The following is a 110875-nucleotide window of genomic DNA, read 5'->3' as shown; positions in this document are numbered from 1 at the left end:
TCCCCGTGGCAGGTCCACGGCGCGAAGCCGCTCGACCCGCACCCTCGGACAGCCTGGAAGGTTCAGCACGTCCCGCGAAACCAGGGGCCGGCACAACCTCGCGAATCCGGCGGGCCCGGCGAAAACCCCCTCCGGGGATTTGTCGGGGCCCCTGAGTAGGATCGCGACGTGGCTGATATCAGGGAGCTGTATCTGACGGCTGCGGCCTCGGCGGTCGCGTTGCTGCGAGACCCGGTGGTCGCGGCGGCCTGGGGCAAGCCGAGCGCCCTCACCGAGTTCAGCGTGGCCGGCCTGGCAGGCCATCTCGCCCAGCAGATCTTCAGGGTCGAGGCGGCGCTCGGCGCTGACGTGGCCCATCCGGTCATCCCCCTCAAGGAGCACTACGCCCGCTCCGCGTGGGTCACGGCCGGCCTCGGGCACGAGTCCAACGTCAGCATCAGGCGCGGCGGCGAGGACGCGGCAGCCGAGGGGCCCGACGCGCTGGTCGCGCGTGCCCAGGCGAGCCTCGACCAGCTCTCGGCGGCCCTGCGTGACGAGTCAGGAGACCGGACACTCGGGCTGCCGTGGGCGCAGTGGTCCCTGACGCTCGACGACTTCCTGCTCACCAGACTCATGGAGATCGTCGTCCACTCCGACGACCTGGCGGCGAGCGTCGGCGTCCCGACCCCCGAGCTGCCCGAGGACGTCATCGATCCGGTGGTCGACCTGCTGGCGCGGCTGGCCGTACACCGGCACGGCCCGACGGCCGTGATCCGCGCGCTGAGCAGGGCCGAGCGGGCACCGGCCACGATAAGCGCCTTCTGACCACGAGCCGCCGCCGGTCAGGGCCCGCCGCTCATCAACCGCCGGCCCAGGATCACGAGGCATCGCCGGCCGAAGCGGAAGCCAGGAAGACCCCGGACTCTCGCTGGTCAGGAGCCGTTGTTGATCAGGCTCATCGCCTCGGCCACGTCACGGGCGCTGGGGGCCGTGTCCGGGTCGACCAGCCACTGCATCAGCAGTCCCGACAGCATCGCCTGGTAGAAGGAGCCGAGCACGCGCGCCCGTTCAGGCTCGACCGCCGGGTCGATCCGGCTGAAGACCTCGGCGAGCCCGAGCCGCGCGGCGTGCAGTCCGGCCGAGAGGTGTTGTCGCATGTCGGGCAGGTGGTCGATCTGTCCGACGATCTCGAACTGGGTGACCCACAGCGGCCTGAGCTCCTCGAAGGAGTCGATGACGCGCCGCCATGCCGTCTCGAAGCGTTGCATCGGGGTGGCGTCGGGGTCGGTCTCGCCGGTCAGGGCGGCCTCCAGCGAGTCGCCCCACTCCTTCATCGACTCGAACAGCGCCTCGTTGAGCAGCGCCTCCTTCGACCCGAAGTGGTAGCCGATCGCGGCCAGGCTCACCCCGGCCGCGTTGGCGATGTCGCGTGCGGTGGTGCGGGTGTAGCCCTTCTCGATCAGACAGCGCTTCGCCCCGGCCAGCAGGTCCTCGCGATTCTTTCCCATTCGGCGAATTTAGCACAATCGTCTTAGACGTTCATCCAAACCATGGATGATGGCCTCGAGTCCCAGCTCGAACGCCGCCATGGCCCGGCCGGGATGGGCGTCCTTCAGTGCCACGGACAGCAGGGGCACCGGCTGCTCCGACGGATCGATCATGACATTCGGAGCGGCCAGGTCAAGCGCCGAGCCGATCGCGAACGACTCGATCGCGGTGAACACCGCCACCACCTGGTCGCTCGGCCAGCCCGCGCGCTCGAGGACGGTGACCGCCTTCTCGTACATCTCCAGCGTCCGCGCCGACCTGATCGTGGTCGTGGACAGCAGCTTGGCGGTGTTGGGGTGGCGGGCGAAGGCGGCCAGATAGGACTTCGCCCAGACGGACAGCGCCTCCTGCCAGGGCTGGCCGTCCAGGGCGGAGACGTCCATCTCGGCCACGACGAGGTCGCGGATGCCCTCGACGATCTCCTCCCTGCCGGCCACGTGGTTGTAGAGCGAAGCCGCCTGCACGCCCAGCCGCCGGGCGAGCCGCGTGACGGTCAGCGCCTCGGAGCCCTCCTCGTCCACGAGCGCCAGCGCCTCGGCGACGATGCCGTCCCTGCTGAGGATCGGCCGCCTCGGTCTTCCCATTTCGCATCCCTTCGAGTACCGTCCCACCAACAAACTAACGCCTTTAGTTTCGGAGGTGGCCATGCCTCTGTCCCGTGACGCCATCGGCACCGCTGACCTGGTCTTCTTCGTCGTCGCGGCGGCCGCGCCGCTCACCGTCATGGCCGGCGTCGCCCCGCTCGCCATCGGCATCGGCGGCGTCGCCGCCCCGCTCGGTTACCTGCTGTCCGGTGTCGTCGTCGGCCTGTTCGCGGCCGGGTTCACGGCCATGAGCGGGCACGTGCGCAACGCGGGCGCCTTCTACGCCTACATCGGCAGAGGCCTCGGCAAGGCGACGGGCCTCGGCTCGGCGTACGTCGCCGTCATCTCCTACAACCTCATCGGCATCGGCCTGATGGCCGCCTTCGGCGTCTTCGCCGCCTCGACCATGGCCGACGTCTTCGGCATGAACGTGCCGTGGCAGATCTGGACCCTGCTGTGCGTCGCCGCGGTCGGCGTGCTCGGCTACCTGAAGATCACGTTGAGCGCCAAGGTGCTGGGCGTCGCCCTCGCGCTGGAGGTGCTGATCCTGCTGGTGTTCGAGGCGGCGGTGCTGGTCGACGGCGGAGGGCTCTCGCTGCGCCCCTTCAACCCCGGCGAGCTGCTGAACGGCGGTGCGGGCGGCATGTTCGTGCTGTCCATCGGCGCCTTCATCGGTTTCGAGGCGACCGCGATCTACGCCGAGGAGGCCCGCGACCCGCAGCGGACCGTGCCCCGCGCGACCTACGCCGCCGTCGCCTTCCTCGCGCTCTTCTACACCTTCACCGTCTGGATGATCATCAACGCGTTCGGCGCGGACAAGGCCGTCGCCGTGGCCAACGGCGAGGGCGGCGCCGACATGGTCTTCACCGCCACGGCCTCCTTCGCGGGGAAGTGGGCGGCGGACGCGATGCACCTGCTGATCGTGACGAGCTGCTTCGCCGCCGCACTGGCCTTCCACAACGCCTCCACCCGCTACTTCTTCGCGCTCGGCCGGGAGGGCGTGCTGCCCAAGCCGCTGGCCAGGATCTCGGAGCACAACGGCTCGCCGTACGTGGCGGTGATCACGCAGGTCGTCCTCTCGGCGGTCGTCATCCTGGCGGGCATTCTCGCGGGCTCCGACCCCTACACCGTGATCTTCCTCTGGACGAACGGGACCGGCATCATCGGGGTGATGGTGCTGCAGGCGCTGGCGGCGCTCTCCGTCGTCGCGTTCTTCTGGAAGGACCGGCGTGGCTACGGCGCGGGCCGGGTGCTGGCCGCGCCGCTGTCGGCGTTCCTCCTGCTCGTGGTGATCATCGTGCTCGTGGTGACCAACTTCGAGCTCATCACCGGCGCGACCGGCACCGTGAACGCCCTGCTCATCCTGCCCGTCCCGCTCGTCTTCGCGCTGGGGGCGCTGCTCGCGCTGCGCATCCGCCGCCGCGATCCCGCCCGCTACGTCGTGCTCACCACGGAGGAAGCCACTCGTGCCTGACCTGCTCTTCACCAACGGCACCATCTGGACCGGTTCCGGCTACGTCGAGGAGCTGGCCGTGTCCGGCGGACGGATCGCGGACCCGGCCCCGGACGGCGCGGCGGCGGATGTGACGGTGATCGACCTGGAGGGCGGCTTCCTCATGCCGTCCTTCGGCGACGGGCACGCCCATCCGCTGTTCGGCGGGCTGGAGGCGCAGGGGCCGCAGATCAAGGACAAGACCACCGTGGAGGAGATCGTCGCCGAGGTCGCCCGCTACGCGGCCGAGAACCCCGCGCTGGAGTGGATCGTCGGCGGCAGCTACGACCCCGCCATCGTGAAGGGCGGCGAGTTCGACGCCCGCTGGCTGGACGCGGCGGTACCCGACCGGCCCGTGGTGCTGCGCGCCTACGACTACCACACGGTGTGGTGCAACACCGCGGCGCTGGAGCGCGCGGGCATCGGCCCCTCGACGCCCGACCCGCGGCTCGGCTGGATCGTGCGCCGCCACGACGGCAGCCCGCTCGGGACGCTCAGGGAGTGGCACGCCTGCGACCTGGTGCTCGACCTCGTGCCCGCCAAGTCGCTCGACGAGCTGGTCGAGGGCCTGGCCGAGGCGAGCGGGGCGATGGCCGCCGCGGGGATCACCTGGGTGCAGGACGCGTGGGTCGAGCCGTACATGGTGGAGGCCTACCTGGAGGCCGCGCGGCGCGGACGGCTCGGCTTCCGCGCCAACCTGGGCTTCCGCGCCGACCCCGACACCTGGACCGCCCAGCGCGCGTGCTTCTCCGCGCTGCGCGCCGAGGTCGACGCTCGATCCGTGGCCGCGGGCGAGCAGCCCTCCCCCGTACGGCACGCCGGGTCGAGCCCCTCGCGGTCACCGCTGACCGCCCGTCCGGACACGCCACTCCAGCAGGACTCCGGTCCCCGCCGTCACGCCGCCCCGGCGAAACTCGTGACCGCGAACACCGTCAAGTTCTTCGCCGACGGCGTCATCGAGGGCGGCACCGCGGCGATGCTGGAGCCGTACGTCGACGCGCCGCACTCCTGCGGCATGCCCGTCTGGGAGCCGGCCGCGCTGGCCGAGGCGGTGGCCGCCTTCGACGCCGACGGCTTCCAGGTGCACATCCACGCGATCGGCGACAGCGGCGTCAGGGCCGCGCTCGACGCGATCGAGTGGGCCGTACGGGACAACCCCGCGTGGGACCGCCGCCCCGTCATCGCCCACACGCAGCTCGTCGCCCCCGACGACCTGCCGCGCTTCGCCGAGCTGGGCGTCATCGCCAACTTCGAGCCGCTGTGGGCCCAGCTCGACCCGCTGCAGACCGAGCTGACGGTGCCCAGGCTCGGCCCCGACCGGGCGGACCTGCAGTACCCGATGGAGACGTTGCGCGCCCTGGGCACGGCGCTGTCGTTCGGCAGCGACTGGCCGGTCAGCTCGCAGGAGCCTCTGCTCGGCGTCCAGATCGCGACGACACGGCAGACCGTGGACGGCACGCCGGCCTGGACGCCCGGCGAGCGGCTCTCCCTGGAGGACGCGCTGCGCGCCTACACCGCGGGGGTGGCCTACCAGGCGTTCGCCGAGGCCGACCGCGGCGCGCTGGAGCCGGGGAAGGCGGCCGACCTGGTGTGGCTGTCGGCCGACCCGCACCGGGTGGACCCGCTGGAGCTGCGCCGCATCGAGGTCCGCGGCACCTGGCTGGAGGGCACGCCCACCTTCTGACCGCCCGCCGCGAGCCGGCACGGGTTCCGGAAGCGCCAGTTCCCAAGAGGTACGACCGCCCGGGCAGCGCAGGTTCCGGGAGGGCCGGGGTCCCGAGGGATACGGCCGCCCGGCCGGCGCGGGTTCCAGGAGGGCCGGGGTCCTAGAGCAGCATGTCGACGTAGACGAGGTTGACGATGACGTGGATGAGGATGATCACCCAGATGTTGCGGTAGCGCGCCCACAGGTAGCCCTGCATCAGGCCGAACATCCCCTGCGCCGCCACGATGGAGGCGACCCCGACGCCGACGGCCGCCGGGTCGATGTGGCTGACGTGCATCGCGGCGAACAGCAGCGCGGTGGCGAGCACGGCGGGCGGCGTGCCGTACAGGGCCTCGAGTCTGGTCTGCAGCCACGCCCGGTAGAAGATCTCCTCCAGCACGCTCGCCGTCAGCAGGGTGATGAGCGAGCCTACGGCGAGCGTGACGGGGTCCGGCAGCTGCTGCGTCAGCGGCGGCGACAGCGGGCTGACCTCCGCCAGCAGGAACCACGCGGCGAACGCGGGCAGCGGCGCCAGCCAGGTCACGGGCGCCGGGATCGACCTCGCGACCGGCCCGCGGCCCCTGATCAGCCGGAAGCCGACCAGCGGCACCACCAGCAGAAGGAGGATCTTGGCGACGGGGTACAGCAGGCCGCGGCCGGCGAGCGCGACCGCGACGGGGAAGGCGAGCGCCGCCCCCAGCAGCAGCCAGGTCTCCTTCACCAGCCGGGGCCGCGGCAGTCCGGCCAGCGGCCGCGGTACGGCCGTGCGCGGCGCGACGAGCGCGGCGAGGACGATCGCGGCCGGGGGTGGCAGCAGCGCCGCCCACAGCGAGACGCCCGTGGCGCCGGGGTCGGCCGACTGGCGGATCACGGTGGTGCCGGTGAGGATCAGCGACGCGTAGGCCACGACGAACACCGCCAGGCCCGCCCCCGTCAGGAGGCCGGTTCTCGACATGGGTTCATGATTGACCCGTTGCCGGCCCTTTTCCTCCTGCGGGGGAATCAGTCCGATGTCATCCTTTGTATTGACAGTCGGGCGCCCATCGAGCGATCCCGGGCTCTCGTCGGGGTCACCCGAGGGCGACCTCGTCCGACACCGGCCTGTTGGCGAAGTGGCAGGCGGCCTGCGCCTCCGGTACGGCCGGCAGCACCCGCAGCGCTTCCGACCTGCACCTGCCGTCCACCCCCGCCGAGGCCGCCGCGCCCGACGCCAGCACCTGGCAGCGAGCGTGGAAGCGGCACCCGCCGGGGATGCGCGTGGGGTCCGGTGGCTCGCCCGTCAGCACCACCCGTTCGGGCGACTCGGGCAGCACCGACAGCAGCGCCTGCGTGTAGGGGTGCTTCGGCTCCTTCAGCACCTCCTCGACGGGGCCGGACTCGACGATCCTGCCGAGGTACATCACCGCGACGCGGTCGGCGATGTTCCACGCCAGCCCGAGGTCGTGGGTGACGACCAGCGCGGAGAGGCCGAGGTCGGCGCGCAGCTTGAGGAGCAGCGCGAGGATCTCGCCGCGGACGCTGGCGTCGAGCGAGGCGACCGGCTCGTCGGCGACCAGCAGGCGGGGGTTCAGCGCGAGCGCCCCGGCGATGACCACGCGCTGGCGCTGGCCGCCCGACAGCTCGTGCGGGTAGCGGAGGAAGAACCGCTCGGGGGGCCGCAGGCCCGCTCTGGCCAGCGCCTCGGCGACGACCTGCGACTCGTCGGGCAGCCCGTGGATGCGCGGGCCCTCGGCGACCGCCTCGTAGACGGTGTGGCGGGGGTTCAGCGAGCCGGTGGGGTCCTGGAGGACGAGCTGGGCCTCGCGGCGGTAGGCCTTGAGCGCCTTGGTGGTGTAGGTGAGGGGCCGCCCGCCGTACAGGACGGTGCCTTCGGTGGGGCGCTCGAGGCCGAGCAGGGTGCGGGCGAGCGTGGTCTTGCCGCAGCCCGACTCGCCGACCAGGGCGACGATCTCGCCCTCGCCGACGGCCAGGTTGACGCCGTCGACGGCGCGGGCGCGCCGGCCCCGCGAGGTGAACTCCACGCGCAGGTCCCGCGCTTCGAGGAGCGTCGTGGTCATGAGATCTCCTTGCCGCCGCTGGAGGCGACTTTCTCCTCGGTACCGTCCTCGCCGGAGGCTGACGCTTCCTCGCCGGAGGGGGACGGGTCCTCCCCGGGAGCCGCCGCGACCTCCGCTGAAGCGGACGCCGCCGCCCCGGAGGGGGACGCGCTCGCGGTCAGGTCGGGGCGGACGCGGACGCAGGCGGCGGTGTGCGGGGCCGCCTCGGTGCCGTCCGCCGGCCACAGCTCGACGTCCAGCGTCGAGCAGATGTCCAGCGCGACCGGGCAGCGCGGATGGAACGCGCACCCCGAGGGCAGGTCCATCGGGTCGGGCGGATCGCCGCCGAGCCCCTTGGGCGCCATGCGGGAGGCGGGGTCGCCGACGGTCGGGAACGCCGCGGCCAGCGCCTTGCTGTAGGGGTGCCGGGCCGCGTGGAACACCTCGTGCGCGGGGCCGTTCTCGACCAGCCGTCCCGCGTACATGACGGCCAGCCGGTCGCACATGTCGGCCAGGACCGACAGGTCGTGGGAGATCATCACCAGGGAGATGCCGTGCGTGGCGATGAGGTCCTTGATCAGTGTGAGGACCTGGGCCTGGACCATCACGTCCAGCGCCGTCGTCGGCTCGTCGGCGATGATCAGGCGCGGCGAGCACGCCAGCGCCATCGCGATCATCACCCGCTGCCGCTGTCCTCCCGACAGCTCGTGCGGGTAGCTGCGGGCCCGCCACGCGGGCAGCCCCACCTGCTCCAGCAGCTCGGCCACCCGCGTACGTGCCTGGGACGGCTGGGCCACGCCGTGCACCAGCAGCGGCTCGGCGATCTGCTCGCCGATGCGCCGCACGGGGTTGAGCCCGTGCTGCGCGCCCTGGAACACGATGGAGGCCTCGGCCCAGCGCACCGCGCGCAGCCGTCCCCACTTCATGGACAGCACGTCCTCGCCGTCGAGCAGGATCCTGCCGTCGACGCGGGCGTCGCGCGGCAGCAGCCGCAGCAGCGCCATGGCCAGCGTCGACTTGCCGGATCCCGACTCGCCCGCGATCCCCAGCGCCTCGCCGGGCGCCAGCGACAGGGTCACGCCGCGGACGGCGGGCACCTGCCCAGAGGCGATGGAGTACGTCACCGAGACGTCCTCGAGTGACAACACGTTCATCGGCTGACCCCCCGGAGGCGTGGGTTGAGCACGGCCTCCATCGCCCGCCCGCACAGCGTGAACGCCAGCACGACCGCGACGATGCAGAGGCCGGGAGCGAGGATGTACCACCAGGCGCCCGCCGTGGCCGCGCCCCAGTCGTAGGATCCGCGCAGCAGCTGGCCCCACGACGCCTTGCCGGAGTCGGCGCCGAGGAAGGCGAGCGTCGACTCGGCGACGATCGCGCTGGCCACCTGCAGGGTGGTGTTGGCCAGGACGAGCGGGGCGACGTTCGGCAGCACGTGGCGGCTCATCACGTGCCAGTGTCCTGCGCCGAGCGCGCGCGACCTCTCGATGTACGGCCTGGCCTCGACGGCCAGCGTCTGGGCCCTGATCAGCCGGGCCGTGGAGGCCCACGAGGTGACGCCGATCGCCAGGATGATCGTGGAGGTGCTGCCGCCCAGGATGGCCGAGAGCACCAGCGCGAGCACCAGCGAGGGCAGCACGAGGAACCAGTCGGTGATCCGCATCAGCGCCGCGGAGGCCCAGCCCCTGAAGTGGCCCGCCGCGATGCCGACGATCGTGCCGATCACCATGCTGAGCAGCGCGGACATGAATCCGATGAGCAGCGAGACGCGCGAGCCCCACAGGACCATCAGCAGGATCGAGCGTCCCGACTCGTCGGTGCCCAGCGGGAAGTCGAGGCTCGGCGGGGCCATCTTGGCGCCGGTCGCCTTCGTGACGTCCATGCCGGTGGGGTCGGTGACCAGGGGTGTGATCAGCGCGAGCACGACGAAGACCGCCAGGACGACGGCCCCGACCACGCCCGCCCGCTGCCGGCGGTACTGCTGCCAGAACCGGGTCAGCGACGCGCGCCTGCGCGCCCACGTCACGGCGCTCATGCCGACCTCACCCTCGGGTCAAGAACGTGGTAGGCCACGTCGGCCAGCGTGTTCATGATGATCACGGCGACGCAGACGACCATGAACGTGCCCTGCATGACAGCGAAGTCGGGCCCCTTGATCGCCTCGTAGAACAGCAGGCCGAGGCCGGGCCAGGAGTAGACGGTCTCGACGGAGACGGCGCCGCCGACCACGAACCCGATGTGGATGAAGACGAGCGTCACCGTCGGCAGCAGCGCGTTCGGTACGGCGTGCCGCCGCCGTACCAGGTCGTCGCGCAGCCCCTTGGCGCGCGCGGTGGTCACGTAGTCCTGGCCGATCTCGTCGAGCAGCGACGAGCGCATGACCAGCAGGTACTGCGCGTAGACGACGGCGACCAGGGTGAGGCACGGCAGCACCATGTGGTGGGCGACGTCGAGCACGTAGCCGAAGCCGTCGGGAGCGTCGACGCTCTCCATGCCGCGCGTGGGGAACAGGCCGGGGATCGGGCCGATGCCCGCGCCGAGGACCATGAGCAGCAGCAGGCCGAGCCAGAAGGTCGGCACCGACCACAGCACGAGCGAGGCGCCCGTGGAGAAGCGGTCGAGGCGGCCACCGTGGTTCCACGCGGCGCGGGTGCCCTGCCACAGGCCGAGGCCCACCGCGATGAGCAGGCCGACGCCGGTCAGCAGCAGCGTGGGGCCGAACCGCTCGCCGATGAGGTCCGTCACCGGCCGCTTGTACTCGTAGGAGGTGCCGAGGTCGAACTGCAGGGTGCGCAGCACGAAGTCGGCGAACTGCTGCATGAGCGGCTTGTCCAGGCCCATCTGCCGGCGCAGCAGCTCGATCTGGTCGGGGCTGAGCGGTACGTCTCGCGTGTAGGCGATGACCGGGTCGCCGGGGATCAGGCGGAACAGGAAGAACGTCGCGACGATCACCATCGCGATGCTGAGCAGCGCCCCGCCGAGCTTGGTCAGGGCGTATCTGAGCGTGCCCCGGGAGGTGGGGCGGTCCTCGCCGGGACCCGCCGCCGCCTGGACGGCGGCGGGTTCGGTTTCGAGCGGGGTGGCCATTACTCGCGGTCGTCCGACGTGGTCTTGCGCCGCCTGGACAGCAGGAAGCCGCCGGCGCCGAGGACCACCACGGCCGCCGCCGCGATGCCGATGATCAGGCCGGTGTTGGAGCCGCCGCCGGCGCCGCCCGAGCCGCCGGCGGGCGCGGCCTTGGCGTCGAGGGTGACCATCGGGTAGCCGCTGACACCGCCGTACAGGATGCCCTCACCCTGCTTGCCGGCCGGGACCGGGGTGATGCTGGTGATCCTGTCCTTGCGGTACAGCTCGAGGTTGTTCGGGTAGTAGAGCGCGATGACCGGCGCGTCGGTGTAGAGGCGACGCTGCATCTGCTTGATCATGTCGGCCCGCTTGGCGGTGTCGAGCTCCTTGAGCTGCGACTGGTACAGCCCCTCGTACTCCTTGTCGCAGTAGAAGGACTCGGTGCCGCCGCCCTCGCCCGAGGGGGTGGGCCGCCTGCTGCACAGGTGCGTGGCCAGGACCTCTTCGGGGTCGGGGTTGACCGACCAGCCGCTGATCGCGATGTCGAACAGGGCGGTGCTGCCGGTCTCCTCGGTGAACTTGTTGGAGTCGAGCTTGCGGGTGGTCAGCGTGATGCCGATCTCCTTGAACCACCCGGTGAGGAACTGGGCGAGCTTGTCCTCGGTCGGGGTGTCGGTGTGGATGCTGAAGCGCATCTCCAGCTTCCGCTTGCCGTCGGGCATCGTGCGGACGCCGTCGGCGCCCTTCTTGTACCCGGCCTCGTCGAGGATCTGGTTGGCCTTGGCCAGGTCGAAGGTGACCTTCTCCTCGCCCTCGGCCTGCCAGAAGAAGTTGGTGTACATCGGGGGCACGATCGAGCCGTCGGCCGGCACCGCCAGGCCGTTCTGGACCTGGTCGACGAGGGTCTTCTTGTCGATCGCGTAGTGGATGGCCTGGCGGACCTTCGGGTCCTTCAGCGCCGGGTGGCCGTCACCGACCGGCTTGTCGTCGGAGGTGGTGGCGCCGTGGTTGATCTGCAGGTACGCGGCGCGGCGGCCGGGGGTGTTCCACTGCATGATGTTCGGGTCACCGGCGCCCGCCTCGAACTGCGGCGCGGCCAGGCGGCCGATCAGGTCGATGTCGCCCTTCTTGAGGCCCGCGATGGCGGCCTCGGGGTTCTCGTAGAAGATGACCTGCAGCTCGTCGATCTTGGGCTTGCCCTGCCAGTAGTTCGGGTTCGCCTTGAGCTTGACGTAGCTGTCCTTCTTGTGCTCGATCGGGATGTACGCGCCGTTGGTGACCGCGGGGTAGACCTCGTTCTCGAACGTGGCCATGTCGCCGACCTTCTCCCAGACGTGCTTGGGCACGATCGGGATCGGGTTCGACAGCATCGACGCCTGCGGCGCCTTGGTCTTGATGACCAGGGTCCGGTCGTCGGTCGCGGTGACGGAGGCGAAGTTCTCCACGGCCGGGCCGTTGCCGGTCTTGGCCGCGTCATCCGTCATGATCTTGTTGAAGGTCCACGCCGCGTCGTGGGCGGTGACCGGCTGGCCGTCCGACCACTTGGTGTCGCGGATCTTGAAGGTCCAGGTGAGCCCGTCGTCGGAGGACTCCCACGACTCCGCCAGGTCGGGGCTGGGCTGCAGGGTCTTGGGGTCGGGCGTGGTGAGGAACAGGTACGTCCACCGCTGGAGCTGGCCTGCGATCAGCCGTACCGCGAGGAAGGGGTTCATCGAGTCGACCGACTGGATGGAACCGATCCTGACCGTCTTCTTGCCCGTCGTAGCCGGATCTGCCTGGGCGGCGGTGACCGGCGCCGCCAGTGCTAGAGCCACCCCGAGCGCCGCCAGGCGCGCGAGCCATTTACCCATTGGTGCCTCACTCTCAGGCAGGGGGGAGACCTGTTGTAGAGAAAGGCACACCATCCCAACATCACGTGTCAACGAGAGTCGGAAAATTGTTTCACTCTCGTTTCCATTCGCGGTGTTATTTTTCACCCGGTCTCGGTGACCTGACCCCCGTCCACCCGCAGCCGCCGGTCCACCCGTACGGCGTCGAGCATCCTGCGGTCGTGGGTGACCAGCAGCAGCGTGCCGGGGTAGCCGGCGAGCGCCGACTCCAGCTGCTCGATCGCCGGCAGGTCGAGATGGTTGGTCGGCTCGTCGAGCACCAGCAGGTTGACCCCTCTGGCCTGCAGCAGGGCCAGCGCGGCACGGGTCCGCTCACCCGGTGACAGCGTGTCGGCGGGCCGGAGCACGTGGTCGGCCTTCAGCCCGAACTTGGCCAGCAGCGTGCGCACCTCGCCGGGCGGCATCTCGTCGGAGAACGACTCGACCAGCGGCGCCGACCCCTCGAAGAGCCTGCGGGCCTGGTCGACCTCGCCGACCACGACGCCGGGGCCGAGCGCCGCGTGGCCGGCGTCGAGCGCCAGCCTGCCGAGCATGGCACCGAGCAGGGTCGTCTTGCCCGAGCCGTTCGCGCCGGTGATCGCCACCCGTTCGGCCCAGCCGATCTCCAGATCGATCGGGCCGAGCGTGAAGGCGCCCCGCCTGACCACGGCACCGCGCATCGTGGCCACCACCGCGCCCGCGCGCGGAGCCGCCGCGATCTCCATCCGGAGCTCCCACTCCTTGCGCGGCTCCTCGACGACCTCCAGCCGCTCGATCATCTTGTCGGTCTGCCGGGCCTTGGCGGCCTGCTTCTCCGTGGTCTCGACGCGGGCGTTGCGACCGATCTTGTCGTTGTCCCGCTGCTTCCTGCGGGCGTTCTTGACGCCCTTCTCCATCCAGGCACGCTGGGTGCGGGCGCGCAGCTCCAGCTCGGAGCGCGTCTCGGCGTACTCCTCGTAGCGCTCGCGGGCGTGCCTGCGGGCGACCTCGCGCTCGTCCAGGTAGGCCTGGTAGCCGCCGCCGTACAGGTGGACCTGCTGCTGGGCCAGGTCGAGCTCCAGCACCGAGGTGACCGTCCTGGCCAGGAACTCGCGGTCGTGGCTGACCACCACGGTGCCCGCCCGCAGCCCCTTCACGAACGCCTCGAGCCGGTCGAGCCCGTCGAGGTCGAGGTCGTTGGTCGGCTCGTCGAGCAGGAACAGGTCGTAGCGGCTGAGCAGCAGCGAAGCCAGCCCCGCGCGGGCGGCCTGGCCGCCGGACAGCGACGTCATCGGCTGTTCGAGGTCGATCGCGAGCCCGAGGTCGGCCGCCACCTCGTCCGCGCGCTCCTCCAGGTCCGCGCCGCCGAGCGACAGCCAGCGCTCCAGCGCGACGCTGTAGGCGTCGTCGGCGCCGGGGCGCGACTCCACCAGGGCCTGCGTGGCGGCGTCGAGATCGGCCTGCGCCTTCGTGACCCCGGTACGGCGGGCGAGGAAGCGCCGCACCGTCTCGTCCTGGCGCCGCTCCGGCTCCTGGGGAAGGTGACCGACCACCGCCGTGGGCGGACTGAGCCGGATCGAACCGCTCTCCGGCTGGTCGATCGCGGCGAGGAGACGGAGCAGCGTCGACTTGCCCGCGCCGTTGGCTCCCACGAGCCCGATGACGTCGCCGGGGGCGACCACGAGATCCAGCCCGGAGAACAGGACCCGATCGCCGTGGCCGGCGGCGAGACCTTTCGCGACAAGTGTTGCGCTCATAAGACCCGTTAGCGTAATCGCATGCCGCGCACCCGCATAACGCTTCTCGCCGTCGTCACGATCGTTCTCGGCCTCGTGACCAGGCCTTTCTCGAAGTACGCGGGTGACGCGTTCTACACGGTGCTGCTGTACTGGATCGTGGTGTTCGCCGTCCCGCGGGTGCGGCCCGTGGTGGCGGCGGGGGTGGCGCTGGCGGCGAGCTGGGCGATCGAGTTCGCGCAGCTGCTGAACCTGCCGCGGGTGCTGGCGCCGGTGCTGGGCAGCACGTTCAACCCGCCCGACCTGTTCTGGTACGCCGTGGGCGCGGCGGCCGCCTGCGCCTTCCACCACCTGGTCCGCCACCGTCCGGCCACCCGGGAGTGACCCTCTCGGCTCCTGCTGTCGAATGCCACGGCCGAGAAGGAACTCGCGGCGGAACCCCTTGACCACAGGCCGCGCGCCGGGCTTCACATCGTGATCCACCCGGCGTGCAGGTCGTCGAGTCGCAGCCGACCCCTAGTGGCAGCCGCCCGAGCCGCAGCACGACCCGCCCGCCTGAGCCAGCATGATCGTGTCCTGGCGGCCGGCCAGCTCGTAGCCCGCCTCCGTGACGGCGGCCTCCACCAGCGCGTCGTCCAGCGGCGCCGCGCTGGTCACGGTGACGGCCCTGTTCGCCAGGTCCACCTGCACCTCGCTCACCCCGGCCACCTTGCCCACCTCGGCGGTCACCGAGCTGACGCAGTGTCCGCAGGTCATTCCCTCGACCTGATACGTGGTAACGGTCATCGATCTCTCCTCACTGCTGGGAAGCCCGTGCGCATCACTATATACCCCCCAGGGGTTTATGCGCATAGATCCCCTTCCTCAGGGCACGGCGACGAGCATGAGAAACATCGCCTTCCTCGTCGCCCCCGAAGGCGTCGAGCAGATCGAACTGACCGAACCGTGGAAGGCCGTCACCCAGGCCGGCGGCACGCCGCAGCTCATCTCCACGCGATCCGGCCAGATCCAGGCCTTCAACCACCTCGACAAAGCTGACGAATTCCCGGTGGACGCCACCGTGTCGGAGGTCTCGGCCGCCGACTTCGACGGACTCGTCCTGCCCGGCGGCGTCGCGAACCCGGACTTCCTGCGCATGCAACCGGATGCCGTCCGCTTCGTGCGCGACTTCTTCGACGCGGGCAAGCCCGTCGCCGCCATCTGCCACGCGCCGTGGACGCTCATCGAGGCCGACGTGGTCCGCGGGCGCACGCTCACCTCGTGGCCCAGCCTCAGGACCGACCTGCGCAACGCGGGCGCGACCTGGGAGGACAAGGAGGTCGTCGTCTGCACGGCCGGCCCCAGCACGCTGGTCACCAGCCGCAAACCGGACGACCTGAAAGCCTTCGACCAGGCCACCGTCGACGCCTTCAGCTGACCGCGACCACCGAGCGGGCGCGCCGAGCGAGCGCGCCGTAAAACCGCACGGCCGGGCGCGCCGGGCCACACGGCGGGGTGCGCCGGGTCGGCCGGTCAGCCGGTGAGGGCGTGGCCGGCCGCCACGCGCGGGCCTCTGAGCAGGGCCAGCGCGGCGATCGCGCCTGCCGTACCGAAGATCGCGATGGCGCCGCCCGCGCCCGTGAACTCGGCCACGATCCCCGCCACCACCATCGCCAGCCCCTGCGCCGCCGTCAGCGCGGCCGCGATGACACCGACCGCGCCGCCGCGCCGCTCGTCGGGCACCAGCGCCACGAACTCGGCGTTGGCCACCACCTGGTAGGCGGTCAGCGCCCCGCAGGCCACCAGCAGCACCAGCATCACCGCCAGCGGCGGCAGCGCGGCGGCGCCGAGCAGCGGCACGAAGCTCGCCAGCGCGAGCGGCCCGAGCAGGCGCGCCCGCCGTTCCGGCCGCACCCTCGTGGTCAGCACGAACGTCCCCGCCACGTACCCGGCGGGGATGGCGGCCATGAGCAGGCTCGCCAGGTCCTCGTCCAGCCCGATCTGCCTGCCGTACGGCACGGCGAGCGCGAGCGGCGTCATCGAGAAGGCGGCCAGCAGCGCCAGCATGGCCAGCCACCGGAGCCGGGGATGCCCGGTGATCGTCTCGACGCGGTCGCGCAGCCGCGCCTTCTCGGCCCGCGCCGGCTCCGAGGGCGGGTACGCCGCCAGGCCGGCGAGAAGCGTCGCCGAGAGCGCGAACGTGCCGGCGTCGATCACGAACGCGGCCCCCGGCCCCGTCGCGGCGACGACGAGACCGCCGACCAGGAAGCCGGCGACGTAGGTGACCTGGTTGGTCACGTGGTAGGCGGCCACGCCGACGGTGTAGCGGTCACCGTCGAGCATCTGGGGCAGGATGGCGGCCCTCGCGGCGCGCGCGGGCGACTCCAGCGCCTGCACGGCGAAGAGCAACACGTAAAGCCCGACCAGCGGCATTCCGGGGATGGCGACCAGGATGACGAGAATCGCTCGGGCGAGATCCGCGGAAACCATCACATTTCTGCGCGGATATCGGTCGGCGAGAACCGCGAGCAGCGAGCCGCCCATAATCGCCGGAAGATAGGTGAGCGCGTAGGACAGCGCGGTCATCCATGCCGACGACGTCCGCTGGTAGACCAGGACGACCACCGCCACCCGGGCCAGTTGGTCACCCAGTTCGGAGATGACGGTCGCGCCCCAGAGACGGCGGAATTCCGCGACGGAGAAGACCTCCCGGAAGCCCACTGACCGCTTTCCCATGGATCATCGCCACCCGTATCCAGAGATCGCAAACGGTTGCAACCTAACAAGATCGAGTGAAGAGATCAAGGACTTGAAATACCCCGGGCAATTGTCGATCATTACGAACGCAGCCTGGATCGCTTTTATCACCATAACGAGCGAAAAATCACGATTCATGCTGTGGGCATCCCGAGGGGAAGGGGGTGGCACCGTGCAGCGCGGAGTCTCCTGGACCTGACCGGCGGCCAACCACCTCGTACGGCTGGCCTCGCCAGCCGTACACCCCCGCCCCGCATGTCATCTCGGGACCCGGCGAAGACCGAGCCAACGCCCCCGCCCCGCACGCCAACTTGGGACCCGGCGAAGACCGGGCCGCCAGCGCGCCCGCCCCGCACGCCATCTCGGGACCCGGCGAAGAGCCGGACCGCCCCAGCGTGCCCGCCCCGCGTGTCAGCCGGACCTCGGGACCCGGCGAACGGTGAGCCATCCCAGCGCGCCCGCCCCCGCCGGCAGTGCTGGAGGGAGATCAGGCCGTCAAGGCCGTGGCCAGCTCGCGCACCGAGCTCTTGAGCCGTTCGACGCCCAGCAGGCGCACCAGCTCACCGTCGAACGCGGCCAGCAGCGTGTGGGCGAGGAACGCGGCGTCCCTGTCCGGCCGGGCCTCGGCGATCAGCGCCGTGACATGCGTGTGCCAGCGCAGGTAGGTCGGATCGGCGTACTTGTCCTCCGCGCAGGCCCGCTCGTGCGCCGCGAACAGCGCGATGTTGCGCCCCGCCAGGTCGGCCAGCTCGTCGAGGAACCCGAGCAGCCGCTCCCTGGCCGGGACGGCCCGGTCCTCCGCGGCGATCCGCGCGGCCAGCCGTTCGGCCCGCTCGGCCAGCAGTTCCTGGAACAGCCCCGTCCGGCTGCCGAACCTGCGGAACACCGTGCCCTTGCCCACGCCCGCCGCCTCGGCGACGCGGTCGAGCGAGACGCTCTCGCCCGCGGCGAGCAGTTCCTCGGCGGCCCGCAGGATCGCCTCGCGGTTCCTGGTCGCGTCCGATCGCACGCCCCACGCCCCTCTTGTAAACGGACTGACGGTCCCCATACTATCAACCGGACCGACAGTCCGTTTCGTCTCGAAGGAGCGTCATGCGTGCGCTGAAGGAGCTGAAGCCGGTCCAGGCGCCCGAGCCCGTACCCGGGCCGGGAGAGGTGCTGGTCGAGGTCCGCCACGTCTCGGCCAACCACGGCGAGCTCAAGTACCCGCACCTCGGCGGCCACGACGCCGCCGGCATCGTGCTGGACGGCCCGCGCAAGGGCGACAGGGTCGTGGCGTTCGGCGCCGGCGCGTGGGCGGAGCGGGCCGTCTTCCCCGAGTCGTCCGTGGCCACCGTCCCCGACGGCGTCGACCTCGCCGACGCCGCCGCCCTGCCGATGGCGGGCCTCACCGCGTTGCGCGCGCTCCGCGCGGCCGGGCCGCTGCTCGGCCGGCGCGTGCTGGTCACCGGCGCCTCGGGCGGCGTGGGCAGGATCGCCGTCCAGCTCGCCCACCGCGCGGGCGCGCACGTGATCGCCGTCGCCCGCCGCGGCGAAGGGCTGCGCGAGCTGGGCGCCGACCAGGTGATCTCCTCACTCGAGGCACTCGAGGCACTCGAGGCGCTCGACGCGGTCGACCCGGTCGACGTCGTGCTCGAACTGCTCGGCGGCCCGCATCTGGTCAGGTCATGGGAGCTGCTCGCGCCCGGCGGCAACCTGCAGAGCATCGGCTGGGCCTCGGGCGAGCCGGCCGCGTTCACCTCGCTGTTCGCGCTCGGCGCCGCCCGATCGATCCACTCGTTCGGCGACGTCTCTCACCCCGGCCCCGACCTGGCGATCCTCGTCGACCTCGTGGCCCGCGGCCTGCTGTCGCCCGAGATCGGCTGGCGCGGCTCGTGGGAGCGCGTCGGCGAGGCCGCCAACGCGCTCTTCGGCGGCCGGATCAGCGGGAAGATCGTGCTGGACGTGACCTGATCCGCTCGTGCCCCGGGTCGTACGGCGGGCGCTGCTCGACCGTGGCCGCCACCCAGGTGCCGTCCACACCGACGGTCACGTTCTCCGGACGCCCGCTCAGGTACACGTAGGCGATCGAGGCGTCCACCCGATGCCCGTACCCGCCGCTGGTCACCCTGCCGGCGGGCGCGCCGTCGACCCGCACGGGCTCACCGCCCAGGCACACCCGCCGCGGGTCGGCCAGCAGCAGGCACCGCAGCGTCCGCTCCGGCGCGGGATCCAGCGCGTCCTTGCCGAGGAAGTCCTTGCCCGCCTGGACGGCGAAGCCCAGCCCCGCCTCGTACGGCGTCGTCTCGGGAGTGATGTCCAGGCCCCAGATCCGGTAGCCCTTCTCCAGGCGCATCGAGTCGATGGCCCGGTAGCCCCCGGGACGCATGCCGTACGGCATGCCCGCCGCCACGAGCGCGTCCCACAGGGTCAGGCCGTACTCGGCCGGGCAGTACAGCTCCCAGCCGTACTCGCCCACGAACGTCACCCGCTGCGCCAGCACCGGCACGTGCGCCACGCTGATCCGCCGGGCCTGCAGGTACGGGAAGCCGAGGTCGTCGTCGCACAGTTGCTCCAGGACGGCGCCCGCCTGCGGGCCCCACAGGCAGTAGCAGGCGTAGGCGGAGGTCACGTCCGTGACGTCGAGGCCGTGGCGGCGCAGCCAGGCGGCGTCGTGCGTGCCGTACGCGGTGCCGGTGACCAGGCGGAACCTGTCCTCGCCGAGCCGGGTGACGGTCAGGTCGGCCTCGATGCCGCCCCGCCGGTTGAGCAGCTGGGTGTAGACGACCGCGCCGACGTTCCTGTCGATCTCGTTGGCGCACAGCCACTGGAGCCGGTCGAGCACGCCCGGCCCCGACACCTCCAGCTTCGCGAACGACGTCTGGTCGAACAGGCCCGCCGCGTCCCTCGTGGCCAGGCACTCCTCCCGTACGGCAGGCGACCACACCCGGCCCGCCCAGCCCAGCGGTCGCGGCCCGTCGCCGGTGGCGTTGGAGCCGTACCAGTTGACCCGCTCCCATCCGGCCTTCTCCCCGAACTCGGCGTCGAGCCCGGCCTGCCGCGCCCAGGCCGGCGAGCGGCGCAGCGGCCTGGCGGCGACGCGCTCCTCGCCCGGATAGACGATGTCGTAGTACTTCGCGTAGGAATCGAGTGCCTTGGCGCGCGCCCACCGCCCCGACCCCGCGTAGCTTCCGAACCGCCGGACGTCCATCCCGAACAGGTCGTACTCGGGCACCCCTTCGACGATCCACTCCGCCATCACCTTGCCCACGCCGCCGGCGGCCGCCAGCCCGTGGACGCAGAAGCCAGCGGCGACCCAGAACCCGCGCACCGCCGTCTCCCCCAGCAGGAACTCGCCGTCGGGGGTGAACGCCTCTGGCCCGTGCACGATCCGCGCCACCTGCGACGGGTCGAAGTCGTCGGTGGTGCGTTCGGCGACGACCGGCAGCCGGTGCCTGGCCGCCGCCCACGACTCCCTGAACTTCGGCAGGTTCGGCTCGAACAGCATCCTCGACTCGGCCAGCGGGTCGGCCGCGTCCCAGATCTCGGGAGTGCGGATGTAGCCGCCGACCAGGATCCCGCCCTCGTGCTCCCGGAAGTAGACGATGTTGTCGGGGTCGCGCACCGTCGGCGTGGCCGCGGGGATGCCGGCGGGGTGCGTCACGACGTACTGGTGCTTGATGGGCACGATCGGGACGTCCACCCCCGCCAGTGCCCCCACCTTTCCCGCCGCCGCGCCCGCGCAGTTCACGACCGTCCCGGTGGTGACCGTCCAGGTCTCCTCGCCTCCCGCGGCGGACGCCAGGCGGACCGCGCGGACCGCGCCCGCGGCCACGTCGATCCCGGTGACGCGCACGCCCGTGACGATCCGGACGCCGAGCTTCGCCGCCCCCTCCGCCAGGGCACGCGCCAGCGCGGCAGGGTCCAGCCACCCGTCGCCCGGCAGCCACAGCGAGGCGAGGACGTCCTCGTCGTTCAGCATGGGCATCAGGTCATGGGTCTGCCTGCCGGACAGCAGCGACATCTCCAGGCCGTAGGTCTCGGCGGCGCCGGCCTGCCGTACCAGCTCCTCCACCCGCTCGTGCGTGGTCGCCAGCCGCAGCCCGCCGACGCCGTGCCAGCCGGGATCGAGCCCGGTGAGCTCGGCCAGCTCGGGGTAGAGCCCGGCCGAATACATGATCATGCGTGTCTGCGTGACCGTGGAGCGCAGCTGCCCGACGAACCCGGCCGAGTGCCAGGTGGTGCCCTCGGTCAGCTCGTGCCGCTCGACGAGCACGACATCACGCCAGCCGAGGCGGGCCAGGTGGTAGGCCACGCTGCAACCGGCCACACCCCCGCCGATCACGATCGCCTGTGCCGAATCGGGTATGTCCATGATCGAAACCGCCCTGTACGTATGAGAAACGCGCTAGGTGGACCGCCACCAGAACCCGGATCTGGCGCGGAGGGGTGGCGGAGGTCTGATGGGCGCATTTCTCATGAGTCACCTTGCCCACAGCAGCGGAATGGTCTAAATGTAGGCCAAAGGGAGTCGCGTATGCCAGACGTGATCGAGTTGGTCTCCGACTGGGCCGGGCGGCCGGTCAGGCAGACCCCCATCAAGGGCGGCCTCAGTCACCTGATCGCCAAGGTCGAGACGGGGGACGGCGAGCGATGGCTGCTGCGCGTGCTGGATCCCGCGGTGTGCGCGGCCGGCCTGGGCATTCCGATCGAGCAGGAGATCGAGAACACGATCAGGGCCGCCGAGACCGGCGTCGGGCCCGCGGTGCTGCGCCATTTTCCCGAGGCGCACGCACTGTTGATCGAATACCTGGACGGCATCACCCTTAACGCCGGACAAATCAACAAAAATCTCGAAAAGGTGGCGCTGGCCTGCCGGCGCCTCCACGCCGGACCCCGCTTCGTCAACGATTTCTCGATCTTCGCCAAGCTGCGCGAGTTCCGCGCCCGCTGCCAGGCTCATGACCTGGCGGTTCCGCCCGGTTACGACGACATCCTTCCCGCGGTGGCGGACATCGAGCGGGCGATCCCCGCGTTCCCCACCGTTCCGTGCCACAACGACCTGCTGGCCGAGAACTTCATCGCCCAGGACGACGAGATCCGCATCGTCGACTACCAACTCTCGGGCAACAACGACCCCGCCTTCGAGCTCGGCGACATAGCGGCCGAGGCGGACCTCGACCCCGACCAGACCGCACGCCTGGCCAGGGCCTACTTCAACAGCGGCGACCACGACTCCCGCGTCCAGCTCTTCAAGATCATGTCGAACGTGACGTGGACCCTGTGGTTCTCCGTCCACCACGGCCTGCTCGTACGGCAGGCCGACTTCGACTACGAGGCCGAAGCGGCGGGCAAGTTCGCGCGAGCCGTACGAGACCTGGACGGCGTCGGCCGCCTGATCGACGACGTCCGGAGGCACTAGCACAACCCGAGGAGATCCCATGACATTAGACGAGGATTCCAGGCGGCTCGCCGAGCTCGGCTACAAGCAGGAACTGTCGAGGACCTGGAGCGGTTTCTCCAACTTCGCCATCTCTTTCTCGATCATCTCGATCCTGGCCGGCTGCTTCACCACCTTCGGCCAGGCATGGAACAACGGCGGTCCGATCGCCATCTCCTGGGGCTGGCCGCTGATCTCGATGTTCATCCTGATCATCGGCTTCTGCATGTCGGAGCTGGTGTCGGCGTATCCGACGGCGGGCGGCATCTACTGGTGGGCGGCGAGGATGGGCAAGCCGATCCACGGCTGGTTCACCGGCTGGCTCAACCTCATCGGGCTCGTCGCCGTCACCGCGTCCGTCGACTACGGCTGCGCGACGTTCCTCAACATCACGCTCAACCGCCTGACCGGCGGCGCCTGGGAGGCCACGCTCTCCCAGGCGTTCCTGCTGTTCGTGATCGTGCTGGTGCTGCACGCCCTGATCAACATCTTCAGCCACCGGCTCATCTCGCTGCTGCAGAACATCTCGGTCTGGTGGCACGTGGCAGGCGCGGCGATCGTGGTCGCCATCCTGGTCTTCGCGCCGAGCGAGCACCAGACGCTCGGCTTCGTGTTCACCGAGACGATCAACAACTCGGGCTTCTCCGACTCCACGTTCTGGTGGTTCGTGCTGCCGCTGGGCTTCCTGCTCACGCAGTACACGATCACCGGGTTCGACGCGTGCGCGCACGTCTCGGAGGAGACCCAGGGGGCGTCGATGTCGGCGGCCAAGGGACTGTGGCAGTCGATCTTCTACTCGGCGGTCGGCGGCTGGGTCCTGCTGTTATCGTTCCTGTTCGCCGCCACGAACGTCGACGAGATCAACAAGCAGTTCGGCTTCGTCGGCGCCATCTTCGACACGGCGCTGCCGGCGAACCTGGCCACGGCGGTCTTCGCCATCTCCACCATCGGCCAGTTCTTCTGCGGGATGAGCTGCGTGACCTCGATGTCGCGCATGACCTACGCCTTCTCCCGCGACGGGGCCGTCCCCGGCTGGCGGCTGTGGTCGAAGGTGGACGGCAACCGCACGCCGGTGAACGCGATCATCGCCGGCTGCGTCGCCGCCGGGCTGATCACGCTGCCCGCCCTCTACGCGCCCGCCGGCCTCGGCACGCCGATCGCCTTCTACGCCGTCGTCTCGATGGCGGTGATCGGCCTCTACCTGGCCTTCCTGATCCCGATCTACCTGCGGCTGCGCATGGGCGACGGCTTCGTGCCCGGCCCGTGGACGCTGGGCCCGAAGTACAAGGTGCTCGGCTGGATCGCCGTCGCCGAGATCGTGATCATCTCGATCTACTTCATCATGCCGCTCTCGCCCGCGGGCGTGCCCTGGAGCCCGGACTTCACCTGGACGGCGGTGAACTACTCGCCCATCGCCGTGGGCGGGGTCCTGATCGGCATCGCGCTGTGGTGGCGGCTGTCGGCCAGGAAGTGGTTCACCGGCCCTCGCCGCACCATCGAGGAAACCGTCGACGGCGCCATCGACGAGACCGTCGGCTGAGCCACCGGGGGTACGGCGGCGCCCGCCGTACCCCCGATGCTTGCAAATTGCTAGCATGACTCCATGGCCACCCTCTACATTCGAGATGTGCCCGAAACCGTTGCGGAAGCGCTCAAGGAGCGGGCGGCAGAAGCAGGAATGTCCCTGTCCGCGTATGTCGCCAGGGAGCTTGCCGATCTCGCCGCCCGGCCGACCAATGCCGAGATCGTCAGCCGTCTGAAGTCGCGGGATCGCAGCGGCGGTCCCTCAACCGCCGACATCCTCGAGGCCGTCTCGGAGAGCAGGCGATGATTGTCATTGCCTCGTCGGCGATGGTGGAGGCCCTCACCGGTCGCGATGCCGACTGCGAACTCCTCGACGCCCTCCGGGGCAGCATCCACGCGCCTCATCTGCTGGACGTCGAGGTTCTCTCCACGCTCCGTGGGCTCGCACTGGCCGGAAAACTGTCCCGGGAGGCGGCCGAGCAGGCCCGCATCGACTACTTCGCCCTCCACATCTCCCGCTACGAACTCCAAGGACTCGCGGAACGGGTGTGGGAGTTGCGACACAACTACACGGCTTATGACGCCTGCTACCTCACCCTCGCCGAGGCCCTCGAAGCGCCACTGATCACATGCGACGGCAAGCTGGTAGGCAACGCCCACGACGCCGAGGTGCGGGTCTTTCCCCGTTGAGGTCGAGCGCGAAGGCGCTCAGGAGGCGTCGAAGGCGCCGGCCACGGCGGTGCGGACCTGGGCCATGTCGGCGGAGCCCCGCTCGCGCAGGAGGGAGGTCATGTCGGCCTCGGGCATGCCGCACGGGACCGCCCACGTCCACGGCTCGAGGTCGCCGTCGACGTTGAGGGCGAAGCCGTGGCTGGTGACGCCGCGCGACTGGCGCATGCCGATGGAGACGATCTTGCGGCGGGTCTCGGTGGTCCAGACGCCGGTGAGCAGTTCGGAGCCGGGCGGGGTGTCGCGGCGTTCGGCCGACAGCCCCAGCTCGGCCAGGGCGGCGACCAGGCGCAGCTCGACCTCGCGCACGTAGTCGACGATCCCCTCGTCGTCGCCGAGCTTGACGATGAGGTAGCCGACCAGCTGGCCGGGCCCGTGGTAGGTGAGCTGGCCGCCCCTGCCCGTCTCCACCACGGGGATGCCCCGGGCGGGGTCGGGCAGGTGGTGCAGCGGGGTGCGCCTGCCGACGGTGAAGACCGAGGGGTGGCTGAGCAGCCACAGCGTGTCGGGACGCGCGTCGCGCTGGCGTTCGTCGACCAGCTCCGCCATGCGTTCCATGGCCTTGTCGTAGTCGACGAGTTCGTCCTGGATGAGCGTCAGCGACCGTTCCCTCATGCTTCGAGCATAGGCGGGGTCAGTGGCGCTCAGGTCCGTTGGGCATGAGGATCCAGAGGATGACGTAGAGGACCCACAGCGGTCCGGGGATCAGGGAGAGCAGCAGCCACAGGATCCTGACGAGGGTGGGCGGCAGGCCCAGACGGTCGGCGATCCCGCCGCAGACGCCGGCGATGATGCGGTGTTCTCTCGAGCGGTGCATCGAGTCCTCCGTGTGGTGTCGTTTCACCCGTTCAACGGAGCTGCCCACGATCGACGTTCCTAGCCGCGACCCTGATTGAACCCTGACAGGGTCAGCCACCGCTCGGCCATGGCCAGATGTCGCAAGGTCAGGCCGTGGCGCGGGTCGACCGGCACGAGCAGGAAGTCGTCGACACCCTGATGCCTGCGGAGATACTCCTCATCGGCGTGCCACAGGTGGTCGTCGAACCAGACGAACGGCCTGCCCCGGACGTAGTCGGCGACACAGGGGGTCTTGAACGACTCGCCCCGCTCGCTCGGCCGCCGGTGCTCCATCGAGACGACCGGCAGCTGGGGCAGGCCGATCCTCGGGGCGATCCACTCGTTGGCGCTGTGCTCCCAGGTGGTCGCCCACACCAGCTCGGCGCGCGTCCTGATGGCCAGCTCCATGAGCCTGGCGCCATGGCGGGCGTTGAGGTGGACGGTGTAGGAGTCTGCACCGATTGTGCAGGTATATCGCCTGAAGTCCGCATTGGGGCGGCCGAACGGGTTGAGCACGCCGTCGACGTCCACGAGCAGCAGGGGCCTCACCCGATTCACCCTAGGGCGCCCTTCATCGATCCGCACGTTCTGCGGGCACGACCCCGGCTCCCGGTGCGTGGGCCGGCCATGCGGCCCCCTCACGGGCCCGGACACCTCGACCAGCCCGGCCCACCGCCGAGCCGCTGACCGGCACGATCGTCTCCGACGCCCTGTTCCCGGCCATAGACTCCAGCGGCAAGAGCCGCTCGGCCTCCTCCCCCACCAGCCGGCCGTTCCGCGCGAGCGGTTGTGGGCCCGCGCAAGGCGCCACCGTGCTCTGCCGGCCCATGACACGAGTTCGGCGATCACATGCCACACTCAGGAGTCGTTCGGCCTGCACGACTGTCTACGGAAGGTGTGTCTCGTGATCGGCTGGTTCGAAGCGGTGGTCCTCGGGCTGCTCCAGGGACTCACGGAATTCCTGCCGATCTCCTCGAGCGCGCACATCAGGGTCGTCTCGGCGTTCTTCGGATGGGAGGACCCGGGGGCGGCCTTCACCGCGGTCATCCAGCTCGGCACCGAGGCCGCCGTGCTCATCTACTTCCGCAAGGAACTCTGGGAGATCATCTCCACCTGGACGCGCTCGTTGTGGCGACCCGAGCTTCGCCGGCTGTTCCCCGCGCGGATGGGCTGGTACGTCATCCTCGGCACGATCCCCATCGCCGTCCTGGGCGTGACGCTGAAGGACCAGATCGAGACCGTCTTCCGCGACCTGCGCCTGATCGGCACGACCCTGATCGTCTTCGGGATCATCCTCTGGTTCGCCGACCGCACCGCGCGCGCCAAGCTGACGCTGGAGAAGCACCTGTCGACCACCCACGCCCTGGTCTACGGCTTCGCGGAGGCGCTCGCGCTGATCCCCGGCGTGTCCAGGTCGGGCGGCACGATCACGGCGGGCCTGCTGCTCGACTACCGCAGGGAGGAGGCGGCCAAGTACTCCTTCCTGCTGGCCATCCCCGCGGTGCTGGCGTCGGGTCTGCTGGAGCTCTTCGAGATCGGTGGCGGGCAGGCGCCCGACTGGGGGCCGACGATCCTGGCCACGCTCATCTCGTTCGTGGTGGGCTACGCGGCGGTGGCCTGGTTCCTGAAGTACATCAGCACCCACCGCTTCACCGGTTTCGTCATCTACCGGATCCTGCTGGGCATCTTCGTCATCGCCGCCGTGTCACTCGACTGGATCCCCGCCTGACCCCTCGGGGCCGGCCCGGCCGGTCCCCCGCCCAGATCCACCCATCTCAGTCGACCGGGTCCTGGCCCGCCCGCCGTTCCTCCAGGCCGCCCAGCGGGATCCGGCTGGCCAGGCAGAAGACCACCGCGAACAGCGCCCACGCCGCGACGTACGCCACGGGCTCGGCCACCATCTGGCGGCCCTCGAAGTAGAGGACCAGGCCCGCGAGGGCGCCGGGGACGGCGCCCCACCAGCGTCGCCACCACACCTCGTGGACGACGACCTCGAAGGCCACCAGCGCGATCGGGCCGACCAGCAGCAGCTTGAGGTTGAGCCGCTCGGCCACGAAGTACTGGAGGGCGGCCACCGCCACCGCCGACAGGGTCGTCAGCAGCACGATCGTGCCGAACGGGGCGGGCTCGTCACGTGGATCGGTCACGATCCCAGTCTGGCGAGCCGCCCCGGCCCGCGCATCGGCCTTTGGTCTATGCCGCCACGGCCTGCCTGGCCGGGCGGTAGGTCGCCAGCGTGAACAGCAGCGTCAGCGCGCCCAGCGCGGTGGCCAGCACGACCACGCCGGTCCTGCCGTACCAGTCGAGGGCGACACCGCCCGCGATGCCCGCCACGAACAACCCGAGGTACTGGCTGGAGGCCAGCAGGCCGAGCCCGACGGGCACGTTGTCCGGGACGGCGGCCACCGTCCTGAACTGCTGCGAGGGGCCGATCAGCCAGCCCAGCGCCCCCCACGCGAACGCCCACACCAGGGCCACTCCGAGGCTGAGGTTCGCCACGGGGATGAGGCCGAGCAGCACGGTCGCCCCCGCGATGCCGAGGAAGACCATCCTGCGCGGGCCGTAGGCGTCGGTCAGCCGGCCGCCGACCGCGTTCCCGACCACCCCGCCGATGCCCCACGCCCACAGCACGGCCGCCAGCGGCAGGTCGAGCAGCGAGCCGATGTAGGTGTAGGCGGTGAAGGCCGCCGCGAAGATCAGCAACTGTGTCAGCAGGACGGCCAGCACGCCCCTGTCGGCAAGCGGGGTGAAGCGGTCGCGGATCCTGGTCGAGGCGGGCATGCGCACGTCCGGCACGACCAGCGCGACGGCGGCGAAGCCGATCACGGCGAGCACCACCACCAGCCACACCGCCGCGCGCCAGCCCGCCGCGCCGCCCATCCACGTCCCGAGCGGCACGCCGACCGCCGACGCCACCGTCAGGCCGCCCATCACCACCGACAGCGCGCGGCCCCGCCGTTCGGGCTCGGTCAACGCGGTCGCCACGGCGGAGGCCACGGGCGTCACCATGGCCGCTCCCGCGGCCGCGATCACCCGCGTGCCCAGCATGAGGCCGAACGTGGGCGCCAGTGCCGTCAACGCGTTGCCCGCCGCCAGCACGCCCAAGCCGATGAGCAGCACCCGCTTCTTGGACAACCGGGCGGTCAGCGCGGCCAGTATCGGCGACAGGATCGCGTACGCCAGCGCGAACACGGTCATGAGCTGGCCCGCCGCGGAGGGGGAGATGGCGAGGTCATGGCTGATGGGGAGCACGAGCCCGGCGGTGACGAACATGCCGGTGCCCACGGAGAAGTTCCCCAGGGCCAGGGCGTACAGCTTGTGGGTCATGGGGACCAAGCTCGCGTATAGTTGGATTGTTGTCAAACCTTCCAACGAAGCGGCAGGGTGACGGTATGCGCCTGCTACCTCAACCGGCGATCGAGGACATCCAGCTCACCGAGGTGCTGCACGCACTCGCCGACCCCGCGCGGCTCGAGGTCGTCGTCAAGCTGGCGACCGAGGTCGAGCTGACGTGCCGGGGCGTCGGCGAGGCGATCGGGCTGCACAAGTCGACGCTGTCCCACCACTACCGGGTCCTGCGCGACGCGGGAGTCGTCTCGACCCGGCAGGAGGGCCGGCAGAAGTTCATGACGCTGCGCAAGGGCGATCTCGACGACCGCTTCCCCGGCCTGCTCGACTCGGTCATCGGCGCGGCGGGCTGATGGCTCCGGCCGGTCATCCGCTGCCGATCCACGGCGCGCTGCCCGCGCTGCTGCGGGCGCTCGACGACTGCGGGCGCGCCGTCCTGACCGCGCCGCCGGGCACCGGCAAGACCACGGTCGTGCCGCTCGCGCTGGCGGAGGCCGGCATGAACGTGCTGGTCGCCGAGCCGCGCAGGCTCGCCGTACGGGCGGCGGCGCGCCGGATGGACGTCGCCTACACCATCCGCGGCGAGCACCGCGAGGGCCGCAGGCCCGGCGTCGAGGTCGTGACCACCGGCGTGCTGCTGCAGCGCCTCCAGCGCGACCAGGAACTTCCGGGCGTCGACGCCGTCATGATCGACGAGTGTCACGAACGCCACCTCGACGCCGACACCGCGCTGGCGTTCCTGCTCGACGTCCGCGAGGCACTCCGGCCCGACCTGCGCCTGGTCGCCGCGTCCGCGACCGCCGACACCGGGCCGTGGTCACGGCTGCTCGGCGACGCGCCGGTGGTCTCCGCCTCCGGCGTCCCCCATCCCCTGGAGATCGTGTGGGCGCCGCCGCCACGGCCCGTCGCGCCCCCGCACGGGCTGCGCGTCGACCCGGCGCTGCTGGCGCACGTGGCCGACGTCGTACGGCGCGCGCTGGCCGAGCGGGAGGGGGACGTGCTGTGCTTCCTGCCGGGAGTCGGCGAGATCTCCCGGGTGGCCGCGATGCTCGGCACCGCCGTGGACGTCCTCCAGGTGCACGGCCAGGCCCCGGCCCACGTCCAGGACGCGGTGCTCAGGCCGTCGGCCACCCGGCGGGTCGTGCTGGCCACCGCGGTCGCGGAGTCCAGCCTGACGGTGCCCGGCGTCCGTGTGGTGGTGGACTCGGGGCTGGCCAGGGAGCCGCGCACCGACCACGCCCGCGGGCTCGGCTCGCTGACCACCGTCCACGTCTCCCGCGCCGCGGCCGACCAGCGGGCCGGCCGGGCGGGCAGGGAAGGCCCGGGAACCGCCTACCGGTGCTGGACCTCGGCCACCCACGCGAGGCTGGCCCCGCAGGCCCAGCCGGAGATCCTGCTGGCAGACCTGACGGAGTTCGCGTTGCAGGCGGCGTGCTGGGGCGCCCCCGACGCGGCCGGCCTCGCGCTGCTCGACCGACCGCCCGCGGCGGCGATGTCGGTCGCCGTCCGCACCCTCCGCGCCCTCGGCGCGGTCGAACCGCTCGACGGGGCCGGCCTTCCGGGCGACGGCATCGCCGCGCCCCCGGCCGGCGACGCGCCGGGTGACGACGGTCCTGCCCTCCTCCACGCCGCCGGAGGGGATCCCGCGAGCGGGCGGATCCGGGTGACGGACAGGGGACGGCGGATGGCCATGGCGGGCCTGCACCCGCGCCTGGCCAGGGCCCTGCTCGACGCGGGCCCGCGCGCCGCGGGGGTGGTGGCGCTGCTGTCCGAGCAGCTCCCCAAGGACGCCGGCGACGACCTCGTGGACGTCTGGCGGAAGGCCGCCCGCGACCGCGACCCGCGCTGGCTGCGCGAGGTCAGGCGGCTCACCGGCGCCCGTATCGAGGGCCCCGACGACGAGGTCGCGGGCCTGGCGGTCGCGCTGGCCTTCCCCGAGCGGGTGGCCCGCAGGAGCGGCGGCGGCTTCCTCATGGCCTCGGGCACCAGGGCGCAGCTGCCCGAGGGCTCCCGGCTCGGCACCGCCGAATGGCTGGCCATCGCCGTGGCCGACCGCCCCACCGGTGCCGCGTCCGCCAGGATCAGGCAGGCGGTCGTCATCGACGAGGTCCTCGCCCGGCGGGTCGTGCCGGTGACCGTCCAGGAGGAGGTCGCCTGGCGTCGCGGCGACGTCAGCGCCCGCGTCGTCGAACGGCTGGGCGCCATCGAGCTGTCGTCGGGCCCGTTGAAGGACGCCGACGTCCGGCCCGCCCTCCTGCACGGCCTGCGCACGGACAACGTGCTCACCTGGACCAGGGAGGCCGTCGCCGTCCGGGACCGGATGGCCTTCTGCCGTCGCGCCGTCGGCGACCCGTGGCCGCCGATGGACGACCTGATCGGCCTCGCCGACCAGTGGCTCGAACCCGAGCTGTCCCGCGCCCGCCGCCGCGCCGACCTCGAACGCCTCGACGTGGCCGGCGCGCTGCGCCGGCTCGTCCCGTGGAACCGCCGCCTCGACGACGACGCGCCCTCGCACATCGAGGTGCCCAGCGGCTCGCGGATCCGCGTCGACTACTCGGGCGAGCAGCCGGTGCTGGCGGTCAAACTGCAGGAGCTGTTCGGCTGGCAGGAGGCGCCCCGCGTATCAGGGGTGCCGCTGCTGATCCACCTGCTGTCCCCCGCAGGGCGGCCCGCCGCCGTCACCTCCGACCTGGCCTCCTTCTGGCGGGACGGCTATCGCGCCGTCCGCGCCGAGCTGCGCGGACGCTACCCCAGGCACCCGTGGCCCGAGGACCCGCTCACCGCCCAGCCCACCCGCCGCGCCAAACCCCGCTAGCGTCCTGCCGCCGCCCGCGCGGGCGGGGCAGCCGGTTTTGCCGGTTCTTGCCCACGCCGCTGGCAGGCTGGCCTCATGACCGACGACGTGGCCATCGTCAAGGCGATGCTGGCGCGCTTCACCGCCAACGCCGCCGCCATGGCCTGGCCCGACCAGCCCCTCCTGCCCGGTGAGGAGACCACGGTCAGCATCATGGGCGAGTTCGGCGACAAGGACTTCGTCTTCCAGGTCGTCGTCCACCGCGGCGACGAGATCATCCGCCACATCGCCTACACCGGATGGGACGCCGCGGCTTTCCTGCTCCGCTGGTCGGACACGCCGATCGAATAGCGGTGAGCCCCGCCCGCGCGTGCGTGTGCCCCGAAGGGAAGTGAGCGCATGGCCGAGTCCGAGAGAGGGCGACGGATGGCCGCCGCGAAGGTGTGGCGGGACCTGCTGTCCGACATGCAGGGAAGCCCGCAGCGCGTGACGGTCCACCTGCTCGGCGGCCAGTCACTCAAGGGCGTCGTCTTCGAGTTCGACCGCGTCAACGAGGTCCTCGTCCTGGACGAGTACGCGCACGGCGCCGCTGTGACCCGGCACGAATCTCCCGTGCACACGATCGTGTTGTGGGCCATCCAGGCCGTCACGGTCCACAAGCATGACTGACACCCCGGGACTGGCCAGATCTGGAAGTAGGTACTAATCTCCCTTCTTACTATGAAGGACGTACATACTTACCAGTCCGACTCCGCCGGTTATCTCTACGACCCCCGCGTCAGAGCGGCGATGACCCAGTTCACCGACCACGAGGACGGCCTGCCGCCGCTGGAGGCGGCCGCGGCCGTCCGCACCGCCTATCACGCGGTCGAGCGCATGCGTGCCCACGGCTCCGAGGGGAGAGGGGTCAGCGCGGGCGCCCTCGACCTGCTCGTCCGGTTGAGCGCCGCCGAGCGGGGGATCAGCATCGGCGACCTCGCCCGAGCCGCGGGTGTCAGTTCCCGCAACGTCACCGGCCTGGTCGACACGCTCGAACGCGACGGGCTGGTCCGCCGGGTCCCCGACCCGGGAGACCGGCGCGCCGTCCTGGCCGAGATCACGCCTGCCGGGCGCGCCTGGGTCGAGGCGTTCCGCAGGCCGGCGCAGCTCGCCATGCGGGCGATGTTCGACGGGTTCACGCCCGAGGAGCTGGTCGTCTTCCGTGACATGTGCCTGCGGCTGGCCGCCAACCAGCATCGCCTGGCCGACCACCTGGCCCAGAGCGGATCCCGGCCATGACCATGACCGCACAGGAGCGGACTCGCCGCGCCGTCCGCGGCTACCACGAAGCCCGCTTCCGCGGCGACGTGCCCGCGGCCGCGGCGCACCTGGGTGAGCCGTTCCGCTTCCACAGCCCGTTCATCAGCTCAGACGACCGGACCGGCCACCTGGCGACGCTGCCGGGGTTCGTGTCGATCGTGATCGGCGTCGAGCTCATCAGCGAGCTGTACGGCGAAGCCGAGGCGACGCTCGTGTACGACGTGCACACCGCGACACCGGCCGGCACCCAGCGCACGGCCGAGCACTTCCGCCTGGCCGACGGCAAGATCGTCTCGATCATGCTGGTGTTCGACGCCGCACCCTGGCAGTCGATGAAGGCCCAGATCGAGCCATGAGACGAGACGCGCGCCTGCCTGGCGCGCGTCTCCCGTGGCCGCCTACCGCCGGTCCGCCCGGCAGCCCGCCCGCCGAACCGCGTGGCCGAGGGGCGGGAGCCGTCGCCGGTCAGACCCCCGCCGGGTGCCAGACCGTCTTGGTCTCCAGGAACGCGGTCATCCGGCCGATCCCCGGGTCCGCGTTCCAGTCCACCGCCGCGGGCCGTACCACCCGCTTGAGGTTCTCCGCCGCGTCCTGCTCGCACCGCAGCGCCAGGTCGGCGTCCGCCACCCCGGTGAGGTCCAGCCCGTTGACGTCCATGTGCGCCGCCAGCCAGGGCGCGATCTCCGCCTGGTGCCCGGTGAGGATGTTGACCACCCCGCCGGGCAGGTCCGAGGTCGCCAGGACCTCGGCCAGCGTGATCGCGGCCAGCGGCGAGCTCTCCGACGCCACGACCACGCACGTGTTGCCGGTGACGATGACCGGCGCCACGACGGAGACGAGCCCGAGCAGCGGGTCGGCGGGCGCGATCACCGCGACCACGCCGGTCGGTTCGGGCGACGACAGGTTGAAGTACGGCCCCGCGACGGGGTTGGCCGACCCGCGCACCGACGCGATCTTGTCGGACCAGCCCGCGTACCAGACGAGGCGGTCGATGGCGGCGTCCACCTGCTCGAGGGCGGCCTTCTTGCCCAGGCCGACGATCTCGTCGGCGAACTGGCCGCGGCGGCCCTCCAGCATCTCGGCGACGCGGTAGAGGATCTGCCCCCTGTTGTACGGCGTGGCCGCCGACCACCCAGGGAACGCCTTGCGCGCGGCCGACACGGCGTCGCGCGCGTCCTTGCGTGAGGCGCGGGAAGCGTTGGCCAGGAAGTCTCCCTTGGGGGACGCCACGACGTACGACCTTCCGCTCTCGGAACGCGGGAACGCCCCGCCGATGAACAGCTTGTAGGTCTTGCGGACGGTCAACCTGGTCATCGCTTCTCCTCCGCCGGCCGTACGGGAACGAAGATCTGGCCGCAGCGGCTGACCCCGCAGCGGTGGGCGAACCAGCCGGTCCGCACGGGGCGGCCCGCGCGAGCGTAGGCGTGACCGCGGGTGGCGTAGGCGCGCCGGGCCCGCCTGCGGCGCAGGCGATGATCACACGTCAAGGTAGGCCTCCAGCCCCGCGATGCCGCCCTCACGGCCGTAGCCCGATTCCTTGTAGCCGCCGAAGGGCGAGGTCGGGTCGAACTTGTTGAAGGTGTTGGCCCAGACGACTCCGGCGCGGAGCCGGTCGGCCATCCACAGGATGCGCGAGCCCTTCTCCGTCCACACGCCCGCGGACAGGCCGTAGGGGGTGTTGTTCGCCTTCTCGACCGCTTCGGCGGGGGTGCGGAAGGTCAGCACGGAAAGGACCGGGCCGAAGATCTCCTCCCGGGCGATGCGGTGCGACTGCGCCACGCCGGTGAAGATCGTGGGAGGGAACCAGAAGCCCTTGTCGGGCAGCGGGCACGCCGGCGACCAGCGCTCGGCGCCCTCGGACTCCCCGGCCTGCGACAGTTCCCTGATCCTGGCGAGCTGCGCGGCGGAGTTGATCGCGCCGATGTCGGTGTTCTTGTCCAGCGGGTCGCCGAGACGGAGGGTGGACAGCCGCCGCTTGAGCGAGTCGAGCAGCTCGTCCTGCACCGACTCCTGCACCAGCAGGCGGGAGCCCGCGCAGCAGACGTGTCCCTGGTTGAAGAAGATGCCGTTGACGATGCCCTCGACCGCCTGGTCGATGGCGGCGTCGTCGAAGACGATGTTGGCGGCCTTGCCGCCGAGCTCGAGCGTGAGCTTCTTCGACGTGCCGGCCACCGTACGGGCGATGATCCTGCCGACCTCGGTGGAGCCGGTGAAGGCGACCTTGTTGACGTCGGGGTGCGCGACGACGGCGGCGCCGGTCTCGCCCGCGCCCGTGACGATGTTGACGACGCCCGGCGGCAGCTCGGCCTGCCGGCAGATCTCGGCGAACAGCAGCGCGGTCAGCGGCGTGGTCTCGGCGGGCTTGAGCACGACCGTGTTGCCGCAGGCCAGCGCGGGGGCGATCTTCCAGGCCAGCATCAGCAGCGGGAAGTTCCACGGGATGACCTGGCCGGCCACGCCCAGCGGCCGGTCGCCGAAGCCGGCGTAGGCGAGCTTGTCGGCCCACCCGGCGTAGTAGAAGAAGTGCGCGGCGACGAGCGGCACGTCGACGTCCCGCGACTCGCGGATGGGCTTGCCGTTGTCCAGCGACTCCAGGACGGCCAGCTCGCGGGCCCGCTCCTGGATGATCCTGGCGATCCTGAACAGGTACTTGGCCCGCTCGGCGCCGGGCAGCGACGACCAGACGCCGAAGGCCTTGCGGGCGGCCTGCACGGCGCGGTCCACGTCGTCGGAGGTGGCGGTGGCGACCTCGGCCAGCGTCTCCTCGGTGGCCGGGTTGACCGTCTTGAACGTGGGCCCTGAGCCGTCCACGAACTCGCCGTTGATGAACAGCCCGTACGACGGCTGGATGTCGACGACGTCGCGCGACTCGGGTGCGGGGGCGTACTCGAACACCATCGTGATCAGTCCAGGGTGAAGTAGTCGGGACCGGCGTACCGGCCGGTGGCGAGCTTCTGCCGCTGCATCAGCAGGTCGTTCAGCAGCGAGGAGGCGCCGAGCCTGAACCAGTCGGGGGCGAGCCAGTCGTCGCCGGCGGTCTCGTTGACCAGCACGAGGTTCTTGATCGCGTCCTTGGTCGTGCGGATCCCGCCCGCGGGCTTCACGCCGACCTGGCGGCCCGTCCGGTCGCGGAAGTCGCGCACCGCCTCCAGCATGACCAGCGTCACCGGGAGCGTGGCCGCGGGGGCGACCTTGCCGGTGGAGGTCTTGATGAAGTCGGCCCCCGCGATCATGGCCAGCCACGAGGCGCGCCGTACGTTGTCGTAGGTCGCCAGCTCGCCCGTCTCCAGGATCACCTTCAGGTGGGCCTCGCCGCAGGCCGCCTTCACCGCGACGATCTCCTCGAACACCTTCAGGTAGCCGCCGGACAGGAACGCGCCCCTGTCGATCACCATGTCGATCTCGTCCGCGCCGGCGGCGACGGCCAGCGCGGTGTCGCTCACCTTGACCTCGAGCGAGGATCGGCCGCTGGGGAACGCGGTGGCCACCGAGGCCACCTTCACGCCCGACCCCCGCAGCGCCTCGACCGCCACCGGCACCAGGTCGGGGTAGACGCAGACGGCGGCCACCTGCGGCGCGCCCGCGCCCGGGTACATCGCCTTGGTGCACATCGCCCGGACCTTGCCGGCGGTGTCGGCGCCCTCCAGGGTGGTCAGATCGACCATCGAGATGGCCAGGTCGATGGCCTGGGCCTTGGCGGTCGTCTTGATGGAGCGGGTGGAGAGCATGGCAGCCCGCTGGTCCGCGCCCACCCGGTCGACACCGGGCAGGCCGTGCAGGAAGGCGCGCAGCGTGGCGTCCGAGGAGGCCACGTCCGCGAGCGAGGTAGTCACAGTTGACACCATCACAGCATCGCCGACCCGGACGGGTAGTTCCAAACCGGACCTGCCGGAATGTTCATTGATAGGTCAGCACCAATTGCCGTACCCCCGTGGGGGCACTCTCCTCCACCGTCGCCCACATCCGCGTGGTGCCCGGCACGTTGGCCAGACCCCTGATCTCGGCGCGTGCCGTGCCCGGCGGGCTCACGACGATCTCCGTCCAGGCGCCGTCCACGAAGTGGACGAGCGCGTCGGGCCTGCCCGGCCGGGCCGCGGCCAGCCACAGCCCGCTGCCTCCGTCCGTGGCCACGCGGGTGTAGGCGGTGGCGGGCGCCCGGTGGCGGAGGAACCGCCACGCCCTGCCGTTCCAGCGCAGCAGCACCGCCTCGCGCGGCAGGCCGCCCACCGTGATCGCCCCCACCGCGTACCCCAGCCCCGGGTACGGCATGACGATGTCGTTGAGCTCGAGGTAGCCGCCCTCGGGCAGGTTGACGCGCGGGAGCGGCGTGCGCGCCCACTCCGTGCCGGTCCACCGCATGATCGAGGCGACACGCTCGCCGTCGTAGCCGAGCTTGTCCTCGCCGGGGCTGCTCAGCGCCCACACCCGCCGCGCAGGCACCGCCGCGAAGTCGCTGATCGGCAGCGGTGCGGGCACCGTCCGCCAGGCCGTACCCGTCCAGTGCCAGAGCTCGTCGGTCATGCCGTACGGACCGAACCGCAGCCCGGCCGCCCAGCAGTCGTCGGCTCCGGTGGCGGCGGCCGCCGTCACGTGCGCGGACTCCACCGCGATCGGCAGGCTGGTCCACCCGCCCGCCGCGTGGCGGCGGACCTCGATGTGGTCGGGGTGCTCCTCGAACCTCCAGCTCACCCCCGGTCCGGCCGGCGTCACCAGGTACGGCACGGGCTGGTCGATCTCGTCCTGCCAGGCCGTGCCGTCCCAGCGCAGGACCGGCAGGCCCGCGCGTACCACCCAGGCGTCGTCGGGCCCGCCGGCGCCGACCTCGCCGAGACCGCCCCACATGTTCGCCTCAGCCGTGACCGAGACACGCCACTCATGGTCCTGAGCTGCGACGGGAAAGCCCGCGACGAGCAACGCGCCGACCACCGCGGTGATCATCCATAGCCTCACGGCGCACCATCGTGGCCTGTCTAAGGCGATGCCCAGGCGTGTCCTAGGTAGTCCTAAGCCGATGGTTCGGCAGAGATAAGGCATCCGACCGATGTGACGGGGTGGGCCTTAGCCCGAACCTAAACATGTCGGCAAAGACAGGAGAAAGTAGCCATGAACCCCGAGATCGAATACCAGCTCATGCAGACCCACGCCCAGGAGCTCCGCCAGGCCGCCGCGGCACACCGCCGAGTACGCGAGGCCCAGCGGTCCGGTGAGTCCGAGCGTCGCCACCGCTCGGTCTTCGGCAAGCTCCGCAAGTCATGACCATGTCACGAGAGCCCGGCCGCATCCTCCCTCGCGGCCGGGCCTCTCAACCCCCCTAACCGGTAAGGGTCATATGTCATGCTTGAGGACGTGTTGGGGCGTTCCGTAAGTCCCGTCTTCGTAGGACGGGAAGCAGAGCTGTCAGTCCTGACCGAGTCCTTCGACGAGGCCCGCAAGGGCGCGGCCACCGCCGTGCTCCTGGGCGGGGAAGCGGGAGTCGGCAAGACCAGACTGGTGCAGAGCTTCGCCGAGCGCGCCGCGAACGACGGCGCGCAGGTTCTGTTCGGTGGCTGCGTCGAGCTGTCCACCGACGGGCTGGCCTACGCCCCTTTCACCGCCGCCCTCCGCCAGCTCGTCAGGGAGATGGGCACGGCCAGGATCGGCGCGCTGCTGCCCGACGGCGCGGAGCGCGACCTGGCCAGGCTGCTTCCCGAGTTCGGCGAGCCGTCCGCCGACGGCGATACCGACACCGGCCGGGCCAGGCTCTTCGAGCAGTTCCTCACCCTGCTCGAACGGCTCGCCGAGTCGCGGCCCGTCGTGCTGGTCATCGAGGACATCCACTGGGCCGACCGGTCCAGCCGCGACCTGATCGCCTTCCTCAGCCGCAACCTGCGCGAGTCGCAGCTGCTCATGGTCCTGACCTACCGCTCGGACGACCTGCACCGCCAGCACCCCCTCCGGCCGGTCCTGGCCGAGCTCGGGCGGGTCGCGGGCGTGATCCGGCTCGACCTGCCGCGCCTGTCGCGCGACGAGGTCGCCGAGCAGATGGCCGGGATCCTCGGCGCTCCCCCTCTGTACTCCCGCATCGAGACGGTCTACCAGCGCAGCCAGGGCATCCCGCTGTTCGTCGAGGCCCTGATGGACTGCGACGACGGCGCCGGGGAGGTGCCCGACTCCCTCACCGACCTCATCCTCGGCTCGGTCGAACGGCTGCCCGAGGAGACCCAGCGCGTCCTGCGCATCGCCGCCGCGGGCGGCATCCGCGTCGGCCACGCCCTGCTCTCGGCCGTCAGCGGGCTGTCGGACATCGACCTGGAGGCGGCGTTGCGTCCCGCCATCGCGGGCAACGTGCTCCAGATCGCCGACAACCGGGCCTACGTCTTCCGGCACGCGCTCATCCGCGAGGCCGTACACGACGAGTTGCTGCCCGGCGAGCACCAGCGCCTGCACGGGCGCTACGCCGAGGAGATCTCCCGCGACCGCGGCCTCGTGCCGCCCGGCAGGGCGGCCGTCGAGATCGCCCACCACTGGTACGGCGCGCGCAACGACCAGTGGGCGCTCATCTCGGCCTGGGAGGCGGCGCAGAAGTCGTTCGGCGCCTTCGCCTACACCGAGGCCATCCCCCTGCTCGAACGCGTCCTCATGCTGTGGGACAAGGTGCCGGGCGCCTGCGGCGACATCGGCGTGGACCACACCGCCGTGCTCGAACGCGCCTCCGAGGCCAGCCACGCCTGCGGCGACATCGACAAGGGCGTCAAGTTCGTCAAGGCCGCGCTCGACCAGCTCGACGAGCACGCCGAACCCGAGCGGGTGGCCGCGCTGCTGGTCCGCTGGGGCAACTTCCAGCTGGCCAAGGCCAAGCCCGGCGCGCAGGAGAAGTTCAGGCACGCGCTCAGCCTGGTGCCCGAGCCCGGTCCGGCCCGCGCCGACGTGCTGGTGAAGCTCAGCCGCCACCTCATGCTCAAGGGCGAGCTCGCCGAGGGCACCGCGCTCGCCGAGGAGGGCCTGGAGCTGGCCAGGACGCTCGGACTCCAGGTCATCGAAGCCGATCTGATCATGAACCTGGCCCTCGGCTACTCCCTCGACGGCGACATCGAGCGCACCTTCGAGAGCAACCGGCGGGCCATGCGCATCGGCGAGCAGGTGGGCTCCGGCCAGGTCATCCTGCGCGCGCTGGCCAACAACGTCGACGCGCTGAACGACCTCGGCCGCTCCGCCGAGGCCATCGAGCTGGCCCACGAGGGCGAGCTGCTGGCCAAGAAGTACGGCAGGATCAGGACCTCCGGCACCTTCATCCTCAACAACCTGGCCGAGTGCCTGGAGGCGCTGGGCCGGTGGGACGAGGCGGTCCAGGTCATCGAGTACGCGCTCACCCTCGGCCCCACCATCAGGGTCCGCCACCACGTCCTGCGCGCCCGCGCCGACATCGCGATGGCCCGCGGCGAGCTGGACCTGGTGGAGAGCATCCTGTCCGAACTCGGGGTGCTCACCGAGCGCCCCGAGACCTTCGTGCAGGACATCACCAACAGCACCCGCCTGCACATCGGCTGGCACCTGCTCAGGGGCGAACCCGACCACGCGCTCGCGGTCGCCGAACGGATGCTCAGCAGGCCCAGCCAGGCGAGCAAGGCAGGGCTGGTCTGGCGGCTGCTGGCCCTCATCGGCGCCGTCTGCGACGCCGCGGCACCCGCCGTGCCCGAGCGGGCCGCCGCCGTCCGCGCCATGGCCGCCGAGGTGGCCGCGTCGCTCGTGGTCATCGGCCCTGTCTCCGAGGCCTACCGCCTCACCTTCACCGGCGACTTCGACGCCGCCGCCGTCGCGTGGGAACGGCTCGACCGGCCCCACGCGCACGCCAAGTCACTCCTGCGGGCCGCCACGGCACTCGCCAAGACCGGCGACAAGGACGGCGCCGCCGCGCGGCTGCGCACCGCCTATCCCCTGGCCGGCGGCCTGTCCGCGGCGCCGCTGGTGATCGAGATCGAGAACCTGGCCCGCCGCCTCGGCGTCGGGCTCGTGGAGGAGAGCGGGCCCGCGCCCGACCTGCTGACGCCGCGCGAGCTGGAGGTGCTGCGGCTGGTCGCCCTCGGGCGGACCAACAGGGACATCGCGACGGAGCTGTTCATCTCGGCGAAGACGGTCAGCGTGCACGTGTCGAACATCCTCGGCAAGCTGGGCGTCTCGACCCGCGGCGAGGCGACGGCCGCGGCCCACCGCCTGGCCCTGTTAACCGTCTGAACCCGGGGCCGACGGCTCGACCCCGGGATCGACGGCTCGGGCCGTCAGAGGAGCGGCTCCACCAGTAGCAGCACGCCGAACAGGGCGAAGGCGGCGGCCGCGCCGTACCGGATGGCCTTCTCGGGCAGGTGCCGGCCGAGCAGCCGACCGACCACGATCGCCAGCGCGTCGGCGGCGACCATGCCGACGGTCGACCCGATCCACGTGCCGAGCCACCCGTGCTGCGTCGCCAGCGTGATCGTGGCCAGCATCGTCTTGTCGCCCAGCTCGCTCAGGAAGAACGCCACGGTCACCGCGATCAGCACGTGGCGCGTGGCGCGCTTGGCCTTCTGCGACTCCTCCTCAGTCAGCTCGTCGCCGCGGAGTGTCCAGAGCGCGAACCCGAGGAACGCGACGCCCGCGGCGATGGAAATGGCGGTGGTCGGCAGCGCGTCGCCGATCAGCCCGCCGACGGCGACGCTCACCAGGTGGACCACCGTCGTCGCGATCGTGATGCCCGCCAGCACGGGCCAGGGCTTGAATCGGGTGGCGAACGTCATCGCCATCAACTGGCTCTTGTCGCCCAGCTCGGCGACGAAGATCACCGCAAGGCTGATCCAGAAAGCTTCCACAGGTCCTCTTCCAAACGGCCGGACCGGAAGCGACTCAACGAGGGCAGCACGACTTCGGCCCGGCAGGGTTGCCAGGCCGAAGGTCTCGTCCGCCTGTTACAGGCCCGCGCGACCGGGCAGATGCCAGCATGTCGACCGCGCGAATTGAGGACTACTCCCCTTCGGAATACGAAACGAGCTTACCCGATGGACGAGCTTTACCGTCGCTGGCTGCTGGAGATGTGGAACGGCGACTTCGATCTCGCCGACGAGCTGGTCTCGCCCGACTTCGTGGGGCACTGGCCGGGCATGGACGTGCACGGCCCCGAGGGGCTGAAAGGCGCGCTGGCGCAGGGGTTCGAGCCGTTCGCGAACGTGGCGGTCACGCTGGACGTGGGGCCGATCGTCGACGGTGACACCGTGGCCGCCCGCTGGACGTTCACCGGCGACCACACGGGCGTCATCCCGGGCGTGGGCGTGACCAGGATCACCTTCAGCGGGCACGACATCCTCCGCGCGGAGAACGGCAGGTTCGTCGAGTACTGGGTGATCTCCGACACCCGCTGGATACACGGCTAGGACGGCGGGCCTCCCGGCGCTCAGAGCGCGCAGCCGACCATCACGGGTTCGTTGACGAGCGTGACGCCGAACTTCTCCCGCACCCCTTCCCGCACCTCCCGCGCCAGGGCGAGCAGGTCGGCGGTGGTGCCCTCGCCGTTGGGGTTGGTCAGGGCGAGGGTGTGCTTGGTGGAGATGCGGACGGGGCCGCGCGCGTAGCCCTTGGGGAACCCGGCCTGCTCGATCAGCCAGGCCGCGGACACCTTGACGGTGCCGCCGGGCATCTCCCACCGAGGGGTGCCGGCGCCGAGCGCGGCGGCCTGCTCGGCGGAGATGATCGGGTTGGTGAAGAACGAGCCCGCGCTGCGGGTGTCGGGGTCGGCGGGGTCGAGCACCATGCCCTTGCCCCTGCGCAGGCCGAGGACGGCCGAGCGCACCTCGGCGAGCGGCGCCCGCTCGCCGACCCTGGTGACGAGTTCCCGATAGGTCAACGCGCCCGACATTTCCGAAATGTCCAGCAAGAACGTCACAGCGAGCACCACGTACCGGCCGAGGTCCTGCTTGAACGCGCTCGTTCGGTAGGCGAAGCCGCACCGCCGCGCCTCGACGTCGCGCACCTCGCGCGTGCGCCGGTCGTAGACCCGCACGCAGCGCACCGTCTGCGACACTTCCTGCCCGTACGCGCCCACGTTCTGGATGGGGGTCGACCCGGCCTGACCAGGAATGCCCGACATGCACTCCAGGCCCGCCCAGCCCTCCGCCACCGCGCGGGCCACCAGCGGATCCCAGTCCTCCCCGGCCTGCACCTCGACCGCCACCTGGTCGCCGTCGCGCGAGACGCTCACCCCGCGCGTGGCCACCTTGATCACCAGGCCGTCGAAGCCGTCGTCGGACACCACCAGGTTGCTGCCGCCGCCCAGCAGCAGCGTCGGTTCCTCCCGCCGGTCCGCGTCGGCCACCAGGGACACCAGCTCCTCCGCCGAGGTCGCCGCCGCGTAGGCCCGCGCGGGCCCACCCAGCCGGAGTGTCGTGTACGGCGCAAGCAGCCTCTGGTCTCGCATAAGCCCCAAGCCTACGAGGAACGCAGCATGCGCAGCACCCTGTCGTAGGTCCGGCGCGATTCCCTGTCCCGGTAGTCGTGGGAAACGTCGTGGTAGGTGTGGTGGCGGCCCTGCCGTACCGGCAGGCGCTTGCCGGGGACGACCAGCGGGCCCTCCAGCGCGAGCGACAGCTCCAGGTCGGCGTTGCGGTAGTAGCGCGCCTGCTCGGGGAACGCGCCGAGCGCGGCGCCCCGCCGTACCGCCATGAGATACCCCAGCAGCCCCCGCACCCGGCCGGGACCCGCCTCGTGCCACTCCATGCCGCCCTCCGCGGGTTCGACCCCCTTCCAGCCCGCCGCCACGGCCCCGTCGTTGATCGCCGCGACCAGCGGCGTCAGCGCGTCGCCCTCCAGCACGGTCGAGGTCTCCATCAGGACGTGCACGTCGGAGGTGTCCAGCCGCATCAGCGTCATACGGCACGCGCCCCACTCGGCCGTGCCCCCTCGCCAGTGCGGCGTCTCGGCGACGTGCCACACGGTGAGGCGCTCGTGATGGCCCTCCGCGAGCTCGTGGAGCGCCGTGCCCGCGCCCTCCAGGTCGCCGAGGTCCAGCGCGAGGATCTTGGCGGTGGTGTGCTCGAGCAGCGCGCGCACGCACTCGCGAACGTCCTCCCCCCAGCCGTCCACCACCAGTCCGACGCCGACCTTCACCTCATGGGTCTCGATCCGCTGCCGCTCCAGGTCGATGCCCGCCTCGTCGAGCCGGTTGACGGCCAGCGTGGAGTCCCAGATCTGCTGCGCGTGGACCATGGCGTCCGCCACCGGATGCGGCTCCCAGGTATGCGCGCCCTCGCTCTCCTCCTCGCCGGCGCCCCACTCGAGGGAATGATCGATCGGCGGCAGCCGGCCCTCCACGCGGTCGTCCGTCACCGCGCTGATGGGGATCGACCGCACCGACGGCCACACCTCGAACAGCGGCTTCTCCCTCAGCTCGAACCCCGCCGCCGTGTCGCGCACCAGCCAGCCGGCCTGCTCGATCTCACGCCTGAGCGCGTCGGCGGCCCCGTACTGCCGTTCCGCCCTGGCCTTGGCCCGCCGCTCGGCGAGCTCGACGACGTGTCGCGGCGCATCACTCATGCTCCACGCTTACCCACTGGATCCGGCGAAACGCCGTTTTCCGCCGGTGTCTCGATGTCAATCTCGGCAGGCACCGCCGTACCTGCGCGGGGCGGCGCTTCTCCACTCTCACCGGGCGTTCACCGATCACCGGGAGGTTCCGTGTCCGCGTACGGCCCGGCGCTCACCGGCGCCCGCGACCCTCGAACTCCTCGCCGGGTTCGGCCCGGAGCGCCATGGCTCTCCGGCGTTGGTCCGCGCGCAGGTCGTCCCGTACCAGGAGGAGGTCGCGCAGCACGGCCACAGGAGGGGTTCCCCGGTGTTCGTCCGCCCAGGTCAGGGCCAGGGCCGCGGCACGTCTCGCGTGACCCGTGCCCAGGTGCTCCTGGCGGAGCAGCGCGCCCAGCACCCGGTGGGCCGCGTAGTTCGTGACGTGCTCGTCGAGCCATGCCAGGCCATGCCCGACCAGTGCGCTGACACCCTCCTGAGCGAGGTCGGAGCGCGCCAGGTAGGCGGGGAGCAGCGAGCCGGCCGAAGGTTCCAGGCCGTGGACGGCGAGCCAGTCGTCCGCATACTGCCGTACGCGGACAGCCTGGTCGTGGGCGAGGTCGTCGCGGCTCAGCAGCGCCCGGACGACCTCGGGCACGGCGGCCTCCCCCGCGTGCCCGCCCAGCCAGGCCAGCACCGCGCCGCAGATCTCGCGGAGCTGGTCAGCGGGCAGCGCGGAGCACCCCAGGCAGGAGATCAGCACGGTGCTCACCGAGGGCCGGCTCTGGTGGGCCCGCACCCAGCCCAGGGCGTGCCTGATGACCTGGTCGCGCTGCGCCGAGGTCAGCCCCTCGTGCCGCAGCAGGCTGTCGAGCAGGTAGGACGACCGGGGACGGAGCCCGTGCCGCTCCAGCCAGTCGAGCGCCTGGCCGATGGTGATCGCCTCGTCCTGCGGGGAGCGCTCCGGACGGCGGAGCAGCGGGGTCAGGACGAACGTCGCGGCGTACTCGCCGGCGTGGGCCTCCAGCCAGACGACCGCGTGCCGGATCGCCGCCGCAGATGTCCCGGCGGCGGACGGGCCGAGGAGATGCTGGAGCAGAACGGCGCTCCTCGCATCGGCCGGGTGCGCGTCCAGCCAGTCGAGCGCGAACCGCGTCACCGCGTCGTGCTCGTCCGCGAGAGGCCCGAGGAACCTGAAGACCGCTGTGCAGACCGTCACGGCTTCCGGCCTGCGGCTGTGCTCGCCGAGCCAGCGCAGGGAGAGGCTGATGAGCTCCGGCCTGTGGTCCTTGAGTTCGCGCGCGCCCAGCAGGCTCGCGATCGCGTCGCCGGCCTCGGCGAGATGCGCGGCCGGCTCGATGCTGTCGAGCGCGAAGTCCGGCAGGGAGGCGGGTCCAGGTAGTTCCCAGTCGAAGGCGGGTTGCAGGCCGGGAAGGAGCCGGGTGTCCAGCGCCGCGCCCGCCACCCTGGCGAGCTGTCCCGGCGGAAGGTCGGCCCGCACGAGCAACCGCTGCAGCACGTAACGCGGGTCAGGACGCTCCACGCTCGGATTGCGCAACTGCCCTTTCCTGTTGAGGTCCTCGAGCCGGTCCACCATCAGCGACGACCACTCCAGAATCCGGTCGGTCAGGAGCCGTACCTGGTCCTGGCTGAGGTGGTCGAGCTCCGCCAGTGGCCGGAGCACGAAGGACGCCCGCTTCTTCGTCCCGTGTTCCCTCAGCCATGCGAAGGCGTACCGCGCCGACTCCTGCCGTTCCTGCGGGGTGAGCCCTGGATGGTCGACGCAATGCCGCAACACCTGCAACGCGCCGAAGACCGCATGGTGCCGGGCGAGCCAGCGCAGGGCGAGGCCCAGCAGCCGGCGCTCGTGCTCCGCGAAACGTTCCTGGTGGTCGAGGAGGACGGGGAGCACGTGGTGGCTCGTGAACTCCTCCGAGTACTCCTCCAGCCAGGTCAGCGCGAAGCCCAGAGCGCGCTGCACCGCCACGTCGTCGATGTGCGGGGCGCGCAGCAGGCGGGACATCAGCGCACCGATGACGCCCCCGGCCTCACTCCTGGCGTGGTTGGCCTCCAGCCAGGCGAACGCCTGCTCCTCGAGAGTCCACCCCGGCTCGTCCGGCTCGCTGTCCTGCTCGGGTCTCGGCCCGCCGACGCGGCCGAGCAGGACGATGTCCTTGCCGCGCCAGTGCAGGGCACGCAGGAGCACGTCGGCCATGAGCCGGGGCGGCAGCTCCGGCCGGCCCAGGAGCGCGCCCAGCAGCGTCGGGTTGAGCCCCGATCTCCTTCTGAACCAGGAGGACATCCACTCGAGCGCCAGCGCCGCCGCGTCGGCCAACCGCGCCCCGGTGAGTTCGGCGCGCCGGAGCAGGCCCGTGATCACCAGGGCCGGGCCGTCGTGGACCGCCTTGGCCTGGCCGGCGTCGTTCCAGCGATGCAGCCAGGAGAAGGCGAAGTCGATGACCCGCCGCGCCTCGGGAGTGCGCAGGCCGTTCCACCTCAGGACGCTGCGGAGGACGAAGTCGGACCGCTGATGCTCCGCGTGCAGTTCGAGCCAGTCGAGGACGGCCGGGACGACCTGCGCCATCTGTTCCTCGGTGAGATTCGGAACGCCCGCCAGGAAGCATGCTTCGTCCAGGCTGAGCCGGATGGGCGGCCGGATGGAGGGCGGGGTGGGAGGCCGGATGGGGGCAGGCGAGATGGGACGCGGGATGGACGGCCCGATGGGAGGCCGGATGGGGGCAGGCGGCGGTGCGGAGCCGTCGTCCGGAGGTCTCCGGTCGCGGTGCCGGGCGGCGAGAACGGCGTCGATGAGGGCGGAGCTGTGCTCGGCCCTGCCCGGCTCGCGCGGCAGGCGCTTCTTCAGGAGCTTGAGGACTCCCGCGTAGAAGGTCTCGCCGGGCGGGTGCTCGGCCTCGCGAAGCCACTGCGCCGCCCGGTCGATCGCCCTTCCCGCCTGCGCGTCCGTGAGCTGACCGCGGCGCATCAGCTCCCCGAGGACCGCACCGTAACGGCGGTCGTTCTTGTGGGTGTCGAGCCAGTCGAGGGCGTGGGCGGAGATGCGCTGCCCCTGCTCGGGCCCACAGTGCCAGAAGCCGAGCATCGAGCTCACCAACTGGGCGGACATCCGCTCGACTCCGTGGGAGTCCATCCAGTCCGCGGCGTAGCGCGCGATCCGGTCCGGCTGCGTCGAGCTGAACTCCATCCGGTCGACGACCCGGGGGTTGTCCTCGGAAGGCTTTCGACGGCCCCGTCCGGCCAGCGCGTGGATGACCTCCTTGGCATCGAAGACCTTCTGGTTCTCCGGACGGGAGCAGGCCTCCAGCCAGATCAGCGCGTGAGCGATGGCGCGCCGGGCCTGTGCCCGGCTGATGTCCTTCTCCTTGAGCCTGACCACCTCCTTGACCAGGTGAAGGCTCTCCAGGCGGGTGTTATGGGCGTCGAGCCAGTCCAGCACGGCGTCGGTCGCCGACAGGCCGTCCCTGAGCTCGAACAGGACATCCGCCAGCTGGTAGGCGGCGTTGGACTGGCCGTGCGCCGCGAACCAGTTCAGGGTGTGTGACACGGCCTGATGGAAGTGCCGGGCCTCGATGCCCGGGGCCGCCAGCAGCGCCCTGAGGACGAAGTGCGCATCGGCACGCGTGTCATGGTGTCGGAGCCAGGCCAGGGCCCGCTCGGCGGACCGGACACGAAGCCGGCCATCTGGTGCCCGGCGCTCCAGGAGCGGGCGAAGCACGAAGCTGCCCAGGGGCTTCTCGCCGTGCTTGTCCAGCCACCGCAGGGCGGCGGCGACCACCTGCCCTGCTTCCTCGTCCGTCAGCGTGGTGCTTCTCAACAGCGGGTCGAGCACGCGGGAGGCGGTCGACCAGGTGCTGTTCTCCGACAGCCACTCCAGGGCCTGAGCCAGGCACGACTGCGCGCCGGCGGCCCCTGGTTCGAGGCGGCGCACCAGCACGCCGAGCAGTTTCGGCGCGCCCGTGTGGCCGGGGAACCGCCGCAACCAGTCGAGCGCCGACTCGACCAACGGCAGGGGAACGAGCCCCTCGGGGCACCGGTCCAGGAGGTTCGTGAGGACGAGAGGTTCGCGTTGCCCTGCCTCCGCCGCCTGGAGACAGGGGCCGGCGACGGTGGACCAGTTTCGCGTCAGCGCGGCGTGCCAGGGCGGCCCTGCGACCATGGCCAGCAGCCCCCGCTCACCCTCCTGAGTGTTGTCGTCGTCCCGGAGGAGCATGCCTGCCTCGCGCGCGTGCAGATCCAGCCACCCGCCGCAGAGCCGCTCCAGGAGAGGCGGCAGCGCGCTCTCCGGATAGCCGTCGGACATCAGCCGGAGCCGGTGCGCGAAGCGGGCGAACGTGGCCGTGCCCGTGAGCGCGGCGTCCAGCAGCGCGGCCGACTGTGCCCCGTGCAGGGTCTCGCCGGACGGCGTGACGAGGCAGTAACGCAGCAGTTCCTCGGTGACCAGGTCGTGCAGGCCGTGCAGGCGTCCCTCCCGCTCCTCCAGCCAGCCACGGCCGACCAGCGTGTCCACCACGGACACGGCCTCCAGCCCGCTTCCTGGCGATCCGGCCAGCAGCCTGCGCACGGCGGCCTCGACCGCGGGACGCGGCTGCGGGCAGGCGGCCAGGGCCGCCGCGGCGGCGAGCGGGTACGGCTCGCGCCCGGCCGCGACGCCAGGACCAGGGAACAGTTCGTCGGCGCTCAGGTGCGTCAGGAGCCAGTTCGACAGCTCACCGCCTGGCAGCCGGGACCTGCGCGGCACCGCGGGCTCCCCGGCGACCCGCCCCTTGAGCTCCGCGGCGATCAGTACGGCGAGGCCGGGCCGCAGCCCGCACAGTCCGGCCAGTTCCTCGGCGCTCCACCCGGATGCCTTGCCCGGCTGGGGCCCGACGCCCTCCAGGATCGCCTCCTGCACGCGGCGCAGGTACGGCTCGGTGTCGGGCACGGCGGCGTGTGCGAAGCGCTGGGCCACGCGGCGTTCGCGGAGCGTGGCGAACGTGGTGGGGCCGGCCGAGGCGAGGACGGCGACCCGGCGCAGCCGGTGGCCCGCTCCCTCCCGCATGGCGCCCGGGTCGAAAGAGATGTCCGGCCGGACGTCGTCGAGGACGATGAGGAGCTTGCCGCGACCGGAGCGCACGGCCATGTCGACGGCGCGCTCGACGGCCGGATCGGTGGCCGGCCGCTGGTGCACCACCTGCCAGCCGTTCCGCTGGGCCAGCGCGGCGGTCTCCAGGCAGATGCGGCTCTTACCCGCCCCTGCGGCCCCGGTGAGGAGCACGCCGGGGCTCTCGAACTCCAGCCGGGCCAGCAGGTTCTCGGGGCGGGCCGGGTGGTGGTGTTCCGGCCTGGCGAAAGGTATCCGCTTCTCGCAGAGACAACTGCCCGAGTTCGCCAGCTCCGTGACGACGTTGTCGTGCGGCACGAGTTCCCGAAGGTCAGAGGAAGGCGTTTCCCCGGTGTACTCCTCCAGGCGGATGCCACGTGGCTCCAGCAGGCTCCGCAGCGATGGGTCCTCCCCCAGGTGCGCGGTGCTGACGGCACGCAGCGAGGGGGACAGATGGCCGGTGCAGACGCCGACGACCACGCCTTTCCCGTCGGCGAGGACGGCGGCGCCGGAGACCCCTGCCCAAGGTTTCTCCAGCGGTTTGACGCCCCGCACCTTGTCGATGATGGCGCGGAGCTCGGGCCGGCCGGAGTCGACGGTCAGCTCCAGCCGGTACGGGTCGGCGAAGGAGCCGAGCGCGATCGTGCCGAAGAACTGCCGCCGGCCCGAGCCGTCTTCCTCGACGCCGTAGTCGGGAAAGCCGATCGCGTCGTAGCGGACCTGGTCGGCGTTCTTCCTCAGCTTCGCGATCCGGGCATTCCATATGTCCGGCCGTACCGCGCTTTCCAGTACCGCCAGCGCGATGTCGTACGTTCCGTCGTCGTCAGGGACGTAGCGCGAGTGTTGCTCGAACCTGCCGATCCCCAACGGCCGGTCGATGCCCGCCAGCCGGACGAAGCCGCGTTCGCCGTCGCGTGCGTCCTCGAAGAGGTGGGCACAGGTCAGAACCAGATCGGGCGCGATCACATAGCCGGAGCCGCGGAACTCCCCTTCACCGTTGAAGATCTCGACGACTCGGTCAAGTACCGTGTCCCCAGCCAAGGGTGCCGATGCTCCTTTCGACGAGCGGCCGTCAACGGCTGTCAGCGGCTGTCGCGAGTTAGCGGGATCGCCGGCCTCCGGCCTGCCCCGGTCCGCACGTAGTCGCCGTCCGCGGTCTCGGCTGCCAGCTCCAGCGTGAGCGTGTGGGTGGACACGGTCTGCTTGGACGTCTTGCCGTCTCCCGAGAACAGCCAGATCTTGACGCCCACGCCCCCCTCACGGCCGGCCGTCACGGCGACCTGGGCTTCAAGGTTGATCTTCTCGATCCGGAACCGGACCGCTTCGCCCTCACTCTCCTCGATGGACCTGGAGAGCTCCTGGCGCAGAGCCTTGAGTGCGTCGGCGAGTTGGATCTCCATGCGCTCCCTCACTGTTCGGGCCGCGCCGCGTCTCTGGCGGCGCGGGCCCATCGAGTGTCGGGGGCGGGTACATCCGGCACCAGAGCACTTCGCATAGGAAGCGGATTCGCTGCGGAAGTGCGGAACCGGCCGGCGCTCCACCAGCGCGCCCAGGGCCTACAGAACCGGTCACGGCTACGGCCGGCGCGTCCAAGGCCTTCGCCGGCCGTACAGAACCGGTCGCGGCTACGGCCGGCGCTCGACCAGCGCGTCCAGGGCCTGCGTCAGTCCCAGGCGCTCGCCGTCGACGTACTCGTGCTGGAAGACCTTCTCGCCCAGCACCCGCCGGATCTGGCCGATGCTGCGGTCGCGGCCGTGCACCAGGTGCGAGAAGCCCCACAGCTGAGGGGCTCCGGCCGGCTGCCAGACGCTGTGCGCCGCGCCGAGCAGCAGCGCCGCCAGCCGGGCCTCTCCGCGCTGCGCCAGGACCCGGGCGAGCGTCTCGCTCACCGTGGCCACTCCGAGCCGGTCACCGAGCCGCCGCTTGAGCTCCAGGCTGCGCCGCAGCAGGACGACGGCCTCCTCGGTCTGGTCGATCTCGGCGTACTCCATGGCCAGCGTCCAGAACAGATAGGACCGATGCCAGATCTCGCCGCAGGACTCCGACAGCTCCAGCGCCTGCTGGAAGAAGCCGGCGGCCTCCTCGCGGAGACCGCGCATCGACGCGGCCAGCCCGAGCTGCGCCAGCGCCTGCTGGCCCGTGAGCATGCCGGCGCGGTGCCCGTCGATGCGCAGCGCCGCCCACGACTGCTCCACCGCCCTGTCGGTGTCCGCGAGGAACAGGGCGGAGAGCCCGCGTAGCTGGTGCACGGCGGCGCGGATGCCGTGCCAACACTCGCCTTCGCGCCGGATGACCGGCTCAACGCGCTTGAGCATGCCTTCGGCGCCGTCACGGTCACCGTGCAGGAGCAGAACGAACGCGGCGCTCCACAGTGCCCGGCACCAGGCGTGGGCCAGGCCGTCATCGGGTGGCCCGGGGTGCAGGCCGACTATCCGGCGCATCCAGTGGACACCCTCCCCGACCTTCCCGCGGGCGACCCAGTACAGCCACAGCGCGTACGCGCCGTCGAGGAGGGTGCCGGACGCCTGGTCCTCGGCCAGCGCGTGCGTGAACGCCTGCCGGAGATTGGCGTGCTCCTCCCCGAGCCGCACGAGCCACGCCTGCTGCCGCGGCGTGGCATACGCCTCCTCCGCATGCCGGGCGAGGCCGAGATAGTGGTCGAGATGACGACGTCGCGCCTCGGGCTCCCGCCCTGAGGAGGCCAGCCGCTCCTGCCCGTACAGCCGGACCGTCTCCAGCATGTGCAGCCGGGTCCGTCCACCGGATTCGGCGCGCCGCAGAAGCGACTTGTCGACGAGCCCCGAGACCGCCTCGAACGCCGCGTGCGGGCCGAGCCGCTCGTCGGCGCACGCCGCCTCCGCGTCAGCGAGGGACACGCTCCCCGCCGACACCGACAGCCGCTCCCACACGAGCTGTTCGTCCGCCGAGCACAACTCGTAACTCCAGTCGAACACCCCGCGCAGCGTCCGGTGCCGCGGATGCGCCGTACGCTCCGCGCCCGCCGGCCCGAGCAGGAGGAAGCGCCGGTCGAGCCGGTCGAGCAGGTCTTCCAGGGAGAGCGTGCGCAGGCGGCGGGCGGCCAGTTCCAGCGCCAACGGCAGCCCGTCCAGCAGGCGGCAGACCCGGACCACCGCGGCCCGGTTCTCGGCCGTCACCCGGAAGCCCGGCAGCACCGCCCGCGCGCGGTCGGCGAAGAGGGCCACGGCCACCGAATCCGTGCCGGTGTCGCCCGGGGCCGGGAACGGGCCGACCTCCAGCACATGCTCACCAGCCACATCCAGCGGCTGCCGGCTCGTCGCCAGGACCCGCAAGCTGGGTACGGCCCGCAACAGCGCCCGGGCCAGGGCGGCGGTCACGTCGAGCAGGTGCTCACAGTTGTCCAGCACCAGCAGCACCCGCTGACCGCCGAGCGCCTTGGCGACGGCCTCCAGGGGTCGCTGATCCGCGTTGAGCTGGACGCCGATGACGGTGGCGACGGCGTGGTCGACCATGTCCCGTTCGGTGAGCCCGGCCAGCTCGACCAGCCACACCCCGCCGGGGAACCGGCCCGCGGTCTCCTCCGCCATCCGGAGCGCCAGACTGGTCTTGCCGACGCCGCCGACCCCGGTCAGGGTCACCAGGCGGGCCGTCAGGACCAACCGGGTACCCTCTGCCAGCTCCCGCTCCCGCCCCATGAACCCGGCCAGCACCGACGGCAGGTTACCCGGGGGCATGGGTGGCCCCGCAGCGATCCGGTCGTTCTGGGGGTCCCGGAGGTCCCGGCCCGCCCGGTCAGCTTGGTCGGCCCGGATGTCCCGTTCGGCCTGCTCGGCCTGGCGACCCTGGTCACCCCGAAAGCCCCGGTCGGCCTGATCCCGGTCAGCCCGGTCGGCCCGGTCAGCCTGGAGGTCCCGTTCGACCTGCTCGGCCTGGCGACCCTGGTCACCCCGAAAGCCCCGGTCCGCCTGATCCCGGTCAGCCCGGTCGGCCCGGAGATCTCGTTCGACCCGGTCGGCTCGGAGGTCCGGGCCGGGCACCTGGCTCGGTTCCGCCCGATCGCCTGACAGAGCGATCTCGCGCCAGCGAACCGCCCAGGTGTCGAGGAGTTCCGGCAGGTGCCAGCCATGCGCGGTCTCGGCCGCTCTCCGGGGCTGCGCTTCCGCGAAGGCGGCGCAGGCGCGGACGAACGCCTCGACGACGTCCCAGGACGGCCGGACACGTCCGGAGGCGGCGTTGCGGAGCGAGGTCTCGGAGTAGGGCGTGCCCAACCGGCCGGACTCGCGGGCCAGCGCCTCGTAGCTGGGATCACCGGCCTGGTCGCGCAGGTCTCTCAACGCCTGGGCGAAGCGTCCGAGGAGACTGCCGGGGTCGGAGATGGGAGAGGGCCGACGTCCAGGACGCGCCAACCGACCCACGCCGCCTCCGCCATGACGGTCTTTCTGGACAGGCGGTCAAGCATATCCGAATTCGTCTCGACAGATCTTGCTGTAAGACCGGCCGCCCCCTGGCATTTGCGTGGCCCAGCAGACCGCAGGACAGGCCGCAGACCCACGTGATCGGCACACCTTGCTGTCTGGCATGCGGCCCCACCGAGGTTCCCTGGCCCAGCAGACCGTGAGCAGGTCGAAGATCCCCACGTGACCGCCCGAAGCGCTTCGCCGTCCCGGAGCACGAGATCAACGACGAGTCCGATCCGCACAATCCGCAGCGCCGTACAGCCCGGCTCTTGCCCACCACGACCACGCTGCTGGCCGTACACCGTGCGACCTGGTCGCACTTCCGGTCACCAAGGCCGTCCCAGCCCGGCCCCCGCCGCGCATCGGCCCGCACTGCTGACGGCACTCCTGCGCGCGATCCACAGGGGCGCCTCGGTGAAAACCGTCCAACTCGCCCTCGGTCACTCCTCGCCGATGGTCGCGCTCAACACGTACGTCAGGGAGTGGCCCGAGGCACACGAGAAGACGCGCGCCCTCGTGGACAGCGTGCTCGATCGTGTGCCCCGGATGCGCCTCCCTGCGCTGGCCGCCCAGGTCAGCGCCGTGATCAACTCGCCTTTCAGCGGTAGTTCGTGAACTGCAGGGCGATGTCGAGGTCCTTGCCCTTGAGCAGCGCGATGACGTCCTGCAGCTCGTCCTTCTTCTTGGAACTGACCCTGAGCTCCTCGCCCTGGATCTGCGCCTTGACCCCCTTGGGACCCTCATCCCTGATGATCTTGGAGATCTTCTTGGCGTGCTCCTGGTCGATGCCCTCCTTGAGGGCGACCAGCATCCGATACTCCTTGCCGGACAGCTTCGGCTCGTCGGCGTCGAGGATCTTCAGGGAGAGGCCACGCTTGATCACCTTCTCCTTGAAGACGTCGAGCGCGGCGTTGACCCGCTCCTCGCTGTTGGCCTTGAGCTCGATGTTGTTCTGCCCGGACCAGCTGATGGCTGCCCCAGTGCCCTTGAAGTCGAAGCGGTGTCCGATCTCCTTGACCGTCTGGTTCAGCGCGTTGTCGACCTCCTGGCGGTCGATCTTGCTGACGATGTCAAAGCTGCTGTCGGCCATCGGTGTGAGTGTCCTCTCTTCGTCCCTTCTGACCTTAGCGACCGCGAGGCGCCGGGGTGGGGACCGGGCGCGGGACAATCCGATGTCACGTGCGCCTCCAAAGTCCGCTATTCTTCTGTCTGTCGCCGCGAGCGGATGACACGGCAGGTTGCCCGAGTGGCCAATGGGAGCGGACTGTAAATCCGTCGGCTTAGCCTACCCAGGTTCGAACCCTGGACCTGCCACACCAGCGAGAAGAGGCTCGCCACCAGCGGAAACACGGTGGCGAGCCTCTCTTGTTTGCTCCGGTTGTCTACGACGACCTACGGCCGCCTCCGGCTAGTCACGGCAAATACGCGGCCACGTTTCAGCGCTGGTGGCCTCCTAGATTCGCCTCATGGCTCGCCCCTGCTAGACACCGACCTAAAGAACGATCGGAACGGTCAATAGCAACTTCAGGCGACCCGGTCCAGCTGAGGATCGGTCAGCGCACTCGATCACAGCGGCGTCGGTCAGCGCGCCAGTCTCCCCGCCCGTGGCCGAACATGGTCATCACGATGGGCGGCGGAGACGCCTACCCATCTTCCTCAGCAAAGCTACGAAACCTGGAAGCTCGACGACCCCGCAGGCCAGGCATCGAGGCCGTCCGCACGATCCGCGACGACGTCGGGGCCAAGCTTGAGAAGCTCATCGAGAAGCCGCGACACAGTAGCGCTGTGGTGAACGGTTGGGAGCTCCTGATCACAGGAGTTCGCCCACGATGCCGTCAACAGCCTCGCGGGTTGCCTGTCGGGCCGACTGCTCTAGCTCTCGGCGGATGACTCCTTCCAGCGCTAGAGCACTCGCAGCAGCGATTTGGTCGACCAGCTTTCCCGCAAGCTGCATGGCCGCCTGACGCCCGGCCTCCGTCAATTCGCGACGGATCACCGTCTCCAGCGAATGGAACTGTGTGGCAATGACCTGCTCCACCAGCTTTTGGGCCGCCTGCTGGGCGACTTGGGGGGCTGCGGCACTGAGCTGCCGTTCCAGACTGCTATGCAACGTGGCCGATAGCATCAGCGCACCCCCGCCGCCTTGGTTTATAGAGCGAGATGGTCTCGGGGACTGCTGCAGCTGGTTCAGCCGGCTCTGCAGATGCTCCACGGTTTGCTGCTGGGCGTGGACGGCTGCTTCCAGCTCCGTGACTAGTTGGCGAAGTTCAGTCACCTCTCCGCGCGGCGGCGCGGTGCGTGATCCTCTCTCGAAGAGGAATACGCGTTCCCATGCCTGATCCCAGTCGGCGGCTCGGTCGTCGCCGACTCCAAGCTGCCGAACCAGGGCCAGGGTGACCGCCTTTGAAGCAAGACGCTCGCCCCGCAGCATCTTGCCAGCGGTCTCTCGTGCCACGCGAACCCTGTGGAGCTTAGTGCGATCAGCCAGGGCGCGTAGCGACAGGCCGGATCGAGCTTGCAACAACCTCAGTACGGAGGCCAACTGCTGAAGGGTCTGTATCTGCGTGACGTCGAGCAATACCTGATCAGGTCCTGCTAAGCCGTCGAGTTGATCCGGCTGCTGGGCGGCATCAGCCATGGATGGTTCCTCTCGAGTCGGCGGCACGCTAATCGGCCAGGAAGCGTCATCGTAGACCAGCCGTCCCCAACTGGACGGTCATTCGGGGACAGCTATCAGGGCCGTCCCCGAATGGATCACCACTGGCACGGATGTGGCCTCTACCTGGCCCTGGAGTGGCTGGACAGGTTCACCAGCCGCTGTTCTAGAGGCGTCCCATCCACGTGGTGGCCGCCAAATAGCGGGTCCACCGTGCGCGAAAGAAGATCATGGAGATCGTTGAGCTTCTCACCAGCCTGCTGCAGTTGGCCACCGCGGGAGCTGGTCTGTACGCGGGGGCCATGCTGCGGCGACGGCGTAGCAGCAGCAGCGATCAAGGAGGGCGTCCCGACGCTCCAGAACCACTGGCCGAGTGTGATCCCACCGGCGAGTCAGTCTCTCCCGAGACTGACTCCAGCCGATGACGCTGTCGGGCCGCAGGCCTGCGGCAGGTGGTAACCGGTTCGGCCAGCGGGGTGGGGCTGCCACGCCGGCAACGCTCAGTGACGCTCTACACCCCGCCTTCGACTCGGGACGTCTTCGCCCGAACAACGATTTTCAGGGAGGAACCAGGACAAGGCGGGCGCCCAGGGTTCGTCTCGTTAGTAATCGCGGGCGGCGACGTTCTACGCTGGATACGAACAAGGGCTCGACAGGCGGCGCATTGCCGTGCGCCACGAGCGAGCCCGCGTTCTGACCTAGCGCCGAACCTTGAGAACAAACGCTAAGTACATGTCAACAGTACGAATCTAGCTTAGCGCGGCTGGCCAGAGCAATGAGCCCTGGCCGCATGGTGTCCCCCAAGGCCGGCGCTCCCTCTTAGTGAGAAGGAAGCGCCTTATGGCACAGAACAATGAGCGTGACGACGGGATCAAGATCTCGTCCAGGGCCCTCGGCATCCTGATGAAGGGTGCCATCGGGATCGCCGTCGTGTGGGCGGTGATCAAGCTGGGAGCCGACCCGGTGTTCCTGCCGGGGGTTTTGAAGGCGCTCAAGCTTTAACCTGGTGACGGGCCGCCCTCCCCGGGGTGGCCCGTCCTAGGTTCCTAGGAGTGGAATCGCGCTGTACCTCGAACCCGATGGAACCTCGACGTGGCAGCCACGTTCGGTCAGCCTGCCGTCAGGACGTTTGTCATCTGGTGCGGCCCGGCCCCGGCTAAGCCCGGCAAGGGGCGCATGCTCGACCGGCGCGCACGACGCGCCGCTCGCACGGAGACCGCTTCAACAACGACCGGATCGGGCATGGTGGCCTACCTACGGGAGTGCTTGTGGGTTCGGACCGTTTAGGCGGCCACGGCTTCAGCACTTGGTCGCTTCCCAGATTCGCCTCATTGCCTCCCCCTGCTGTCCGTGAACGCACTTCGCGTAGACGCGGAGAAGAACGTCCACGCTGTGTCCCGCCCACTCGGCCACCTGTGGAGCGGGAACACCTGCGTTGAGCCACGTCGAGACAGCGGCATGCCGCAGGGCGTACGGCACCTCCATGAGTGGCGAGGCTGCCTCTGCTTCCGTGAACGCCTTCGCTCGCGCCTCATGGAACACCTTGAGGTAGGCACGATCAGTCATGAGCCCTCCGCGTGGGCCGATGAAGATGCGCCCGTCCGGACCGGTCCCGAACTTCTTGATGTGCTCCCGCAGCAGCGCGCACAACTCCGGGTGGATCGGGACGGGGCGAGTCTCCCCCACCGCCCGGTGCTTGAGCCCACGCCGCTCGCGGACCTGGCCACTGTTCGTCCAACGGCTTCCCGCACGGGGTTCGGCGTTGGTGAGCTGCATCTCTCCCCACCCTTCGTCGGGCAGGTTGGTCATGTGGGTCTCTCTCAGGTCCACGGCTTCCTCTGGGCGGAGGGCCGCGAAGTACATGCACCCGAAGAACGCCTTCATGCGCTCCCCACGCTTGCTGAGCTGCTCCACGGCGGCCAAGAACCGGCGTGCCTGCTCGATGTTGATGACGGTGCGGGGATCGATGCTGGTGAGGGTGCGAGGCTTGGTCCACTTCACCGTCTTGAGCGGGTTGCCAGCGAGCGCGCCGATCTCCACGGCGAACTCCATGGCGTTGTTCAGCGTCGCTCGCTTGCGGATGGCGGTTGCAGCTGAGGCGGTCTCCCCGTTCTTGGTACGGCTGATCCTGTCGAGCACGCCTCGGGCCAGTCCGGCACCCCTACCGTCGGGTTCCTCAAAGGCGGTGATCGGAACCGTGTTGGCCTCCAGCCACTTGACCACGGTGACCAGCTCAGCCGGCGGCGCGTCCTGCTTGTCACGGACGCGGTTGCTGTAGGCCCAGCGGAGAGCGGCGCGGCGGCTGTCCCGGTCGGGAGCACTGTCCAGCTTGGTCATCAGCGCCTCAGCAGCATCCGTGAGGGCCTCAGCGATCCCGCGCCGGTGGTTCGGCGAAGCGTAGGGCCATTTGGCATCCACGTAGGCGAGCGTGAAGGCGTACCAGCTGAGCGCTGCTTCCTCGCGCTTCCACGAAATGGGGCGGCCTGTCGCCACGTAGAACGCCTCACCCTGCCGGGCGGCGGTCATGAGTTGCGCTCTGAAGCTCTCAGCATGCGCCAGCGTGCGGAACGGCTCTTTCCACTCCCGCCCATCCACGAGCCATCGGACGTAGTACGTGGTGACCTTGGAGCCCTTGTAGACCTTGATCTTCCAGAAGCGCACGCTGTACGTGGTCTTCTCCATCAGGCGGCGTCCTCTCGCTCGCTGAGCCAGCGCTCCAGTTCGGAACGGCGTACACGGAGCTGCCGATTGGCCAAGGTGATGCAGCGTGGTCCGCGCCTCTTGGCGCGCCACTCGTAGAAGGTGGACTGTGCGATCTTGAGCTCCTCGCACACCTCGGGGACGGTGAGCTTCTCGTCAGCAGTCATCAGGCGGCGTCCCTTCCTGCCAGGTCGGGGTGAACTCGATAGGCCGGAGAAGGCCGGCGGCCTGGCCCGCTGCGGGGCGCTTCGGGCTCGCGCCGGATCCAGCCGAGTTGTTCGAGCAGGTCCAGCGGTGCCTCCAGCTCGGCCACCTTCCGGAAGCGGCTGCGGGAGAGCGCGGTGAAGGCCTCGCGGACGGTGAAGCGGGCCGTCCGGGTGCGCTCCAGCCAGGCATGAACAGTGCGAGCGCCGTCCACGTCGGCGTCGGCGCCCATCGCGTCGAAGGTGGCCAGCGCGTGAGCGGTGAAGTACTCGCCGAGCGCGATGGCAGCGTTGACGGTGTCGGCGCTGATCGGGCGTCGCCAGCCGTCGTCAACGTGGGCGGCGAGGTGGATCAGGCCGGCCAGGCGCATCACTGCACCGTCGAACTTGCCTGCCCAGTCGGTGATGTGGCCGAGGTCGCCCGAGTCGGGACGCAGGCGCGTCTCGGTCCGTCGGCGGTGCTCGGTGAAGGTCTCGTCGGCCTCGGCGGACAAGACCAGGCGAGCGGGGTCGTCCCAGTCGTGCATGCCGATGGTGAGCCGCTGAAGGTTGGCGTCATAGCGGGCGGCAACCGGTTCGGGCACGGGCGGTGGGTCGATGCGCCGGTATCCGACGTTGCTCTTGGGCAGGCTGTAAAGGATGCGCCCGAGCAGGCCCTTGCCGCGAAATCCCGGCATGCTCGCGATGTCGGCGATGATCTCCGGCTGCACGGCCAGGCCCATGGTCAGGGCGGCGCTGTCCACCCGTTCCGTGCGGTCTCGCCGGTCGACGATCAGTGCGTCTCCGGCGTGCCCTTTCAGGAACAGGTCCAGGTTCGGCGTTCCCGAGTAGCGGCCGGCGAGTGTGGCGAAGATGCCGCCCTCGGCGCTGAGCACGGCCAGTCGTCCGCCTTGTTCAGTGAGCAGGCTCGCGGCCGTCTCCGGGGTGATGTCGTCGGCCACGAGCCGGGGCAGGACAGGGACCTTGATGCCCTCCACGGCCAGGGCGGCGCTCTGCGCCTCGGCGATGGCCTCGGGCGCGGCTTCGCCTCGCGCGCCGCTGGCCGTACGGGCGGCCTTCTCGGCCACGTCGACAGCCAGGCGGCGGGCGACCTCGGCTTCGGTGATCTGCGGGCCGATCCGATCCGCCAGCGCCTTCTCCGCACTGTGCAACGGCGCGGTCATGGCACGGAACACCGCCGACTTCCGCGAGCCCGGCGGCATCGCGACCAACACGAACAGGTTGACCGGCTCGGTCCACGAGCCTCGAACGTTGACCACCGCTCGGCCCCCGGCAGCGGTGGACAACGCGGCCAAGCCCACACAGCCCGCCAGGTCAAGCGGCGTCTGTGTCTCCTCTGCCACGGCGGACATGTGCTCGGCCACCCACGCGGGAAGCGCATGCACGGGAAAGGGCGGCAGCTCGCGACGCTGGCCGAAGGGCGCCGGCTTGTCCCACGGATGTGCGGCCTGGTGCAGCTCGGCGAGCTGCTCGGCCGCGCCGAGCTTGCTCAACAAGGCATCGGCGGCGGCCTGCGGGTCGATGATGGTGCTCACGCCGCCCTCCGCGGCCGGCGGCTACCGGAGTCGAGTCCCGAACGGATCGTGGAGAACGCTTCACGGGCCGGCAGCCCGATGGCCTCGGCAGCGCTCTGCAGGCAGGCTTCGGCCAGGTAGCGCGGCAGCAGATCCGCGGCAGCGAGCTGACCGAGGGCGAAGGCCGCGGCGTTGAGGGTGTCGTTGCGGGTGCCAGGAACGGCGGCCAGGACGCGTTCCACCTCTGCGCGCATGACGGTGAGCGCGTAGCCGAGAGCGTGACCCACCGCAGGCCGGGATGCCGACTGCACGGGATCGACTGCGAGACGTTCGGCCAGCCACGACGGGAGCAGGGGCGGGGCAGCCGCGTGGATGGCCTCATACCTTCCGGAGCCCACGCGGCTTCCAGGGCCGACGACGTAGCCGCCGCGCGCCCGGGTGTCGATCTTCCAGCCGAGCTTGCCGGCCGAGTTGCCAAGCTCCACGTCGGGCGGGGTGGAGAAGTAGAGGTGCGTGCCGCCGCGCCCCGTGCGGACCGTGAAAGTCTCCAACGGCAGAGGCTCTCCGGCCCGCTCGCAGAGCACGGCGAGAACGTCGGCGCCGTCATGCACACCGGGCAGAGCCCATTCCGACGGCGGCGGATCATCCCCGTCCTGGGGAACATCGAGGTCGATCACCAGGAGGCGGGACGGGCCACACGCGATGCCGATGTTGAACGGCGCGCGTGCCCACATCTGCCGGATACGCGCGGCGCTGGTGGTGGCCTGCCGTTCCCAATCGGTAAAGCCGCGCAAAGGCCGCTTCTCGCCGGGCGTGAGCGGGAAGACATGCCATCCGCGAGCGGCGGCGGCCAAGGCGTACCGGGTGAGGTCGTGCATGTGGATCTCCAGATCAGTGGTTGCCGTCGCGGTGCAGGCGGCGGAAGTAGACGTAGAGCTGCCAGCCGAGGCGGGGCCGCATCCCGGTGCCGTGACAGGCGCGGCAGGTGCGGTTCTTGCCGCCGAGAGCGCAGCGGCGGCAGACGCCCCACGGGGAGGCAAGACAGAAGCCGAGATAACCAAGAGTGACGAGTGGCAGGCACAGCACTAGCAGGACGATGGCGGTCGCCATGAGGGCCTCCAGGTCCGATTCCGGGGTTTGCGCAGGTCAGGGTCTAGGCGCTAGATCGCTGGTGGATAGGCGTTTCCGGCTCTAGGGGAGCCTCTAGACCTAGAGGGGTCGGCCTCTAGGTCTAGAGGCGATCCCGGACTCTACGAAGCCGCTCCACGGTCACGTTGGGTGATGGCGTTGGCGATGTCGTCGCGGGCGATGCCGATGCGGTTCGCGCCCTTGCCGCCGCCCTCCGGTGTGCCCCACACCTGCATGGTCTTGATGCCGTACGGCTTGAGCGCCGCCGTGAGCTGAGCCGTCCTCGCTCCGCCCTCCAGCGCCGCCCACGGCCCATAGACCTCGCTGCGGAGATCAGCCAGCCGGTCCACGACGATCTCGTTCCAGACCTTGGCCTCGGAGGGCGGAACCACGGCCAGGATGTCGGCCAGCAGGTCGTAGGTCGGGGTGAGCTGCTCGGGCTTCTCTCCGAGGCCGTGCCCGGACAGCGTCCCCAGCTCGACGCGCAGGGCATGAGCCCGATCGGCGATGCGCTGGGTGGCCGGGGTGTCGAGGTAGGCCGATCGGACCACCTTCGGCATCGGAGTCGCGCCCACCAGGTAGCCGATACCGGCGTCGGTCTCGGGCACGAACACCGTGGCGCGGACGCCGTTCTTGTAGGCGGACGTCCCGAGGATCATGTCGTTCTCGATCTGGCCGGCCACCCGCAGACAGAACCGGATCGACACGTTCGCCGAGATGCCGGTGGGCAGGCTGTCCTTGTCTGGGCGCTGGGTGGCCAGGATCAACACCACACCGAGAGCACGACCGAGCTTGATGATGAACTCGGCGTCGTCGCCGGCCTTGCCGCCGTACTCAGGATGCGCGAACAGGTTCTGGCACTCGTCGATGATGCAGACCAGCGGATGAAGCCCGAGAGATCGCTTGTCGGCGATCTGCCGGGTGACGCGCTTGTCCGGGCACAGATCAGGCGGCAGCGCCTTGAGCGCGCCCGAGCGGCGCATGACCTCCTTACGCAGCAGGGTCAGGGAGTCGGCGGCATAGGCGATGGCCTCGTCCTCGATCCCGGAGACGTAGCGGTGGCAGTTCTGCTCGTGCGGGTCCAGATCGCCGGTGCCCTTGAGCTCGTGGATCCAGCCCTCCACGGTCGGGTCGAGCAGCGCCCCCGAGGCCAGCACACGAACCGCGGCGGTCTTGCCCTGACCGGGCAGCGACCCGATCAGGATGTTGTGCTGGATGATCGGCACGACGATGGGACGTCCACGCGGGTCACTGCCGAAGGGGATGCCCTTGAACACGTCGTGGCTGCTCGCCTTGGCCAGCGGGGAGCGCACGACGGTCTTGGACAGGTCCTTGTCACCCACCCACAGGATCAGCCGTCCCTCGTGAATGGAGCTGTCGCCCTCGGGCCAGATGCACCCGAGCGGACGGCGCAACGCCGAGGCCATGCGGTCGCGCTTGTCCATCACATCGGCCACGGTCACGCCGTACGGCAGGTCGATGTCGGCCCGCCATCCCGGACCGTCGCGGGTGATCGGGGCGACGAACCGGATGGCGTCCTTCGGGTTCTTGGCGATGGCCTGGTTGATGCCGGCGATGCTGAGAGCGGTCAGCGCACGGATGACGATGTCACTGGTCAGCCGCTCCACGTTGGCAGGCACCACGGCGCGGTTGATGAGCGGCCGATCGGCGGGCTTGCCGATGACGCCGAGAGCGGCCAGGGCGACGGCGAGCGCCGTCCATTGCACGTGGGTCGGTTGGTCGGACACGACGATCGCGGCGATCAGCAGCGTCACGAGAGCGGCACCCGTGATCCAGACGCGCAGGCGGACGCGAGAGTCACGCTGCCTGCTCAGCTTGAGGTAGTTCTCCGGGTCCGTCTTCCGCACGGCGGCCAGCCGTACGGGCTCGCCCTCCAGGTCGAACGTCCAGCGGACCATGCCACCGACCAGGCGGACGAAGCCGCGCGGGGAGCGTACGGCCAGCCGTCCGCCGTACAGCGGCGCGCGGGCGAGCTGGTATCCGCCGACGTGCAGGTAGTGGAGACCCACCCACTTCAGCGTCTCGATCGCTTCGTCCGCCGACCGCAGCCACAGCGGCACGATCGGCTGGCGGGCGCGGGCCTTGGCCTCCAGGTCCGTCCGCCAGTCGGACCGGTCCGGTCCGGGCTGGTCCACGCGGACGATCTCGCCTTCGAGAACCGGTCCGTCCGCAGCGGCGGCGGCGGTCCGGTCCGCCTCTGCGGGACGGTCGGCGGTCGGTCCGTACGGGTGGCGTCCGGCACGGGCGGCGTCCAGGTGGACGATGTCCGCGTCTCTGCCGTCCGAACTGTCGTCGGGGTCGAAGTGGTCGTGCGTCATGATGAGGTCACCTCGTGGTCTTCGCGGTTGCGGGGTGGCGGGGCGCGGTCTGGTCTTGGCGGATGAGTCCGCGCCCCTGCTTGTGGCCGGAGACGGATGCGGGTCCGTCCGGTGGACGGCAGTGGCCGTCAGGCGGCCCGCCGCTGCTTCGGTACGGCTTCCGCAGCGCTGGCATTGGCCTCGCTCTTGAGACGGGCCAGCAACGCCGAGGCGCGGTCCGAGGACATCGACCGGCCGGTGTCGCGAACGGCCTTCAACAGCCGGTCACGGGTCAACGGGAGACCTCGGCCCGCCAGGTCGGCGGCGATGCTGCGGCCGATCGGCATGAGGTCATCGATACCGGCGACGGTCCGCTTGATCGTCTTGAACGGCTTTGCCGCACGTGGCGGTGTCTCGGGCTGGGGGCCGGCTGACGTGGCCGCGGGTATGTCGCCGGCCTGCTCGGCGGGCGATTCGGCGGCTTGCGTCGCATCGCGGGCAAGCAGGTGACCGAGAGCGGCACCCATGCCCAAGACCAGCACCGGCAAGACGGAGACGGCCGCCGTGATCGAGTCCGGCGCCTTGGCCTGAGCGGAGATCTCCAGCAGGTGATAGGCGACCTGGCCGAGCATCCCCAGCGCCAGCGACCCGATGGCCGACCACTTGGCGAACGTCCGCGTGGTGTCGCTGACCTGTCCGCCGGCCTTCAGCCACGCGCCCAGGGCGTACGCGGCATAGGTCTCCACGCCGATCGGCAGCGTGATGGCCGTGTTGATCTGGAAACCGTCCGCGATGCCGGGCAGTGGGGTGACCATGCCGAAGCCAGTCTTCTCCCCCAGCCCGACCCACCCGGACCAGGTGGCCACAGCGGCGGGCAGGGCGAGAAGCACCAGCATCGTGTTCCTCTTCATCACGCCACTTCCGCCCGGTACTCGGCGAGTTCAGCGGCGGTACGGCCGGCCCAGATGCCAGAGGTGGGGCGGACCCGGAGCGCGTAGAGCTCGCAGAGCTGCCGCGCGGGGCAGCCGGCGCAGACGTCGCGGGCGACGTCCTCACGCGCGGCGCGCTGGTCGGCACTCTCGATCGTGTCGATCGGCCCGGTGTGCAGCTCCGGGTCATAGACGCACTCAGGGAGCAGAATCTCCCCTTGCGTCCGCCACGGCGTTCCGATCGCCATGCGCGAGGGGTGGATGGAGCGATTTACGCGGTTGAACTTACGGGTCATGATGGTGTTGCTCCTTTTACCGGGAGTGAGGGGCGGCCTGCGTCTTGGCGGATGGGGGCCGTCCCTCTTCGTGTGTGGTGGGTCTCAGCCGAGGTGAGAGGCGAAGGTCGCAATGGCCTCGGCGATCTTCATGAGGGCGTCCAGGGCGCTCGTGGCGAACTCGGCCGCCTTGGCGGGCTCGCGGACGATGAAGAACAGAGCGCCGATACCGAGCAGGGTCGGCATGATGCGGCGGGACTGCTGCGTCGGGATCATCATCGGTTTCCTCCAGGTCGACCGCCCGTGTAGGGGGCGCTACACGATCGACCGTATAGGCCCCCCTGCACGATCGTCAAGGGGGTACTACACGCGTGTTGTCTAGTCCCCCCTTGACGAAGCGTCTACGCTGATGGGCATGACAGATGAAGGCGTGAGCGAGGCGGTCGAAACTGCGCTTGCTGACCTCGGGCGCGCTTTCGAAGCGGCAGTGGTTGCGATCGACGCAGAGCCCGATCCCAACCGTGCGTACGGCGGAGCAACGGAACTCGTGGAGACGCTCAGGCGGCTCATCGAAGCCTCTGGAGATCATCGCGCGCTTACCGCCGCCCGCATCTTCGAGCAGGAGCGGATGTCGCTGGCCGATCTGGCCGGCCGCATCGGAGTGTCGAAGGCACGAGCAGCCCAGTTGATCAAGACGGCGAAGGACGCCACCGATCAGCGTGGAACCGCGACGAAGGAGACTCAGTGAGCGAGCGCACCGAAGTTCGGGTAGAGGTCTGGCCGGTCTCGGCGGACCCCACCGGAATTTGGCTGATCAGCGGGAGCGACGCGTGGCGCTCCTCGGCCATCCTTCAGGAGAGCGACCCGCACACGGCTGTCACTGACCTCTTGGAGGCGAACAAGGCCGCTTCGGGCGTGAAGCTTCTGCACTCGACTTCCTGGCGCGCCGATGGCCAGGCCGTCATCCTGACCTATGTCGCGGTCATCGACTGCCTGGACTACGTCCGCGACCAGTGGTCCGAAGCGAAGCCGATCAGCCCGGCCCTGACCGACGTCGTCGGCAAGCCCATCGAGGTCGAGGCGACCGAGGCGCCGATTCCGCGGTACATAGACGTTCTCCTGCACGGAATGCGCCACCTGCAGTTCCTGCTGCAGACCGACTCCTCGGCTCGTGACGCGTTGTGCGACACGTGGCGGCAGCACCTTGCGGCCTTCCGTCCTGCGCTGGCCGGGATGTACGACCACAAGCGCGGCGAGGAGCCCATCACCATCGCCGATGGACAGATCGCTTAGGGGCAGGCATGGCTGAACACTCCGAGCATCAGCGTCGGGCGTACGAACTGCTGGGCGTACTCCTGGAGCGGGCCGCCCGCGAGGACTTGCCGGTCATCGCCTGGACCGTGGCGAGCGCCCAGTCCGAACCGATACTCGCCGGGCACTGCGAGGCGGTCGACCCGATTCAACGACAGGACGACTTCGAGGCCTGGCGGTCAGCCCTCGGAGCGGAGGCATGGCCGAACGGCATCAAGCAGGACTACGGCATTCGCCTCCACGCCTCTGCGGTGGATCAGGCGACGGGCGTGACCGTCACGCTGGCCGCAGAGGTCCGCAACGACGAGATGTGACACGGGAACGTCGTCGCACAATCCGCAGTAAGCCTCCAGAGGAGCGATCTTCTGGGGGCTTACGGCTTTCAGTCAGGCGTCGCCCGCGCTCAGCGCAATCACGCAGAACTCCGCAGAATCAGATCGCGTCCGCTGCGCCATCACTCGCAGGCTGAGGCGCGGCCACGAAGGTCCCCTTGGCCGGCAGGGTCACGACCAGACCACGTTGACGCAGCTCCTCGATCGCACGGCGAGCCGTACCGAGCGCGACCCCGTACTCCTCGGCCAAGGCACGCTCTCCCGCGAGACGGGCATTCACGCGCAGCTCGCCCGCCTCGATGCGGGCGGCGATGTGATCGGCCATCGCCGCGTAGACGTAGACCGCACCCTCAGGGTCGAACGGCGGGATGCCGTGCTCTTCTGCCATAACAGCAACCTAGAACGGCCCTGAGCTGCACATACACATAGGTAGCGGCATGCTGCTGCATACCGCTCTATACCGCGTTATCCTGAGCGCATGAGAGTGCCAGGTTTCTCGCGCATCACTCTCGACCTGAATCAGGGGCAGGCCGAGGCATTCGCTCAGTCGATCCAGAAGGCGTATCCAGACTGGCTCATCGAACGATCCGAGGGCATCTGGTGGGCCACCGGGGCATGTTGGGAGCCCGGCTGCACCTGCAAGCGGACGATCCACCACTACAGCCCTCTCGGGCTCGTCGTCCTCCTTGCCAGCGCGAACGGCGAAGTGTCCTGATGTGGACCACATCTGACGACTTCATGGAGCGCTTCGCGCTGGTCATCAGCGGTATCGGACCTTGGTGTCTCGTCGAGCGCCAGGCCGACACCACCGTCTCGCAGGCCGTGACCGCCGTGTGCGGACGCACCGCCAGGGTGGGCAACCGCTTCGGCCAACTGTTCACCTGGCGCGTCGGCGATTCCGTCTGCAAAGAGTGCGCCGGCCGCATCGCTCGCGCGAGACACCCCTGAGCGGCGCGGCGGCGAGCGCCCCGTCCTGCCCACGCCCATCCCAAAGGACGGCCCGTGTCGCGACTCGCCGCCGCGCCCACCACCCGCAGTTGTCCCGCCAACGGTTGATCAGGGAGCACTCGTGGAGGAACCTTCCGACATCACGGGCCTGGACGCTGCTCTGTTCGCGCTCAGACGCGCATATCAGGAGGCAGTGCGGCAGATGCGGGCCGAACCCGACCTGCACGCGGCCTATCTGATCGCCACTCGCCTGGCCGAGCAGGTACGCGAAATGGCCGATGACGCCGCCCTAGTGAGAGCCGAGGCCGCGCTGCGCATCCAGGCGGCAGAGTCTTTCTCGGTGTCGGAGCTCGCCGCCCAGCTCGGGCTGTCCAAGGCCCGAGCTGGGCAGCTCGTCCGCGCGGCCCGTCGCGGGCAGCAGCCCGCCGAATCTGCGTAGTTCTGCTGGATTCTGCGGACAACACCTTGGCGACGGGCTCCGACTCCACTGACCTGTCCAAAGCCTCACCAGGGCCATTCTGCGGATTGTGCAGATTCGGCGAGGTTTCGGTTGGCAGACTATTCGAGCTCCGCCGGCTGAGGTGATGGGCTTCGGTTCACCCTCACGTGCGTGGGGAGCGCTGACGCGAACGTCGTCCCGCTGCACAAGCACGAGGTTCACCCCATGTGCGTGGGGAGCACGAGCTGAAGGCCGCCAAGCAGGAGATGCGCGCCGGTTCACCCCCGCGTGCGTGGGGAGCACCTGCGCAGCCAGTACGGGCAGGCCAAGCCCTCCGGTTCACCCCCATGTACGTGGGGAGCACACCCTGGTCGGCGCGCAGATCAGCGCAACGGACGGTTCACCCCCACGTGCGCGGGGAGCACCTCACCTCATGGTCCACGTGAAGCTTGATGCGCGGTTCACCCCCACGTGCGTGGGGAGCACTATCTCGGCGTGATCAAGAGCCTGTCCATCGACGGTTCACCCCCACGTGCGTGGGGAGCACCTGAGCCCTGCAGAGCAGCAGTCGGGAGCCGACGGTTCACCCCCACTTGCGTGGAGAGCACGGCAGGTGCGCGGGCCGATGGGGTTGGCGAGCGGTTCACCCCCACGTGCGTGGGGAGCACCGCTCGCCGCACGTCACCTCGTACACCTCGACCGGTTCACCCCCACGTGCGTGGGGAGCACCATCTCGACACGGTCGACCTGGCGATGCGGGGCGGTTCACCCCCACGTGCGTGGGGAGCACCGGACAGGCGCCGGGGTAGGCGGTCCCGCTCTCGGTTCACCCCACGTGCGTGGGAAGCACGGCGACGACCGGGGCATGGACAACAACAACATCGGCTCACCCCCACGTGCGTGGGGAGCACGTCTCTGACTTCATGGATAAGGCGTATGACGTCGGTTCACCCCCACGTGCGTGGAGAGCACATCTCCACGCAGTTGTCCCCCTGGCCGGAGTGTGGTTCACCCCCACGTGCGTGGGGAGCACGTCGGCGCGGCCGTGACACCAATGTTGTAGTTCGGTTCACCCCAGGGCGTGGGAAGCACTCCCCTATCTCGGCCTCCAGCTCGGCGTACGCCGGTTCACCCCACGTCCGTGGGGAGCACTTCAGCGAGCAGGCAGCGCCGTTGGCCACGTACGGTTCACCCCCACGTCCGTGGGGAGCACACGAAGCGGCTGTTCAAGTCCGGCGTGTCGATCGGTTCACCCCCACGTCCGTGGGGAGCACGCTGACGACACCATCGCCGGGTGGTCGACGTGCGGTTCACCCCCACGTCCGTGGGAAGCACGGGGTCCGGCCATGGACGAATAGATGTCCGGTTCACCCCCAGATCCGTGGGGAGCAGATCAGATCGGCACCGATCGTCCCCGCTGTGATCGGTTCACCCCCACGGACGTGGGGAGCGCGCCGCTTCGCTGCGATCTTGCGTCCGAGTGAAGGTTCGCCCCCACGGGCGTGGGGAGCACGTGTCGGGGTCGGCGTTGATCTGCCGCTCAGCGGGTTTGCCCCCACGGGCGCGGGGAGCACACTTCGCGACCTGCAGCTGCACGGTGCCGATGGACAATTTTCAAGCAGCATCCACAGCTGAGACGAGCGCTTCCGTTCGCGACAAACCTTCACGTTCGCCTGTTCGCCGAGAAATGTCAGCATGACTCTACATTGGGATCGCATGCCATTGACGATCAACAATATGATGCGATCTTCCGAGACTTCTCAGGAGGCGCTCGTTGGCCAACGAGACCGCGTCGACTTGGCTTGAACCAACGGACCGACTCGATTTACGGGCACCATGGGGCAAAGCGGGCAGCGAAGAAAATACCCACCCGTTGATCTGCCATGCCCTCGACACTATGGCGGTGGCAGAGTTGCTCATTGAGAAGATGTTCAGCCCATGGCTGCGCAACGAGCTCCGCTCGGCGTTCGCGCCGATTGGCGGTGCAGGTGCTTGGCTCGCCTTTCTGGCCGGCCTGCATGACCTAGGTAAACTCTCTCCGGCCTTTCAAGCGTTGCGTCGTGACCTCGCAGTCGCATTGATGGGTGAGCCAGCGGCCAGCGAACTCCGGAAGATGCCTGACCCGAAACTATTGGGCCAGCGTGTGGACGTCCCGCACGGCGTACTCACCGTCATCCACATGGAACGGATCATGCTCCAATGGGGCGCCACCCGTCACGCTGCCGGAGAGATCGCCTATGCCCTTGGCGGGCATCATGGCTTCATTCCTCGAGCTGCGACAGTCAACGAGGCTCGTAAGAAACATCGCGATCACGGCGGTCCGCTGTGGGCTCACTGGTGTGCCGAAATGGTTGACGAGCTCCTCCGTTTGCGTGGACTACAGCTACCGGAGCCTGCGGCCTGGGCCGAATTTCAGGTCGACCTGCGGGTCGTCGTCGCGCTGTCCGGTCTGACGTCGGTGAGCGATTGGATCGCCTCCGACACCACGAATTTCCCCTACGCAGGAGCCTCTGTAGATCTCAGCGAATACGTCGTAACCACACGACGGCAAGCCCGCCAAGCCGTTGATCGGCTCAACTGGACCGCATGGCAGGTGCCCGCAGACGTCAGCTTCGCCGGTCTGTTCAAGGCCACACCGCGCCCTGTGCAGGCCGTGGTGGAGGCGCTGGGGGACAGGTTCGATGAGCCCACGCTCCTTGTGGTGGAGGCGCCTACCGGTGAGGGAAAGACGAAGGCGGCGCTACAGGCTGCGGCACGTACAGTTCGCGCGGCCCGAGAGTCCGGCCAAGAGCAGGGGCTGTTCTTCGCGACCCCCACGAAGGCGACAGGCAATCAGGCCTACCGTGAGATCAAGAGCATGCTCGAACTTCACCAGCCAGGTCTGGCGGTGCGGCTGTTGCACGGCAGCGCGGGCGAGTTCTTGGCCGCCGAGGCCCTCGCGACGCGCGACGAAGGTGCGGTGCGACCGGTGGGTGTAGGGGAAGATTCGGACTCCTCCGCTCAGATAGACGCACGGGAATGGTTCACCCACAACAAAGGACTGCTGGCAGCGCTAGGCGCCGGCACGTGGGACCAGATGTTGATGGCTGGGATCCGGTCCAAGCATGTCTTCGTGCGCTTGGTCGGGCTGTCCGGCAAGGTCGTGGTGATCGATGAGGTGCACGCGTTCGACACCTATACCTCGACATTGCTGGATCGGGTGCTGCAATGGCTGGGCTTTATGGGCGTATCGGTGATCTTGTTGTCGGCGACCTTACCCGCACATCGTCGAACACAGCTGATTTCCAGATGGCGCGAAGGGCTCGGCCGAGCTCGCCAGGACGTCAGCGCGCGTACGACCGAGCTCGTCTATCCCCGTGTCACCTGCGCCACGGCCGAGGACGTCGCTGTAGTGCCGGCTCGGGCCAGTGGCCTGAACGCCGACCGGCGGATGCGGCTCTCCTTCGTATCTGACGACGAGCTTGTCGACTGGCTGCTGAGAACGGTTCGCGACGGCGGATGCCTGGCCGTTGTGCACAACTTGGTTCGCCGCGTCGAGCACACGCACACCAAGCTCGAGGAAGCGATCCAGAACCTTCCTGAAGGACAGCGGCCCCATCTGTTCTCCATCACGGGCCAGATGTCCGACAAGGCGCGCTACGAGGTTGAGGAGGAGCTGCGCGAGTTGTTCGGCCCACCCAACAAGACCGAGGCCAGCAATTCGCATCGCCCAACACGAGCCATCGTGGTGGGGACACAAGTACTGGAGTCCAGCCTGGATCTGGACTTCGATGCCTTGGTGAGCGACTTGGCGCCGATCGACAGCTTGATCCAGCGAATGGGGCGAGTGCAACGACACGGAACGGTCCACCGACGGTTCCCTCATCTGTCAGAGCTCTCTATGGTGATCGCCGGTGTTCAGGACACGATGCAAGGGCCGGTGCTCCCGCCCTACACCGGCTCGGTCTACCCGCGGACGCTCACCTGGCGCACCTGGGCGGTGCTTAAAGACAGGACCAGCATCCAGTCCCCAGCACAGGTTCCGGAGCTGATCGAGCAGGTGTATGGCGAGACACCAGTGGAGTACCCGCAGGGGTGGAAGGACACCGAGACGGCCGATGAGCAACTGACCCGCAAGAAGGACAATGCATCCGCCGATGTGCGGATCATCTATGTACCACCCCCTGCCGTCGGCCGTTCGCTGAAGGACTTGACCGCATTGGCTACCTACGCAGGCAGGACGCGCGGAGAGAGCGGGCGGAATGAGCGAGCATGACGCTTCCCTGGAGCTCGTCCAGGTGATCGCCGAGGTGGTCGTGCTGCATGCCACGTCTGGCGGTCTGCTGCCTACTGAAGGCCACACTCCCATCGAGCTGACCACAAGCGAGCCGCCCCTTTCTCTCGACGTCGTCGGGCAGCTGCTGGACTCTCGGGCACGCCTGAACGCTCCGGAGGTGCCCTACGGGCTTATCGACGTGATCGAGCGGCAGCCGGTCCCGGCCGCTTTCGCCGACCACTCTTGGCTGAGCCGGTATCGGCCGCTGGTGTTCACCCGGGACCGGTGTGTGATTGGCGGATATCGCCTGCGTTACTCCCGCCGGTTCGGCATTCTGCTCGACGAGCAGGAAGATCCTGCTGCCCGGCACGGGCAGCAAACTGGCCGAGCCTGACCCATCTCTGGAGGCGCACCGATGGTGTTTGATCTGATGGAGGAGCTTTGGCTGCCAGTCGAGCGGCGCGAAGGTTCGGTCCAGCCTATTGGACTGCGGGCCTTGTTGATGAATGCGCGGCAACTGCGCCGCGTTGCCGCCGAAACTCCCACCATGACCGCGGCGCTTTATCGGCTGGTCCTGGCGTTAGCGCATCGTGTATACGGTCCCGCCGACGGCGCGGCGTGGGCCAAGCTGTGGCAGGACGGCTTCCCTCCTGGACCGCTCGACGAATACCTGACCACGTACGGGAATCGTTTCGACTTGTTTCACCCCGAACGGCCCTTCCTGCAGTGCCCCCCGCTAAAAACGTGTACGCCCACGAGCGCGGCCAAGCTGGTACTGGAGCGGGCTGCCGGCAGCAACGTCACCTTGTTCGACCACACCACCTCTACCGATGAGGTGCTGCTAGAGCCAGACCTGGCGGCCCGCTGGCTGGTGACAGTGCAGGGCTACGACCCTGGCGGGACCAAGACGCCCTATCGGAGCGTCAAATCCTCCAAGCGCGGATTGGCGAACCATTTCGGCGTGGTAATCGTCGAGGGCGCCACACTGCTGGAGACGCTGCTGCTGAACATGCCGATCTACCGCCCGGAATGGGAGCAGCCCATTGCCACCAGCAACCAGGATCGGCCGGCATGGGAGTGCGACACATTCCCCAACCCGGAGCCGGACAAGAGGTCCTCACTCGGCTGGACCGATCTACTGACCTGGCCTGCACGCCGCATCCTGCTCAGGCCCCAGCAGACCGAGCAGGGACAGATGGTTGCGAAGGTGGTGATCGCACCAGGCAGCGAGCTGCGTGAGGACCTCTCCGAGGTGGAACTGATGTCGGCCTTTCGACGCCCGCCCCGCAAACCTGGGCAGAAGAAACTCCAGCCATTTCAGCCGGTCCGGCTGGATGAGCGCCGCGGCGTGTGGCGGCATACCGAAACACTGCTGTTGGCTGGCGATGAACAGCAGCGGCGCCGCCCCCGAGCCCTGGAGCACATCGCCGAACTGGTGGACGGCGGCATTATCGGCGACGACACCGTCTATACCCTGCGCGTGTTCGGTCAGCGGCTCGGATCCCAGGCTGCGGTTGTGCAGTCATGGGCGGAGGAGGCGGTCGCAACCCCCGTGGCGCTGCTGCGGGCTCGGTATCAGTCCGCCGGTCCGATCATCGGCCATGCTGTCGACCTTGCCGATCAGGTGGCCGAGGCCCTACGGGACATGGAAAAGGACTACGCCACCGCGATGAGCGTTGATCGCACCGCCGGCATCGATCTGGCCTATTGGGCTCGCCTGCCGCGGCCCTTCGATGCTTTCCTGCGCACGTTGGCGCAAGCCCTCCGACGGGGCGACTCAGAGACCCCGGCCGTCGACGGTTGGGCCGAGGAGGTACGCAAGGCAGCCACCGTCACCGCCGATCGGTGGGCCTACGGCTCGCCTCGCACTGGGCGAGCTTTGTCCCAGGTGGGGCGAGTGTTCGGCCGATTCACCGGCAAACTGCACCGCCACATTGACGTGTTCAGCGCTCAGGCCAAGCAGTTCAGCAGCAAGGAGGCCCTTTCGTGAGCAGTCCGGTCCCTCCCCAGGAGCGCGATGAGGTCCGACAGCGGCGCGGCCGGTTCATCGCTCACCTGTACGGCCTACATGGCAAGCTCGAATCCCCCAACGCCTACCAAGTATCCGAAGCGCGGCGCGCGCTGGCGCAGTTGCGCCGGTCTCTAACCGGGCCACGGGCCGAGGCCGAAGCCTACGCCACAGTCTTCCCGTTCGACCCGCCGCAGGCCGAGCAGCAGGCTTGGATCTTGCTGGCGGGACTGTTCGCGTTGCACCCACAGCCGCGTCCAGGTCCCAATGCGAGGCAGTCCGGCTCGCTGGGCAGGTCGATGCGGGCGCTGGCCGACGAGCGTCCCTCGGCCGAGCGCCGTTTCCTCCAACTGCTAGCGGTCGATCAGCCGTCTCTGCCGTACTACCTGCGCCAGGCCATCCGCCTGCTCGCCACGGCGAACATCGCGCTGGACTATTACCGCCTGCTGGAGGATGTGATCACGCTGATGGATAGATGGGCTGATCCCGAACGTGTCCATCGCGTCCGCCTGAACTGGGCTCGTGACTTCCACCGCCCGCGATCGTCCACCCCCACCGTCTGACAGGCCAGGAGAACCTATGATCATCGAGCTTCACCTGCTGCAGTCCTTCCCCGTCAGCAACCTCAACCGCGACGATGCCGGGCAGCCCAAGACCGCCACGTTCGGCGGCGTCACACGTGGCAGGATCTCCAGTCAAAGCCTCAAGCGCGCCGCCCGCCAGCTGTTCAGTGACTATGGACTGGACCAGCAAGAGACTGGCGTACGCACCAAGCGGTTGCTGGAAAATGCCGCCGATATCCTGATCAAGCAGCATGGCCGTGACCCCGACGTTACTCCCGCCGTGGTGACCGCTGGCCTGGAAGCGCTCGGGTTCGGCGTGGATGCCAACACCCGCCTGACCCAATATCTGCTGTTCGTCGGCCGCCAAGCCGTCGAGCTACTGGCCGACTTCTGTCAGCGGGAATGGGATCGACTCCACGCCGCCGCAGGGGCCAAAGCCGCCGCGGCCAAGGCAGCCGCCGACAAGCGCGCCAAGAAGAGCGACGACACGGTCGCCGAGGCCGATAACGGCGGTAAGGCCAAAAAGATCAAGCCCACCAAGGCAGACCTGGTCGAGGCCCGACGCATCCTGGATGCAAGCAAGGCAGCGGACGTGGCCCTGTTCGGCCGCATGATCGCGGACAACAAGGACTTCAGCGTGGAAGCCGCCTGCCAGGTCGCCCACGCCCTGTCCACCCACGCAGTGGTCAACGACTTCGACTACTACACCGCTGTCGACGACCTCAAGCCGAACGATCAGTCCGGCGCGGACATGATCGGCACCGTCGACTTCAACAGTGCCTGCTACTACCGTTACGTCAACCTCGACCTAGACCAGCTCGCCACCAACCTCGGCGGCGACAACGACTTGGCCGCCCGCACCGCGCGCAGTTGGCTCTATGCATTCATCCATGCCGTGCCCACCGGCAAGCAGAATTCCATGGCCGCCCTCACACTGCCCGACACCCTCATCGGCGTAGTCCGCCAACGCGGCGCCTGGAACCTGGCCAACGCCTTCCTGCGACCGGTCGCCGGGACTGACCTGATGGCCACCTCCACCCAGCGCCTCATCGAACACCTGCAACAATTGCGCCACTTCTACGGAAACGGCGACATCACCTCGCTCAACGCCGCCTCCGTCACCACACCCCTGACCGGGTTGCCTCCGGCCGAAACCGCACCGACCTTGGTGGAGTTCTCTAGCAGAATCTTCGCCGCGGCGAAGGTCTGACTCGCGATGACATTCAGTCTGGCCCTGTGCTTGGACGCTCCCATGCAGTCCTGGGGTATCCAGTCACGCTTTACGGTCCGCGAGACCACCACCGAGCCTACGAAATCCGGCATCGTTGGGCTGCTCGGCGCGGCCCTCGGCATCCCCCGTCATGACACCGAACGCCTAAGTCAGCTCGCTCGGCTGCGGATGGGTGTGCGCGTGGACAGGGAAGGCATCCTGGAACGCGACTATCACACTGCGCAGAATGTGCCCACCACTGCTGGCACTGGCCACCGCACCGTTATCAGCCAGCGCTACTACCTGGCCGACGCCTTGTTCCTCGTCGTCCTCGAAGCTGACGACAATGCCCTGCTCAGTCGGGCGGCCGAGGCCATCCGGCACCCGCATTGGCAGCTGTGCTTCGGCCGCAAGCCCTTTGTCCCCGCGCGCCCCCTCCTGCACAGCGCAAACGGGGGTGACGATGGCCTGCGAACCGGAACTGGTCTCCAGGAGAAACCCTTGCAGACGGTTCTTGAAGAGCACCCATGGCTGGAAACCCGCCCCACCGCGCACCAACGCGAACTGGCCGCAATCGATAAAGGCGAGACCAGCACGCTCCGCACCATGGTGGAATGCGCGCCCTCCACCGCAGGCGCCCAACCACGCAGGGATCAACCCGTCTCGCTAGCCCGCGATGATCGACGATTCACCATCCGGACCGTGCTCAGCAGCCACGTACCTCTCACGGCGGAACTGATCGCGGCAGGAGAGCCATGTTCCTGAGCAAACTCAGCATCGACCCCACCTCGCGGCACTTTCGGCGCGATTACGCCGACATCCATCAGATGCACCGCACCGTGATGTCCGCCTTCCCCGACCTAAACGGCGACATCGCCGCCCGGCAAGCCCACGGAGTGCTCTGGCGTCTGGATATCCACGACCGCGGCTTCCTGCTGTATGTCCAAAGCCAGACCGAACCGGACTGGTCATCATTGCCCGAGCACTACCTCACCCAACGCCACCAGGTGCGCGACCTCCAACCACTCCTTGAGGCCATCACGGGTGGCCGCAAATTCGCCTTCCGCCTGGTCGCCAACCCCACCCGCGCCGTCCCCCGCACCGACAAAGAACAACTGCAACGCGCCGAAGCCGGCAAACGTCGTCAGCCCCGCCGCGTCACGCTCCACACCCCGCAAAGCCAGATCGACTGGCTTGTGCGGCAAGGTGAGCGACATGGCTTCGTCATCCCCGCAGGCCGCAACGGACAACCCGACGTCGCCCCCTATCCGCCCTTCCGCACCCATGGAAGAGCCAGAACCGATGCCCCCATCACTATCGATCACGTCCGCTATGACGGCCACCTCATCATCACGAACCCAACCCAATTCGCCACAGTTGTCCACGAAGGCATCGGCCGCGCCAAAGCCTACGGCTGTGGCCTCATCAGCCTCGCCCCACCAAAGATTTGATCAAGCAGGATATGTCTCGGTCGCTCCATGAACCCGGCATGCACCCCGAGTCCATCCCACGCCCACAGGGACTCTCCCAGGAAGAGATCTGCATCGCGGAAGTCAATTTCTATCCGTACGAAGGTGAGCGTCGGTCGAGTGTCGCCAATCCGCGCATCCTGTGGATGCCCTTCCTACCGACTCAAAGCCTAACCTCTCCCGCTCGCGACTACGGGCGGCCAGACTCTTGACAACTTCACAAGTCACCATCGACCAGTTCGGCCACTATGAGGTCGTTGACGTCCGTGCGACAGATCGACACGGTGAGCGCGATCTTTCGAGCGAGTGGGTGCTGTCTGCGAGCGATCTCAGCAGTAAATCTGGCCGACGTAAATCGCAGGTCGCGAAGCCTCCTCCCCACGCACGTGGGGGTGAACCGTTGCCGCTGCCGCAGCCGGGCTCAGGCACGCAGGTCGTCCCCACACACGTGGGGGTGAGCCGGTGTTGCAGCGGCGGTCGTTGTCGTCCCGGTGGTCGTCCCCGCACGTGGGGGTGAGCCGTCTACGATCGCTGAGGTGTCGAGGATCCGGCCGTCGTCCCCACGCACGTGGGGGTGAGCCCACCATTACAGCGATCTTGACTGTGGCCGCCTAGTCGTCCCACGTACGTGGGGGTGAGCCGTGCCAGTGCCGCAGGTCCAGCTCGTGCTTGCGTCGTCCCCACGCACGTGGGGGTGAGCCGGCCACCTACCGGGAAATGATCGGGATGTTCCGGTCGTCCCTGCGCACGTGGGGGTGAGCCTGCGCGTGGCCGTAGGCCACACCTTCTATCCGCGTCGTCCCCACGCACGTGGGGGGTGAGCCGGCGCTCGCCCGCCGGTACGTGTCGTAAACCCGTTGTCCCACGCACGTGGGGGTGAGTCGGTCGACGGCATCTGCGGCCAGCAGACGTGGGCGTCGTCTCCACGCACGTGGGGGTGAGCCGGGCGGCGCGCCGAAGGGCAACCGGAACGCGGTGTCCTCCCCACTCACGTGGGGGTGAGCCGTAGCGCAGCCACGTGGCCGTAATTTACTGTCGGTCGTCCCCACGCACGCGGGGTGAGCACGCCTCCGACTGCTGCCCGGTCGTTGCTCGCGTCTGTCGCGCCCGATTCGGCGAGCCGACGCGGCGGTCAGCAGCCCAGACCTCGGCCCGTGTCGCGGTCGTGAGCGGACGGCCGGTACGGCTCGTCGCGGTCACGGTGGCGAGAGGTGCGGCGGCTCCGGCCGGGGCACGGTCGTGCTCCCGTTCGGCGTTCCAATCAGGAAGCGCGCAGTGGCTGGCGTGCTCGTCGCGGACGCCCTTGTCCAACTCGCGGGCGTTCGCGACCAGGTCCGCGCGGCGCTCGTTCTCGGCACGGACGGCGGCCTGTTCGGCGGCCAGGCCGACGTTAGCGACGCGGAGGTTGGTGGCCGCCGTCCCCGCGTGGTCCTGTCGCCACGTAGAAATACTTCATAGCCGCCTCGGACGGCGATCACTATCCGGGGCGACCGAGGGTCCACACACGGCAAATCCACGGCCAAGGACAGCGGAAGTGAGAAGAACGTGCAGGTCAATCCACTGCTGCAGCAGGACTGTAAATCCGTCGGCTTAGCCTACCCAGGTTCGAACCCTGGACCTGCCACAGCAGTACAAAGAGGCCCGTCACCAGCGGAAACGCGGTGACGGGCCTCTTCTGTTCACTCCGGCCGGTTACGGACTTCTACGGCTCTCTACGGTTGATCGTTCCCTATCTGTTCCCTCGGGGAATCAGCGCCGAGTCGCATCCCAGATGCGTTCCATTGCCGCCGTTTCCTGGCCATGGATGCACTTGCCGTAGACGCGCAAGAGGACGTCTATGCTGTGCCCTGCCCACTCGGCGACCTGCGGCGCCGGAACGCCGGGCGTTGAGCCACGAGGAGACAGCCGCAGGAGGGCGATCTGACTCCGCTTTGTTCCACGCCTTCTCTCGCCGCCTCGTGCCACTTGAGACATGCGCGGTCGGTCATGAGCCCACCGCGCGGGCCGATGAAAAGCGGAGGCGGCAGCAGTTCGTCAGGGCCGGGGGGCGGGCGGGTCTGGTCGCGAAGCGCCCGCGGCGGGAAGATGACCAGCATGACGATCATCAGAAAGGCAGATGCCGCGTAACCGGCCTGGCCGCGTCCGTGCCGAACTCCCGCGCCGGCCTCGGACGCAAGACGACAACACGACCATCCACGGCCTGTCCTCGGCCACACTCGCAGAAGTTCGACGGATAGAACGTCAGAAGAAGTACCTGCGGCCAGGCTCGATTGGGTCGGCCATGGTGCGCTGGAGGAGCTTCGTTCACCAGCCGAACCGACGGCTGTGGGACTACGAGAACGGGGACTGCACGGAATGGGCCTGTTGCGGAGACCCCTGGCAAGCCCGCGAGTACCTCGAAGCGGTAATGCTGTCGATGTCCCGACGAAAGGCGCGCGAGCTCCGAAGACTCGTTGAAGCCCTCGACAGTCGTTACTGATTGCAGGTGTAGTCGCGTAGGACGGTGTTGCAGGTCGGCACGGACCGCTGGCGAGCTCGGGCCCTACCGAGCCGCGGGCCGGTGGGAGAACCCTGCGCTGAAGATGTAGGCGGGTAAGGCGATGGCCAGGCGGACCGCGCGCAGCTCACGGCCGTCAAGTTGCAATGCCGAGGCGTGCGTGTTCGCTTTGAGTGCGGGATCGGTGCGTGGTGTTGCGCGCCAAATAGATGTCGGTAGACGCCGCGGTTTGCTTCCTGTGACGGAACCGATACGGCAAGCGGCAGACACGCCAACAGCAGCGACATACGTTGTCGGGGCAGATGTCGACCTCGGGGGCGAGGAGTTCCTGTGAGCTATCCGCCTGCCCGCCCGCCGTGGCCGCCACCTCCACCACCGCGCCGTCGGAAACCCTCTGCGCTGCTGATCGTGTTGATCGTGGTGGGCTCCCTCATGGGCGGCTGCACGATCCTGGCCGCCGTGGGTGCTGCCATCAGCAGCGTGGCCGTGCCGACTTCGAGCAAGCAACCGCTGGGCGTCCCATCAACGTCTTTGTCGTCTCGCCGGGGCTCGTGGTGGAAAGCGAATCCCCCAAGGCGGTTCCCGAGTCGTCGGCGCCTAACATCATCGTGCCCGACGTGCGCGGGCTGGATGGGAGGACAGCCAGGGACCGTCTGCGCGAGGCGGGTGTCAGGGACGTCAACCTTGAAGCGGTGAACGGGAAGGCGGTTCTGATGGCCAGCCTCTGGCAGGTCGTGGGCCAGGCCCCCACTCCCGGTACAACGGTCACCGCCGCCGACACGGTCACCTTGAAGCTCGACCGGTTCACGCCAACCGAGCGGTCAGAACCTTCGAAGGAGGCGGCGGCACAAGAGGCGCCTGCCCAGGACGACCAACCCAGGGAGGAGCCAAAGAAACAAGAGCCGTCCTCGGAACCTCCTACACAGCCGGTGGACGACACCGACCCGAGGTACCGCACATGTGGTGAAGCCAACGCCCACGGTCTCGGCCCCTACCAACAAGGTGTTGACGACGAGTACGACTGGTATCAGGACCGCGACGGTGACGGGCGGGTCTGTGAGCCGCGCTAGTCCTGGCCTTCTGAGGCTTCGACCGGCGGTTCCAACCCTGCGCCTGCCACACCAGTGAGCAGAGGCCCCTCAGCAGCGGAAACGCGGTGAGGGCTTCTCTTGTTTGCACCAGTTCGCACCGACTTCCTCGGTCGATCGTTCCTGTCTGTTCCCCCCGGAGACTCAGCACCGAGTCGCATCCCAGATGCGTTTCATTGCCGCCGTTTCCTGGCCATGGATGCACTTGGCGTAGACGCGCGAGAGGACGTCTACGCTGTGCCCTGCCCACTCGGCGACGACTTTCCTGCCAGGTGACGGGCAGGTGCCGGGGTTGCGCTTCATCGGCGGTACCAGCCGGTCGGTCAGCACCTCCAGTTTCAGGGGCGCGATGGTCGTCGACGCCGGTGGTGCGGCCTTGCCCGTCGTGCACGGGTTCGCGATGCCGCTTGGCTGCAGCCCGTCACGTGAAGCGGCGCCGCCCGGCCAGCTGATCGCCGCCATCCCGGTGATCATCCTGTTCGCGCTGGTCGAGCGCAAGGTGGTGGGCGGACTGACAGCCGGATCGATCAGACAGGAACAGCCTTGGTAAAGTCCTCCGCGATCACTTAACGATCTCGGAGGACTCCTTGAAGCTGCGCACCATCGCCGCCGCCGCCGTTCTGGGCGCCGGCGTTCTGGTCGGTACGGCGAGCCCCGCGTCGGCCGCCACCTGCTCGGGCACCCACCTGGACAACTGGCCCATCAAGGGCGGCTACATCGCCGTCTACTACAACTCCTCGACCGGCTACAACTGCGCGATGACCTACACCAACACGCCTGGCGTCTCGCAGTACATCCGAGTGACCCTCGGGGTCGAGGGCGGCGCGTCGAAGACCGACGCCCAGTACTACAAGTACTACGCGGGCCCCGTCAGCGTGTACGCCAGGGGCAAGTGCATCGAGTTCTACGGCCAGGTCGGCTCCAGCAACCCGCTGGAGGGCGTCGGAAACGCCTACTGCGGCTGAATTGATCCGTTGCACGCCGTGCGTCTCCAGCCCTGACGTCTGAGCATGCGCCTTGACCTGTAGCGTGCGGGGCTGACCAGATCAGCCACCGCGCTCGATCCGGCAATTGCGTCGATCGTTCTTGTGAGGCGTCGTCCCAGGTCAGCACTGTGGAGGACTGCGCCCTCGTGATGATGTGCCCTTCGGATGTGGCCGTCGTTCTCCGGATTCTTCCGAGAAGGCCCGGCTCCCGCAGTGGACAACACCGTTACGGGGGATGCTTCTCGCGCCGGTCACCGAGGAGGGCATCAGCCTCGGTCAGGACGATCCACAGCGCCGGTTCGCTGGTCCGGACGAGCGCTGGGAAGCACACATCACGGCCCTCCCGATTTTCCCGGGGGGCCGTTGTCTTGATCGAACTTCCGGACAACGCGAAGCGCCGCCAGTCGGGTGCGGCGGCGCCGCCGACCCCGCCCGCCACCATGCTCAGGTGGCGGGCCGGCTCGTGAGCGCGGGTCATGCTGATCTTCTGCAGACAGCGATGAATGCCCGCTGGCGACGGCAGGACCATCCGCAACGCGGTCCGCGGTGTCAGCAGGGGCAGTGCACGCGCCCCGGGGACTCCGGCAGGCCGGTGTACACCGCGACCTCGGCCGGCAAGGTCGTCACCAAGGGCGTCCACAGCGGGACCCGGGGTGGCGGCAGCGACGGTCGGGGCGGAGCGCTAGTACTTCACCGGCATCTGGGATACGTATTACGCCTTCCCTGGTCAGCGTTCAGCGCGGGCTTTCCCCCGCCTCACCGGCTCATCGGCCAGTGGGGCGGCGGTGCTGGACATCCATGCGCCTCGTGGAACACCTTGAGGTAGGCGCGATCAGTCATGAGCCCACCGCGTGGGCCGATGAAGATGCGCCCGTACGGGACCGGTCCCGAGCTTCTCGATGTGCTCCCGCAGCAGGGCGCACAGCTCAGGATGGATCGGGACGGGGCGAGTCTCCCCCCACGGCTCTGTGCTTGTAGCCCGCGCCGCTCTCGGACCTGGCCGCTGTTCGTTCAACGACTCTCGGTTCGAGCGTGCCCACACGATCGGTCCGGGCGGCACACCTTGCCGGTTCCACTTCCGCCGCACCGGCACGGACCAGGTGACGTAATCTCCCAGGTGCCCGGCTCCCGGACAAGGAGGACGGGCGCCTGGTCGTGCCGCCACCCGGGCCGTGCGGCGCGCTCGCTCAGTCGCGGGTGACGTCAAGCTTCTTCGCCGAACCCCTCGCCGCCCTGACTCCCATCCAATGAGACTTGCGCCGGTTTGTTTAGAGCGTAAGCTTACGTTCTAAACAAACTGGAGGCACAGCCATGCACGCCCTTGCCCTCGTCACCCCGCTCGTCCTGGTCGCCTACCTGGTCGTGACCGAATGGGTCCCGATGTTCCCGTTCAATGACCTGCAGTCCCAGACGGTGAAGGAGCGGCTCGCCATGGCCGCGATCAACTACCCGATCTTCATCGCGATCGCCGTCGCGGTGGCGCTGAACGCGGGCACCGTCGCGCTGGTCCTCAGCGTGCTGACGATGATCGGCCACGTCACGAGCTGGTGGCTTCCGTACTTCGGGTTCAGCTTCGCCGCCCAGCGCGAGGCCTACCAGCGGGAATACGCCCGCACCTGGAAGATCCTGCCCACCGAGGGCCGCGACGTGGTCATCGACGTGCAGCACATGGTGGTGGGCGTGCTGTGCCTGATCATGCTGGTGAGCGTGACCTTCACTACGCTGGCCTGATGAGCGCTCCTGGGCAATCGCGAGGCGGGCGGCCTGCCGTACTGAGCAGGGAGAAGATCATCGCAGCCGCGCTGGCCGTGATCGACGCGGACGGTCTCGAAACGCTGTCCATGCGCAAGGTCGGCGAACGGCTCGGCGTCGAGGCGATGTCCCTGTACCGGCACGTGCCCAACAAGGCGGCGATGCTCGCCGCCGTCGTCGACCACCTGGCCGCCCAGGCCGCCGTGCGCCTGCCCGCGGCCACCGCCTGGACCGATGCCCTGCTGGACTTCGGACACCACTACCGGCAGGTCCTGCTCGCGCACCCCGCCGCGGTTCCGCTGCTCGCCACCCACCCGGTCAGTCCCGAGGTCGGCGAGCAGTTGCTCGGCCAGATCCTCGCGACCGTCGACCTGGGTGAGACCTCCCTCGAGGACGTCCAGCTCGCCTTCCAGTCGGTGGCCGTCTTCACCCTGGGGCACGCCCTGGCCCAGGTCGGCACACCGCCCGGTCGGCGCGAAGCCCCCCAGCAGGCCGACGCCGGCTACTACGACACCTGGTTCGAGACGGGCCTGTCAGCCCTGCACAGGGGCTTCACGGTGGCACACCCCACCCGTCACGGCTAGCGCTACGGCCTGCACGGACTTCGAAGCTTCAGACCGGTTGGAGACGTCGGATCCACAAGATCGCTCCGCGTGGAGTCTCGTCGAAGCGGAAGGCCGGCCCGCGCCACTCCCTAGGGCCATTCCAGGAGGCGGGCGCCGAGCACGGCGGTTTCCAGGGTGAAGCGCTGGGTGGGCTCGTCAGGTGAGAAGCCGGTCAGGCGGCGGATGCGTTCCAGCCGGTAGGTGACGGTCCTGGTGCTGATGCCCAGCCGGCGCGCGGCCGCCGCCTGGTTGCCGTGCGCGGCGAAGATCGCCTCCAACGTCTCCAGCAGCGGCTCATGGCCCCCGCGCGCCTGCAGCAGAGGGCTGAGCACGCTGGTCACCAGATCCTCGATCGCCGCCCGGTCGCGTAGCAGCACCGGGAAGACGAGCAGGTCGGCGGCCCTCACCACCTGCGCGCGGATGCCCAGCTTGTCGGCCAGTTCCAGTGCTCCCGCCGCCTCGCGAAAGGACGCGACCACCCCGCCGGGCCCACGCTTCGGACGGCCCACCCCGAGCCGCCAGCCGTCGGCGAACCGGGCCCGCACGTGGTGGGAGAACTCTCCCACCGCCGCGGGAAGCGTCGCGGGGACCACGCACACCAACAGCCCGTCACGCACGGCCACCAGCACGTTGTGCGAACCGAACCTGGCGATCAGGTCGCGCTCGATGCGATCCGGGTCGCCGTCCGACATGCCGCGGGCGACCGCCACCGTGTACGACTCGGCCAGCCGGAGCCCGAAGCGCTCCGCCCGCTCGGCCAGCCGTTCCGCCCTGCCCTGGAGCAGGTCGTCGACGAACTCCCGCCGGGCCAGCTCCTCGCTGCGCCAGGCGGCCAGCTGCGCGCCCTCGTACCCTTCCATCAGGGCCGCGACCGCCCTGCGCAGCGCGGCCGTGCCTTCAACAGCACGCAACGCCTCGTCGATCAGCACCCGCAGCGGGACGCCCTGTTCGGCGGCGCGCTCGCCGGCCGCGCGACACTCCTCGAGCGTCGCGCGGCCGGGCAGCCGTCCCGTCGCGGCGTGCTCGGCGAGCAGCCGTGGGAGCGGGTCCTCCATCAGACTCCTACGTCGCGCCTGTCGAAGGCGAGAACCGCGGTGAGCGCCAGTACGGCCGCCGCTCCCGCCAGCACAAGATAATCACCCAGCGGGAAGCCCTGGTAGAGCGGCCTGCCCTCGGCGTAGTAGTGGAACGGCGAGACCCACTTGAGCCAGGAGATGGCATCGACGTTCCTGCCGACGGTGATGACCATGTAGCCGGCGACTCCCCACACGCCGACCACCGTCATGGCCAGCGCCTTGCGTCCGGTCATCGCGCCCACGGTCAACGTGAGCGCGCCGAAGAACAGGGCGAGGAGGAACACGCCGGTGTGCGCGGCGAGGATCCGGTCGACCCCTACGCCGAGGTCGATGGACCGGGCGACGCCGACGACGACCAGGAAGGTGATCGCGGTGATCGTGAGCAGGGCGATCAGCAGTCCGACGAAGCGGTCGAGCACCAGCCGCTTGCGGTCGATGGGCAGTGTGACGGTCAGCTCCAGCGTGCCGGACTCCTCAGGCTGCGCGATCGCCCGGTTGCCCAGGATCATCGCGCAGACGATGAACATGAGCGGGACGAGCAGCTGGTAGACGACCGTCTGCAGGTAGCCGGTCGCGGTGGCGATGTCCTCCATTCCGCCCAGGATGTCCCTGAGCGCTCCAGGGGCCTTGGCCAGCGCCTGTTTGCTGAGGGTCTCGGGATCTTCGCGCATGCTGTCGTAGATGCTGATGTACATCGTCAGGAAGAGGCTGATGCCGACGGTCCAGCCGATCAGTGCCCGGCGGTACTCCCCGAGCGTCTTGGTGATCACGACACCTCGCTGTAGTAGGTCAGGAAGATCTCTTCGAGGTCCGGCTCCGCGCTGACCATGTGCACCACGGTGAACCGGGCGGCCGCCTTGATCAGCGCGTCGGGGCGGCCGTCGATCGTGCACGACAGCGCCGCGCCCTCGACCTTCAGGTCTCGTACGCCCGGCAGGGCGGCGAACGCCTCGGGCGGCACCGGCGCGTCGAAGTGGAACTCCACGCGCCGCACCGCCTTCTCCCGCAGCGCGGCCACGTCCTCCACGGCCACCAGGCGGCCCTCGCGCACGATGCCGACCCGGTCGGAGACCTGCTCGACCTCGGCCAGCACGTGGGAGGACATCAGCACGGTCCGGCCGGACCTGCGCACCTCGCGCACCATGGCCAGGAACTCCCGCTGCAGTAACGGGTCCAGCCCGCTGGTCGGCTCGTCCAGGATGAGGAACTCCGGTTCGTGCATGAACGCCTGGACCAGCCCGACCTTCTGCTTGTTGCCCTTGGAGAGCTTGCGCATCTGCACCGACAGGTCGGCGTCCAGCCGTTCGGCCAGCTCCTCGATGCGCGCGCTCGGCACGCCGCCCCGGATCCTGCCCAGGAAGCGCAGGTAGTCACGGGCCTTCTCCCGCCCCTCCAACACCAGCTCGCCGGGCAGGTAGCCGATCCGGCTCCGGACCCCGTGCTCGCGGGAGTCCGCGCCCAGCACCCGCACCGACCCTCTGGTCGGCCTGATCACGTCGAGCAGCAGCCTGATCGTCGTGGTCTTGCCCGACCAAGAGTTTTGACAGTTCTTCGCGATAGAATGAGATCAGCGATCACGCAACAGAGGGAGGAGCGGACATGACCAAGCGAGCGGGCATCCTCGCCAGGATCAGCGACGCCGACGACACCAAAGGCGTGGACGACCAGGTCAAGGACATGCGGGCATTCGTCGCCCGGCGCGGGTGGAGGCTGGCCGAGGAACACGTGTTGGTGGAGAACGACACCAGCGCGTTCAAGCGCCGCAAGATCAGGCTTCCGAACGGGCGAACCGAGCTGCGCACCGTGCGGCCCAAGTTCCGTCGCGCGCTGGAATTGCTGGCCGCGCGTCAGATTGACGTGCTCGTGGTGTTGGATCTTGACCGTCTGGCTCGCCAGCCGCGCGATCTCGAAGACCTGATTGACGTGGTCGAGGAGTCCAAGTTCGCGGTGACGTGCGAGAGCCTGACCGGCTCCTGCCAGTTGACCAGCGACGCGGGTATCACCATGGCGCGTGTCATGTGCGCGATGTCCAACAAGGCGAGCAAGGACACCGCGCGACGGGTGAGCCGTGCGCGTCTGCGTCAGGCCGAGGCGGGGCAGTTCGGCGGCGGTCCCCGCCCCTATGGGTTCGAGGCGGACGGGGTCACCGTCCGGCCGGAGGAAGCCGCAGAGATCGTGAAGATGTCCAATCTGGTGCTGTTGCCGAACTTCGGCAAGCCGAAGGGACCGAGCTGTAAGAGCATCGCGTGTGATCTTCGCGAGCGAGGCATTCCCAGCGCCAACGGGTTGCCCTGGCGCGCCACCACCGTTCGTGATGTGCTGCTGCGGCCCCGCAATGCCGCCCTCATGGTGCACAAGCCCGGCGAGGGACGTAAGCGGTATGCGCCCGAAGACGTGGTTGCTCGCGCCCCGTGGGATGCGATCATCAGCGAGGACGCGTTTTGGACGATCACTGCCAAGCTGAATGATCCAGCCCGCACGACCACGCCCGGACCGGCCGCCCGCTGGTTGGGTAGCGGCACCTACCGATGCCCCTGCGGTGAGACCACCCGCGTACACAGCGCGGGCGACAGGGCCGACCGGCCGGTGTATCGATGCCAGAGCGGCGGCAAGGGACACGCCACCTGCCCGCAAGCCGAGCTGGATGAGTGGGTGGAAACGGTGGCTATCACGATCTTGGCCAGGGACGCCGCCGACCTGGTCATCCCGCCGACGAGCGGGGTGGACGTGACGGCTCTGCGCACGGAGTTGATCGCCCTGCGTCAGCGCAAGATCCAGTTGACCGAGGACTACTCGGCGATGCTGATCGAGCGGCCCGAGTATCTGGCCGGGCTCAAGCGCGCCAAGCTCAGGATCGAGGAGATCGAGCGCGCCCTTGACGATGTCGCCGACGCCTCCCCGCTGGCACCCTTCGTCGGGGTCGATACCGAGCACGCGGCCCGTAAGGTGTGGAAGGGGTTGGGGGTCAGCGCCCGCCGCGAGGTGATCAAGGCGATCATGACCGTGACCTTGAAGCCGACCGGCCGGGGCAAGCGCCCGCACATCACCGACCGCGTGATCATCGACCCGATCACCCCGGCCCCGCAGGAATAGCCGTCTCTGCTCACGGGTGTGCCCCCGCCGAGTCCTAGACGGCAGGGGCACCCCAGTGATCACCCTAATCCCCGCTTCTCAGCACCAGCGCCAACCGGTCCCGCTGATCTTGCGTCAGCCGGGGCCAACGCGCGACCAGCGCCCGAGCGCACGCAACAAGATCAGTCTTGTCCTCCGGCTCCCGCTCCTGCACGAGCCCCGAACCCTCATCCGCCCTTGCCTGCCCCTGCCCGCTGACCGCCTCAGCCGCCGTGGCGTGCCACCTCCTCTGGCCATCCCGCCCACCCGCCCTCGGGCAGCGGTGGCTGACCTCCGGATCGCGGCCGGCCGATGATCACAGGGGAGAAGAACCGAACCCCGAAGCGGCGCCTACGGCACGCCTTCCCGATGGCGGCCCTCACGCCGACCCCTGACCGAGCTGTGTCGCAGCCTCACCCCGGTGCGGGCTTGGCCCACGCGCCCCGCCGTTGCCGAAAGAATGACCCCCTTCCTCTGCCGTGCCCGCTTGCGCGATCAGCTCCCGGCCGCGTTGCCGCTCGGCGACCATCCGCAGCAACCGCACCGCCAGCGACCCCAGACGCGGGTCATCCGGCTTGAGCTGCTGCCACACATACCGGCCCGGATCGCTCCCCTCCTGATCGGCGATGCCGAGCGCCTCCAGCACCCAGGCCCGCCGCGCCCGCTGATAGCCGCCCAGCGTCTTGCCCGTCCACTTGCGCGAGACCAGCACCCGCCGCCCGGCATAGCCGAGATAGGCCGCCCGATGCGCCTTGCCCCGGCACAACCCCGGCACCATCCCCGCACGCGCGTTCTTCGGCTGCACCCCGAAACGCAGCCAGTTCGCGCACCCAGGCGAACACGGCTCCCACCGCAGCACCTCCAGCAGCCGCCGCGCATGAGCCCGCCGAGCCCGTACCGCCCGCTTGCCGTCCGCCCCTTCTCCCGGGTCCTCGTTGAGCGGATTCCCCAGGCTCTTGGTCAGGTACTTGGTGAGATAGCGGACCCGCATGTCCGCATCCGGTGTCCCGGCCAGCACGCCTTGAATGTCAGCCTGCTCGCCGAAGCGGATCAGGTGCAGCGGTGTGGCGTCCGGGTCGGCCCCCAGGGCGTCTAACGCCTCCTCCCACGTGGGCAGCACCTCACCCGTGGCCGGATCGAGGTAGCCCACCTCTTCCCGCCACACCGGCAGGTGATCACCCTCGAAGACGACCACCCCGGTCGGCGGCCACCACACCTGGTGGTAGGTGGCCGCGATGACCCGCCGCAGCTCAGCACGCGGGATCGTGCCCCTGATCGCCATGTGCAGATGCGGAGCCAGCCGCCGCTGCGGCTCCACACTCGCGAAGTACTGCACCTCGAACCCGGCCACCCGCCGCAGGTTCTGCACCAGCCGATCCACCAGCTTGGCGAAGTGCAGCGCATCACGCGCCGCCCGCTGATAGTCGTAGCCGTCCGGATCGACCGGCGCGCCGTCCTTGACCCGGCCGTAGGACGGCAGCGTCAACGTCACGAACAGCGACGGCCGAAACACCTTGCCGTCCCGCCCGGTGAACGTCCGGCCCAGCGTGGTCGCCCGCATCACCCGCTTGGGTAAGGCCGGAGCGTCCTGCCGCCGCCGTGTGGAGCGCACCCGCCGAGACGAGACAGCCCCCGCTGTCCCGTCGCCGCTTGCGGCCTGCGCCTCCCCCGACGCGTCACCGCCGTCCGGCCAGACGCCCAAGGCGCGCATCTCCGCCTCATGCCCGGCCAGCGCCGCCGCCCAGTCGCCCGCCTCCTCCGCCCGGCCTGCCGCCATCGCGGCATCGCGCAGCCCGTGAAGCTCGTCCCGGAACTGACGCAGCCAAGCCCGTTCATCCTCGTCCACCTCACGAGCGGGCACGATCGCCGCATCGCCCGCCGTCTCGCCGCTTGCTCCCTCTGACGTGCCGTTCCGGTCCGAGCCCGCCGCAGGCTCGATCTCCGGTTCGGCCTCCAGGTGCCAGCCCTCCCGGCACTGCGCCGCCCGCAACTGCCGCATCCGCTTGGCGCACGGCGGACACTTGCTCTCCAGCCTGGCCCCGCACGCCACGTTCACCACCCGATCAGCCTCGCTATGCCGATCGGTCACCCGGAAGGCCAGCGGCCGGATACACACCCCGGCATCGATCGCGACCTGCCGGGCCGTCTCCAGCTCCAGCAGTCCCGCCTCAGCCAGCGCCCCCAGTGCCCCCGCTCGCGCGCCAGCCCGCGCCCCGTCGTACCCGCTATCGCTCAAGCGGCCCCCCAAGCATCGGCGCCGCTGTCCCGCCCGGTGTCGTGCTCGTCTGCCTCCCAGGCGCCCCAGACGCCGTACCGCTCGTCGGTCAGGTCCTCGTCCAGGTCCTCACCGAACTCCTCCCGGAACGCCGCCCGCAGGCAGACGCGGTCCAGGTCCTCGCCGTACGGCCAGTCGCCGTCACCGCCCAGCCGCGCGGCCACCTCCTCGACCGCGTCCCCGAAGTCGTACTCCCGCCCGACCATCGCCCGGTGCCCGCACTCCCGGCACTCCACGATCAGCCGGACCTCGTCCTGCCACAGGCTCCCCTCAGTGCCGCACAGCGCGCACCGAAGCCCATCCAGGGCCACCCAGATCGTCATAGGGCACCACCCCCTTCCTCGTCGCCCGCCTTGCGCCGACCGTTCCGCTTGCCGCCGTCCATCTCGCCGCCTTCTTCGCCCGTGCCGCCGTCTGTCCCGTCTGGTTGGCCGCCACCGCAGCCGCCGTCTTCCTCGCCATCACCGTCGTCATCACGGCCTCCTCGCTTGTCCATGGGCACGCAGTAGCGCGCCACCATCTGCCTGATATCGCCGTCGCTGACGTAGGCCGCCCGCACCCGCACCGGGTCGGGGCTGTTCTCCAGTCGCACGTAACCGATCCCGGCCCCCACCGCCGGGTCATCCGGGTCACGCGGGATCTGATCGGCCAGCGCGCCCCGATCCCGCGCGCCGTCACCGAGGACCATGTCCACCTGCTCCGGCTCGTCCAGCCTGAGCGCCACCCGGTCCGGGAACAGGTTGCGGATCGCCAGCACGTCCTTTCGCGGATCTTGCAGCAGCGCCATGACCGCGAACCCGGCCGCCCGGCCCTGCGTGGTCAGCGTGGACAGCGCCGCCAGGATGCGCGCCTTCAACTGCCGGTCGGCCTGGTAGGCGGTCAGGAACGCCACCTCATCCACGATCACCAGCACGAACGGGTCATCTGTGGTGGGGGTGTGGCTTCGCTGCACACCCGCATACCGCCCGGCCCGCTCCTGCATCCAGGTCACGGCCAGCTCCAGCAGTTCGGCGCACTGCTCGGGGGTCGCGGCATAGCGGGTGAAGAGCTGTTGGCCGAACGACAGCTCCATCAGCTTGGGGTCCAGCCCCCACAGCTGCACCAGCCCCGCCTCCTGCGCGGGCAGCAGCGCCCGCACAACCGACCACAGCCACGACCCCTTCCCAGCCCCGGTCGCCCCCGCGACCAGCACATGCGTGCCGTGAATCTTCAGCCGGAACGGCCGCCCCTCCTCATCCAGACCGATCTCCACCGCCCCGACCACCGGCCGACGCGGGATCGGCCGCGCCGTGATCGTGACCGCCAGCAGATCAGCCCGAGGGAAGGACAGCAGCAGCCACCCCGGCCGGATCACCGACACCCGGCAGGAGACCGCGCCGAACCCGTGCGCGAGATTGGGCGAACGATCCGCCCACAACTCATCCGACTGACCCGCCAGCATCTTGACCGTGACCCGGTCGGCCAGCCTCGTGGACCGCACCCGCCGCACGTCGGGCACGTAGGCGCGGCCCCAGAACGAGCCGCCCAGCCCGGCCCCGACCAGCACCGCCCGCCAGCGACGCCGGTACACCCACATCCAGCGTGCCCAGCTCACCAGCGGCCAGCCGACCCACCGGCCGTAGCTCGCCGCATCGGCCAGCGCCCAGCAGGCACTACCGAGCCCGAAGGTCACGTAGGCGGCGACCAGAGCGCGCCAGCCCGCCAGATACCACAGCGCTCCGGCCGACCCGGTCACCGCGCAGGCGACCGGGTGACGGACTAGAGTCTTGATCGTTCCGGAGATCAGCCGCCACAGCCAGACGACGATGACCACGATCGCCGGGGTCTTGACCACGGTCGGCCGCCACACCACCGACGTCTCCGGCCGGGTCGCGACGATGTTGTCTACCTCTGCACCGGGAAGTTTGCGCAACACTTGGGGCACCACCTCCTTTGACCAGGCCGCCCACGCCGACCCCGGCCCGCCGCACGGCAGGAAGGGACGACGAAGACGACGAACCGCGACGACCGCTCTTGCGGTCGCCGACCTCGTCAAAAGTGATCTGTGTGTATGCGGATAGCGCGCGCCCACAGCCGCAGCACCGCCGACACCCGCCCCGCATAGAGCGGATGCCGACGACGCCGCATCACGGCTGAATCTGTGTGTGTCCGGGTCCTCTTGCGCGCCCCGATGCCCGGCCCCCAAGGGGCCTCACCGCGACCAGCGCGGCCTACCCTGCCGGGCTTCCTCGACGCGGCTCTACCGCGCCATCAAATACGCGTCTCCCTCAACACGGGATCGCGACCACTTTCACCCGCCCGCGCCCCACCGGCAAGGCGAGCAATCCGCCCGCTACGACGTAGCGGCCTTAGCGCCCGAAGCCTTCGACGGGCTGACCGCCGCTCGCAGGCCCCGCGCCTTGAACGAATACGCCAACCGGTTGGAGGCGTTCACGTACGGGGTCACCATCAACCCCTCGAACTCCACCGGCACCAGCGCCAGCCCCAACGCGGCCAACGCCGCCGGAGCTTCCGGAATCACCGGAGCAACCGGCGAAAGAATCTTCACAGCGACCGACTTAGCGGACGCTTTCACCGAGGGGTCCCCGTCCATGACCGGGACCTGCCACATCAGCTCATTAGTGAGCTTGTCCCGAGCCGGGACCGGCTTACTCGGCGTGCTCGCCTCGAAATCGAGTACTGGACTCACGTCCCCGACCACGTAACATCCGTGGGGGAACACTAGCTCGTGTGGAACCGGTATCGGCCCCTGTAGCAAGTGACACCACCTCCTCCGGTCGATTGGTCTGGCCTATAGAGAACGAACGAGCCACCGCCAAAGTTCCCGGACCCTGCGATTATTTCCACGAAATTCGCGGCTTTCTCAAGGCTTATTCCAGCCGATCCGAAAAAGACCTATCCGGATGACCGTGGCGGGGAGCCTGTCTGCGCTAGAAGGATGACACCCCGCCACGAGATGATCATTCCGGAGTGGGTGATCACGCACTCTTTTCTATCAGCGCACCCGCCGCAATCATCGGGTTGCAGGACAAAGCGCACAGCCGGAGACTCTCAAGATCGCATGTCGCCCAGTCCGCATTGCCGAATTGTTCTCATAGAAATCAAGGCGGACCGCCCAAGGGCGGCCCGCGCGGGCGGCCCAACCGGCCGCCCTCCCCGGCCGGGCATGCGGCCTGGGGGCCGGTCCCGGCCGGGAGCGGCCAGGCCGCCCGCAACCGCCAGGCACCGCATGACCTCCGAGACCCGGCAAGATCAACTAGGAGGAGCCGCGGGACCGTTCATGATCATCTCTCCGCCGCGTGCGCGCCGGCCACACTCACTTCGTTCGCCCTCCGGGTGACCTGCGGTCATGTCGCCGGCCCCCACGCTCCACACCGCTACGGGTCCGAAGCGCCGTGGGCCGTGCCCGGAAGAGACGATCCCGAGCCCAAGTCCGTGGGTCTTGGACGTGTAAGGCCCCCCTCCTCGAATTGTCGAAGAGGGGGCCGGGTTGCCTGCATTGGCTATGCGGGCAACCTCCAGCTTGGCCCATCAGGGGCACCGAGCCAGACCCGTTGTTCGTTCTGGGTCACGGTGAGGCCGAAGCCGGACTGATGTGGCCGACCTGCCTCCTGCCAGATCGTGATGGCTTTGGCTACCTCGTCCCACAGGCGTACCGGTCCATGTTGGTGGACCACCCATCCACCGGTCGGGGACGGCCGGACGTCTGCCTGAGATCCGGTGCTGACGTCGTGCAGCGTCAGGATGTCTTCCGCCCACCCGTGTTGTGCATGGGGCACGGCGAGCTGAGCCACGAACAACGCGGTGTCGTTCTTGAGTACGGCCGGGTCGAGCGTGCTGCCACTGGCGCTTCCCAAGCCCAGTTCCAGAGTCGGGCGTGACGGCGGCAGGTGCGGACGGGCCGTCATGAAGTAGACGTCGTCGTTCAGGAAGTGACCGCTCGCGCAGCCATCGTCCTCCACGTGTAGATGTGCGAAGGCCGCCCCGCCCGTCCACCCCATCATGGGCGCGGTGATCGTTCCGCCCGAGCGGACCTGTTTCACCCATACCGGTGGGATCGTGCGAACTGAGCACGTCGCGATCAGCCGATCGTAGGGGGCGTTGGCGTAGTAGCCGAGAAGCCCGTCGCCTTGGATGAGTGTTGGCGCATATCCGGCCGCCGTGATGGCGTCCTTGGCTCTGGCCGCGATCACCGGATCGTATTCGATGGAGGTCACCGCCTCTTGGCCCAGCCGGTGACACATCAGCGCGGTTGAGTATCCGGTGCCCGTCCCGATCTCTAGAACCCTGTCGCCCTCCCGGATCCCGGCGGCTTCCAGCATCCGCACAACCAGCCCAGGGAAGGTGGACGATGAAGTGGGCCGCAGGATGACGACCGGCCCGGTGGCGTCCTCCGCCATCACCCCGTCGATCTGGGTGACCCACGTCTCGTCGGTGTAGGCCAGCGTGAGCCACTGTTCGGGGGTCATCTCCTCTTTGCGTACCGGGACCCACCCGCGCTCCGGTTCAAGCCGGTAGACCGCTTGGCCGAGGAAGAGTTCGCGAGGAACCGCCTCCACGGCCGGGTGCCAGGCCACCGAGCCGACCTTGTCGGCCAGTTGGTGACGCAGTTCGGCTGCCAGGTTCATACGGTGTATCCCTCCAGGAGGGTGTGAGCGAAGGCGTCGGCTATCGCCTCGGCATCGGGAAGCCAGCCCCATTGGCCGTTCGGGTTGCACTCGATGAAGACCCACCGATACGGCTCAACGCCTCCTGCGGTTTCTTCTAGGGCGAAGTCGAAGCAGCCGAAGGCCAGGCCGAAGCTGTCGAGGTAAGCGCGCAGGCGCGCTACGACCGACGAGGGTACCCGGATAGGAGTATGCGCGAGCGTGTCCCAGTCGCCGCTCCGCCAGTCAAGCATGCCCTCTGGGCTGGTGATCTGGCTGGCGAAGACGTGAGAGCCGACGACGGTCACCCTGGCATCGCTGTGTTTGGGGACCTCTGCCTGAAACATGTGGGCCGTCACAGCGATGGACTCGTCGAGGTCGGCGGAGTCCACCCTTTGTGTCCAGATGGTCGCGACCTTGCCTTCTATTTTGTGCGGGATGCCGCGAAACGACTTGTACACGATCGGGTCGTGTTCTTTCGCGAACTCTTTGGCCGCCTCCAGGTCATTGGTTATCAGCGTCTCGGGAATGGCGAACCCGAGCTGTGCCGCGAGCTGCAATTGCGCTGGTTTGTAATCGCTTCTGCTGATATTGGCGGGGTGGTTGACGTAGCGGCAGTTCGGCAGGTTGGTGATCAGGCCGTGCAAGCCGTGTCGGGCTTCGGTGATGGCGAATTCGCGTGCTTGCGCCTCCAGTGCCTCGAATCGCCAAGGCGACGGGCGACGGTAGTAGACCGCCCGCACCTCTTCCAGCGCGATGTCCCGGCTTGTTGTGCGCAGGCGTCCGGACCAGCTTGCACGCTCGCCTCCCAGGCGGGCGTCGAACGTCAGGCCAGACCCGACGTCGGCCGGGTCTACGCGAGCGACGCAGGCCCCGCGTTCGTTGAGGGAGGCGATCACCAGATTGGCGGTGACGTCCTCGGGTGAAGTGATCACCACTATGGCGTCCTTGGTGGACCGCACGAATCAGTCCCTTTCGACGTCGTTATTGGAGTCGTCGGCCACGTTCGGGGCGTTCTGGGAGCCGTCTCCGGTCCGGGACTTGGTAATCGTCGCGTACGCCCTGTTGGTCGAACCCTTCCCCATATCGACGATTCCGCCCCGGCCGTCGTAGAAGACCGTGAGCTGACTCGCCGGGTCGAGGCTGGTTGTTGTGTAGGGAAGTGCCGCTTCGGGAAGGCGTTCGGTGGCACGCCCCAAGCCCCAGGGCTGACGGAGAAGAGTGGTCGCCTTGTTCATTGATGAGCCCTTCTGTTGTGAACGGAGAATCATGTGGCCATGGAAAGGAAGAGAGAACGGCGTACTTGTAAGTAGAGAAGAGGTGAGCACGGCAGCGTGGGATCGGCAATTTCCGGCCCACCCTGGAGGATCGGAAGATCGACCACGCTGCCGCACCCGTTTGAGGGCGAGGTGATGCGGCGTCCGCTCCCGCGCCAGGAGCCAGCCACCCGCACCACCCCACCCAGCTCCTATGAGGAGTCGTCCGGCCCCGCCACCGGTACCTCCGCTGATGTCACCCACGCCGACCGGAACAAGCACTCGCCGCACGCGAGCCCGTTCGGCCGCCAGCTCTGCCACCCGATCTCGGGAGCCCGGAGGACCAGCACCGACCGGCCGCATAGAGCAGCCCCCCGCCAGACCCGCCGTACCGGGGTCGAGCCGACCACCCGCGCCGCATGCTGAACCAACTCGTTCATGACGAACCCCACCACCAGCGGAGGCGGCCCATCGAACGCCAGCCTCCACCGATCGAGCAGCGCGCGTAATCTCGCCCGCGTGATCACGACTGGGCACCCAGCCGATCGGCGCGCAGCCGCTCCAGCACCAGCCGCAACCTCTGCCGCGCATCAGCCGCGACGCGGCGTGCCATCATCCGGTCCTCCTCGGTGACCTCCCGCGACGGAGCAGCAGGAGCCGCCTGACAGCCGGGCACGAACGGGATCTCCCCGGTCACCGCGCCACCCCGCTTCCGGGCGTCTCGGCGGTCGCGGCGAGATCGGCGATAGTTTCCGAGAGCCGGTGACCTGTCAGGAGTTGCTGGTACCGATGGGCGATGCGTCGTGCCGCCGTGTGGTGTGCGTCGGCCGGGCAGAAGGCCCAGACGTACCGGTTACGAGACGAGACACGGCCGCTCCACCAGCGAAAGCGCCACCCCTCCGAGCCGCACTCGACCCAGACCACCAGGTCCACCCACACAGACAGCAGCGCGACCCCGGTGCCGACGTGCACGTCCGAGAGGATGCCGAAGTCCCCCAGGTCCCGTTGCAGAAGGTAGGCCGGCCGGGCGGCGGGAGGTTTGCCGGGACTGGTATTGGCTCGTGCCGGAATGGCCGTACGCTGTGCCATAGATCGCACCTCCAGTGTGCGGTTCAGGGACCCGTACGGCGTGTCAGCGCCTGCGGGTCCCGCCATGTTTTGGCGTCGCCCTCCATCTCATCCCCGTCAGTCCCCCCACCAACAGTGCGAGTGAGGGAGACTAGGGGAGACAAGCCATCCCCCACACGTCCCCCGAGGTGCACGCGATGAGCGATGTTCCAAGCTGGGCCAGTCGGCTACGCGCTGAACGACGCAAGAGGGAGTGGACTCAACGGGACATGGCCAAACACCTAGCGGATGCCGCCAACCAGAGCACACGTCTTCCGTCTCGGGAATCGATCACCCGGCTGATCAAAGACTGGGAAGCGGGCAAGCACCATCCAAAGGACCCCTACCCGCTTCTCTGCTGCCGGGTGTTCGGCTTGGACGAAGAAGAACTGTTCGGCGACGAGGACGCCCAAACGCAGCCCGACGGTAGCCACCTTGACGACGAGATCGACTCGTTGGAACTGGCCCGTCGCGTAGCCGCCAGCGACGTAGGGGACGCGACGCTCGAACGCCTTGAACTCGTCGTGGATGAACTCGCGATGGCATACCCGCGTACGCCGCCTGAAGTGCTACTCACCCGGACTAGGCGACACCTGGCATATGTCTCACAGCTCTTCGATGCCAAGAAGACACTGGCTGAGCATCGCCGCCTCCTTGTCGTCGGGGGCTGGCTCTCGCTGCTCGCCTCCACCTGCCATGTCGATCTCCGGCAGTTCCAAGCGGCAACAGCCCGCCTCAAGACAGCCATGCTGATGGCGGAACACGCTGAGCATCCGGAGATCTCGGCTTGGTGCCTGGAAACCCAGGCATGGCAAGCGGTAACCACAGGGGACTACCGTCGTGCCTTGACGCTGTCGCAAGGCGCGCAGGCCATCGCTCCACGTACTGGCTCGGCCTACATCCAGGCAACCGCTCAAGAAGGCCGCGTGTGGGCGCGCCTTGGTGCTGGCCCCGAGACACGAGACGCCCTCGACCGTGTTGCACGGCTGGTCTCCCCGCTATCGATGCCCGATAACCCCGAACACCACTACCGCTACGACCCCGCCAAAAGCGAAGCGTACATCGCCACCACGCTGTCTTGGCTCGGAGATCCTGCTGCCGAAAGCTATGCCCGGCAAGTTCTCGCGCGGCTGGAGACTCCCGTTGATGGGCCAGCACGCCCCCGAAGAGCGGTATCCGCGCGCCTTGACCTGGCTTTGGCCCTCCTCGCCGCCGATCAACCGGACGAAGCAGGCGAGGTAACGCTCACTGCTGTGACGAGCGGCCTACTAGTGCCTTCCAACTATTGGCGAGCACGAGAGGTGATCAGAGAGATCGAGGCCCGCCAACTCCCCGAGGCTGAAGACCTTCGTGAGGCATACCGGGAAGTGTGCGGGCCGAAGCAACTCCTCGCCTAACAGCCAAGGATGCACGTTGACGGGTGTTGCCGAATCGTTTCGGAGCCAACCTCATGGGGACCCCTCCAAGATCGCAAAAGGGGGGCGGGGAGGGGAAACCGGGGGCAGGGGCGCTGCCCCTCCCCATCAAGGAACCATTGTGATGCCCCCCTTTTGAGATCTTGCCCCATGAGGTCAGCGCCACCGCAACGATTCGTCAACGCCCTCACGTAGGCGTATCACCGGGCAAGACGGACCCTATGGGCAGACTCATCAAAGTGTCACAATCCGATATCCGGCTTGCCCGCGCCGTTGGGCCCCAGGTAGCCGAAGACCTCGCCGGGCCGGATGTCGAGCGTCAGGTCCTCGAGACCGCGGCGTTCGCCGTAGTACTTGGTCAGCCCTTCGGCCTCCACCACTGCAGTCATGACGGAATGGTCCCGTGCGCGGCGCCCGGCGTCATGTGAGTACTCCGGCAGGCTCGCGAAGCCTTCGTTTCCGTTTCCCGGCAATACTGCCGCCTCCTGGAGGCGGCCGACGCGGCGTCGGCCGGCAACCCGCGTCCCGATCGAGACCTTCACGGCCTGACGTCTTCTTGATGTGCGACTGCCGGCGCCGTCGGCTGCTCGACCAAGCTCCTGACCTAAGACCCTCGAATTGTCACTCTGCGTGACGATGCGAATTCGGCCATTGACGCGTTCTTGACACCTCAGCACGACAAACAGGCACGAAGCGACAAGTAGTGTGCATTCGTCAGCTGAGAGCGATGTATCGGGTGCCGAAAATGGTCAGGATGAGGCAACCCGCCTCCCCACCGGGAACTCCGCTACGGACGTGGCTGCTCGAGGGTCTGCAGACCGATCGCAAGCAGATCGAGCACGGCCCGCACGCCAAGCATCCCTGGTGGCGGGTGATGTGCCTGACCGGCGTGGACTATTTCTCCACGCTGGGCTACCAGCCCGGCATCGCCGCCCTGGCGGCCGGACTGCTGGCGCCGCTGGCCACGCTGTTCCTGGTCGGCCTGACTCTGCTGGGGGCGCTGCCGGTCTACCGGCGGGTGGCCGAGGAGAGCCCCTACGGGCAGGGCTCGATCGCGATGCTGGAAAAGCTCGCCCCCCAGTGGTGGGGCAAGCTGTTCGTACTCGCCCTGCTCGGCTTCGCGGCCACCGACTTCGTCATCACGATGACGCTGTCAGCCGCCGACGCGACCGCGCACATCCTGGAGAACCCGTTCGCGCCGCACTGGCTTGAGGGCCAGCGTGTGCCGGTCACGCTCTTCCTCCTGGCCCTGCTCGGCGGGGTGTTCCTCATGGGGTTCACCGAGGCGATCGGCATCGCCGTCCTGCTGGTCTTCGTCTATCTAGGGCTCAACGCGGTCGTCGTGACCGTGGCGATCCTGCATGTGCTGGACAACCCGGACGTCGTGGTGAGCTGGCAGAACCTGCTGAACGCCGGCTACAGCAGCCCCCTGGCCATGATCGGCCTGTCGCTGCTGGTGATGCCGAAGCTCGCGCTGGGCATGTCCGGCTTCGAGACCGGCGTCGCGGTGATGCCCGTGGTCAAGGGCGACATCCAGCAGCGGATCAAGGGCACCAAACGGTTGCTCACCACGGCCGCGTTGATCATGAGCGTCTTCCTGATCCTGAGCAGCTTCGTCACCACCGTGCTGATCCCCGCCGCGGAGTTCCAGCCGGGCGGCAAGGCCAACGGACGCGCGCTCGCCTATCTCGCCCACGGTTTCCTCGGCGACTGGTTCGGCACCGCCTACGACGTCAGCACCATCGCCATCCTGTGGTTCGCCGGCGCCTCGGCGATGGCCGGGCTGATCAACCTGGTGCCGCGCTATCTGCCCAGGTACGGCATGGCGCCGGAGTGGACCGGCGCGGTACGCCCCCTCGTCCTCATCTTCTCCGCGATCGCGTTCGCCATCACGATCATCTTCGACGCCAGCGTGGAGGCTCAGGGCGGCGCGTACGCCACCGGCGTGCTGGTGCTCATGCTGTCGGCCGCGGCGGCGGTGACGCTGTCGGCGCACAAGCTCGGCCAGCGGTCGGCCCGTGCGGGTTTCGGGCTGATCACAGGCGTGCTCGCCTACACACTGGTTGACAATGTGTTCGAACGGCCCGACGGTGTCAAGATCGCCTCGTTCTTCATCGCCGCGATCATCATCACCTCGCTGATCTCCCGAGCCACCCGCTCAACCGAGCTGCGCGTCACCGATGTACACCTGGATCCGCTGGCCGAGCAGTTCGTCAACGAGGCCTGCGGTGACATCCACGTGATCGCCAACGAACCCCACAAACGCGACCAGAGAGAGTACAACGACAAGCTGCGCGAGACCTGGCTGAACCACCGGCTGCGCAGTTCGGAGCCGGTCCTGTTCGTGGAGGTCACCGTGCCCGACGCCTCGGAGTTCGAGACCGAGCTGCACGTCAAGGGCGAGGAACGCTACGGCCACCAGATCCTGCGGATCGAGAGCTCGACCGTGCCCAACACGCTGGCCGCGCTGCTGCTGTACCTGCGTGATCGCACCCGCGGTGTGCCGCACATCTACTTCCACTGGGCCGAGGGCAACCCGGTCGTGGGCATGCTGCGCTACCTGGTCTTCGGCGGCGGGGACGTGCCTCCGCTGACTCGCGAGGTGCTGCGCAAGGCCGAGCCGGACATCGAACGGCGCCCTCACGTCCACGTCGGCTAGCGAGGATTCCCGTCGAAGTCCTCGCTACCGGGTGGAGGTCGCTGGGGCATGCCGCGTTGGCGTTCCGGTGAAGACGTCCTCAATGCGTGAGGCCGCGTTGGGGGTGTCGCGGCCTGGGGGCGGGTCAGGGATGGCAGATCGGGTCGGCGGCGGGGAGGGTGCCGGTGGCCAGGTAGGCGTTGACCTTGGCGTCCACGCAGGCGTTGCCGTATTCACCGTAGATCCCGTGGGCGGTCGTGCCGCGCAGGGTGAGCAGGCGGGAGCCGGTCAGCGCCCGGTGCATGGCCTTGCTGCCCTCGTAGGTGGTGGCGGTGTCGCCGGTGGCGGACACGATCAGCGCGGGCGTGGGGTTGGCGACGTGGGTGAGACGCTCGCGCGGGTGGTTCGGCCAGAAGGCGCAGGGCCAGATGTTGTTCTTGAGGGGGCCGAAGAGGGGATGGCGCGCACGGCTGCGCTGGACGTCGTTCCAGTAGACGTCGGGGTCGCGCGGCGCGGCGCGGTCTCCGCAGATGATCGCGGCGGCCGGGCCGGCGAGCGGGGAGCCGGCGCTGGTCAGGACGAACGTGAGGAATCCGGCGAGTTCGGGGCCGGGGTCGGCCGGGCGGCCGTGCGCGGCCTCGTTCAGGGTCCGAACGGTGGAGGTGAACTCCGCGCGGGCCGCGGGGCGGTCGTCGCCGGAGCCGATGGAGAGGATGTACGGGACCGCCTGGTCGTCCACCTCGTACGGTCCGACGCGCAGCGGGCGGTCCTGCGCGGCGGCGACGACAGCGTTCACGGTGGCGAGCACGCGGGCGGGGGTGGCGCCGAGGCCATAGGTGCCGTGACGTCTGGCAGCCCAGGCGGCCCAGCCGCGCAGCGCGCGTTCCGCCTCGTCTTCGGTGCCCTGCGTCGCCCTGGGGCCCCACGTGTTCGGGTCGCCCGCGCTGTCCAGGACCACGCGGTCGGTGCGGCCGGGGAACATCTGGGTGTAGACCGCGCCCAGGTAGCTGCCGTAGGAGTAGCCGAGGAAGGAGATCCGGCGCTCCCCGAGGACGCGGCGTACGAGGTCGATGTCGCGAGCCGTGTCGCGCGTGTTGGCGTACGGGAGCACGTCGGCGTGGCGCCGGGCGCAGCGCTCGGCCAGGTCGTGCTGCACCGCCACCTGCTGATCGAACCGGGCGCGGGTCGGACCGGCCGAGCGGAGCCACAGGCCGATGGGCCAGCCGCAGTCGAGCGGCGTGCTGCGCCCGACGAAGCGCGGGTCCAGGCCGACGAGGTCGTAACGGGCGGCGACGTCCTTCATGGCCGCGCGCGTCCGCAGCGGCATGCCCAGCGTGCTCTCGCCGGGGCCACCGCTGTTGAGGACCATGGTGCCGATGCGATGGGCGCGGTCGGTGGCGGGGAGGCGGGACAGCGCGAGTTTGATGGTGCGGCCACCGGGCCTGGAGTGGTCGAGCGGGACGGTGAGCTCCGCGCACCGTGCGCCTGCCCGGTCGAGTTCCCTGCCGACGGCGTCGTCGGAGCCCTGGGCGCAGTGCGTCCAGTCGAGCGGTGGGAGCGGGCCGCCGTCGGCTCTGGCCGGGGGCGCGACGGCGGCGGACAGGGCGATCAGGGCGAGGACCGGGACCAGGCGTCTGCGGATCCGCGCACATGTCGGTTTCATGGTCAGGGACGCTATTTCGGCTGGACGTCCGGCACGATACCGCTGGCCGCACGCGCGCTGGTACAGCCCGCTGTAGTGCCCGGCGGAGGCCGGTGACGGATAATGATCGCCGTACGGCGTCGTGAGGAGGTGCGCATGCGTGACCGTGCGTTCTCCGGCTCGCTCTACCTGCTGGGCACGTTGGCCACGGCCGTGGTCACGGCGCTCGCGTTGCCGGTACTGCTCGCGCCGCCGGCGGCGCGGGGCTGGGCGGACTGGCACCGTCAGCGGGCCGGCAGGCTGCTCGGCGTTCCGGCCGACGGACGGCCGGGCGGGCGGCGGGATCTCGCCTGGGCGCTCGCGCACGTCGCCGTCGGGTTCCCGCTCGGGCTGGCCGCCCTGATATGCCTGGGCAACATCCTGGTCGCCGCGGTGGCGTCGACATTGTGGTGGGCGTTTCCCGCCGACGCGCGTCCCACCCTGTTGTCGTTCTTCGATGTCCATGTGGGCGATTGGCAGACCGCGCTGGTCGGGGGCTCGGTTCAGATCGCCGTCCTCGGTGCGGCGGCCTGGTGGGTGCTCCCGACACTGGCGCGCCTCCACGCGCGGCTGTGCCTGGCGGTGCTCGCGCCGTCGGCCCGCGAGCGGCTCACCGAGCGGGTCGACGTGCTGACCAGGAGCCGGGTCGGCGTGGTCGACGCCCACGGCGCGGAGCTCCAGCGGATCGAACGCGATCTGCACGACGGGACGCAGGCGCGCCTGGTGGCCATCGCCATGCAGCTGGGCATGGCCAGGGAGTCACTCGCCGACGACCCGGACACGGTCGCGGCGCTGCTCCAGCGGGCGCACGAGACGGCGGAGGAGGCGATGGTCGAGCTCCGGACGGTGCTCCAGACGATCTACCCGCCGATCCTCGCCGACCGCGGGCTCGAGGGGGCGCTGACGGCGCTGGCTACCCGGTCGAGCGTGCCGGTCCACGTCGAGCTCGCCGATCTGGGCGCGCTCCCGGCGGCCGTCGAGGCGGTGGCCTACTACGTGATCGCCGAGGCGCTGACGAACGTGACCAAGCACGCCGCCGCCACGCGGGCGGCTCTCAGGATCGAGCGCGCCGACGACGTGCTGTCCATCGAGGTCACCGACGACGGAAGGGGCGGCGCCGACGAGGCGCGCGGCACCGGGATCCCCGGGATACGCCGGCGGGTCGCCGCCCTGGACGGCGCGGTCCGCCTCGACAGCCCGCCGGGCGGCCCCACCACGCTCGCCGTCCAGGTGCCGTGCGGGCCGTGATCGCGGAGGACGACGTCCCCTCTTCCGTGATGCTGAATGCTCAGTCGGTCGCGGCCCGGGGCGCGGTGGTGGCGAGCTGTGCTTCGTGGTCCTGCCTGACCTTGCGCAGGAAGTCCACCGTCCACAGTGGCACCGAGGGCAGCGCGAGCGCGAGGATCAAGAACAGCCCGGCGAAGGGCAGGGCCCACAGGTAGACGACGTGGATCGAGTCGGCGACGGCCTGGGAGACGGTCGTGTGAACGGCGGGCGGCAGCGCGGCCCCCTCGGACATTGCCTGGCGCGCGATCTCCTCGGCTGATCCAGGAAGCGCAGGCGCCTGTTGCTGCAGCTCGTAGGTCAGCCGGCGCACCAGGATGGTGCCGAACAGGGCGGTGCCGAGCGCGCCGCCCATGGAGCGGAAGAACATCGCGGCCGCGGAGGCGACGCCGAGGGACCGCGGCTCGGCGGAGTTCTGCATGATGAGGACCAGGAGCTGGATCGCGCAGCCGATGCCGGCACCGAGCACCAGCATCTCCAGCGCCATCAGCCACGCGGGGGTGCGGGCGTCGAGCTGGGTGAGCGCGGCGAACCCGGCCAGCGCGAGCACGGCGCCTGCGACGGGGAAGGCGCGGTAGCGGCCAGTGGCCGACACCCGGCGGCCGACGGCGGTCATCGTGACGACGACCCCGAGCATGAGCGGGGTCAGCGCCAGCCCGGACAGTGAGGCGTTCATGCCGCGCACGGCCTGGAAGTACTGCGGCAGGAAGACCACCGCGCCAAGCAGCAGCATGCCCAGTACCAGCGAGGCGGGAACGGCGACGGCGAAGGCGCGGGCGCGGAACAGGCCGAGGGGGAGCACGGGGTTGGCCGCGCGGCGCTGCACGGCGGTGAAGGCGACCAGCAGGACGACGGCAGCCGCCAGCAGGCCGAGGGTCTGCGCGGAGTACCACGCATGGTCGCGTCCGCCCCAGACGGTGACGAGCATGACGCAGGTGACCGCGCCGACCAGCAGGGCCGCGCCGAGCAGGTCGACACGCCCGCGGACCGGGGTGTGGGCGACGGTGAAGAACCGCGCGACGAGCAGCAGCGCGATCAGGCCGATCGGCACGTTGATATAGAACACCCAGCGCCAGTCGAGGTAGTCGGTGAACAGTCCGCCCAGCAGCGGGCCGCCGATGCTGCCGGCGGCGAACACGGCCCCGCTGTAGCTGAGCGCCTTGCCGCGTTCGTGCAGCGGGACGAGGTCGGCGATGCCGGCGCTGCCCAGCCCGACCAGGCCGCCGCCGCCCAGTCCCTGGACGGCGCGCAGCGCGATGAGCGTCCCCATGTCGGGGGCCAGTCCGGCCAGGATGGAGGAGACGATGAACACGCTCATGGCGATCAGCGCCATACGCCGCCGGCCGTACATGTCGCCGAGCTTGCCGTACAGCGGAGCGGTGGCGGTGGTGGTCAGCAGGTAGGCGCTGACCACCCATGCGCTGGCCGACAGGCTGCCCAGATCATGGGCGATGGCGGGCAGAGCGGTGGCGACGATGGTCTGGTCGAGGGTGCTCAGCAGCATGCCCAGGGCCAGACCCGCCATGGCGAACCCGTTGCGGGGTACGAGGTTGGTCTTCGTCATGCCGACCACCCTGCGACTTGAAGCGTGCTTGAAGTCAAGCGGGCGGCTGCGGGCGGGCGGAGCGGACGAAGCGCTGGAAGTCCGGGCAGTCGACCAGCGGGTCGTGCAGGCAGACGGAGGCATGCAGAAGGCTGTCGCGCATGAGGGCGAGCTGGGCGATGCGCTCCTCCAGGTCGGCCGCCTTGGCCTGGAGGCGTGCGCGCAGCGCGCTGTCGGCCGGTTTGGCGGCGAAGAGCTCGGCGATCTCCGTGAGGGTGAACCCGGCGTTGCGCGCGGAGGTGACCAGCGCCAGGCGGTCCACCGTCGCCGGGTCATACGTACGGCGCAGCCCATTGCGGCCGGTCGCGCCGATGAGGCCCTTCTGCTCGTAGAAGCGCAGCGCTGAAGGCGCCAGTCCCGAGCGCTTGGCGACCTCGGCGATGTCCAGCAGGCCCTCGTCCATGATCCTCCTTGACTTGAAGCGCACTTGAAGTTGCAGCATATGTCGCATGACGAACAAAACGCGCGACCGCGTCCGCACCCTGGGCCTCAACCACGTCAACCTGGTCGTCGCCGACGTCGACCGCTCGGTCCGCTTCTACACCGGCAGCCTCGGCATGGAGATCGGCGGCGTCACCCCGGAGATCACCTTCCTCACCACTCCCGGTACCGGTGACCAGCTCGCGCTGCAACAGGCCGGCGGTGACCTCGACCGCGCCACCGGCAAGACCCGGACCGCGGGCGACTCCGGGGGCGTGGACCACATCGGCTTCGACGTCGCCGACGCCGCGACGCTCCAGACGCTGATCGACCAGATCCACGGCGGCGGCGGCACGCTGCTCATGCAGTTCCCCGACGAGAACGGCCTGCCCACCGCCTTCGTCACCGACCCCGACGGCTACGTGCTCCAGCTCACCGCCCGCCGCGCCTGACGTCCTGTTCACCGTCCTCGGGCTGAAGCTGCTCGGGGGACGGCATCGGCATCCTCGCCCCCTGATCAGAAATCCCACCGGGACCGGTTGCCAAGCGCGATCGAGTGTGGCCCGCGGAAGCGTGCGCAAGACCCTAACTGGTACGCCGGGTGTTCATGCCGTTGACGGCCGCGGGGCCGCCGGATCGCGAGATGTCGTCGAGGTGGCCGAGGACTTCCGAGGGGAGGTCGAGGGCCAGGCCGGCGAGGTAGCCGCGGAACTGGTCGAGGGTGCGGGGTCCGATGATGACGGAGGTGACGCCCGGCCGCTGCCGTACCCATGCCAGAGCCACAGCGGCCGGTGACATGCCCAGATCGGCGGCGGCCCGCACGACGTGGTCGGCGATCACGAGGTTGCTCGCGTTGAGCAGGCCGTCGGCCCAATCCCTGGCCATGGGCGAAGGGGAGGCCGGCAGCCGGCCCATCCGAGTATCCGCCTGCGCGCACGAACGCTGGACGTTCTCTTCGACGGCTTCAGGAGCGGGAGCTGAGCCGGAGAGAGAACATCCTCCAAGACCGCGCCTGGCAGATCGGCCGCCGCGGCTACGTCCGCGGCGGCCACCACTCCGTCCTCAACGCGCGGATGCGTGAGCCGGGCGCCAAGTGGGGCCGGGCCGGCGCGTTCCGCGGGTCGGCTACGCCAAGAAGACTCCGGCCATAGGGCTGGTGCTCGCCCACCTGGCCCGCCTGGCCGAGATCGACCACGTCAAGACCGAGGGCCGCGGGTTCGCCACGCGGTTGGCCGGTGGTGGGGTCGAGGGGCGTGGGGGCACGACCCGGGGGGTCGGCGGCGGCTACGACCGGACGCTGGAGCGGTCTCGCCAGGCGGCGGACAGCATCTGGCCAAGGGTCAAGGTGCTGAGTCCGAACATCAGGACGCCCAGGGGGACATGGAGCGAGGTCATGCCCGCGATGCCCAGCGCGACCTGCGCCGACGCGAGGACGAGGAAGCCGGTGGCGTACAGGATGGGACGGGGTGTGCCGCCACCCGGGCGCCAGGCCAGGACCGCGGCGAGCAGGTACAGCATCGTCGTGCCGTACATCACGGGTGATCCGATGTGGTGCAGCTCGGTGTCGTGGGACGCGAACAGCATTCCGGCGGTGGCCGCCTGGAAGAAGATGCTCACGGTCTGCACGGCGACCGCGATCTTCAGGAAGGTGCGGCCGCCGTGCGCTGCCGTCGTCTGTCCGGTCATGGTGCGTGGTGTCCCTTTGCTGGCGGGCGGCAGTGGATGAGTGGTGTTTCGGTGGTCCGGTTTGTTCATCGCAGGGTGAGCGGGGTCTCGGAGGCGACGCGGGTCAGCTTCTGCGGGTTGCGGACGTAGTAGAGGCCGGTGATGCGGGCGTCCTCGACGCGCATCGCCAGGACGCCGTCGAGCTCGCCGTCCACGCGGATGATGAGTGCCGGGTTGCCGTTGACCACGGTGGGGTCACCGGTGAGCGTGAACCGGGCCTTGCCGAGGCCGCCGACGATGAAGCGGGCCACCTTGCCGGCGCCGGTGATCGGCCGCGGCGCGGCCCGCTTGATGCCGCCGCCGTCGCTCACCAGGACGACCTCGGGGGCGAGCACATCAAGGAGGGCCTGCAGGTCCCTGGTCTCGAGCGCGGCCTGAAATGACTCCAGGGCCGCCCGAGCCTGGCTCGGGGAGACCGCCTCGCGGGGGCGGCGGGCATCGACGTGCCGGCGGGCGCGGTGCGCGATCTGCCGGACGGCCACGGGGCTCTTGTCGACGGCGGCCGCGATCTCCTCGTAGCTGACGTCGAAGACCTCGCGCAGCACGAAGACGGCACGCTCGGTCGGCGAGAGGCTCTCCAGGACGAGCATCAGCGCCATCGACACGCTCTCGGCGAGCTCGGCGTCCTCGGCCACGTCCGGTGTGGTGAGCAGCGGCTCGGGCAGCCAAGGGCCGACGTACGTCTCCTTGCGGCGTTTCATGGTGCGTAGCCGGTTGAGCGACTGCCGGGTGGTGATCCGGACGAGGTAGGCGCGCTGGTCGGACACCTGTCCCAGGTCGACCTTGATCCAGCGCAGCCAGGTTTCCTGCAGGATGTCCTCGGCGTCGGCCGCCGAGCCGAGCATTTCGTAGGCGACGGTGAACAGCAGGTTGCGGTGGGCGACGAAGGCTTCGGTGGCGGAGTCCATCGGGCCGTCACCGGGGGGCGGCCCGACCTGGCCCGCCGTTGGCCCGCTGCGCTCGTTCATTGCCGGCTCCTGCCTGTTCGCTTTCCGCCTTGCTCCGCGCACAAGACACCGGCCCTCACCGCCGTGTGACACCCGTGATCGGTGGCATACGTCACATGACCGCGCTGTCACAAAGTCCGGGTCGCCGGTGCCTCATGGTCGTCGGGACGCCACGCGGAGGATCCACGCGGCACCACGACGTCACGAGTGATCGCCTTGGCCCCGTCGCGTGGTGACCGCCGCGCGACCGCCACCGCAGAGAGAACGGTAGGACATCATGAGCAAGGTCTGGTTCGTCACCGGTTCGTCCCGCGGCCTCGGCCGCGACTTCGTCGAGGCCGCCCTGTCGCGTGGCGACCAGGTGGCCGCGACCGCCCGTACCACCGCGGGCTTCGATGACCTGGTCGCCGCCTACGGCGAGGCGGTGCTCCCGCTCGAGCTGGACGTGACCGACAAGGCCGCCGTCTTCGACAGCGTCAAGCGGGCCAAGGAGCACTTCGGCCGGCTCGACGTCATCGTGAACAACGCCGGCTACGCCCAGATGGGCGCGATCGAGGAGCTGACCGAGCAGCACCTGCGCGACCAGCTGGAGACCAACCTGTTCGGCGCGGTGTGGGTCATCCAGGCCGCACTGCCCTACCTGCGCGAGCAGGGCGCGGGGCACATCATCCAGCTGTCCTCGGCCGCCGGTCTCCTGGCGATGCCGCTCGGCGGCGCCTACCACGTCTCCAAGTGGGCCGTGGAAGCCCTGAACGAATCCCTCGCCCAGGAGGTCGCCGACTTCGGCATC

General features: G+C 69.5%; 108 protein-coding genes, 1 tRNA gene and 1 CRISPR repeat array. Of the genes, 48 read left to right on the top strand and 61 right to left on the bottom strand.

Going from position 1 to position 110875, the window contains the following annotated elements; genetic code table 11:
- Nucleotides 1-168 precede the first annotated feature (168 nt).
- Nucleotides 169-804, top strand: a complete 636-nt coding sequence (locus ACWENQ_RS40650) for a maleylpyruvate isomerase N-terminal domain-containing protein (protein ID WP_354919745.1) — start codon at nucleotides 169-171, stop codon at nucleotides 802-804.
- Nucleotides 805-911: 107 nt separating this feature from the next.
- Here ACWENQ_RS40650 and ACWENQ_RS40645 read toward each other — a convergent pair whose 3' ends face one another.
- Together ACWENQ_RS40645 and ACWENQ_RS40640 are read right to left on the bottom strand one after the other, a co-directional pair.
- Nucleotides 912-1487 (bottom strand): TetR/AcrR family transcriptional regulator, encoded by a 576-nt coding sequence (locus ACWENQ_RS40645; RefSeq protein WP_449914636.1) that lies wholly within the window; start codon nucleotides 1485-1487, stop codon nucleotides 912-914.
- Between the two features lie 9 nt (nucleotides 1488-1496).
- The gene (locus ACWENQ_RS40640; protein ID WP_452419063.1) at nucleotides 1497-2111 is read right to left on the bottom strand and encodes a TetR/AcrR family transcriptional regulator C-terminal domain-containing protein; all 615 of its coding nucleotides are present in this window, start codon (nucleotides 2109-2111) and stop codon (nucleotides 1497-1499) included.
- 61 nt (nucleotides 2112-2172) lie between these two features.
- Between ACWENQ_RS40640 and ACWENQ_RS40635 the strand changes: the two genes are divergently transcribed.
- Both ACWENQ_RS40635 and ACWENQ_RS40630 read left to right on the top strand, forming a co-directional pair.
- Nucleotides 2173-3585 carry an APC family permease gene (locus ACWENQ_RS40635; RefSeq protein ID WP_452419062.1) on the top strand — a complete coding sequence of 471 codons (1413 nt, stop codon included), beginning with the start codon at nucleotides 2173-2175 and terminating at the stop codon, nucleotides 3583-3585.
- The gene (locus ACWENQ_RS40630) at nucleotides 3578-5287 is read left to right on the top strand and encodes an amidohydrolase (protein ID WP_452419061.1); all 1710 of its coding nucleotides are present in this window, start codon (nucleotides 3578-3580) and stop codon (nucleotides 5285-5287) included. The genes ACWENQ_RS40635 and ACWENQ_RS40630 overlap by 8 nt, the downstream gene beginning before the upstream one ends.
- Nucleotides 5288-5429: 142 nt before the next feature.
- Here ACWENQ_RS40630 and ACWENQ_RS40625 read toward each other — a convergent pair whose 3' ends face one another.
- From ACWENQ_RS40625 to ACWENQ_RS40595, 7 genes are all read right to left on the bottom strand, one after another.
- Nucleotides 5430-6263 (bottom strand): CPBP family intramembrane glutamic endopeptidase, encoded by an 834-nt coding sequence (locus ACWENQ_RS40625; RefSeq protein ID WP_452419060.1) that lies wholly within the window; start codon nucleotides 6261-6263, stop codon nucleotides 5430-5432.
- Between the two features lie 115 nt (nucleotides 6264-6378).
- Nucleotides 6379-7365, bottom strand: coding sequence for an ABC transporter ATP-binding protein (locus ACWENQ_RS40620; RefSeq protein ID WP_449914647.1), 987 nt, complete (start codon nucleotides 7363-7365; stop codon nucleotides 6379-6381).
- Nucleotides 7362-8498 carry an ABC transporter ATP-binding protein gene (locus ACWENQ_RS40615; RefSeq protein WP_452419058.1) on the bottom strand — a complete coding sequence of 379 codons (1137 nt, stop codon included), beginning with the start codon at nucleotides 8496-8498 and terminating at the stop codon, nucleotides 7362-7364. Before ACWENQ_RS40615 ends, ACWENQ_RS40620 begins: the two co-directional genes overlap by 4 nt.
- Complete coding sequence (locus ACWENQ_RS40610) at nucleotides 8495-9379, bottom strand: ABC transporter permease (protein ID WP_452419057.1); 885 nt, start codon at nucleotides 9377-9379, stop codon at nucleotides 8495-8497. Before ACWENQ_RS40610 ends, ACWENQ_RS40615 begins: the two co-directional genes overlap by 4 nt.
- Nucleotides 9376-10431, bottom strand: coding sequence for an ABC transporter permease (locus tag ACWENQ_RS40605; RefSeq protein ID WP_354919722.1), 1056 nt, complete (start codon nucleotides 10429-10431; stop codon nucleotides 9376-9378). Before ACWENQ_RS40605 ends, ACWENQ_RS40610 begins: the two co-directional genes overlap by 4 nt.
- The gene (locus ACWENQ_RS40600; protein WP_452419056.1) at nucleotides 10431-12260 is read right to left on the bottom strand and encodes an ABC transporter substrate-binding protein; all 1830 of its coding nucleotides are present in this window, start codon (nucleotides 12258-12260) and stop codon (nucleotides 10431-10433) included. The genes ACWENQ_RS40605 and ACWENQ_RS40600 overlap by 1 nt, the downstream gene beginning before the upstream one ends.
- A gap of 122 nt (nucleotides 12261-12382) precedes the next feature.
- Nucleotides 12383-14014, bottom strand: a complete 1632-nt coding sequence (locus ACWENQ_RS40595; protein ID WP_449914656.1) for an ABC-F family ATP-binding cassette domain-containing protein — start codon at nucleotides 14012-14014, stop codon at nucleotides 12383-12385.
- A gap of 21 nt (nucleotides 14015-14035) precedes the next feature.
- Here ACWENQ_RS40595 and ACWENQ_RS40590 point away from each other — a divergent pair, with 21 nt between their 5' ends.
- On the top strand, nucleotides 14036-14377 hold the full coding sequence (locus ACWENQ_RS40590; protein ID WP_452419054.1) for a ribosomal maturation YjgA family protein: 342 nt from the start codon (nucleotides 14036-14038) through the stop codon (nucleotides 14375-14377).
- A gap of 132 nt (nucleotides 14378-14509) precedes the next feature.
- Here the strand turns inward: ACWENQ_RS40590 and ACWENQ_RS40585 are convergent, their stop codons facing one another.
- Nucleotides 14510-14779: a heavy-metal-associated domain-containing protein gene (locus tag ACWENQ_RS40585; RefSeq protein ID WP_449914658.1), complete on the bottom strand. Its 270-nt coding sequence runs from the start codon at nucleotides 14777-14779 to the stop codon at nucleotides 14510-14512.
- 97 nt (nucleotides 14780-14876) lie between these two features.
- On the opposite strand from ACWENQ_RS40585, the gene ACWENQ_RS40580 reads away from it, so the two are divergent.
- Complete coding sequence (locus tag ACWENQ_RS40580; protein ID WP_452419053.1) at nucleotides 14877-15410, top strand: type 1 glutamine amidotransferase domain-containing protein; 534 nt, start codon at nucleotides 14877-14879, stop codon at nucleotides 15408-15410.
- Between the two features lie 95 nt (nucleotides 15411-15505).
- Here the strand turns inward: ACWENQ_RS40580 and ACWENQ_RS40575 are convergent, their stop codons facing one another.
- Both ACWENQ_RS40575 and ACWENQ_RS40570 read right to left on the bottom strand, forming a co-directional pair.
- Complete coding sequence (locus ACWENQ_RS40575; RefSeq protein WP_452419052.1) at nucleotides 15506-16708, bottom strand: MFS transporter; 1203 nt, start codon at nucleotides 16706-16708, stop codon at nucleotides 15506-15508.
- 508 nt (nucleotides 16709-17216) lie between these two features.
- Nucleotides 17217-17738 (bottom strand): TetR/AcrR family transcriptional regulator, encoded by a 522-nt coding sequence (locus tag ACWENQ_RS40570; RefSeq protein WP_452419050.1) that lies wholly within the window; start codon nucleotides 17736-17738, stop codon nucleotides 17217-17219.
- Nucleotides 17739-17821: 83 nt separating this feature from the next.
- On the opposite strand from ACWENQ_RS40570, the gene ACWENQ_RS40565 reads away from it, so the two are divergent.
- Nucleotides 17822-18682: a zinc-binding dehydrogenase gene (locus ACWENQ_RS40565; protein ID WP_452419049.1), complete on the top strand. Its 861-nt coding sequence runs from the start codon at nucleotides 17822-17824 to the stop codon at nucleotides 18680-18682.
- On the opposite strand, the gene ACWENQ_RS40560 is transcribed toward ACWENQ_RS40565, so the two are convergent.
- Nucleotides 18651-21083, bottom strand: coding sequence for a GcvT family protein (locus ACWENQ_RS40560; RefSeq protein ID WP_452419047.1), 2433 nt, complete (start codon nucleotides 21081-21083; stop codon nucleotides 18651-18653). The genes ACWENQ_RS40565 and ACWENQ_RS40560 overlap by 32 nt on opposite strands.
- 162 nt (nucleotides 21084-21245) lie before the next feature.
- Between ACWENQ_RS40560 and ACWENQ_RS40555 the strand changes: the two genes are divergently transcribed.
- From ACWENQ_RS40555 to ACWENQ_RS40540, 4 genes are all read left to right on the top strand, one after another.
- Nucleotides 21246-22130: a phosphotransferase gene (locus ACWENQ_RS40555; RefSeq protein ID WP_452419046.1), complete on the top strand. Its 885-nt coding sequence runs from the start codon at nucleotides 21246-21248 to the stop codon at nucleotides 22128-22130.
- 19 nt (nucleotides 22131-22149) lie between these two features.
- Nucleotides 22150-23688 carry an amino acid permease gene (locus tag ACWENQ_RS40550; protein ID WP_452419045.1) on the top strand — a complete coding sequence of 513 codons (1539 nt, stop codon included), beginning with the start codon at nucleotides 22150-22152 and terminating at the stop codon, nucleotides 23686-23688.
- 63 nt (nucleotides 23689-23751) lie between these two features.
- On the top strand, nucleotides 23752-23979 hold the full coding sequence (locus ACWENQ_RS40545; RefSeq protein WP_452419043.1) for a FitA-like ribbon-helix-helix domain-containing protein: 228 nt from the start codon (nucleotides 23752-23754) through the stop codon (nucleotides 23977-23979).
- Nucleotides 23976-24362, top strand: coding sequence for a type II toxin-antitoxin system VapC family toxin (locus ACWENQ_RS40540; protein WP_452419041.1), 387 nt, complete (start codon nucleotides 23976-23978; stop codon nucleotides 24360-24362). The genes ACWENQ_RS40545 and ACWENQ_RS40540 overlap by 4 nt, the downstream gene beginning before the upstream one ends.
- Nucleotides 24363-24380: 18 nt before the next feature.
- Here the strand turns inward: ACWENQ_RS40540 and lipB are convergent, their stop codons facing one another.
- Genes lipB through ACWENQ_RS40525 form a run of 3 tightly spaced genes read right to left on the bottom strand, consistent with a single transcriptional unit; the run spans nucleotide 24381 to nucleotide 25787 of the window.
- Nucleotides 24381-25016: a lipoyl(octanoyl) transferase LipB gene (gene lipB, locus ACWENQ_RS40535; protein WP_449914678.1), complete on the bottom strand. Its 636-nt coding sequence runs from the start codon at nucleotides 25014-25016 to the stop codon at nucleotides 24381-24383.
- A gap of 19 nt (nucleotides 25017-25035) precedes the next feature.
- Nucleotides 25036-25218, bottom strand: a complete 183-nt coding sequence (locus ACWENQ_RS40530; protein WP_354919678.1) for a PspC domain-containing protein — start codon at nucleotides 25216-25218, stop codon at nucleotides 25036-25038.
- A gap of 59 nt (nucleotides 25219-25277) precedes the next feature.
- The gene (locus tag ACWENQ_RS40525; protein WP_449914681.1) at nucleotides 25278-25787 is read right to left on the bottom strand and encodes an HAD domain-containing protein; all 510 of its coding nucleotides are present in this window, start codon (nucleotides 25785-25787) and stop codon (nucleotides 25278-25280) included.
- Nucleotides 25788-26142: 355 nt separating this feature from the next.
- Between ACWENQ_RS40525 and ACWENQ_RS40520 the strand changes: the two genes are divergently transcribed.
- A complete protein-coding gene (locus tag ACWENQ_RS40520; RefSeq protein WP_449914684.1) occupies nucleotides 26143-26967 on the top strand; it encodes an undecaprenyl-diphosphate phosphatase in 825 nt (274 codons plus the stop codon).
- Nucleotides 26968-27013: 46 nt separating this feature from the next.
- Here ACWENQ_RS40520 and ACWENQ_RS40515 read toward each other — a convergent pair whose 3' ends face one another.
- Both ACWENQ_RS40515 and ACWENQ_RS40510 read right to left on the bottom strand, forming a co-directional pair.
- Nucleotides 27014-27385: a hypothetical protein gene (locus ACWENQ_RS40515; RefSeq protein ID WP_452419039.1), complete on the bottom strand. Its 372-nt coding sequence runs from the start codon at nucleotides 27383-27385 to the stop codon at nucleotides 27014-27016.
- Nucleotides 27386-27431: 46 nt separating this feature from the next.
- Nucleotides 27432-28565 carry an MFS transporter gene (locus ACWENQ_RS40510; RefSeq protein ID WP_449914688.1) on the bottom strand — a complete coding sequence of 378 codons (1134 nt, stop codon included), beginning with the start codon at nucleotides 28563-28565 and terminating at the stop codon, nucleotides 27432-27434.
- Nucleotides 28566-28630: 65 nt separating this feature from the next.
- Here ACWENQ_RS40510 and ACWENQ_RS40505 point away from each other — a divergent pair, with 65 nt between their 5' ends.
- The 6 genes from ACWENQ_RS40505 to ACWENQ_RS40480 all read left to right on the top strand — a co-directional run bounded on the left by ACWENQ_RS40505 (nucleotide 28631) and on the right by ACWENQ_RS40480 (nucleotide 33035).
- Nucleotides 28631-28939 (top strand): ArsR/SmtB family transcription factor, encoded by a 309-nt coding sequence (locus ACWENQ_RS40505; RefSeq protein ID WP_354919663.1) that lies wholly within the window; start codon nucleotides 28631-28633, stop codon nucleotides 28937-28939.
- The gene (locus ACWENQ_RS40500; protein ID WP_452419037.1) at nucleotides 28939-31401 is read left to right on the top strand and encodes an ATP-dependent RNA helicase; all 2463 of its coding nucleotides are present in this window, start codon (nucleotides 28939-28941) and stop codon (nucleotides 31399-31401) included. The genes ACWENQ_RS40505 and ACWENQ_RS40500 overlap by 1 nt, the downstream gene beginning before the upstream one ends.
- Before the next feature lie 75 nt (nucleotides 31402-31476).
- Nucleotides 31477-31731 carry a hypothetical protein gene (locus ACWENQ_RS40495; protein WP_452419036.1) on the top strand — a complete coding sequence of 85 codons (255 nt, stop codon included), beginning with the start codon at nucleotides 31477-31479 and terminating at the stop codon, nucleotides 31729-31731.
- 48 nt (nucleotides 31732-31779) lie between these two features.
- Nucleotides 31780-32049: a hypothetical protein gene (locus ACWENQ_RS40490; RefSeq protein WP_452419034.1), complete on the top strand. Its 270-nt coding sequence runs from the start codon at nucleotides 31780-31782 to the stop codon at nucleotides 32047-32049.
- Between the two features lie 51 nt (nucleotides 32050-32100).
- Nucleotides 32101-32658, top strand: coding sequence for a MarR family winged helix-turn-helix transcriptional regulator (locus tag ACWENQ_RS40485; protein ID WP_449914699.1), 558 nt, complete (start codon nucleotides 32101-32103; stop codon nucleotides 32656-32658).
- The gene (locus ACWENQ_RS40480; RefSeq protein WP_452419033.1) at nucleotides 32655-33035 is read left to right on the top strand and encodes a hypothetical protein; all 381 of its coding nucleotides are present in this window, start codon (nucleotides 32655-32657) and stop codon (nucleotides 33033-33035) included. Before ACWENQ_RS40485 ends, ACWENQ_RS40480 begins: the two co-directional genes overlap by 4 nt.
- A gap of 109 nt (nucleotides 33036-33144) precedes the next feature.
- Here the strand turns inward: ACWENQ_RS40480 and ACWENQ_RS40475 are convergent, their stop codons facing one another.
- The 5 genes from ACWENQ_RS40475 to ACWENQ_RS40455 are packed head-to-tail and all read right to left on the bottom strand — an operon-like array spanning nucleotide 33145 to nucleotide 37629.
- Nucleotides 33145-33993, bottom strand: a complete 849-nt coding sequence (locus ACWENQ_RS40475) for an aldehyde dehydrogenase family protein (protein WP_452419031.1) — start codon at nucleotides 33991-33993, stop codon at nucleotides 33145-33147.
- The gene (locus ACWENQ_RS40470; protein ID WP_354919646.1) at nucleotides 33990-34166 is read right to left on the bottom strand and encodes a hypothetical protein; all 177 of its coding nucleotides are present in this window, start codon (nucleotides 34164-34166) and stop codon (nucleotides 33990-33992) included. Before ACWENQ_RS40470 ends, ACWENQ_RS40475 begins: the two co-directional genes overlap by 4 nt.
- The gene (locus ACWENQ_RS40465) at nucleotides 34156-35577 is read right to left on the bottom strand and encodes an aldehyde dehydrogenase family protein (RefSeq protein ID WP_354919643.1); all 1422 of its coding nucleotides are present in this window, start codon (nucleotides 35575-35577) and stop codon (nucleotides 34156-34158) included. Before ACWENQ_RS40465 ends, ACWENQ_RS40470 begins: the two co-directional genes overlap by 11 nt.
- A gap of 5 nt (nucleotides 35578-35582) precedes the next feature.
- On the bottom strand, nucleotides 35583-36524 hold the full coding sequence (deoC, locus tag ACWENQ_RS40460) for a deoxyribose-phosphate aldolase (RefSeq protein ID WP_452419029.1): 942 nt from the start codon (nucleotides 36522-36524) through the stop codon (nucleotides 35583-35585).
- A 52-nt stretch (nucleotides 36525-36576) separates the two neighbouring features.
- Nucleotides 36577-37629, bottom strand: a complete 1053-nt coding sequence (locus ACWENQ_RS40455; RefSeq protein WP_452419028.1) for a hypothetical protein — start codon at nucleotides 37627-37629, stop codon at nucleotides 36577-36579.
- Nucleotides 37630-37782: 153 nt separating this feature from the next.
- Between ACWENQ_RS40455 and ACWENQ_RS40450 the strand changes: the two genes are divergently transcribed.
- Complete coding sequence (locus ACWENQ_RS40450; protein WP_449914712.1) at nucleotides 37783-37935, top strand: hypothetical protein; 153 nt, start codon at nucleotides 37783-37785, stop codon at nucleotides 37933-37935.
- A 90-nt stretch (nucleotides 37936-38025) separates the two neighbouring features.
- Complete coding sequence (locus ACWENQ_RS40445) at nucleotides 38026-40890, top strand: ATP-binding protein (protein ID WP_452419027.1); 2865 nt, start codon at nucleotides 38026-38028, stop codon at nucleotides 40888-40890.
- A gap of 44 nt (nucleotides 40891-40934) precedes the next feature.
- On the opposite strand, the gene ACWENQ_RS40440 is transcribed toward ACWENQ_RS40445, so the two are convergent.
- On the bottom strand, nucleotides 40935-41501 hold the full coding sequence (locus tag ACWENQ_RS40440) for a TMEM165/GDT1 family protein (protein WP_449914717.1): 567 nt from the start codon (nucleotides 41499-41501) through the stop codon (nucleotides 40935-40937).
- Between the two features lie 186 nt (nucleotides 41502-41687).
- On the opposite strand from ACWENQ_RS40440, the gene ACWENQ_RS40435 reads away from it, so the two are divergent.
- Nucleotides 41688-42059 (top strand): ester cyclase, encoded by a 372-nt coding sequence (locus ACWENQ_RS40435; RefSeq protein ID WP_354919626.1) that lies wholly within the window; start codon nucleotides 41688-41690, stop codon nucleotides 42057-42059.
- Nucleotides 42060-42079: 20 nt separating this feature from the next.
- On the opposite strand, the gene ACWENQ_RS40430 is transcribed toward ACWENQ_RS40435, so the two are convergent.
- From ACWENQ_RS40430 to ACWENQ_RS40410, 5 genes are all read right to left on the bottom strand, one after another.
- Complete coding sequence (locus tag ACWENQ_RS40430; protein WP_449914720.1) at nucleotides 42080-43099, bottom strand: UDP-N-acetylmuramate dehydrogenase; 1020 nt, start codon at nucleotides 43097-43099, stop codon at nucleotides 42080-42082.
- A gap of 11 nt (nucleotides 43100-43110) precedes the next feature.
- Entirely contained in the window at nucleotides 43111-44214 is a 1104-nt protein-coding gene (locus tag ACWENQ_RS40425; protein WP_452419026.1) for a hypothetical protein, read from the bottom strand.
- A gap of 163 nt (nucleotides 44215-44377) precedes the next feature.
- Nucleotides 44378-50320 (bottom strand): hypothetical protein, encoded by a 5943-nt coding sequence (locus ACWENQ_RS40420; protein WP_452419025.1) that lies wholly within the window; start codon nucleotides 50318-50320, stop codon nucleotides 44378-44380.
- 41 nt (nucleotides 50321-50361) lie between these two features.
- A complete protein-coding gene (locus tag ACWENQ_RS40415) occupies nucleotides 50362-50679 on the bottom strand; it encodes a trypco2 family protein (protein ID WP_449914724.1) in 318 nt (105 codons plus the stop codon).
- 225 nt (nucleotides 50680-50904) lie between these two features.
- Nucleotides 50905-52992, bottom strand: coding sequence for an ATP-binding protein (locus ACWENQ_RS40410; RefSeq protein ID WP_452419023.1), 2088 nt, complete (start codon nucleotides 52990-52992; stop codon nucleotides 50905-50907).
- 63 nt (nucleotides 52993-53055) lie between these two features.
- Between ACWENQ_RS40410 and ACWENQ_RS40405 the strand changes: the two genes are divergently transcribed.
- Nucleotides 53056-53322, top strand: a complete 267-nt coding sequence (locus tag ACWENQ_RS40405; RefSeq protein WP_452419022.1) for a hypothetical protein — start codon at nucleotides 53056-53058, stop codon at nucleotides 53320-53322.
- An 807-nt stretch (nucleotides 53323-54129) separates the two neighbouring features.
- A complete protein-coding gene (locus ACWENQ_RS40400; RefSeq protein WP_452419020.1) occupies nucleotides 54130-54330 on the top strand; it encodes a hypothetical protein in 201 nt (66 codons plus the stop codon).
- On the opposite strand, the gene ACWENQ_RS40395 is transcribed toward ACWENQ_RS40400, so the two are convergent.
- Complete coding sequence (locus tag ACWENQ_RS40395; RefSeq protein WP_449914733.1) at nucleotides 54314-54805, bottom strand: YajQ family cyclic di-GMP-binding protein; 492 nt, start codon at nucleotides 54803-54805, stop codon at nucleotides 54314-54316. The genes ACWENQ_RS40400 and ACWENQ_RS40395 overlap by 17 nt on opposite strands.
- A 142-nt stretch (nucleotides 54806-54947) precedes the next feature.
- Here ACWENQ_RS40395 and ACWENQ_RS40390 point away from each other — a divergent pair.
- Nucleotides 54948-55029: transfer RNA gene (locus ACWENQ_RS40390), tRNA-Tyr, on the top strand.
- 496 nt (nucleotides 55030-55525) lie between these two features.
- Here the strand turns inward: ACWENQ_RS40390 and ACWENQ_RS40385 are convergent.
- Entirely contained in the window at nucleotides 55526-56353 is an 828-nt protein-coding gene (locus ACWENQ_RS40385) for a hypothetical protein (RefSeq protein WP_452419019.1), read from the bottom strand.
- Between the two features lie 858 nt (nucleotides 56354-57211).
- On the opposite strand from ACWENQ_RS40385, the gene ACWENQ_RS40380 reads away from it, so the two are divergent.
- A complete protein-coding gene (locus ACWENQ_RS40380; RefSeq protein ID WP_452419017.1) occupies nucleotides 57212-57373 on the top strand; it encodes a hypothetical protein in 162 nt (53 codons plus the stop codon).
- A gap of 297 nt (nucleotides 57374-57670) precedes the next feature.
- Here ACWENQ_RS40380 and ACWENQ_RS40375 read toward each other — a convergent pair whose 3' ends face one another.
- The 9 genes from ACWENQ_RS40375 to ACWENQ_RS40335 form a co-directional block, all read right to left on the bottom strand.
- On the bottom strand, nucleotides 57671-59053 hold the full coding sequence (locus ACWENQ_RS40375; protein WP_452419015.1) for a tyrosine-type recombinase/integrase: 1383 nt from the start codon (nucleotides 59051-59053) through the stop codon (nucleotides 57671-57673).
- Nucleotides 59053-59238: a helix-turn-helix transcriptional regulator gene (locus tag ACWENQ_RS40370; RefSeq protein WP_452419014.1), complete on the bottom strand. Its 186-nt coding sequence runs from the start codon at nucleotides 59236-59238 to the stop codon at nucleotides 59053-59055. Before ACWENQ_RS40370 ends, ACWENQ_RS40375 begins: the two co-directional genes overlap by 1 nt.
- Nucleotides 59238-60809: a YfjI family protein gene (locus tag ACWENQ_RS40365; protein WP_452419012.1), complete on the bottom strand. Its 1572-nt coding sequence runs from the start codon at nucleotides 60807-60809 to the stop codon at nucleotides 59238-59240. The genes ACWENQ_RS40370 and ACWENQ_RS40365 overlap by 1 nt, the downstream gene beginning before the upstream one ends.
- On the bottom strand, nucleotides 60806-61666 hold the full coding sequence (locus ACWENQ_RS40360) for a bifunctional DNA primase/polymerase (protein ID WP_452419011.1): 861 nt from the start codon (nucleotides 61664-61666) through the stop codon (nucleotides 60806-60808). The genes ACWENQ_RS40365 and ACWENQ_RS40360 overlap by 4 nt, the downstream gene beginning before the upstream one ends.
- A 13-nt stretch (nucleotides 61667-61679) precedes the next feature.
- Complete coding sequence (locus ACWENQ_RS40355; protein WP_452419010.1) at nucleotides 61680-61898, bottom strand: hypothetical protein; 219 nt, start codon at nucleotides 61896-61898, stop codon at nucleotides 61680-61682.
- 140 nt (nucleotides 61899-62038) lie between these two features.
- Nucleotides 62039-64255 (bottom strand): cell division protein FtsK, encoded by a 2217-nt coding sequence (locus ACWENQ_RS40350; RefSeq protein WP_452419008.1) that lies wholly within the window; start codon nucleotides 64253-64255, stop codon nucleotides 62039-62041.
- Between the two features lie 128 nt (nucleotides 64256-64383).
- The gene (locus ACWENQ_RS40345; RefSeq protein WP_452419007.1) at nucleotides 64384-65130 is read right to left on the bottom strand and encodes a hypothetical protein; all 747 of its coding nucleotides are present in this window, start codon (nucleotides 65128-65130) and stop codon (nucleotides 64384-64386) included.
- Between the two features lie 14 nt (nucleotides 65131-65144).
- Nucleotides 65145-65459, bottom strand: coding sequence for a WhiB family transcriptional regulator (locus ACWENQ_RS40340; protein WP_452419005.1), 315 nt, complete (start codon nucleotides 65457-65459; stop codon nucleotides 65145-65147).
- An 84-nt stretch (nucleotides 65460-65543) separates the two neighbouring features.
- Entirely contained in the window at nucleotides 65544-65717 is a 174-nt protein-coding gene (locus ACWENQ_RS40335) for a hypothetical protein (protein WP_358144652.1), read from the bottom strand.
- A gap of 136 nt (nucleotides 65718-65853) precedes the next feature.
- Here ACWENQ_RS40335 and ACWENQ_RS40330 point away from each other — a divergent pair, with 136 nt between their 5' ends.
- From ACWENQ_RS40330 to ACWENQ_RS40320, 3 genes are read left to right on the top strand one after another with little or no spacing between them, the layout of a single operon-like run.
- Nucleotides 65854-66186 (top strand): hypothetical protein, encoded by a 333-nt coding sequence (locus tag ACWENQ_RS40330; protein WP_452419004.1) that lies wholly within the window; start codon nucleotides 65854-65856, stop codon nucleotides 66184-66186.
- Complete coding sequence (locus ACWENQ_RS40325; RefSeq protein ID WP_452419002.1) at nucleotides 66183-66731, top strand: hypothetical protein; 549 nt, start codon at nucleotides 66183-66185, stop codon at nucleotides 66729-66731. Before ACWENQ_RS40330 ends, ACWENQ_RS40325 begins: the two co-directional genes overlap by 4 nt.
- Before the next feature lie 8 nt (nucleotides 66732-66739).
- Nucleotides 66740-67063 carry a hypothetical protein gene (locus ACWENQ_RS40320; RefSeq protein WP_452419001.1) on the top strand — a complete coding sequence of 108 codons (324 nt, stop codon included), beginning with the start codon at nucleotides 66740-66742 and terminating at the stop codon, nucleotides 67061-67063.
- Between the two features lie 118 nt (nucleotides 67064-67181).
- Here the strand turns inward: ACWENQ_RS40320 and ACWENQ_RS40315 are convergent, their stop codons facing one another.
- The gene (locus ACWENQ_RS40315) at nucleotides 67182-67469 is read right to left on the bottom strand and encodes a GntR family transcriptional regulator (RefSeq protein ID WP_452418999.1); all 288 of its coding nucleotides are present in this window, start codon (nucleotides 67467-67469) and stop codon (nucleotides 67182-67184) included.
- 90 nt (nucleotides 67470-67559) lie between these two features.
- On the opposite strand from ACWENQ_RS40315, the gene ACWENQ_RS40310 reads away from it, so the two are divergent.
- The 13 genes from ACWENQ_RS40310 to ACWENQ_RS40250 all read left to right on the top strand — a co-directional run bounded on the left by ACWENQ_RS40310 (nucleotide 67560) and on the right by ACWENQ_RS40250 (nucleotide 82523).
- Nucleotides 67560-67796: a hypothetical protein gene (locus ACWENQ_RS40310; RefSeq protein ID WP_452418997.1), complete on the top strand. Its 237-nt coding sequence runs from the start codon at nucleotides 67560-67562 to the stop codon at nucleotides 67794-67796.
- A 23-nt stretch (nucleotides 67797-67819) separates the two neighbouring features.
- Nucleotides 67820-68029: a hypothetical protein gene (locus ACWENQ_RS40305; protein ID WP_449930611.1), complete on the top strand. Its 210-nt coding sequence runs from the start codon at nucleotides 67820-67822 to the stop codon at nucleotides 68027-68029.
- 121 nt (nucleotides 68030-68150) lie between these two features.
- Nucleotides 68151-68468 (top strand): hypothetical protein, encoded by a 318-nt coding sequence (locus tag ACWENQ_RS40300; protein ID WP_452418996.1) that lies wholly within the window; start codon nucleotides 68151-68153, stop codon nucleotides 68466-68468.
- 274 nt (nucleotides 68469-68742) lie between these two features.
- Nucleotides 68743-69259: direct repeats of the CRISPR family, unit length 30 nt; unit sequence CGGTTCACCCCCACGTGCGTGGGGAGCACC.
- 983 nt (nucleotides 69260-70242) lie between these two features.
- Nucleotides 70243-72723 (top strand): CRISPR-associated helicase Cas3', encoded by a 2481-nt coding sequence (cas3, locus tag ACWENQ_RS40295; protein WP_452418994.1) that lies wholly within the window; start codon nucleotides 70243-70245, stop codon nucleotides 72721-72723.
- A complete protein-coding gene (locus ACWENQ_RS40290) occupies nucleotides 72710-73117 on the top strand; it encodes a hypothetical protein (RefSeq protein ID WP_452418993.1) in 408 nt (135 codons plus the stop codon). The genes cas3 and ACWENQ_RS40290 overlap by 14 nt, the downstream gene beginning before the upstream one ends.
- A 21-nt stretch (nucleotides 73118-73138) precedes the next feature.
- Nucleotides 73139-74713, top strand: a complete 1575-nt coding sequence (gene casA, locus ACWENQ_RS40285; protein ID WP_452418991.1) for a type I-E CRISPR-associated protein Cse1/CasA — start codon at nucleotides 73139-73141, stop codon at nucleotides 74711-74713.
- Complete coding sequence (casB, locus tag ACWENQ_RS40280; protein WP_452418989.1) at nucleotides 74710-75294, top strand: type I-E CRISPR-associated protein Cse2/CasB; 585 nt, start codon at nucleotides 74710-74712, stop codon at nucleotides 75292-75294. The genes casA and casB overlap by 4 nt, the downstream gene beginning before the upstream one ends.
- A 16-nt stretch (nucleotides 75295-75310) precedes the next feature.
- Nucleotides 75311-76504, top strand: a complete 1194-nt coding sequence (gene cas7e / locus ACWENQ_RS40275) for a type I-E CRISPR-associated protein Cas7/Cse4/CasC (RefSeq protein WP_452418987.1) — start codon at nucleotides 75311-75313, stop codon at nucleotides 76502-76504.
- Nucleotides 76505-76510: 6 nt separating this feature from the next.
- A complete protein-coding gene (cas5e, locus tag ACWENQ_RS40270) occupies nucleotides 76511-77269 on the top strand; it encodes a type I-E CRISPR-associated protein Cas5/CasD (protein ID WP_452418985.1) in 759 nt (252 codons plus the stop codon).
- The gene (cas6e, locus tag ACWENQ_RS40265; protein ID WP_452418983.1) at nucleotides 77260-77955 is read left to right on the top strand and encodes a type I-E CRISPR-associated protein Cas6/Cse3/CasE; all 696 of its coding nucleotides are present in this window, start codon (nucleotides 77260-77262) and stop codon (nucleotides 77953-77955) included. Before cas5e ends, cas6e begins: the two co-directional genes overlap by 10 nt.
- 3069 nt (nucleotides 77956-81024) lie before the next feature.
- On the top strand, nucleotides 81025-81540 hold the full coding sequence (locus tag ACWENQ_RS40260) for a PASTA domain-containing protein (RefSeq protein WP_452418982.1): 516 nt from the start codon (nucleotides 81025-81027) through the stop codon (nucleotides 81538-81540).
- A gap of 310 nt (nucleotides 81541-81850) precedes the next feature.
- Nucleotides 81851-82108, top strand: coding sequence for a hypothetical protein (locus ACWENQ_RS40255; protein WP_452418981.1), 258 nt, complete (start codon nucleotides 81851-81853; stop codon nucleotides 82106-82108).
- 37 nt (nucleotides 82109-82145) lie between these two features.
- Nucleotides 82146-82523 (top strand): hypothetical protein, encoded by a 378-nt coding sequence (locus ACWENQ_RS40250; protein WP_449914743.1) that lies wholly within the window; start codon nucleotides 82146-82148, stop codon nucleotides 82521-82523.
- A gap of 247 nt (nucleotides 82524-82770) precedes the next feature.
- On the opposite strand, the gene ACWENQ_RS40245 is transcribed toward ACWENQ_RS40250, so the two are convergent.
- A complete protein-coding gene (locus ACWENQ_RS40245; protein ID WP_452418979.1) occupies nucleotides 82771-83022 on the bottom strand; it encodes a hypothetical protein in 252 nt (83 codons plus the stop codon).
- Nucleotides 83023-83855: 833 nt separating this feature from the next.
- Here ACWENQ_RS40245 and ACWENQ_RS40240 point away from each other — a divergent pair.
- Together ACWENQ_RS40240 and ACWENQ_RS40235 are read left to right on the top strand one after the other, a co-directional pair.
- Entirely contained in the window at nucleotides 83856-84275 is a 420-nt protein-coding gene (locus ACWENQ_RS40240; protein ID WP_452418977.1) for a hypothetical protein, read from the top strand.
- A complete protein-coding gene (locus ACWENQ_RS40235; protein WP_452418976.1) occupies nucleotides 84275-84880 on the top strand; it encodes a TetR family transcriptional regulator in 606 nt (201 codons plus the stop codon). The genes ACWENQ_RS40240 and ACWENQ_RS40235 overlap by 1 nt, the downstream gene beginning before the upstream one ends.
- A gap of 110 nt (nucleotides 84881-84990) precedes the next feature.
- On the opposite strand, the gene ACWENQ_RS40230 is transcribed toward ACWENQ_RS40235, so the two are convergent.
- From ACWENQ_RS40230 to ACWENQ_RS40220, 3 genes are read right to left on the bottom strand one after another with little or no spacing between them, the layout of a single operon-like run.
- Nucleotides 84991-85956 carry a PucR family transcriptional regulator gene (locus ACWENQ_RS40230; protein WP_452418974.1) on the bottom strand — a complete coding sequence of 322 codons (966 nt, stop codon included), beginning with the start codon at nucleotides 85954-85956 and terminating at the stop codon, nucleotides 84991-84993.
- Nucleotides 85956-86747, bottom strand: a complete 792-nt coding sequence (locus ACWENQ_RS40225) for an ABC transporter permease (RefSeq protein ID WP_449914754.1) — start codon at nucleotides 86745-86747, stop codon at nucleotides 85956-85958. The genes ACWENQ_RS40230 and ACWENQ_RS40225 overlap by 1 nt, the downstream gene beginning before the upstream one ends.
- Entirely contained in the window at nucleotides 86744-87535 is a 792-nt protein-coding gene (locus tag ACWENQ_RS40220; protein ID WP_449916164.1) for an ABC transporter ATP-binding protein, read from the bottom strand. Before ACWENQ_RS40220 ends, ACWENQ_RS40225 begins: the two co-directional genes overlap by 4 nt.
- 41 nt (nucleotides 87536-87576) lie before the next feature.
- Here ACWENQ_RS40220 and ACWENQ_RS40215 point away from each other — a divergent pair, with 41 nt between their 5' ends.
- Entirely contained in the window at nucleotides 87577-89070 is a 1494-nt protein-coding gene (locus tag ACWENQ_RS40215; protein WP_452418973.1) for a recombinase family protein, read from the top strand.
- A 397-nt stretch (nucleotides 89071-89467) separates the two neighbouring features.
- Here the strand turns inward: ACWENQ_RS40215 and ACWENQ_RS40210 are convergent, their stop codons facing one another.
- From ACWENQ_RS40210 to ACWENQ_RS40170, 9 genes are all read right to left on the bottom strand, one after another.
- Nucleotides 89468-91324, bottom strand: coding sequence for a replication initiator (locus ACWENQ_RS40210; RefSeq protein ID WP_449914759.1), 1857 nt, complete (start codon nucleotides 91322-91324; stop codon nucleotides 89468-89470).
- Nucleotides 91321-91686 (bottom strand): hypothetical protein, encoded by a 366-nt coding sequence (locus ACWENQ_RS40205; RefSeq protein WP_452418971.1) that lies wholly within the window; start codon nucleotides 91684-91686, stop codon nucleotides 91321-91323. The genes ACWENQ_RS40210 and ACWENQ_RS40205 overlap by 4 nt, the downstream gene beginning before the upstream one ends.
- Nucleotides 91683-93434 carry an FtsK/SpoIIIE domain-containing protein gene (locus ACWENQ_RS40200; protein WP_449914765.1) on the bottom strand — a complete coding sequence of 584 codons (1752 nt, stop codon included), beginning with the start codon at nucleotides 93432-93434 and terminating at the stop codon, nucleotides 91683-91685. The genes ACWENQ_RS40205 and ACWENQ_RS40200 overlap by 4 nt, the downstream gene beginning before the upstream one ends.
- A 261-nt stretch (nucleotides 93435-93695) precedes the next feature.
- Complete coding sequence (locus tag ACWENQ_RS40195) at nucleotides 93696-94052, bottom strand: plasmid replication, integration and excision activator (RefSeq protein WP_452418970.1); 357 nt, start codon at nucleotides 94050-94052, stop codon at nucleotides 93696-93698.
- A gap of 814 nt (nucleotides 94053-94866) precedes the next feature.
- Nucleotides 94867-95991, bottom strand: coding sequence for an ATP-grasp peptide maturase system methyltransferase (gene tgmC / locus ACWENQ_RS40190; RefSeq protein WP_452418968.1), 1125 nt, complete (start codon nucleotides 95989-95991; stop codon nucleotides 94867-94869).
- Nucleotides 95988-96971 (bottom strand): ATP-grasp ribosomal peptide maturase, encoded by a 984-nt coding sequence (gene tgmB / locus ACWENQ_RS40185; RefSeq protein WP_452418966.1) that lies wholly within the window; start codon nucleotides 96969-96971, stop codon nucleotides 95988-95990. The genes tgmC and tgmB overlap by 4 nt, the downstream gene beginning before the upstream one ends.
- A 3-nt stretch (nucleotides 96972-96974) precedes the next feature.
- The gene (gene tgmA, locus ACWENQ_RS40180; RefSeq protein WP_354923351.1) at nucleotides 96975-97247 is read right to left on the bottom strand and encodes a putative ATP-grasp-modified RiPP; all 273 of its coding nucleotides are present in this window, start codon (nucleotides 97245-97247) and stop codon (nucleotides 96975-96977) included.
- Between the two features lie 541 nt (nucleotides 97248-97788).
- Complete coding sequence (locus tag ACWENQ_RS40175; protein ID WP_354923354.1) at nucleotides 97789-97962, bottom strand: hypothetical protein; 174 nt, start codon at nucleotides 97960-97962, stop codon at nucleotides 97789-97791.
- Entirely contained in the window at nucleotides 97959-98354 is a 396-nt protein-coding gene (locus tag ACWENQ_RS40170) for a hypothetical protein (RefSeq protein ID WP_452418964.1), read from the bottom strand. The genes ACWENQ_RS40175 and ACWENQ_RS40170 overlap by 4 nt, the downstream gene beginning before the upstream one ends.
- Nucleotides 98355-98530: 176 nt before the next feature.
- Here ACWENQ_RS40170 and ACWENQ_RS40165 point away from each other — a divergent pair, with 176 nt between their 5' ends.
- Nucleotides 98531-99769: a helix-turn-helix transcriptional regulator gene (locus ACWENQ_RS40165; RefSeq protein WP_449914777.1), complete on the top strand. Its 1239-nt coding sequence runs from the start codon at nucleotides 98531-98533 to the stop codon at nucleotides 99767-99769.
- A gap of 260 nt (nucleotides 99770-100029) precedes the next feature.
- Here ACWENQ_RS40165 and ACWENQ_RS40160 read toward each other — a convergent pair whose 3' ends face one another.
- Nucleotides 100030-100329, bottom strand: a complete 300-nt coding sequence (locus ACWENQ_RS40160) for a hypothetical protein (RefSeq protein ID WP_449914780.1) — start codon at nucleotides 100327-100329, stop codon at nucleotides 100030-100032.
- 212 nt (nucleotides 100330-100541) lie between these two features.
- Here ACWENQ_RS40160 and ACWENQ_RS40155 point away from each other — a divergent pair, with 212 nt between their 5' ends.
- On the top strand, nucleotides 100542-102446 hold the full coding sequence (locus ACWENQ_RS40155) for an amino acid transporter (RefSeq protein WP_452418963.1): 1905 nt from the start codon (nucleotides 100542-100544) through the stop codon (nucleotides 102444-102446).
- A gap of 124 nt (nucleotides 102447-102570) precedes the next feature.
- Here ACWENQ_RS40155 and ACWENQ_RS40150 read toward each other — a convergent pair whose 3' ends face one another.
- Nucleotides 102571-104088, bottom strand: coding sequence for an alpha/beta hydrolase (locus ACWENQ_RS40150; protein ID WP_452418961.1), 1518 nt, complete (start codon nucleotides 104086-104088; stop codon nucleotides 102571-102573).
- 135 nt (nucleotides 104089-104223) lie between these two features.
- Between ACWENQ_RS40150 and ACWENQ_RS40145 the strand changes: the two genes are divergently transcribed.
- On the top strand, nucleotides 104224-105354 hold the full coding sequence (locus tag ACWENQ_RS40145) for a histidine kinase (protein ID WP_452418960.1): 1131 nt from the start codon (nucleotides 104224-104226) through the stop codon (nucleotides 105352-105354).
- 40 nt (nucleotides 105355-105394) lie between these two features.
- Here the strand turns inward: ACWENQ_RS40145 and ACWENQ_RS40140 are convergent, their stop codons facing one another.
- A complete protein-coding gene (locus tag ACWENQ_RS40140; protein ID WP_452418958.1) occupies nucleotides 105395-106954 on the bottom strand; it encodes an MDR family MFS transporter in 1560 nt (519 codons plus the stop codon).
- A gap of 34 nt (nucleotides 106955-106988) precedes the next feature.
- A complete protein-coding gene (locus ACWENQ_RS40135) occupies nucleotides 106989-107396 on the bottom strand; it encodes a MerR family transcriptional regulator (protein ID WP_452418957.1) in 408 nt (135 codons plus the stop codon).
- A 46-nt stretch (nucleotides 107397-107442) separates the two neighbouring features.
- Here ACWENQ_RS40135 and ACWENQ_RS40130 point away from each other — a divergent pair, with 46 nt between their 5' ends.
- Nucleotides 107443-107865: a VOC family protein gene (locus ACWENQ_RS40130; protein ID WP_449914793.1), complete on the top strand. Its 423-nt coding sequence runs from the start codon at nucleotides 107443-107445 to the stop codon at nucleotides 107863-107865.
- Nucleotides 107866-107998: 133 nt separating this feature from the next.
- Here the strand turns inward: ACWENQ_RS40130 and ACWENQ_RS40125 are convergent, their stop codons facing one another.
- From ACWENQ_RS40125 to ACWENQ_RS40115, 3 genes are all read right to left on the bottom strand, one after another.
- Nucleotides 107999-108298, bottom strand: coding sequence for an aldo/keto reductase (locus ACWENQ_RS40125; RefSeq protein WP_452418955.1), 300 nt, complete (start codon nucleotides 108296-108298; stop codon nucleotides 107999-108001).
- A 399-nt stretch (nucleotides 108299-108697) separates the two neighbouring features.
- Nucleotides 108698-109099 carry a hypothetical protein gene (locus ACWENQ_RS40120; RefSeq protein ID WP_449914798.1) on the bottom strand — a complete coding sequence of 134 codons (402 nt, stop codon included), beginning with the start codon at nucleotides 109097-109099 and terminating at the stop codon, nucleotides 108698-108700.
- A gap of 65 nt (nucleotides 109100-109164) precedes the next feature.
- Nucleotides 109165-110106, bottom strand: coding sequence for an RNA polymerase sigma-70 factor (locus ACWENQ_RS40115; RefSeq protein ID WP_449914801.1), 942 nt, complete (start codon nucleotides 110104-110106; stop codon nucleotides 109165-109167).
- 256 nt (nucleotides 110107-110362) lie between these two features.
- Here ACWENQ_RS40115 and ACWENQ_RS40110 point away from each other — a divergent pair.
- Nucleotides 110363-110875, top strand: a 513-nt coding sequence (locus ACWENQ_RS40110) for an SDR family NAD(P)-dependent oxidoreductase (RefSeq protein ID WP_452418953.1), incomplete at its 3' end; no start/stop codon positions are given.

Source organism: Nonomuraea sp. NPDC004354 (genome assembly GCF_053602555.1).
Note: the sequence above shows the minus strand (reverse complement) of the source record. Positions and strands in the feature narration are given on the sequence as shown.

What these genes read in the sequence shown, in the direction of transcription:
- ACWENQ_RS40645 (WP_449914636.1), bottom strand. Translation starts at nt 1,487, where the DNA reads ATGGGAAAGAATCGCGAGGACCTGCTGGCCGGGGCGAAGCGCTGTCTG.
- ACWENQ_RS40640 (WP_452419063.1), bottom strand. Translation starts at nt 2,111, where the DNA reads ATGGGAAGACCGAGGCGGCCGATCCTCAGCAGGGACGGCATCGTCGCC.
- ACWENQ_RS40635 (WP_452419062.1), top strand. Translation starts at nt 2,173, where the DNA reads ATGCCTCTGTCCCGTGACGCCATCGGCACCGCTGACCTGGTCTTCTTC.
- ACWENQ_RS40625 (WP_452419060.1), bottom strand. Translation starts at nt 6,263, where the DNA reads ATGTCGAGAACCGGCCTCCTGACGGGGGCGGGCCTGGCGGTGTTCGTC.
- ACWENQ_RS40620 (WP_449914647.1), bottom strand. Translation starts at nt 7,365, where the DNA reads ATGACCACGACGCTCCTCGAAGCGCGGGACCTGCGCGTGGAGTTCACC.
- ACWENQ_RS40615 (WP_452419058.1), bottom strand. Translation starts at nt 8,498, where the DNA reads ATGAACGTGTTGTCACTCGAGGACGTCTCGGTGACGTACTCCATCGCC.
- ACWENQ_RS40610 (WP_452419057.1), bottom strand. Translation starts at nt 9,379, where the DNA reads ATGAGCGCCGTGACGTGGGCGCGCAGGCGCGCGTCGCTGACCCGGTTC.
- ACWENQ_RS40605 (WP_354919722.1), bottom strand. Translation starts at nt 10,431, where the DNA reads ATGGCCACCCCGCTCGAAACCGAACCCGCCGCCGTCCAGGCGGCGGCG.
- ACWENQ_RS40600 (WP_452419056.1), bottom strand. Translation starts at nt 12,260, where the DNA reads ATGGGTAAATGGCTCGCGCGCCTGGCGGCGCTCGGGGTGGCTCTAGCA.
- ACWENQ_RS40595 (WP_449914656.1), bottom strand. Translation starts at nt 14,014, where the DNA reads ATGAGCGCAACACTTGTCGCGAAAGGTCTCGCCGCCGGCCACGGCGAT.
- ACWENQ_RS40590 (WP_452419054.1), top strand. Translation starts at nt 14,036, where the DNA reads ATGCCGCGCACCCGCATAACGCTTCTCGCCGTCGTCACGATCGTTCTC.
- ACWENQ_RS40585 (WP_449914658.1), bottom strand. Translation starts at nt 14,779, where the DNA reads ATGACCGTTACCACGTATCAGGTCGAGGGAATGACCTGCGGACACTGC.
- ACWENQ_RS40580 (WP_452419053.1), top strand. Translation starts at nt 14,877, where the DNA reads ATGAGAAACATCGCCTTCCTCGTCGCCCCCGAAGGCGTCGAGCAGATC.
- ACWENQ_RS40575 (WP_452419052.1), bottom strand. Translation starts at nt 16,708, where the DNA reads ATGGGAAAGCGGTCAGTGGGCTTCCGGGAGGTCTTCTCCGTCGCGGAA.
- ACWENQ_RS40565 (WP_452419049.1), top strand. Translation starts at nt 17,822, where the DNA reads ATGCGTGCGCTGAAGGAGCTGAAGCCGGTCCAGGCGCCCGAGCCCGTA.
- ACWENQ_RS40560 (WP_452419047.1), bottom strand. Translation starts at nt 21,083, where the DNA reads ATGGACATACCCGATTCGGCACAGGCGATCGTGATCGGCGGGGGTGTG.
- ACWENQ_RS40555 (WP_452419046.1), top strand. Translation starts at nt 21,246, where the DNA reads ATGCCAGACGTGATCGAGTTGGTCTCCGACTGGGCCGGGCGGCCGGTC.
- ACWENQ_RS40550 (WP_452419045.1), top strand. Translation starts at nt 22,150, where the DNA reads ATGACATTAGACGAGGATTCCAGGCGGCTCGCCGAGCTCGGCTACAAG.
- ACWENQ_RS40545 (WP_452419043.1), top strand. Translation starts at nt 23,752, where the DNA reads ATGGCCACCCTCTACATTCGAGATGTGCCCGAAACCGTTGCGGAAGCG.
- ACWENQ_RS40540 (WP_452419041.1), top strand. Translation starts at nt 23,976, where the DNA reads ATGATTGTCATTGCCTCGTCGGCGATGGTGGAGGCCCTCACCGGTCGC.
- lipB (WP_449914678.1), bottom strand. Translation starts at nt 25,016, where the DNA reads ATGAGGGAACGGTCGCTGACGCTCATCCAGGACGAACTCGTCGACTAC.
- ACWENQ_RS40530 (WP_354919678.1), bottom strand. Translation starts at nt 25,218, where the DNA reads ATGCACCGCTCGAGAGAACACCGCATCATCGCCGGCGTCTGCGGCGGG.
- ACWENQ_RS40510 (WP_449914688.1), bottom strand. Translation starts at nt 28,565, where the DNA reads ATGACCCACAAGCTGTACGCCCTGGCCCTGGGGAACTTCTCCGTGGGC.
- ACWENQ_RS40505 (WP_354919663.1), top strand. Translation starts at nt 28,631, where the DNA reads ATGCGCCTGCTACCTCAACCGGCGATCGAGGACATCCAGCTCACCGAG.
- ACWENQ_RS40500 (WP_452419037.1), top strand. Translation starts at nt 28,939, where the DNA reads ATGGCTCCGGCCGGTCATCCGCTGCCGATCCACGGCGCGCTGCCCGCG.
- ACWENQ_RS40495 (WP_452419036.1), top strand. Translation starts at nt 31,477, where the DNA reads ATGACCGACGACGTGGCCATCGTCAAGGCGATGCTGGCGCGCTTCACC.
- ACWENQ_RS40490 (WP_452419034.1), top strand. Translation starts at nt 31,780, where the DNA reads ATGGCCGAGTCCGAGAGAGGGCGACGGATGGCCGCCGCGAAGGTGTGG.
- ACWENQ_RS40485 (WP_449914699.1), top strand. Translation starts at nt 32,101, where the DNA reads ATGAAGGACGTACATACTTACCAGTCCGACTCCGCCGGTTATCTCTAC.
- ACWENQ_RS40480 (WP_452419033.1), top strand. Translation starts at nt 32,655, where the DNA reads ATGACCATGACCGCACAGGAGCGGACTCGCCGCGCCGTCCGCGGCTAC.
- ACWENQ_RS40475 (WP_452419031.1), bottom strand. Translation starts at nt 33,993, where the DNA reads ATGACCAGGTTGACCGTCCGCAAGACCTACAAGCTGTTCATCGGCGGG.
- ACWENQ_RS40465 (WP_354919643.1), bottom strand. Translation starts at nt 35,577, where the DNA reads ATGGTGTTCGAGTACGCCCCCGCACCCGAGTCGCGCGACGTCGTCGAC.
- deoC (WP_452419029.1), bottom strand. Translation starts at nt 36,524, where the DNA reads ATGGTGTCAACTGTGACTACCTCGCTCGCGGACGTGGCCTCCTCGGAC.
- ACWENQ_RS40450 (WP_449914712.1), top strand. Translation starts at nt 37,783, where the DNA reads ATGAACCCCGAGATCGAATACCAGCTCATGCAGACCCACGCCCAGGAG.
- ACWENQ_RS40435 (WP_354919626.1), top strand. Translation starts at nt 41,688, where the DNA reads ATGGACGAGCTTTACCGTCGCTGGCTGCTGGAGATGTGGAACGGCGAC.
- ACWENQ_RS40430 (WP_449914720.1), bottom strand. Translation starts at nt 43,099, where the DNA reads ATGCGAGACCAGAGGCTGCTTGCGCCGTACACGACACTCCGGCTGGGT.
- ACWENQ_RS40425 (WP_452419026.1), bottom strand. Translation starts at nt 44,214, where the DNA reads ATGAGTGATGCGCCGCGACACGTCGTCGAGCTCGCCGAGCGGCGGGCC.
- ACWENQ_RS40415 (WP_449914724.1), bottom strand. Translation starts at nt 50,679, where the DNA reads ATGGAGATCCAACTCGCCGACGCACTCAAGGCTCTGCGCCAGGAGCTC.
- ACWENQ_RS40410 (WP_452419023.1), bottom strand. Translation starts at nt 52,992, where the DNA reads ATGCCCCCGGGTAACCTGCCGTCGGTGCTGGCCGGGTTCATGGGGCGG.
- ACWENQ_RS40395 (WP_449914733.1), bottom strand. Translation starts at nt 54,805, where the DNA reads ATGGCCGACAGCAGCTTTGACATCGTCAGCAAGATCGACCGCCAGGAG.
- ACWENQ_RS40385 (WP_452419019.1), bottom strand. Translation starts at nt 56,353, where the DNA reads ATGGCTGATGCCGCCCAGCAGCCGGATCAACTCGACGGCTTAGCAGGA.
- ACWENQ_RS40380 (WP_452419017.1), top strand. Translation starts at nt 57,212, where the DNA reads ATGGCACAGAACAATGAGCGTGACGACGGGATCAAGATCTCGTCCAGG.
- ACWENQ_RS40375 (WP_452419015.1), bottom strand. Translation starts at nt 59,053, where the DNA reads ATGGAGAAGACCACGTACAGCGTGCGCTTCTGGAAGATCAAGGTCTAC.
- ACWENQ_RS40370 (WP_452419014.1), bottom strand. Translation starts at nt 59,238, where the DNA reads ATGACTGCTGACGAGAAGCTCACCGTCCCCGAGGTGTGCGAGGAGCTC.
- ACWENQ_RS40360 (WP_452419011.1), bottom strand. Translation starts at nt 61,666, where the DNA reads ATGCACGACCTCACCCGGTACGCCTTGGCCGCCGCCGCTCGCGGATGG.
- ACWENQ_RS40355 (WP_452419010.1), bottom strand. Translation starts at nt 61,898, where the DNA reads ATGGCGACCGCCATCGTCCTGCTAGTGCTGTGCCTGCCACTCGTCACT.
- ACWENQ_RS40350 (WP_452419008.1), bottom strand. Translation starts at nt 64,255, where the DNA reads ATGACGCACGACCACTTCGACCCCGACGACAGTTCGGACGGCAGAGAC.
- ACWENQ_RS40345 (WP_452419007.1), bottom strand. Translation starts at nt 65,130, where the DNA reads ATGCTGGTGCTTCTCGCCCTGCCCGCCGCTGTGGCCACCTGGTCCGGG.
- ACWENQ_RS40340 (WP_452419005.1), bottom strand. Translation starts at nt 65,459, where the DNA reads ATGACCCGTAAGTTCAACCGCGTAAATCGCTCCATCCACCCCTCGCGC.
- ACWENQ_RS40335 (WP_358144652.1), bottom strand. Translation starts at nt 65,717, where the DNA reads ATGATGATCCCGACGCAGCAGTCCCGCCGCATCATGCCGACCCTGCTC.
- ACWENQ_RS40330 (WP_452419004.1), top strand. Translation starts at nt 65,854, where the DNA reads ATGACAGATGAAGGCGTGAGCGAGGCGGTCGAAACTGCGCTTGCTGAC.
- ACWENQ_RS40320 (WP_452419001.1), top strand. Translation starts at nt 66,740, where the DNA reads ATGGCTGAACACTCCGAGCATCAGCGTCGGGCGTACGAACTGCTGGGC.
- ACWENQ_RS40315 (WP_452418999.1), bottom strand. Translation starts at nt 67,469, where the DNA reads ATGGCAGAAGAGCACGGCATCCCGCCGTTCGACCCTGAGGGTGCGGTC.
- ACWENQ_RS40310 (WP_452418997.1), top strand. Translation starts at nt 67,560, where the DNA reads ATGAGAGTGCCAGGTTTCTCGCGCATCACTCTCGACCTGAATCAGGGG.
- ACWENQ_RS40305 (WP_449930611.1), top strand. Translation starts at nt 67,820, where the DNA reads ATGGAGCGCTTCGCGCTGGTCATCAGCGGTATCGGACCTTGGTGTCTC.
- ACWENQ_RS40290 (WP_452418993.1), top strand. Translation starts at nt 72,710, where the DNA reads ATGAGCGAGCATGACGCTTCCCTGGAGCTCGTCCAGGTGATCGCCGAG.
- casA (WP_452418991.1), top strand. Translation starts at nt 73,139, where the DNA reads ATGGTGTTTGATCTGATGGAGGAGCTTTGGCTGCCAGTCGAGCGGCGC.
- cas7e (WP_452418987.1), top strand. Translation starts at nt 75,311, where the DNA reads ATGATCATCGAGCTTCACCTGCTGCAGTCCTTCCCCGTCAGCAACCTC.
- cas5e (WP_452418985.1), top strand. Translation starts at nt 76,511, where the DNA reads ATGACATTCAGTCTGGCCCTGTGCTTGGACGCTCCCATGCAGTCCTGG.
- cas6e (WP_452418983.1), top strand. Translation starts at nt 77,260, where the DNA reads ATGTTCCTGAGCAAACTCAGCATCGACCCCACCTCGCGGCACTTTCGG.
- ACWENQ_RS40245 (WP_452418979.1), bottom strand. Translation starts at nt 83,022, where the DNA reads ATGACCCGCGCTCACGAGCCGGCCCGCCACCTGAGCATGGTGGCGGGC.
- ACWENQ_RS40240 (WP_452418977.1), top strand. Translation starts at nt 83,856, where the DNA reads ATGCACGCCCTTGCCCTCGTCACCCCGCTCGTCCTGGTCGCCTACCTG.
- ACWENQ_RS40235 (WP_452418976.1), top strand. Translation starts at nt 84,275, where the DNA reads ATGAGCGCTCCTGGGCAATCGCGAGGCGGGCGGCCTGCCGTACTGAGC.
- ACWENQ_RS40230 (WP_452418974.1), bottom strand. Translation starts at nt 85,956, where the DNA reads ATGGAGGACCCGCTCCCACGGCTGCTCGCCGAGCACGCCGCGACGGGA.
- ACWENQ_RS40215 (WP_452418973.1), top strand. Translation starts at nt 87,577, where the DNA reads ATGACCAAGCGAGCGGGCATCCTCGCCAGGATCAGCGACGCCGACGAC.
- ACWENQ_RS40205 (WP_452418971.1), bottom strand. Translation starts at nt 91,686, where the DNA reads ATGACGATCTGGGTGGCCCTGGATGGGCTTCGGTGCGCGCTGTGCGGC.
- tgmC (WP_452418968.1), bottom strand. Translation starts at nt 95,991, where the DNA reads ATGAACCTGGCAGCCGAACTGCGTCACCAACTGGCCGACAAGGTCGGC.
- tgmA (WP_354923351.1), bottom strand. Translation starts at nt 97,247, where the DNA reads ATGAACAAGGCGACCACTCTTCTCCGTCAGCCCTGGGGCTTGGGGCGT.
- ACWENQ_RS40170 (WP_452418964.1), bottom strand. Translation starts at nt 98,354, where the DNA reads ATGGCACAGCGTACGGCCATTCCGGCACGAGCCAATACCAGTCCCGGC.
- ACWENQ_RS40165 (WP_449914777.1), top strand. Translation starts at nt 98,531, where the DNA reads ATGAGCGATGTTCCAAGCTGGGCCAGTCGGCTACGCGCTGAACGACGC.
- ACWENQ_RS40155 (WP_452418963.1), top strand. Translation starts at nt 100,542, where the DNA reads ATGAGGCAACCCGCCTCCCCACCGGGAACTCCGCTACGGACGTGGCTG.
- ACWENQ_RS40150 (WP_452418961.1), bottom strand. Translation starts at nt 104,088, where the DNA reads ATGAAACCGACATGTGCGCGGATCCGCAGACGCCTGGTCCCGGTCCTC.
- ACWENQ_RS40145 (WP_452418960.1), top strand. Translation starts at nt 104,224, where the DNA reads ATGCGTGACCGTGCGTTCTCCGGCTCGCTCTACCTGCTGGGCACGTTG.
- ACWENQ_RS40140 (WP_452418958.1), bottom strand. Translation starts at nt 106,954, where the DNA reads ATGACGAAGACCAACCTCGTACCCCGCAACGGGTTCGCCATGGCGGGT.
- ACWENQ_RS40135 (WP_452418957.1), bottom strand. Translation starts at nt 107,396, where the DNA reads ATGGACGAGGGCCTGCTGGACATCGCCGAGGTCGCCAAGCGCTCGGGA.
- ACWENQ_RS40130 (WP_449914793.1), top strand. Translation starts at nt 107,443, where the DNA reads ATGACGAACAAAACGCGCGACCGCGTCCGCACCCTGGGCCTCAACCAC.
- ACWENQ_RS40125 (WP_452418955.1), bottom strand. Translation starts at nt 108,298, where the DNA reads ATGGCCAGGGATTGGGCCGACGGCCTGCTCAACGCGAGCAACCTCGTG.
- ACWENQ_RS40120 (WP_449914798.1), bottom strand. Translation starts at nt 109,099, where the DNA reads ATGACCGGACAGACGACGGCAGCGCACGGCGGCCGCACCTTCCTGAAG.
- ACWENQ_RS40115 (WP_449914801.1), bottom strand. Translation starts at nt 110,106, where the DNA reads ATGAACGAGCGCAGCGGGCCAACGGCGGGCCAGGTCGGGCCGCCCCCC.